Annotated in this window: 97 protein-coding genes and 2 pseudogenes; 64 read left to right on the forward strand and 35 right to left on the reverse strand. The window is 56.7% G+C overall.

Annotated elements, in window-relative coordinates:
* Window positions 1-3: 3 nt before the first annotated feature.
* A complete protein-coding gene (gene gnd / locus KR51_RS04805) occupies window positions 4-1,425 on the reverse strand; it encodes a decarboxylating NADP(+)-dependent phosphogluconate dehydrogenase (RefSeq protein WP_022605430.1) in 1,422 nt (473 codons plus the stop codon).
* A gap of 86 nt (window positions 1,426-1,511) precedes the next feature.
* Between gnd and KR51_RS18040 the strand changes: the two genes are divergently transcribed.
* The gene (locus KR51_RS18040; RefSeq protein WP_232214531.1) at window positions 1,512-2,399 is read left to right on the forward strand and encodes a Ycf66 family protein; all 888 of its coding nucleotides are present in this window, start codon (window positions 1,512-1,514) and stop codon (window positions 2,397-2,399) included.
* Here KR51_RS18040 and KR51_RS17305 read toward each other — a convergent pair.
* Together KR51_RS17305 and KR51_RS04820 are read right to left on the reverse strand one after the other, a co-directional pair.
* The gene (locus KR51_RS17305; RefSeq protein ID WP_022605434.1) at window positions 2,396-3,010 is read right to left on the reverse strand and encodes a dimethylsulfonioproprionate lyase family protein; all 615 of its coding nucleotides are present in this window, start codon (window positions 3,008-3,010) and stop codon (window positions 2,396-2,398) included. The two genes, KR51_RS18040 and KR51_RS17305, sit on opposite strands and share 4 nt — an antisense overlap.
* Window positions 3,007-4,311, reverse strand: coding sequence for a Glu/Leu/Phe/Val family dehydrogenase (locus KR51_RS04820; protein ID WP_022605435.1), 1,305 nt, complete (start codon window positions 4,309-4,311; stop codon window positions 3,007-3,009). Before KR51_RS04820 ends, KR51_RS17305 begins: the two co-directional genes overlap by 4 nt.
* 1,041 nt (window positions 4,312-5,352) lie before the next feature.
* Between KR51_RS04820 and KR51_RS04830 the strand changes: the two genes are divergently transcribed.
* The 4 genes from KR51_RS04830 (at window position 5,353) to KR51_RS04845 (ending at window position 10,897) form a co-directional block, all read left to right on the forward strand.
* The gene (locus KR51_RS04830; RefSeq protein ID WP_022605439.1) at window positions 5,353-7,350 is read left to right on the forward strand and encodes an amylo-alpha-1,6-glucosidase; all 1,998 of its coding nucleotides are present in this window, start codon (window positions 5,353-5,355) and stop codon (window positions 7,348-7,350) included.
* A complete protein-coding gene (locus KR51_RS04835) occupies window positions 7,347-7,595 on the forward strand; it encodes a hypothetical protein (protein WP_022605441.1) in 249 nt (82 codons plus the stop codon). Before KR51_RS04830 ends, KR51_RS04835 begins: the two co-directional genes overlap by 4 nt.
* A 351-nt stretch (window positions 7,596-7,946) precedes the next feature.
* Window positions 7,947-9,242, forward strand: coding sequence for a hemolysin family protein (locus KR51_RS04840; RefSeq protein ID WP_022605442.1), 1,296 nt, complete (start codon window positions 7,947-7,949; stop codon window positions 9,240-9,242).
* A gap of 149 nt (window positions 9,243-9,391) precedes the next feature.
* Entirely contained in the window at window positions 9,392-10,897 is a 1,506-nt protein-coding gene (locus tag KR51_RS04845; protein ID WP_022605443.1) for a phospholipase D-like domain-containing protein, read from the forward strand.
* Between the two features lie 49 nt (window positions 10,898-10,946).
* On the opposite strand, the gene KR51_RS04850 is transcribed toward KR51_RS04845, so the two are convergent.
* The 3 genes from KR51_RS04850 to gcvT all read right to left on the reverse strand — a co-directional run bounded on the left by KR51_RS04850 (window position 10,947) and on the right by gcvT (window position 14,559).
* Window positions 10,947-11,696 (reverse strand): ABC transporter ATP-binding protein, encoded by a 750-nt coding sequence (locus KR51_RS04850; RefSeq protein WP_022605445.1) that lies wholly within the window; start codon window positions 11,694-11,696, stop codon window positions 10,947-10,949.
* A gap of 123 nt (window positions 11,697-11,819) precedes the next feature.
* Window positions 11,820-13,082: an FtsX-like permease family protein gene (locus KR51_RS04855; protein WP_232214532.1), complete on the reverse strand. Its 1,263-nt coding sequence runs from the start codon at window positions 13,080-13,082 to the stop codon at window positions 11,820-11,822.
* A gap of 355 nt (window positions 13,083-13,437) precedes the next feature.
* On the reverse strand, window positions 13,438-14,559 hold the full coding sequence (gene gcvT, locus KR51_RS04860; protein ID WP_022605449.1) for a glycine cleavage system aminomethyltransferase GcvT: 1,122 nt from the start codon (window positions 14,557-14,559) through the stop codon (window positions 13,438-13,440).
* 343 nt (window positions 14,560-14,902) lie between these two features.
* On the opposite strand from gcvT, the gene KR51_RS04865 reads away from it, so the two are divergent.
* Complete coding sequence (locus KR51_RS04865) at window positions 14,903-15,367, forward strand: glutathione peroxidase (RefSeq protein WP_040655208.1); 465 nt, start codon at window positions 14,903-14,905, stop codon at window positions 15,365-15,367.
* 120 nt (window positions 15,368-15,487) lie between these two features.
* On the opposite strand, the gene KR51_RS04870 is transcribed toward KR51_RS04865, so the two are convergent.
* The 3 genes from KR51_RS04870 to KR51_RS04880 all read right to left on the reverse strand — a co-directional run bounded on the left by KR51_RS04870 (window position 15,488) and on the right by KR51_RS04880 (window position 17,527).
* Window positions 15,488-16,276, reverse strand: a complete 789-nt coding sequence (locus KR51_RS04870) for a glutathione binding-like protein (protein ID WP_332254501.1) — start codon at window positions 16,274-16,276, stop codon at window positions 15,488-15,490.
* Window positions 16,277-16,414: 138 nt separating this feature from the next.
* A complete protein-coding gene (locus KR51_RS04875) occupies window positions 16,415-16,954 on the reverse strand; it encodes a tetratricopeptide repeat protein (protein WP_022605455.1) in 540 nt (179 codons plus the stop codon).
* A gap of 102 nt (window positions 16,955-17,056) precedes the next feature.
* Window positions 17,057-17,527 carry an SRPBCC family protein gene (locus KR51_RS04880; RefSeq protein WP_022605457.1) on the reverse strand — a complete coding sequence of 157 codons (471 nt, stop codon included), beginning with the start codon at window positions 17,525-17,527 and terminating at the stop codon, window positions 17,057-17,059.
* A gap of 413 nt (window positions 17,528-17,940) precedes the next feature.
* Here KR51_RS04880 and KR51_RS04885 point away from each other — a divergent pair, with 413 nt between their 5' ends.
* The 6 genes from KR51_RS04885 to KR51_RS04920 all read left to right on the forward strand — a co-directional run bounded on the left by KR51_RS04885 (window position 17,941) and on the right by KR51_RS04920 (window position 26,284).
* The gene (locus tag KR51_RS04885; protein WP_022605459.1) at window positions 17,941-19,590 is read left to right on the forward strand and encodes a mechanosensitive ion channel; all 1,650 of its coding nucleotides are present in this window, start codon (window positions 17,941-17,943) and stop codon (window positions 19,588-19,590) included.
* Between the two features lie 347 nt (window positions 19,591-19,937).
* Window positions 19,938-20,252 (forward strand): hypothetical protein, encoded by a 315-nt coding sequence (locus KR51_RS04895; protein ID WP_022605463.1) that lies wholly within the window; start codon window positions 19,938-19,940, stop codon window positions 20,250-20,252.
* A 320-nt stretch (window positions 20,253-20,572) separates the two neighbouring features.
* Window positions 20,573-21,004, forward strand: coding sequence for a bacteriohemerythrin (locus KR51_RS04900; protein WP_040655210.1), 432 nt, complete (start codon window positions 20,573-20,575; stop codon window positions 21,002-21,004).
* 449 nt (window positions 21,005-21,453) lie between these two features.
* Window positions 21,454-23,016, forward strand: a complete 1,563-nt coding sequence (locus KR51_RS04910) for a SulP family inorganic anion transporter (protein WP_084202400.1) — start codon at window positions 21,454-21,456, stop codon at window positions 23,014-23,016.
* A gap of 808 nt (window positions 23,017-23,824) precedes the next feature.
* Window positions 23,825-24,400, forward strand: a complete 576-nt coding sequence (locus tag KR51_RS04915) for a chromophore lyase CpcT/CpeT (protein WP_040655214.1) — start codon at window positions 23,825-23,827, stop codon at window positions 24,398-24,400.
* Between the two features lie 201 nt (window positions 24,401-24,601).
* Entirely contained in the window at window positions 24,602-26,284 is a 1,683-nt protein-coding gene (locus tag KR51_RS04920; protein ID WP_022605471.1) for a CTP synthase, read from the forward strand.
* Window positions 26,285-26,410: 126 nt separating this feature from the next.
* Here KR51_RS04920 and KR51_RS04925 read toward each other — a convergent pair whose 3' ends face one another.
* The 3 genes from KR51_RS04925 to KR51_RS04935 all read right to left on the reverse strand — a co-directional run bounded on the left by KR51_RS04925 (window position 26,411) and on the right by KR51_RS04935 (window position 27,593).
* On the reverse strand, window positions 26,411-26,719 hold the full coding sequence (locus tag KR51_RS04925; protein ID WP_022605474.1) for a DUF3181 family protein: 309 nt from the start codon (window positions 26,717-26,719) through the stop codon (window positions 26,411-26,413).
* On the reverse strand, window positions 26,712-26,993 hold the full coding sequence (locus KR51_RS04930; protein WP_022605476.1) for a 2TM domain-containing protein: 282 nt from the start codon (window positions 26,991-26,993) through the stop codon (window positions 26,712-26,714). The genes KR51_RS04925 and KR51_RS04930 overlap by 8 nt, the downstream gene beginning before the upstream one ends.
* 198 nt (window positions 26,994-27,191) lie before the next feature.
* Window positions 27,192-27,593, reverse strand: a complete 402-nt coding sequence (locus KR51_RS04935) for a fasciclin domain-containing protein (protein WP_022605478.1) — start codon at window positions 27,591-27,593, stop codon at window positions 27,192-27,194.
* 349 nt (window positions 27,594-27,942) lie between these two features.
* On the opposite strand from KR51_RS04935, the gene KR51_RS04940 reads away from it, so the two are divergent.
* From KR51_RS04940 to KR51_RS04950, 3 genes are read left to right on the forward strand one after another with little or no spacing between them, the layout of a single operon-like run.
* Window positions 27,943-29,187: a glycosyltransferase family 39 protein gene (locus tag KR51_RS04940; RefSeq protein WP_022605479.1), complete on the forward strand. Its 1,245-nt coding sequence runs from the start codon at window positions 27,943-27,945 to the stop codon at window positions 29,185-29,187.
* A 5-nt stretch (window positions 29,188-29,192) separates the two neighbouring features.
* Entirely contained in the window at window positions 29,193-29,870 is a 678-nt protein-coding gene (locus KR51_RS04945) for a class I SAM-dependent methyltransferase (protein ID WP_198016694.1), read from the forward strand.
* Entirely contained in the window at window positions 29,871-30,806 is a 936-nt protein-coding gene (locus KR51_RS04950) for a decaprenyl-phosphate phosphoribosyltransferase (protein ID WP_022605483.1), read from the forward strand.
* Window positions 30,807-31,045: 239 nt separating this feature from the next.
* On the opposite strand, the gene KR51_RS19260 is transcribed toward KR51_RS04950, so the two are convergent.
* Window positions 31,046-31,198: a hypothetical protein gene (locus KR51_RS19260; protein WP_156914979.1), complete on the reverse strand. Its 153-nt coding sequence runs from the start codon at window positions 31,196-31,198 to the stop codon at window positions 31,046-31,048.
* Window positions 31,199-31,345: 147 nt separating this feature from the next.
* Here KR51_RS19260 and KR51_RS04955 point away from each other — a divergent pair, with 147 nt between their 5' ends.
* Complete coding sequence (locus tag KR51_RS04955) at window positions 31,346-31,705, forward strand: SMR family transporter (protein ID WP_040655216.1); 360 nt, start codon at window positions 31,346-31,348, stop codon at window positions 31,703-31,705.
* Window positions 31,706-31,799: 94 nt separating this feature from the next.
* On the opposite strand, the gene KR51_RS04960 is transcribed toward KR51_RS04955, so the two are convergent.
* The 3 genes from KR51_RS04960 to KR51_RS04970 form a co-directional block, all read right to left on the reverse strand.
* Window positions 31,800-33,116 (reverse strand): CO2 hydration protein, encoded by a 1,317-nt coding sequence (locus tag KR51_RS04960; protein ID WP_232214533.1) that lies wholly within the window; start codon window positions 33,114-33,116, stop codon window positions 31,800-31,802.
* 64 nt (window positions 33,117-33,180) lie between these two features.
* A complete protein-coding gene (locus KR51_RS04965; protein ID WP_022605488.1) occupies window positions 33,181-34,740 on the reverse strand; it encodes an NADH-quinone oxidoreductase subunit M in 1,560 nt (519 codons plus the stop codon).
* 36 nt (window positions 34,741-34,776) lie between these two features.
* Complete coding sequence (locus tag KR51_RS04970; RefSeq protein WP_022605490.1) at window positions 34,777-36,636, reverse strand: NAD(P)H-quinone oxidoreductase subunit F; 1,860 nt, start codon at window positions 36,634-36,636, stop codon at window positions 34,777-34,779.
* Window positions 36,637-37,061: 425 nt separating this feature from the next.
* Here KR51_RS04970 and petM point away from each other — a divergent pair, with 425 nt between their 5' ends.
* From petM to thyD, 3 genes are all read left to right on the forward strand, one after another.
* Complete coding sequence (gene petM / locus KR51_RS04975; protein WP_022605494.1) at window positions 37,062-37,172, forward strand: cytochrome b6-f complex subunit PetM; 111 nt, start codon at window positions 37,062-37,064, stop codon at window positions 37,170-37,172.
* A gap of 257 nt (window positions 37,173-37,429) precedes the next feature.
* Window positions 37,430-37,810 carry a photosystem II reaction center protein Psb28 gene (gene psb28, locus KR51_RS04980; RefSeq protein WP_022605496.1) on the forward strand — a complete coding sequence of 127 codons (381 nt, stop codon included), beginning with the start codon at window positions 37,430-37,432 and terminating at the stop codon, window positions 37,808-37,810.
* A gap of 83 nt (window positions 37,811-37,893) precedes the next feature.
* Window positions 37,894-38,820: a thylakoid membrane protein ThyD gene (gene thyD / locus KR51_RS04985; protein ID WP_022605498.1), complete on the forward strand. Its 927-nt coding sequence runs from the start codon at window positions 37,894-37,896 to the stop codon at window positions 38,818-38,820.
* A 245-nt stretch (window positions 38,821-39,065) separates the two neighbouring features.
* On the opposite strand, the gene mltG is transcribed toward thyD, so the two are convergent.
* The 3 genes from mltG to surE all read right to left on the reverse strand — a co-directional run bounded on the left by mltG (window position 39,066) and on the right by surE (window position 41,738).
* A complete protein-coding gene (mltG, locus tag KR51_RS04990) occupies window positions 39,066-40,217 on the reverse strand; it encodes an endolytic transglycosylase MltG (protein WP_022605503.1) in 1,152 nt (383 codons plus the stop codon).
* A complete protein-coding gene (locus KR51_RS04995; RefSeq protein WP_022605504.1) occupies window positions 40,218-40,793 on the reverse strand; it encodes a DUF3727 domain-containing protein in 576 nt (191 codons plus the stop codon).
* Between the two features lie 117 nt (window positions 40,794-40,910).
* Window positions 40,911-41,738, reverse strand: a complete 828-nt coding sequence (gene surE, locus KR51_RS05000) for a 5'/3'-nucleotidase SurE (RefSeq protein WP_022605506.1) — start codon at window positions 41,736-41,738, stop codon at window positions 40,911-40,913.
* 176 nt (window positions 41,739-41,914) lie between these two features.
* Between surE and pheS the strand changes: the two genes are divergently transcribed.
* Window positions 41,915-42,913, forward strand: coding sequence for a phenylalanine--tRNA ligase subunit alpha (pheS, locus tag KR51_RS05005; RefSeq protein ID WP_022605508.1), 999 nt, complete (start codon window positions 41,915-41,917; stop codon window positions 42,911-42,913).
* Window positions 42,914-43,208: 295 nt separating this feature from the next.
* Window positions 43,209-43,817, forward strand: coding sequence for a 30S ribosomal protein S4 (gene rpsD, locus KR51_RS05010; RefSeq protein ID WP_022605509.1), 609 nt, complete (start codon window positions 43,209-43,211; stop codon window positions 43,815-43,817).
* 173 nt (window positions 43,818-43,990) lie between these two features.
* Here the strand turns inward: rpsD and KR51_RS05015 are convergent, their stop codons facing one another.
* Both KR51_RS05015 and KR51_RS05020 read right to left on the reverse strand, forming a co-directional pair.
* Entirely contained in the window at window positions 43,991-45,004 is a 1,014-nt protein-coding gene (locus KR51_RS05015; RefSeq protein ID WP_022605511.1) for a glucokinase, read from the reverse strand.
* A gap of 78 nt (window positions 45,005-45,082) precedes the next feature.
* The gene (locus KR51_RS05020; protein ID WP_022605513.1) at window positions 45,083-45,730 is read right to left on the reverse strand and encodes a histidine phosphatase family protein; all 648 of its coding nucleotides are present in this window, start codon (window positions 45,728-45,730) and stop codon (window positions 45,083-45,085) included.
* A gap of 5 nt (window positions 45,731-45,735) precedes the next feature.
* Between KR51_RS05020 and KR51_RS19265 the strand changes: the two genes are divergently transcribed.
* The 5 genes from KR51_RS19265 (at window position 45,736) to KR51_RS05035 (ending at window position 51,093) form a co-directional block, all read left to right on the forward strand.
* On the forward strand, window positions 45,736-45,939 hold the full coding sequence (locus KR51_RS19265; protein WP_156914980.1) for a hypothetical protein: 204 nt from the start codon (window positions 45,736-45,738) through the stop codon (window positions 45,937-45,939).
* A gap of 265 nt (window positions 45,940-46,204) precedes the next feature.
* A complete protein-coding gene (gene mrdA, locus KR51_RS05025) occupies window positions 46,205-48,010 on the forward strand; it encodes a penicillin-binding protein 2 (protein ID WP_022605514.1) in 1,806 nt (601 codons plus the stop codon).
* Window positions 48,010-48,168 carry a hypothetical protein gene (locus KR51_RS19270; protein WP_022605516.1) on the forward strand — a complete coding sequence of 53 codons (159 nt, stop codon included), beginning with the start codon at window positions 48,010-48,012 and terminating at the stop codon, window positions 48,166-48,168. The genes mrdA and KR51_RS19270 overlap by 1 nt, the downstream gene beginning before the upstream one ends.
* Window positions 48,137-49,237 carry a metallophosphoesterase family protein gene (locus KR51_RS05030; RefSeq protein WP_022605518.1) on the forward strand — a complete coding sequence of 367 codons (1,101 nt, stop codon included), beginning with the start codon at window positions 48,137-48,139 and terminating at the stop codon, window positions 49,235-49,237. The genes KR51_RS19270 and KR51_RS05030 overlap by 32 nt, the downstream gene beginning before the upstream one ends.
* Window positions 49,238-49,518: 281 nt before the next feature.
* Window positions 49,519-51,093, forward strand: coding sequence for a cation:proton antiporter (locus tag KR51_RS05035; protein ID WP_022605520.1), 1,575 nt, complete (start codon window positions 49,519-49,521; stop codon window positions 51,091-51,093).
* A gap of 43 nt (window positions 51,094-51,136) precedes the next feature.
* On the opposite strand, the gene KR51_RS05040 is transcribed toward KR51_RS05035, so the two are convergent.
* The 5 genes from KR51_RS05040 to KR51_RS05060 all read right to left on the reverse strand — a co-directional run bounded on the left by KR51_RS05040 (window position 51,137) and on the right by KR51_RS05060 (window position 54,185).
* Window positions 51,137-52,063, reverse strand: coding sequence for a nucleoside hydrolase (locus KR51_RS05040; protein WP_022605521.1), 927 nt, complete (start codon window positions 52,061-52,063; stop codon window positions 51,137-51,139).
* An 89-nt stretch (window positions 52,064-52,152) separates the two neighbouring features.
* The gene (msrA, locus tag KR51_RS05045) at window positions 52,153-52,815 is read right to left on the reverse strand and encodes a peptide-methionine (S)-S-oxide reductase MsrA (RefSeq protein ID WP_022605523.1); all 663 of its coding nucleotides are present in this window, start codon (window positions 52,813-52,815) and stop codon (window positions 52,153-52,155) included.
* Between the two features lie 188 nt (window positions 52,816-53,003).
* Complete coding sequence (locus KR51_RS05050; RefSeq protein ID WP_022605525.1) at window positions 53,004-53,378, reverse strand: cupin domain-containing protein; 375 nt, start codon at window positions 53,376-53,378, stop codon at window positions 53,004-53,006.
* Between the two features lie 79 nt (window positions 53,379-53,457).
* A complete protein-coding gene (locus tag KR51_RS05055; protein WP_022605527.1) occupies window positions 53,458-53,751 on the reverse strand; it encodes a hypothetical protein in 294 nt (97 codons plus the stop codon).
* A gap of 50 nt (window positions 53,752-53,801) precedes the next feature.
* Window positions 53,802-54,185, reverse strand: a complete 384-nt coding sequence (locus tag KR51_RS05060) for a VOC family protein (RefSeq protein ID WP_022605529.1) — start codon at window positions 54,183-54,185, stop codon at window positions 53,802-53,804.
* A gap of 50 nt (window positions 54,186-54,235) precedes the next feature.
* On the opposite strand from KR51_RS05060, the gene KR51_RS05065 reads away from it, so the two are divergent.
* Window positions 54,236-55,162 (forward strand): urease accessory protein UreD, encoded by a 927-nt coding sequence (locus KR51_RS05065; protein WP_022605531.1) that lies wholly within the window; start codon window positions 54,236-54,238, stop codon window positions 55,160-55,162.
* A 276-nt stretch (window positions 55,163-55,438) separates the two neighbouring features.
* Window positions 55,439-56,152, forward strand: a complete 714-nt coding sequence (locus tag KR51_RS05070; RefSeq protein ID WP_022605533.1) for a 2-phosphosulfolactate phosphatase family protein — start codon at window positions 55,439-55,441, stop codon at window positions 56,150-56,152.
* Between the two features lie 22 nt (window positions 56,153-56,174).
* Here the strand turns inward: KR51_RS05070 and KR51_RS05075 are convergent, their stop codons facing one another.
* The 6 genes from KR51_RS05075 to ndhN all read right to left on the reverse strand — a co-directional run bounded on the left by KR51_RS05075 (window position 56,175) and on the right by ndhN (window position 63,831).
* Window positions 56,175-57,599 (reverse strand): AMP-binding protein, encoded by a 1,425-nt coding sequence (locus KR51_RS05075; protein ID WP_022605535.1) that lies wholly within the window; start codon window positions 57,597-57,599, stop codon window positions 56,175-56,177.
* Window positions 57,596-58,570, reverse strand: coding sequence for an o-succinylbenzoate synthase (locus KR51_RS05080; protein ID WP_022605537.1), 975 nt, complete (start codon window positions 58,568-58,570; stop codon window positions 57,596-57,598). Before KR51_RS05080 ends, KR51_RS05075 begins: the two co-directional genes overlap by 4 nt.
* A 49-nt stretch (window positions 58,571-58,619) precedes the next feature.
* Entirely contained in the window at window positions 58,620-59,801 is a 1,182-nt protein-coding gene (locus KR51_RS05085; protein ID WP_022605539.1) for a GuaB3 family IMP dehydrogenase-related protein, read from the reverse strand.
* A 234-nt stretch (window positions 59,802-60,035) separates the two neighbouring features.
* Window positions 60,036-61,829 carry a R3H domain-containing nucleic acid-binding protein gene (locus KR51_RS05090; protein ID WP_022605541.1) on the reverse strand — a complete coding sequence of 598 codons (1,794 nt, stop codon included), beginning with the start codon at window positions 61,827-61,829 and terminating at the stop codon, window positions 60,036-60,038.
* Between the two features lie 13 nt (window positions 61,830-61,842).
* Complete coding sequence (gene ldpA / locus KR51_RS05095; RefSeq protein WP_040655242.1) at window positions 61,843-62,973, reverse strand: circadian clock protein LdpA; 1,131 nt, start codon at window positions 62,971-62,973, stop codon at window positions 61,843-61,845.
* Between the two features lie 384 nt (window positions 62,974-63,357).
* Window positions 63,358-63,831: an NAD(P)H-quinone oxidoreductase subunit N gene (ndhN, locus tag KR51_RS05100; protein WP_022605547.1), complete on the reverse strand. Its 474-nt coding sequence runs from the start codon at window positions 63,829-63,831 to the stop codon at window positions 63,358-63,360.
* A gap of 639 nt (window positions 63,832-64,470) precedes the next feature.
* Between ndhN and rplC the strand changes: the two genes are divergently transcribed.
* From rplC to KR51_RS05260, 33 genes and pseudogenes are all read left to right on the forward strand, one after another.
* The gene (rplC, locus tag KR51_RS05105) at window positions 64,471-65,109 is read left to right on the forward strand and encodes a 50S ribosomal protein L3 (RefSeq protein ID WP_022605548.1); all 639 of its coding nucleotides are present in this window, start codon (window positions 64,471-64,473) and stop codon (window positions 65,107-65,109) included.
* Window positions 65,110-65,158: 49 nt separating this feature from the next.
* Window positions 65,159-65,791: a 50S ribosomal protein L4 gene (gene rplD / locus KR51_RS05110; protein WP_022605550.1), complete on the forward strand. Its 633-nt coding sequence runs from the start codon at window positions 65,159-65,161 to the stop codon at window positions 65,789-65,791.
* Entirely contained in the window at window positions 65,781-66,086 is a 306-nt protein-coding gene (locus KR51_RS05115) for a 50S ribosomal protein L23 (RefSeq protein ID WP_022605551.1), read from the forward strand. The genes rplD and KR51_RS05115 overlap by 11 nt, the downstream gene beginning before the upstream one ends.
* 54 nt (window positions 66,087-66,140) lie before the next feature.
* Entirely contained in the window at window positions 66,141-66,977 is an 837-nt protein-coding gene (gene rplB, locus KR51_RS05120) for a 50S ribosomal protein L2 (RefSeq protein ID WP_022605553.1), read from the forward strand.
* Window positions 66,978-67,027: 50 nt separating this feature from the next.
* Window positions 67,028-67,306, forward strand: coding sequence for a 30S ribosomal protein S19 (rpsS, locus tag KR51_RS05125; protein WP_022605555.1), 279 nt, complete (start codon window positions 67,028-67,030; stop codon window positions 67,304-67,306).
* Window positions 67,307-67,351: 45 nt separating this feature from the next.
* Complete coding sequence (gene rplV / locus KR51_RS05130; RefSeq protein ID WP_022605557.1) at window positions 67,352-67,723, forward strand: 50S ribosomal protein L22; 372 nt, start codon at window positions 67,352-67,354, stop codon at window positions 67,721-67,723.
* Window positions 67,724-67,745: 22 nt separating this feature from the next.
* Window positions 67,746-68,459, forward strand: coding sequence for a 30S ribosomal protein S3 (gene rpsC / locus KR51_RS05135; RefSeq protein WP_022605559.1), 714 nt, complete (start codon window positions 67,746-67,748; stop codon window positions 68,457-68,459).
* A gap of 97 nt (window positions 68,460-68,556) precedes the next feature.
* Complete coding sequence (rplP, locus tag KR51_RS05140; RefSeq protein ID WP_022605561.1) at window positions 68,557-68,976, forward strand: 50S ribosomal protein L16; 420 nt, start codon at window positions 68,557-68,559, stop codon at window positions 68,974-68,976.
* A pseudogene (rpmC, locus tag KR51_RS05145) lies at window positions 68,977-69,180 on the forward strand (50S ribosomal protein L29); the annotation flags it as partial. It abuts the gene before it with no gap.
* A 98-nt stretch (window positions 69,181-69,278) separates the two neighbouring features.
* Window positions 69,279-69,509: pseudogene (gene rpsQ, locus KR51_RS20540) on the forward strand (30S ribosomal protein S17); the annotation flags it as partial.
* A gap of 442 nt (window positions 69,510-69,951) precedes the next feature.
* Window positions 69,952-70,320, forward strand: coding sequence for a 50S ribosomal protein L14 (gene rplN / locus KR51_RS05155; RefSeq protein ID WP_022605567.1), 369 nt, complete (start codon window positions 69,952-69,954; stop codon window positions 70,318-70,320).
* Window positions 70,320-70,688: a 50S ribosomal protein L24 gene (gene rplX, locus KR51_RS05160; protein ID WP_022605569.1), complete on the forward strand. Its 369-nt coding sequence runs from the start codon at window positions 70,320-70,322 to the stop codon at window positions 70,686-70,688. Before rplN ends, rplX begins: the two co-directional genes overlap by 1 nt.
* Window positions 70,689-70,781: 93 nt before the next feature.
* Window positions 70,782-71,327, forward strand: a complete 546-nt coding sequence (gene rplE, locus KR51_RS05165) for a 50S ribosomal protein L5 (protein ID WP_022605571.1) — start codon at window positions 70,782-70,784, stop codon at window positions 71,325-71,327.
* 25 nt (window positions 71,328-71,352) lie between these two features.
* The gene (gene rpsH / locus KR51_RS05170) at window positions 71,353-71,754 is read left to right on the forward strand and encodes a 30S ribosomal protein S8 (RefSeq protein ID WP_022605572.1); all 402 of its coding nucleotides are present in this window, start codon (window positions 71,353-71,355) and stop codon (window positions 71,752-71,754) included.
* Window positions 71,755-71,808: 54 nt separating this feature from the next.
* Window positions 71,809-72,348, forward strand: a complete 540-nt coding sequence (gene rplF / locus KR51_RS05175; RefSeq protein WP_022605574.1) for a 50S ribosomal protein L6 — start codon at window positions 71,809-71,811, stop codon at window positions 72,346-72,348.
* 52 nt (window positions 72,349-72,400) lie between these two features.
* The gene (rplR, locus tag KR51_RS05180; RefSeq protein ID WP_022605576.1) at window positions 72,401-72,763 is read left to right on the forward strand and encodes a 50S ribosomal protein L18; all 363 of its coding nucleotides are present in this window, start codon (window positions 72,401-72,403) and stop codon (window positions 72,761-72,763) included.
* An 84-nt stretch (window positions 72,764-72,847) separates the two neighbouring features.
* On the forward strand, window positions 72,848-73,369 hold the full coding sequence (gene rpsE / locus KR51_RS05185) for a 30S ribosomal protein S5 (protein ID WP_022605578.1): 522 nt from the start codon (window positions 72,848-72,850) through the stop codon (window positions 73,367-73,369).
* A gap of 52 nt (window positions 73,370-73,421) precedes the next feature.
* Window positions 73,422-73,886: a 50S ribosomal protein L15 gene (gene rplO, locus KR51_RS05190; protein WP_040655223.1), complete on the forward strand. Its 465-nt coding sequence runs from the start codon at window positions 73,422-73,424 to the stop codon at window positions 73,884-73,886.
* A gap of 71 nt (window positions 73,887-73,957) precedes the next feature.
* Entirely contained in the window at window positions 73,958-75,301 is a 1,344-nt protein-coding gene (secY, locus tag KR51_RS05195; RefSeq protein WP_022605582.1) for a preprotein translocase subunit SecY, read from the forward strand.
* Between the two features lie 38 nt (window positions 75,302-75,339).
* The gene (locus tag KR51_RS05200; protein ID WP_022605584.1) at window positions 75,340-75,921 is read left to right on the forward strand and encodes an adenylate kinase; all 582 of its coding nucleotides are present in this window, start codon (window positions 75,340-75,342) and stop codon (window positions 75,919-75,921) included.
* A gap of 154 nt (window positions 75,922-76,075) precedes the next feature.
* The gene (gene infA / locus KR51_RS05205) at window positions 76,076-76,300 is read left to right on the forward strand and encodes a translation initiation factor IF-1 (RefSeq protein ID WP_022605586.1); all 225 of its coding nucleotides are present in this window, start codon (window positions 76,076-76,078) and stop codon (window positions 76,298-76,300) included.
* An 86-nt stretch (window positions 76,301-76,386) separates the two neighbouring features.
* Window positions 76,387-76,500 (forward strand): 50S ribosomal protein L36, encoded by a 114-nt coding sequence (gene rpmJ, locus KR51_RS18045; RefSeq protein WP_022605588.1) that lies wholly within the window; start codon window positions 76,387-76,389, stop codon window positions 76,498-76,500.
* Between the two features lie 58 nt (window positions 76,501-76,558).
* Complete coding sequence (gene rpsM / locus KR51_RS05210; RefSeq protein WP_022605590.1) at window positions 76,559-76,942, forward strand: 30S ribosomal protein S13; 384 nt, start codon at window positions 76,559-76,561, stop codon at window positions 76,940-76,942.
* A gap of 53 nt (window positions 76,943-76,995) precedes the next feature.
* Window positions 76,996-77,388, forward strand: coding sequence for a 30S ribosomal protein S11 (rpsK, locus tag KR51_RS05215; RefSeq protein WP_022605592.1), 393 nt, complete (start codon window positions 76,996-76,998; stop codon window positions 77,386-77,388).
* Between the two features lie 99 nt (window positions 77,389-77,487).
* Window positions 77,488-78,456 carry a DNA-directed RNA polymerase subunit alpha gene (locus tag KR51_RS05220; protein ID WP_022605594.1) on the forward strand — a complete coding sequence of 323 codons (969 nt, stop codon included), beginning with the start codon at window positions 77,488-77,490 and terminating at the stop codon, window positions 78,454-78,456.
* 56 nt (window positions 78,457-78,512) lie between these two features.
* Window positions 78,513-78,863: a 50S ribosomal protein L17 gene (rplQ, locus tag KR51_RS05225; protein WP_022605595.1), complete on the forward strand. Its 351-nt coding sequence runs from the start codon at window positions 78,513-78,515 to the stop codon at window positions 78,861-78,863.
* A gap of 30 nt (window positions 78,864-78,893) precedes the next feature.
* Entirely contained in the window at window positions 78,894-79,760 is an 867-nt protein-coding gene (gene truA / locus KR51_RS05230; RefSeq protein WP_408638081.1) for a tRNA pseudouridine(38-40) synthase TruA, read from the forward strand.
* A complete protein-coding gene (gene rplM, locus KR51_RS05235) occupies window positions 79,757-80,215 on the forward strand; it encodes a 50S ribosomal protein L13 (RefSeq protein ID WP_022605597.1) in 459 nt (152 codons plus the stop codon). Before truA ends, rplM begins: the two co-directional genes overlap by 4 nt.
* Window positions 80,215-80,628, forward strand: a complete 414-nt coding sequence (rpsI, locus tag KR51_RS05240; RefSeq protein ID WP_022605598.1) for a 30S ribosomal protein S9 — start codon at window positions 80,215-80,217, stop codon at window positions 80,626-80,628. Before rplM ends, rpsI begins: the two co-directional genes overlap by 1 nt.
* Window positions 80,629-80,733: 105 nt before the next feature.
* A complete protein-coding gene (gene rpmE / locus KR51_RS05245) occupies window positions 80,734-81,033 on the forward strand; it encodes a 50S ribosomal protein L31 (protein ID WP_022605599.1) in 300 nt (99 codons plus the stop codon).
* A gap of 105 nt (window positions 81,034-81,138) precedes the next feature.
* Window positions 81,139-82,242, forward strand: coding sequence for a peptide chain release factor 1 (gene prfA, locus KR51_RS05250; RefSeq protein WP_022605600.1), 1,104 nt, complete (start codon window positions 81,139-81,141; stop codon window positions 82,240-82,242).
* A 174-nt stretch (window positions 82,243-82,416) separates the two neighbouring features.
* Complete coding sequence (locus KR51_RS05255; RefSeq protein WP_022605601.1) at window positions 82,417-83,709, forward strand: M20 family metallopeptidase; 1,293 nt, start codon at window positions 82,417-82,419, stop codon at window positions 83,707-83,709.
* A 174-nt stretch (window positions 83,710-83,883) separates the two neighbouring features.
* Window positions 83,884-84,516 carry a TIGR04282 family arsenosugar biosynthesis glycosyltransferase gene (locus KR51_RS05260; RefSeq protein ID WP_022605602.1) on the forward strand — a complete coding sequence of 211 codons (633 nt, stop codon included), beginning with the start codon at window positions 83,884-83,886 and terminating at the stop codon, window positions 84,514-84,516.
* A gap of 82 nt (window positions 84,517-84,598) precedes the next feature.
* Here the strand turns inward: KR51_RS05260 and KR51_RS05265 are convergent, their stop codons facing one another.
* Complete coding sequence (locus KR51_RS05265) at window positions 84,599-86,230, reverse strand: serine/threonine-protein kinase (protein WP_022605603.1); 1,632 nt, start codon at window positions 86,228-86,230, stop codon at window positions 84,599-84,601.
* A 462-nt stretch (window positions 86,231-86,692) separates the two neighbouring features.
* Between KR51_RS05265 and KR51_RS05270 the strand changes: the two genes are divergently transcribed.
* Window positions 86,693-92,368, forward strand: a complete 5,676-nt coding sequence (locus tag KR51_RS05270) for a phytase (protein WP_022605604.1) — start codon at window positions 86,693-86,695, stop codon at window positions 92,366-92,368.
* A 457-nt stretch (window positions 92,369-92,825) separates the two neighbouring features.
* Here the strand turns inward: KR51_RS05270 and gap are convergent, their stop codons facing one another.
* Window positions 92,826-93,848 (reverse strand): type I glyceraldehyde-3-phosphate dehydrogenase, encoded by a 1,023-nt coding sequence (gene gap, locus KR51_RS05275; protein ID WP_022605605.1) that lies wholly within the window; start codon window positions 93,846-93,848, stop codon window positions 92,826-92,828.
* Window positions 93,849-93,958: 110 nt separating this feature from the next.
* A complete protein-coding gene (locus KR51_RS05280) occupies window positions 93,959-96,484 on the reverse strand; it encodes a glycogen/starch/alpha-glucan phosphorylase (protein WP_022605606.1) in 2,526 nt (841 codons plus the stop codon).
* A gap of 1,041 nt (window positions 96,485-97,525) precedes the next feature.
* On the opposite strand from KR51_RS05280, the gene KR51_RS20885 reads away from it, so the two are divergent.
* A complete protein-coding gene (locus KR51_RS20885) occupies window positions 97,526-97,660 on the forward strand; it encodes a hypothetical protein (RefSeq protein WP_269634879.1) in 135 nt (44 codons plus the stop codon).
* A gap of 954 nt (window positions 97,661-98,614) precedes the next feature.
* Complete coding sequence (gene clpB, locus KR51_RS05285) at window positions 98,615-101,233, forward strand: ATP-dependent chaperone ClpB (RefSeq protein WP_022605608.1); 2,619 nt, start codon at window positions 98,615-98,617, stop codon at window positions 101,231-101,233.
* The last annotated feature ends 189 nt before the right edge of the window (window positions 101,234-101,422 follow it).

A 101,422-nucleotide genomic window follows, 5' to 3' on the forward strand; every position in this document is an offset into this window, starting at 1 on the left:
GCCCTACATCTTCATCCACTCGCTGTGGAAGAACTCGCCACGCGGTTGGTCGGTACGTTCGTAGGTGTGAGCGCCGAAGTAATCGCGCTGGGCTTGGGTCAAGTTTTGCGGTAGGCGGGCGCGCCGGTAGCTGTCGAAGTAGTCGAGCGATGCGCTGAAAGCCGGGACCGGCACGCCCATCTTGTTGGACGTTGCGAGCACTTCCCGCCAAGCACTCTGGCGATCGAGGATCGATTGCTTGAACTCCGGCGACAGCAATAAGTTTGCTAACTTCGGGTTGTCGATGAATGCCGACTGAATCTTGCCGAGGAAACCAGCCTGGATAATGCAGCCGCCCTTCCAGATGCGGGCGATTTCGTCCAGCTTGAGGTTATAGCCGAACTCGTCCGACGCCTTGCTCAGTAATGCCATTCCCTGGGCGTAGGAGCACATTTTCGAGCAGTATAGGGCATCGCGAACTTTGTCTACAAATGCTTGGACGTTGCCCCCGAAGGGCTCGACCGCGCTGGGCAGTTTCTTGGCTGCAGCTACGCGCTCGTCTTTAAACGAGGAAATGACGCGCGCGTTCACGGCGGCATAAATCGTCGGGATCGGGACGCCCAACTCTAACGAGGTCACGACCGTCCAGCGACCCGTCCCTTTCTGACCTGCCGAATCGAGGATGACATCCACAAGGCCCTTGCCGGTTTCGGGGTCGATTTTGGTGAAGATATCGGCCGTGATTTCGATTAGGAAGGAGTTCAGCTCCTCAGTCGCGTTCCACTCCTTAAAAACATCCGCAATCTGGATGTTGCTCAGACCCAGGACGTTCTTAAGAAGGTCATAGGCTTCGGCGATAAGCTGCATGTCGCCGTACTCGATGCCGTTGTGGACCATCTTGACGTAATGACCCGCGCCGCCGGGGCCGATGTAGGTAACGCAGGGACCGTCATCCACCTGAGCCGCGATCTTCGTAACGATCGACTCGAGATCGCGATAGGACTGTTTGGTTCCGCCAGGCATCAAGCTCGGACCGTGGAGCGCTCCTTCTTCGCCGCCGCTGACGCCCATCCCAACGAACCCAAGCCCGGAGCCTTCGAGTTCCGTTGTGCGGCGCTCGGTATCTTCGTAGAGGGAGTTGCCGCCGTCGACGATCGTGTCGCCGGGTTCGAGTAGGGGTTTGAGTTGCTGGATCACCGCATCAACTGGCTTGCCCGCCTTCACCATCACCAGGATTTTGCGCGGCCGGGCAAGCGCACCGACGAATTCCTCGATCGAATAGGTTGCGGTTACGTTCTTACCCTGGGCGCGCTCTGCCATGAAGGTTTTAGTCTTCTCGCCTGTACGGTTATAGACGGCGATGGGGAAACCCCGGCTCTCCACATTGAGCGCCAGATTCTCGCCCATCACGGCTAAACCGATTACGCCAAAGCTGGGTTGTGTCATGAGACGAATCGCCGATCTCGATAAGAACTGTTTACCTCAAGGGTATCGGCAAGTTCCGAGCACACTTGTGAAAAAGAGATTAAAACTTGCGTTTACTTGCTTTTCAGAATTCCGAGTGCTTGCGATCGCACCAAAGTCCTCAGCTTGGCGGGCCGACGAGTCAGGTTGCCAGGTCTGATTACCAGCAGCAGCAATCCGACGCGGTCCGCTTGCGATGCAGGTCGAGCCAGACTCGCGATCGCGCGTTGCCAACCGGCCGATCGCTGGCAACGGCACGGTTATCGATCGCGGCTATTGGTAAAGTGGCTACGTGGCTCCCAAGAGGCTTCTGCTGTATGTTGGCCCAATTCCTCGCGCTGCTCGTTGCTCTCGGCAGTTTTGCTCTGTACATGGCGGCATTCTTCTTTCCCGAAGTTCACCGCAAGTACGATTTTGTTTTCAGCGGTTGCGGGTTGTTCTACGCGTTGGTGCTTTGGGTGTGCGCGCAACGTATCACGGGCGGCGTGTTGCTGGGACAAGTGGCAAGCGTGGCATTACTGGGCTGGTTCGGCTGGCAGACGCTGAGCTTGCGCCGAGAACTAGTGCCGGAGGCAGAGCAAACTCCCGTCCCCGAACAGGCAACCAGCAAGGCGCGCAGCTGGTTGACACCAAACCAGTGGCGATCGCGCCTGAGCGGTCTTTTCCAACGCCAGTCAGCTACTGGGTTGCAATCGCAGCAGCTTTCCGAGGCAATTGCAGTCGAGATCGAACCGGGTACTCTGACTGAAACCGAGCGTGCCGCTCCCGATTCCGAAGCAGCATCGACCGGGCCGATCGCGTCCGAATCCATTGTTGAAGCGCCTACATCCCCCGCTACCGCTAACGAGTCGGCGGTTACGGCGAGCGAACGTGCTGACCCACCAGCGACAGCCGATGCACCCCCTACCAATCGCGAACCTAATAGCAGCTTCACGCCCGACCAAACCGACATCTAAAGTGACCTGTCCTGCCCCTCGTCGTGCCAGGCCGCATATAGCGCTAGCAGCGGATCGCGATCGGTTTTCATTGCATGAATAACATCAGGGGGGTGAACGATAAACTCACCTCCCACGCGCAGCCGCCATGCCCCGTTGCCGATCTGCCAAAGTGCTTGCCCGGACAGAATGTGATGGAGCTCGGCTTCTGGACGTGCGTAGGGCAGGTAACACGTGGCAGGACCGAGCAGAACGAGCCCGAGCGTGACACGCTCGCTGACGATCCAGCCGCGGGGTCCGCAGACTTCACTAGCGGCATAGTTCGTGTCGGATGGGGCAACAGCAGTATCCTCGGGGGCATAGTCCTGATGCCAATGCAAATAGGGCAACAGCGGCTTAAGGGCGAGTATGAAGCCCGTGTCGAGGCGGTTGGTAGCTGCTGCGATCGCGTCGGGTAAGTACCGGCACACCGGCTGTAGCTGGGGCGTTCGTTCGCTTTGCACGGCCGGCAATCCGTCGATGGCCGCCGCGATCGTGCGGAGTGCGGACGGACGCACCGAGTGTTCGGCACCGCGAACGAACAACCGGCGGGCGGCTTGTAAGAAGGCTGGCACGAGCTGGGGATCCATCATGGGCGATCGCCTCGATAGTAATCGCGGGTGCCTTTAGCGTCGAGGGCGGCTCCGAGGCGCTTCAGCGCGCGCACGTAGGCTGCCGTTCGCAGTGACACGCTGCGGTCGCGTGCAGCCGCCCAGACAGCAGCGGTTTCGGCTTGCATGCGCTCTCGAAGGCGCGTTTCCACTTCGGTCTGCGTCCAGTAGAGACCGCTGCGGTTTTGCACCCATTCAAAGTAGCTGACCGTAACGCCACCCGCATTGACCAGAATATCCGGTACGACCTGGATGCCGCGCGCGTCTAAGATGCGATCGGCTTCCACGGTGGTCGGACCGTTAGCGACTTCGAATACGAGCGGCGCGCGAATGTTGCGGGCGTTGTCGGCAGTAATTTGGTTTTCCAGCGCGGCGGGAATCAGAACGTCTACCTTGAGCTGCAGCAGCTCGGCGTTGCTAATGACCTCGTGCTCGACGATATTGCAAACGCTGCTTTCGCAGTAGACTGCTTTCATACTGCGGTGTGCCGTTTTATATTCCTGAATGCTAGGGATATCCAAACCGCGCGGGGCGTAAATTCCACCTTGGGAGTCGCTGACAGCCACAACGCGATAGCCCGAGCGCGCCAGCAACCCTGCTAGGGTCGCTCCAACTTTGCCAAATCCCTGGATGGCGACCGTCGTATCTTGAGGTTGACGCTCGAACTTTGGCAATAACGTGGCGATGACTTCATAGGCACCCAACGCCGTGGCACCATTGCGACCGCGCGAACCGCCCAAAGCCAGGGGTTTGCCAGTCACAACCGAGGGCGTCATTTTTCGGTGAATGATGCTGTATTGGTCCATCATCCATCCCATCACCGTTGCGTTGGTGTAAAGGTCCGGTGCGAGCACATCTATGTCCGGACCGATAAAATCGGCGATCGCGTCGACATAGCTGCGACTCAGACGTTCGAGTTCTGCCCGTGAAAGCGAGCGCGGATCGAGGGCAATGCCACCTTTGGCACCGCCGAAGGGCAGATCGAGGAGCGCGCACTTGAAGGTCATCCAAAACGCCAGCGATTGCACTTCATCGAGGGTGACGGCAGGATGGTAGCGCACGCCGCCCTTGCCCGGACCGCGCGTGTCGTCATAGCGCACGCGATAACCCTGAAAAATTTTCAGCGAGCCGTCGTCGCGACGCATGGGTATAGCCACAGTCAAACTGGCTTTGGGATACTTCAAGCGGGCGATTGCATCTTCAGAGATTTCTACGTGCTGCAGAGCCCGATCCAAGCGACTGCTGGCATCGGTGAATAACAATTTCGATGGCGGTTCTGCCATAAGCCGGTTTCTCCTTACGGAAGCTTGCTCGACTTAGCTCTCGACGGAGTTCCCGAGGTTCGGGTCCCTGAGAGTTCCTCCAAATATTCCAAATATATAGCGTCTCGGAAAACTTGAATGAAACGAGAATGGCAGAGCTTATGGTATCGATTTATTCCACAACTGCTTAGCGGGGGTTGGTTCGGAGCGCAACAAACAGGCTTTATCGGGATCGCTCACGGGTCTGAGGAAACCAAGAGCGATTTCCAGCGGGGGGGGGGGTTAAGTAAGCCGAGCTACTGTTTTCAGGGCATTGCGAAGTTTAAGGCTTAGTAAAAAACTACTTTGCCCGAGGAAGAACGAGACAGAGCAAATTGTAAAAGATTAGCAGAGTATTGGGATGGGAGGAAAGGCCTAGACCCAAAGAACTTAAATCTTATTCACGAAGAAGGGGTGAATTTGGGATGCTCCGGACTCATGCTCGCTCCGAGATAGGGCAACGGGCAACAAGTGAGTCGCCAAGAAGAGGAAAAATATCCCGATTGTAGGTGCTGTCAGTCCGACAGGAGTTGTTGGCTTACATTCCTGTTTAGGAGCATACGAAGGCTTAAAGTATGAATGATTTGTTTTTATGAAACTCTTGACAAGTGCATGAAAAAGAGCATGTGTGGCGATCGATAATTGCTCCATGCACGAAGAGAAAAAATCAGAGATTTCAACCAATCAGCATGGGCGAGACTGTTTTATTTGCCCCGCCACTCCCCAAGCTTTTCTCTCATAAATAATCTTGGGCCAAAAGTGAAGCCTTAGCTCAAAAAGATTGGAGCACGGAATTATCCAGACTGGATGCAAACTATTAAACGTCCTTCGGCAGCATCGATGACAAATTAAGCAACTGGGTTACTCACTGCTGTAATAGTCTTGCACCTCAATTATTTGAGCTGAACCATATTGACAGTACGCAGGGCTTTTACGTGTTCTGTTGGTCAGTCAAGGAGCAAAGCGGAGTTCAAATAATTGCGTCAACCGTTAACATTGAGGACGGCGATTCGAGGGTGCAAAATGGTCATTCGCTTCGGACGCGCTGTTTGTGGAGACTTAGCAGTTGCCGAGTCGCGCGAATGGTTGGTGACGAATGGGATTGGCGGTTATGCCTGCGGCACCGTTGCCGGATTGACGTCTCGTTTTTATCACGGCTTACTCGTTGCAGCCCTAGACCCACCGCTCGGGCGCGTCTTGATGTTGGCCCATTGCGACCCTACGGTCGCTTACCGCCAGCATCGATACGAACTTGGTACCAATCGCTGGGCAGACGGCTCGATTGCACCCCGCGGCTATCGCTACCTCGAAAGCTTTCACCTTGACGGCTCGGTTCCGACTTGGTGCTACGCGCTCGCCGATGCTCTGCTCGTGCAGCGCATCTGGATGGAGCGGGAGGAGAACTCGACCTACCTTCAATATTGCCTCGAGCGCGGTAGCGCGCCGCTGGAGTTGAGCATCAAGGCGATCGCGAATTACCGCGACCATCATGGCGGAGTTACGTGGGGCAACTGGCAGTTAGACGCGATCGAGAGCCAAGCCAACCCATATAACGGCATCCGCATGCGCGCTTTTCCTGAAGCCACACCGCTGTTTTTGCTGAGCGATCGCGGCGAATTTACGCCTGGCGGCGAGTGGTATCGCGGCTACGACTTGGCAGTCGAACGCTACCGCGAGACAGGCGATCGCGAAGATCGCTTGCATGCCGCTACGCTTCGGGCCCTTATGGAACCGGGCGCGACACTGACCTTGGTTGCCAGTACGCACGACGATGTTGACCTCGACGGCAACGCAGCCCGCCACCGCCGCCACGACTACGATCGCATGTTGGTCCAGCGCTGGCAGACGGCTCACGGATTGAAGCCGCCGGATTGGATCGAGCAATTAACGCTTGCGGCCGACCAGTTTGTGGTCCGTCGTGCCGTACCCGTCGATCCTGACGGTAAAACCATCATCGCCGGGTATCCCTGGTTTGGCGATTGGGGGCGCGATACGGCAATTAGTTTGCCGGGACTGAGCGTTGCAGCCGGTCGTCCTGAAATCGCGCGGCCGATTTTGCGCACGTTCGGGCATTACCTCAGTCAGGGCATGTTGCCCAATCTCTTTCCCGACGGCAGCACTGAACCGGAGTACAACACCGTCGATGCCGTTCTCTGGTATTTCGAGGCGGTACGCGCCTACTTCAACGCAACAGGCGATGAAGACCTGCTGCGCGAGCTCTATTCCCCTCTAGAAGAGGCGATCGCCTGGCACCAGCGCGGCACTCGTTACAACATCCATCTCGACTCCGATGGATTGCTCTACGCCGGGGAACCGGGCACACAACTGACATGGATGGATGCGAAGGTGGAGGATTGGGTTGTGACACCACGCATCGGCAAGCCCGTTGAAATCAACGCCTTGTGGTTCAACGCGCTCCAGATTGTTGTGGAGTTTGCGCAGGTGCTCGATCGCCCTTATGCCGATTTAGCAACTCTACGCGATCGCGCGCGGCAAAGTTTCGCGAGGTTTTGGAGCGAGGACCTCGGCTATTGTATTGACGTGCTAGACGGTCCCGAGGGTGACGATACGGCGTTGCGTCCGAATCAAATCTTTGCCGTTTCGGTGCCGTCCGAGCCGCTGTTGACTCCCGAACGCCAGCGCGCGGTAGTCGATACCGTTTCCCGCCATTTGCTTACCTCCCACGGACTGCGCTCTCTTGCCCCAGCAGACGCCCAATATTGTCCGCATTATGGCGGCGATCGGCTTCAGCGCGACGGATGCTACCACCAGGGAACGGTTTGGGGTTGGTTGCTGGGACCGTTTGTGCAAGCTCATTTGCGCGTTTATCGCGACCCGGCAACGGCGCGCGCGCTCCTGCAACCGATGGCAGACCACTTGGCTGCCGGCGGACTCGGGACGATTAGCGAGATCTTTGATGGTGCGCCGCCCCATACTCCGCGCGGTTGCTTCGCCCAAGCCTGGAGTGTTGCTGAAATCCTCCGCGTGTGGCTGGCACTAGAGGATGTAGCCGGTTCGTGAATGCCGGCGGCGTTCGCCGGAGTGTCGGTAGCGATCGCGCTCGGCCGGGGACTAATCACAACCGGATGCTGTTTGGTGGCGATGAGTCCCTATCGGCGATTTTTGCTTTATGGTTTTGCCAGCTCGACCTCGGCGGTACGGACGATGTCTTCGAGAATTGGCTTGCTTTTGCTCCACTTGCTAGCACTTGCAACCTTACGAACTATCTGGAACTGCTTGGATTTATCTGCAAATTCGACTGGTAATCCAGAAGCTACGATGCTCGTGCAGGGTTGTGACCATGCCTAGTTGCGGGTCATGAACCTGTGCCAACCCCACCGCGTAGGACTATCGGATAGATATTAATCAAAAGTATGGACACTGCATTCGTGCAGCCCATAGGTTCTCATTGCGATCGCCCGGTTGCCTGCAGGACAGCTAACATGCGGGTTAACACGCCTTGTTTGAATCCCAATTGCTCCGTAGGGGAGCCTTAAGTGACGATTGGGTTTCGAAGTGCCGCTTACGCAGGCATTACGAACGGCGCGGGACGGTGACAACAATCGGTCTCCATACTAGACTTCAGGCAAAGATAAGTACTTATCCCCAGTTGGGTCATGCTCTCGCACACGGGTCATTTCCTCCTGCTCCTTCTGCTGATTTTTGCAAATAGCTTGTTTGCCATGTCAGAGATCGCCGTGGTGTCCTCGCGGAAATCGCGCCTGGAGCAGCTCAGCCTGCACGGCGACCGGCGCGCGCGCGCCGCACTGGAGTTGGCCAACGACCCCAATCAGATTCTCTCCACCGTCCAAATCGGTATCACCCTCATCGGCATCTTTGCTGGTGCCTTCAGCGGGACCACGTTGGCACAGCCACTGGCCGCTTCAATCGGACGCGTCCCTTGGCTGCACGATCGCAGCGAGGCAATCGCCTTATTTCTGGTGGTCTTGATGGTGACCTACCTGTCGTTGGTGTTCGGGGAGTTGGTGCCGAAACGGTTGGGGCTAATTTATCCAGAACAGATCGCGCGCAACGTCGCACTGCCGCTACGCGGACTGTCGGTGCTGGTTGCACCGGTTGTTGGATTACTCGGCCGTTCGACCGAAATCGTTTTGCGGGCGATTTCCCAGACGCCCGAGGAAAACGACCCGCATGTAACTCGGACGGAAATCCGGGTGCTGATCGAGCAGGGCACGGAAGCCGGCACCTTCGAAGCAGCCGAACAGGACATGGTGGAGCGAGTGTTGCAGTTGGGCGATCGCCCCGTCAGCGTACTGATGACGCCGCGTCCGGAGATTACCTGGCTCGATATCGACAGTCCGGAAGACAATAACCGCCGCAAGGTAACCGGCAGTTCGCACACTCGCTTTCCAATCTGCCAAAATACGCTCGACAACGTGCTCGGTATCGTGGCGGTCACGAGTTTGCTGGCCGATTGCATGCACGGTGCCCCTTTCGACCTCACCGCCAATCTACAAAAGCCGCTGTTCGTTCCCGAAAGCATCGGCGGGCTGAAGGTGCTGGAGCTATTCAAACAAACCGGCACCCACGTCGCCTTGGTCGTCGACGAGTACGGCGTGATTCAAGGATTAGTGACGCTTAACGACATTATGGAAGCGATTGTCGGCGACATCGCGTCCGAAGACCCGAGCGAAGATGCTCCGGTAATCCAGCGGGCAGACGGGTCCTGGTTGCTCGACGGCACGTTACCGTTTGACGAATTCTGCGAGCTGTTCGCCGATCTCGACCTCGCGCGCGATCGACGAAGCAATTTCCACACCCTGGGTGGATTCGTGATCGCACATCTGGGTCGTATCCCCGCGGCTGCCGATTGCTTCGTATGGCGGGGATTGAACTTCGAGGTGATGGATATGGATGGCAACCGCGTCGACAAGGTGCTGGTGACGCCGTGAGTCCTCGTGACGGGATCCATGCCGAGCGATTGCCGCTCGGCATGGCGCAACATTTTGAACCAAATAACCCTGCTGCGGCAGTCAATGCCGCATAATATCGGATTGGTCCGCCTTAGTTTCCGTCTGGAACGAATGGTTCCTGAAAAACGATGCGTTGGCAATCTTGGTTTTCCTCCGGTCTGGCGCTCGGGATATCCGTTACGGCGCTGTTTGCCCTACAAGCCTGTAACTGGCTAGGAGCAAGAGAGGCGTTGGCTCCATTGGGCGTTAATGGAGCGTCGAATCGTGCCGGACAAATCGGTAGCTCGCAACCTCGACTGGAACCGCTGCCCCAAGCCGCTAACGTACGAGTTTATTTCAACCAAAATCTCCAAATAGACGCCGACTACGTCGAGCCCTACCGCCAGATCGAACGCCCCGGCGATAACCTCGAACAAATTGTCGTTGAGGCGATCGGCGGCGCCCAGTCCAGTCTCGAGGTCGCCGTTCAGGAACTGCGCCTGCCGGCAATTGCCCGGGCAATTGCCGAGCGCCACCGTGCCGGCGTGCGCGTGCGCGTCATCATTGAAAACACCTATAGTACGCCCTGGAGCAGCCTTACGGCTGGCGATCTAAGGGATGCCGACAATCGCGATCGCGATGCCTACGAAGAAGCGCGGGCGCTGATCGACGTCAATGGCGATGGCACGCTGGATGTGGGCGAAATTGCCAGTGGCGACGCTCTAGTTGTTCTAGGCGATGCTGGCGTACCGACGATCGACGACTCCGCCGACGGGTCGGCCGGCTCCGGGCTGATGCACCACAAATTCATCGTCATCGACGGTAGAACCGTCGTCACGGGCTCGGCCAACCTCACCACGAGCGGCATTCACGGGGACTTCGGCGAACCCAGCAGTCGCGGCAACGTCAATCACCTGCTCGCAATCGACAGTCCCGACCTCGCACGCTTATTCGTCGAGGAATTTGAGTTAATGTGGGGCGACGGGCCTGGGGGGAGTACCGACAGTCGATTCGGACTCGGCAAACCCGATCGCCGGGCGGCAACGGTCTGGGCAGGCGACACCAAGATTGTCGTGCACTTCTCGCCAACGTCGAAGACACTTCCCTTTGAAGACAGCAGCAACGGCCTGATTGCCCATACCTTAGCAACGGCAACTCAATCGATCGACCTGATACTGTTTGTCTTCTCGGAGCAAGTTCTCGTTGATGTCATTCGCGATCGCCACGAACGGGGTGTTGCCGTTAATGCGCTCATCGATCGCAGTTTTGCCTACCGCAGCTATAGCGAAGGACTGGACATGCTTGGCGTTGTCATTGCCAACCACAACTGCACTATCGAGGAGAACAACGCGCCCTGGGCAACTCCGATTGAAACCGTCGGCATCCCTAATTTGCCGGCTGGCGACAAGCTCCACCATAAGTTCGCACTCGTCGACGATCGCGTCGTTGTGACCGGCTCTCACAACTGGTCGCCAACCGCCAACCGTCGCAACGACGAAACGGTCTTGGTCATTACCGATCCGATTGTTGCCGCCCACTTCGCTCGCGAACGCGATCGCCTGCTGGCAGGCGCCCAATTCGGGATTCCGGAGCGAGTCAAACGCAAACAGCGAGAACAACGCGAGCGCTGCTCGGCTCTGAAGGTGGATAGATAAAAACAGTCTGCACCCCAAGTGGGGAGAGCGCTACTCGTGCCGCTCGTACTCAATCCATAGAATAACTACTTTCCTGAGCGCAGAATGAACCGTCTTCGATGTAGAAAATGTTGTCGGCAATATCGGTGATGCGCGGGTCGTGAGTGACGATCGCCACCGTGCAACCTTGCTCCTTTGCGAGCTGTCGCAATAAGTGGATGATTCTTTGGCCGCTTTGGGCATCCAACGCGGCCGTTGGCTCGTCCGCGATCGCGATTTGCGGATTACCTGCCAGCGCGCGCGCGATTGCAACCCGCTGCTTTTGACCGCCCGATAAGTCACGCGGTCGCTGGTGCGCTTGAGCCGCCAGTCCGACGCGATCGAGGAGCTCGTAGGCTTCGCTGCGCGCCCGGCGGCGGGCAATGCCTTTAATCTCCAAAACAACTTCGATATTTTCTGCCGCGGTTAGTGCCGGGAACAGGTTGAAGTGCTGGAATACAAAACCGATATGGCGCCGCCGGAATCGCGTTCGCTGCGCTCGCGACATCCGGGTAATGTCCTGGTCGAGCAACCAGACGCGCCCATCATCCGGAACAAGCAGCCCCGCCAAGATCGAAATCAGGGTTGTCTTCCCCGAGCCCGACGGTCCCATCAATAGCTGCACGTCGCCGCGCGGGATATTCCAGTCAATCCCTTTCAATACCGGGACGCGCTGCCGTCCAGATTTGTAGGACTTGTAGATGCCTTCGGCGCGTATGGCCAGTTCGGCACGTGCGGATGCCACCGGTAAAGACATGGATGTCTGGGTATCGATCGTCATACTTATCTCCTCACGAAACCTCGGGTAGGGAAACGTCTTACCACTCTGGAACTCCAGAGAACTCGAGCGTTAACCGCGATACCGATCGAGCTTTGAAGCCGAGTCCCAGAAGCTAGTAATGCCTCATGCCTTAAAGACAAGGGCCGGATCGACGTGGTTTACCTTCTGAATAGCAAAAATTGCCGAGCCGATGCACATGGCGATCGTCAGTCCGAATACACCAACTGCTGTCAGGGGCGCGATCGCGATTTCGATCCCCTGACTGGTACCGACCCACTGGGCGACGCCCAAACAAGCTGCCATGCTCGGCAGATAACCCAAGACTGCCATCCACAGTGCCTGCTCGATGATGATTCCGTAAATCTGGCGCGAGGAAGCACCGATCGCCTTGAGCGTCCCAAACTCCTTCAAGTGATCCGACACCGACGAATACAGGATTTGACTGACTACGACGACGCCAACAACGATACCGACGACCGCACCCATACCGAGCACAAAACCGATACTCGTGCGCTGCTTCCAATAGTCCACGGTTAGGTCGATAATTTCTTGCTGCGTATACGCAACCGTGCCCGGCAGGCTTTCCACTAGTCGTTGCTTGAGCGCGGCAATGTCCTGCCCCGGCTCAGCGCGAACCAAGATATATGAGATCAGGTCCGAAGCCACCAAACGCGACGGTGCAGGAGGGGCGTCGCGTCGTGCGTTGTCAAGAGGGTCGCGGGTGAACGTGTTCGTACACTCCAAATCCACGGCTCCTGAAGTCGGCAACTCGCACGAAATGCTTGACTGCTGTCCGGCGGTTGTATATGCATTCGCACTAGCCAGGGACACAAATGTAAACGCATTGGACACCATTGCCGTGTTGCCACGCGTAAATCCCACCACCGTCGTCGCAAACGAATTTACCTGTGCTTCGCCGCCAATGTCGGGAACGCCCAACGCGTCGCGATCGGCTTCGTCGACAATCGCCGTATAGGGCTCGCTGAGGTCGCGGACGCTACCGCGAACCAGTCCGTCCGGTGCAAACAGCTCGCCGTTTGGGTCGAAGCCAACCAAGCGCACGCGTGACATTTCGCCGTTATTGGGATACCACTGAGCGCCCGAAAAGATCAGTCCTTCTGCCTGCTCGACCCCTTCGACCTCGCGAGTGGCAATCAGCTCCGCAACGGGAATGGGTAGGGATAGCTCTAGCTGAACGAGCGTGTCTGACGCCACCCAAATATCTGCATTCGAGTTCGCCGTAAGTTGGATAGTCGAGTTAACGAATCCGTTGAAGATACCAGTTTGTAGAGTCACGAGCGCCACAGCAAACATGATGCCGGCCTGCGCAACCAGGAAGCGGGGAACATCTTCCAACAGATTCTTGCGGGCGATTGACACCACCACTAGACCTCGCTAAAGCGTATTTGATGAATCTTAACAAGCGCACCTGCTTGCCGTCGCGGACGTTGCAATTTCATGCACTTGGCAACCACGGTGCGCCGCTCTAGTCAGGCCAGCAATGCGCGTAAACACCTCGCTATTAGCAGCTTATCTGGCGCAAGGGTTGGCCGTGTATTGAGTTAAATCGAGCAAATTTTACTGGCATAAAAGTGACTCCGCCCTTCGAGAAATCCAAGGTTAATGCTCTCGGATATGGTGTCCGAACAGATATTATTGTTTAACACCTTTTTTGGCTTCACGCCTGGTGCAGCACGATGCTCGATTCCATATTCGCAATCGATTAGCGACCGGTAAAGCGTCAGCGAGGAGCAGGTGCGGGCGAGCGATAAAACGGTTTCTTCACGATCTCTGCAGGATGTAGTTTGCCGCGAATCTCTACCTCGATTGCCTGCCCGGTTCGAGCGCGATCGCTCGGGACATAAGCGAGGGCAATTGCCTTACTGAGGGTGGGAGACAGGGTGCCGCTCGTAATCGTTCCGACGGACTGACCGTCGATATAAATGGCATAGCCGTGGCGCGCGATGTGGCGACCGTGCATTTGCAATCCAACCAGCCGCTGCGGGACGCCGTCGACCACCTGGCGCTCCAGTACCTCGCGCCCGATGAAATCTTGTTTGCGGTCGAAGTGGACGATCCAGCGCAGCCCAGCTTCCAGCGGTGTTCTAGTTTCGTCGATGTCCTGACCGTAGAGCGCCATAGCAGCTTCGAGGCGCAGAGTATCGCGCGCGCCTAAGCCGCAGGGCTCGACACTGACCGTCTGAAGGCGATGCCACAATTGCCGGCCGGCATCGGGCGGGAGCATTAGCTCGACCCCATCTTCTCCGGTGTATCCCGTGCGGGCAATAAAGGCTGGCTGACCGCAAACCTCCGTCTCTAAATGCTCGAAGGCGCGCAGCGGACTGAGGTCGGCGGCAACAGATGGCTGCAAGCGAGCGATCGCCTCGGGACCCTGGACGGCAAGCAGAACCCGACTGGCGGAGAGATCGCAGAGTTCGATGTCCGTATCGGCAAGGTGTTGGCCGATCCACATGCGGTCCTTGGCACAGGTTCCGGCATTCACGATCGCCACGGCCCGCTGTTCGCCGTTTGCAGCTTTGCCTTGGTAATAGAAAATGATGTCGTCGATGATGCCGCCGTTGGCATTGAGCAAAACGGTGTACTGAGCCTGACCCGGCTGGAGTCGCTCGAGGTCCGAGGGCACCAGAGTTTGGAAGCATTCCACGAGGCGATCGCCGCGCAAGGCAAATTTGCCCATGTGAGAGATGTCGAACATGCCGGCACGAGTGCGAACTGCTGCATGCTCTTGTTGAAGACCGGCAAATTGCACGGGCATATCCCACCCGGAGAAGGCGGTCATGCGCGCACCTTGAGCTTGGATGAGGTCGTGAAGCGGCGTGCGCTGGAGCCTTTCAGAGGTCACGGCAGGTCTCAGGTCAGTACGATCTGAACTTTATCCTACACGGCAGTTCGCCCGGCACCGAGAGCGTAATCGTCCGCCCGCACTGCGGGTTATTCCGAGGTGATTGGTTGGAGAGGAGACCGAGAAAGGGGAGTCAGTGAAAGGAGCTTCCGGATCGACCGGTATCGGGTGCATTGAATGCAGAGCAATTGACGCGGCTCGTTGTAGAATTCGAACGGCTGGCACGCGATAGTTGCATCACGAGCCGATATCTAACGCTGGCAAGGAGACAACCGCCTTTGTGCCGATTGTTGCAATGCCACAATCGCGGATAATGAGAGGCGTCGAGAGTAGCGTTAGGACTATGCCTTTACCCAAGAACCTCACCACTCTTCAGGGCGGGCCGCTTTCGCCCGACGTCATCGAGAATAAAGTCGTTTTGTTCGTCAACGTTGCCAGCCAGTGCGGATTGACGCCGCAGTACAATGGGCTCGTCAAGCTCGACAAGGAATTTGGCGATCGCGGATTCTCGATCGTGGGCGTACCCTGCAACCAGTTCGGCAAGCAAGAACCGGGGACTCCTGCCGAGATCGAGGAGTTTGCCAAGTCTAAGTACGACGTCAACTTTGCGTTACTCGAAAAGCAAAACGTTAACGGTCCGAGCCGCAGCCCGCTTTATCAATTCTTGGTCGGCGACGGTCCGGACATCGAGTGGAACTTCGGTAAGTTCTTGGTCGGGCGCGACGGTCAACTCATCGCTCGCTTCGATCCGAAAACGCCTCCAGACGATGCCGACTTGCGCGCGAAGATCGAACAAGCACTCGGTTAATATCGGGCTCGTCGAGTGAGAGTCCGGTTCCGGGAACGAATTGAGGCTGGCATATTGATGCCGGCCTCATTGCTTTAAGCGCGTGCAGAAGCATCAATCGCGGGAAGTAAGCAACAATTGCTAGCCTTGACGACCCATCGCCTGCACGGAATTAGCCGTTTGTCCGAAGAGGAACCTTCCGCTGTCTGCATTCACCGTTGCTGCTTGCGAGACTGCCTTGCCCTTAGCGTAAGCACGCTCGACTGCCGGGCGCGCCTGGATGCGCTCGAACCAATCTTTGAGGTGAGGGAAGTCATCGAGGTTTTGATGCTGTTTGGCGTGCGGCACGATCCATGGATAACAGGCTATATCGGCGATCGAATACGCGCCGGCGATGAAGTCGCGATCGCTCAGCTGTTTATTGAGGACGCCATACAAGCGGTTGGTTTCGCCCACATAGCGATCGATTGCGTAGGGCAATTTCTCTGGTGCGTACTGAGCGAAGTGGTGGTTTTGTCCCGCCATCGGTCCGAGTCCGCCCACTTGCCAAAACAACCAATTCAAGGCAACCTGGCGATCGCGACGGTCGCCAGGTAAAAACTGCCCGGTTTTCTCCCCGAGGTATAGCAAGATCGCGCCCGACTCGAAGATGGCAATGGGGTCGCCGCCATCGACGGGGGCGTTATCCACGATTGCAGGCATGCGATTGTTTGGCGACAGTTTCAAGAATTCCGGCTTGAATTGGTCGCCGGCACCGATATTGACCGGCACGATCTCGTAGTCGAGACCGGCTTCTTCGAGGAAGATCCCGATCTTATGGCCGTTCGGGGTCGGCCAGTAATGTAATTCGATTGAGGGCATGACAGTGCTTCGGTGAGGTGAATCGAACAACGCGATCCCGGCAACTGCTCCAGACGGCTGCGGGCGCATCGAGCTGTAGTTGCCCTCAGGCTATCAAACGCTATTCCCGCCGTTCGCGATCCGGACTTAGCGGTTTAGATCGATCGCCGCCAATAAGGCGCGCGGGCGCTTTCCTCCTACTCGATCCGCATGCCACAAACCTAAGTGCTATAAACCGGGCTGCTGCAATTCGACCGCAATAGCACGGGCTTGCGCAGCCGTATTGGGATCTCCTTGTTGTTCGGCCAGCGCCGCACCGTGCTCGAAATCGGCGATCGCCCCGGGAACATCACCGCTGTCGCGCCGCACGTATCCGCGATTGAAATAAACGACTGCGAAGTCGGGGTCGAGGGCGATCGCACGATTGAAATCAGCAAGTGCTGCCATCAGGTTGCCCAACCTATAGTGCATCGCACCCCTATAGTTGTAAGCGTCAACGTGATTGGGTTCTATGCGAATGACTTTGTTGAAGTCAGCGAGAGCGTGCTCGTACTGTTCTAGGTGGTTAAAAGCTAAGCCGCGTTGCAAGTAAGCCGCCACGTCGCCTGGTCTCTCTTCAATCGCGCGATTGAGTTCTGCCATCAGTTCCGGATCGAAATGGGCCAACAAGACGCCCGGCGAGCGGTCGGCAGCACGTGCCGACACCCCCCACACTCCCGATGCGGCGATGGTACCGACGACTAATAAAAAAATGTACGATCCTCGCATCGCAAGTTACCCCGTTGCGCTTGTTCCCTCAGTCCTCCAGACGGCACCTACGTGTCAGTGTTTCGAGCGATCCCCGGCATTTGCTTCATACTGCGGTCTGGCCTACTTCTGTAATAAGTAAATCTCCTCGGCTACGCGCTTCAGCCGCCGCAACTGTGCTTCCATGTCCGCGCGCGTCCAGCTCGCAGCGAATGTTTTGAATCCCCAGCGCACGAGCGCATTCGGGATCTCGAACTCAAAACGATTGAGCAAGCGCGTACCGGCCGTATTGGGCTGGCACTCCCAGCGATCGCAACCGCGAAAGAATCCCTCGAACTCCCACACAATCGTACCCGGCGCGCGTTCGACCACAGTCGCGATCAAGCTCGGCTCCCACAGCGGCACTCGCAGCAAAAAACGACAGCGGCTGCCTAGGTCAGTACTCCACGCGCCGATCGGATCGCAGCGCAGCGCCGGATTGAGCCAGCGATGCATTAAGGCGCGATCGCTCAGACATTGCTCGACAGCCGTCGCGCTCGCGCGAATTTGAATCGATTGTTCGTAACGTTGACGAGGTGATGGAAGAACGATCATTTACGCTAAGAAGAAAATAGAATATTCGCGTGAAATCGAGCGAAATTAGGCAAAAAGTGGATGTAAAAGCTCCATAAGGCAACCTTAGTGTATGCCAAAGGCAGAATCAGAATCTCAACTAGCCTTTTGCAATAATCGAGGCGCGATCCGGACTTGTTGAGAGCGGAGAGCTAAGTTCAAGCACTCCAGATTGCTGAAAGACAATTCGGTCGTGGCACAGAACTCTGAATGCGTTTGCCCCAACTGTAGTGGCGAAACGTTACCGGAATCGGAGTTTCGTACTATGATGAACGCGATTTCCAACGAGCAGCTACCGTGAAAACCAACTTCGAGGTAGTAAAACCGCTATGTCCTGTCCGCCTCAGTGCGATCCGGCAAATGCAAACGCAACCCCAATTAGGTTCTGCTAGAAGATGGTACGCGCAACTCACATGATGCTATCCTTCTCGACGCCGCACTTGGCCCAGGGGGCACCGCAAGCCTTGAATTCGATCGCGGATACTTTCGCCGGATTCGTCGGCGACGCGATCGTCGCGGTTATTTACCTGCTAGCGGGCTTTGTCATAGCGTTTGTAGCTGCACGTCTAGTCCGGACTGCCTTGCACCAAACCGACCTCGACAACCGTTTGGCCTCCTGGTTGGCCGGGCGGGAAAGTGGCGAGACGGTCCCCATGGAGAAATGGGCAGGCGACATCGTTTTTTGGGTGATCGTACTTTTTGCACTGGTAGCCTCGCTACAAGCGCTGAAACTCGATGCCGTGACGGAGCCGCTGAATACTCTCCTCGATCGCATCACGAGCTTCGTACCGCAGGTAGGTGGAGCGCTGTTGCTGTTGGCACTGGCATGGTTGCTCGCGACGCTGGCGCGCTTGCTAACGACACGGATGCTGCGCGCGATGGAAATGGACCGTCGCTTTGGCCAGCAAATCGTCGGCCAGGACGAGAATGCAGAGCCGCTCTCGGCTAGCGAAACCATCGGGAATACGCTGTACTGGTTTGTTTTCCTACTGTTCTTGCCGTCAATCCTGAGCACGCTTCAGCTGGAAGGTACGCTGGTGCCGGTACAGGGCATGCTCGACAGCATCCTGGCGGTGCTGCCGAATATCTTTGGGGCCGTTCTGATCGGTTCGATCGGTTGGGCGGTCGCACAAGTGGTGCGGCGAGCCGTTACAAATTTGCTGCTCTCGTCGGGAGCAGAACGTTTGGGCGCGCGCCTGGGGATGAACGGTAGCGAGGAAGGTCAGTCGCTCTCAGGGATCGTCGGTACGCTGGTGTACGTGCTGGTGCTGATTCCAGTTGCGATCGCGGCCCTGCAGACATTGGAGATCGAGGCGATCTCCGAGCCGGCGATCGCGATGCTCGATCGGGTCTTGAGCGCGCTACCGAAGATCTTCACGGCGGGGTTGATTCTGTTCTTAGCGTTTTTGGGCGGACAGTTCGTCCGGGAACTCGTGGCAAGCGTGTTGAAGAGCGTCGGCTTCGACAACTTGTTCGAGTGGTTGGGTATCACGCTCAATGCGGACGATGTGGCGGGCGAACCGCCGACAGATGTTGTCGCACCGCAAGAAACGGCTGGAGAGACAACATCAGAACCGTCATCCCGTCTGCACGTCCAGACGCCCTCAGAATTCGCGGGCACGGTGACGCTCGTCGGTCTCTTACTGTTTGCCACGCTGGCAGCTGTCAACGTTCTGGAGATCGATGCGCTGACGATTTTGATCGCTGGCATCGTCGAGATATCAGGTCGGGTACTTTCGGGTATGGTGGTGCTGGCGATCGGTCTGTTCTTCGCCAATTTGTCGTTCAAGCTGGTGCAAAGCTCTGGCGTGCGGCAATCGCGATTTCTCGCCCAGTCCGCGCGGGTGGCAATTACCATCTTCTCGATCGCTTTATCTCTGGATCAAATCGGTATCGCTTCCGATATCGTCAACCTAGCGTTCGGTCTTCTCTTCGGAGCGATTGCGGTAGCGATCGCACTTGCATTCGGGTTGGGCGGGCGCGACATCGCCGCCGAGCAAGCTCGCGAGTGGCTAGAGTCGTTTAAGTCTGACGACAACGAGTAGCGAACGCGTCCCGATTGCGAGCGAGTTGGTCTGCTTGGTGAATGGCACTAACTAAAGCGCGCCTTTAAAAAATGGCGGGTTATGTCGGTTCGACGGCGGATATGCTCTTGCCGTTCTGCCGAACTTCGGTCTTGAGCGAATTAATCGAGGTGCACTATATCTATGATGAGGACACTCCCGGGGGGGGGCGAACGCCGATGCTTGTAACGATCGGCTGGGGACTACGCGTCGGTCGCGGTTCGCTCGAGCACGATGAAAGCACAAAAATGCAAGCACAATAGAAGTGTCCTCGAATCACATGCGTGCAAATGTTAGACGGGTGTGCTAGTGCTTACCGAGCAAGTCTTATGAACCTTCTTTGCTATTCGTCCGCTCTAACGATCGCTTTGGCAAGCAGCCTGCTTTGGGCTCCCCTTGCGCTCTCGCAATCCCAACCAGCTTCGGAGTTGAGCGCCCCGGGAGACTCGTCGGACTTAAACGATATTGAGGCTGGCTCTAGTGGCGGCGAAAGGGACTTGCTGCGAATGCCGCCAGCGCTCGATCTCGACGAAGAGGATGCTATCGATCCGGCTAATAACGGAGTCGATCCGCAGGCTGATGATGATTTAGTTGGCGATGATGACAGCGCGGCCGGGGGTACGGTGCCGGTGTTGAGTTTCTAGGAATGCGGTGTTGTCGGGCAGCGGCAGCCGATCGTTCGGAGTCAGCGAGTGCGCTTCTCCTAAAGACGATCGCGAAACTGCCCATAGGCGGTGTGACGCGCGCCCGAGTCTCAACTAAAGGGAACCTTTTGCCAGCTTGGCTTGGGGTTGCTCCCAATCCCAAAAGCCCATTTGTCCATCCGACCGCCCACTCTCTGCGCTCCTTCCTCGAAGACGCTCCCTATTTACGAAGTGCCCTACACATTGTGTAGATAAATAGGTTAGCGGTTTGAATCATGTTAGACTCCTATCTCCTTACAAATACAAGAGAACCGAACGGGATGTCTATCGCGCCTTGGAGTGATGAATACTGCACCGATCATCACGTCATTGATACTCAACACCAAACCCTCTTCGAACTCGTCAACCGCATTCATGATGCCATCATTGCGGGCGAGAGCCACTGTTCGGCCGTGCGGGCAATGCTCGCCGATTTTGAGGTTCTAGCCCAAGAACACTTCGAGCTTGAAGAAGAGTTGATGCGCACCTACCAGTACCCGAATTATGAGGTCCACTTCGGCATGCATCGCAGGCTGTGCCGAAAAGTCCGCAGCGCTCTTGAGAAGTACGATCGAGATACCGATGCTTTCTCGCACGATGTGCCTCAAGTTCTTGCAGATTGGATGATTCACCATATCCGCGGTGAAGATCGACAGACGATCGCGTTCCTCCAATCCCGGATTAAGGCTCCAGCCACAACCCTCAAAGCCTGACATCTGGCTGTAACTTTTGTGCCGATCGGTCCCAAACTCCACCCTCAGTAAAGTCAACGCTTTAGCACAACTTAGCGGCTAAGCAGCAGGCGATTTGACGGCAGCAGCAACTGCAGAGGAACCAATCGTTCGGGACGATGCGGCACTGTGCCGAACGATTGGCAATGCCGAGAACCGGTTGCCCACTTGCGGCGATCGCGTCACCTACACTTGCTTAACTTTATCTGCTTTAGAATTGCGATCGATCTCAAACGTCCTAATCGAATTTAATCCAAAATAAGTTTCTAAAATAAGTTTCTGTGGTAGCAATCAATAAATCTCTTCAATAAAGCGTTCCTGAATAGGTGCAGTTGCTACATGATATCTTAAGATTTGCTAACAGGCTTTGACATCAATTTCCGAGTCAGGTCGAGTTGCAAGCTCTCGATTTGGCACATCCGACGAACGCGATGGGTGCTTACAAACCGCGCAGTTTGCCTGAAGCTCGAGTCGGAACTGGGTTGGACGAAGTGCTATTCGGAGACAGCAACTTGACTATTCAGCAACTCAAACAAGAGTGGTTTTCCAACGTACGGGCCGATTTGCTGGCCGGAATGGTGGTCGCATTGGCCTTAATTCCGGAAGCGATCGCTTTTTCCATTGTTGCTGGAGTCGATCCTAAAGTCGGGTTGTATGCCTCCTTCATCATTGCCGTCACGACAGCGATTTTTGGCGGACGTCCTGGTTTGATATCTGCTGCCACGGGCGCGATGGCGCTGTTGATGGTGGATTTAGTGAAAGAGCACGGGTTGCCGTATCTCTTTGCTGCCGGCATTTTGACTGGGATTATCCAGATTTGCTTCGGCTGGCTCAAGTTGGGACGCAAACTCAAGTACGTTCCGCGCGCGGTGATGGTAGGGTTCGTCAACGCCCTGGCGATTTTGATTTTTCAATCGCAGCTGCCCCAACTGACCGATGTATCGATATCGGTTTACGTCATGGTTGCTGCATCTTTAGGAATCATCTATGTCTTGCCGCGTTTCACTAAGGCAGTTCCTTCGCCGCTGGTAGCGATCGTTGTGATGACGGCGATCGCTCTGGGTTTAGGACTAGACGTACCGACCGTTGGCGACATGGGCGAACTCCCCTCAAGCTTGCCGCCGTTTGCAATTCCCCAGGTTCCGCTCAGCCTAGAAACGCTAGAAATTATCTTTCCCTACGCGGCCGCTCTGGCGACCGTTGGGTTGTTGGAATCCCTATTAACAGCATCTTTGATAGATGAGGTGACCGATACCCCAAGCGACAAAAACCAAGAAGCGACTGGTCAGGGAATTGCCAATATCATCGCGAGCTTTTTCGGCGGCATGGCAGGATGCGCGATGATCGGGCAGTCGGTCATCAACATTCGGTCTGGCGGACGGGGGCGACTTTCGACGTTCGGGGCCGGCATTTTGCTGCTGTTCTTTATCTTGGTCCTATCAGATTGGGTGCAGCAGATTCCCATGGCAGCTCTGGTTGCAGTGATGATCGTGGTGTCCGTCGGGACATTTAACTGGTTGTCCATCACTCAGGCACGCCTCATCCCCCGCAGCGAAACAGCGGCGATGCTCACAACGGTGCTGATCACACTCCTAACCCACAACTTGGCAATCGGGGTGGCGGTCGGAATTGCCTTGAGCACGGTTTTCTTCTCCCGCAAGATCGCCAAACTCGTGTTTGTGGATTCGGTCCTCAGTGCGGATGGTAAGGAGCGAACTTACAACATCGGGGGACAGATTTTCTTTATCGCGATCGACGATCTCCTTGAGAAATTCAACTTCCGCGAGGGACTCGAACGAGTAACCCTCAACTTCAGCCACGCTCACATCTGGGACCAAGCTGCTGTCGCTGCACTCGACCACATCGCGATCAAGTTCCGCCGCTACGGAACAGAGGTAAAAACAATCGGCTTAAACGAAGCTAGTGCCGAGTTGGTCGAGAAGTTGGGCATCCACCACAACCCCGATGCCGAACAAGATCTTGCCGTTCACTGAACCTCTTCCAAAATAGTGAAGCGACCCGCCAAGGAGTCTCAATAACTCCAAGGGGCCTGTGCATAAGCTTTATCGACGAGAACGATGGAGGCACCATCTCAAAAGCGGCTCAGCCCAAGACACTGCCACCCAGTCGAAAGGTCAAGATATTGGCATAGTCGAGATATTGGCTTAGCAGATGACAAGAAAAAATCCACGTCAATGCCACTAGGACTCTGCCGACCCGAAATCTTCTACAAAGCAGTCTGAGTGTTCGTCTTGTATGTGCCTCGAATATCGCGTAGGACCCTACTGATGTGGTGGTTTTGAATAAGTCGAAGGTCCTCATACCGAAGCCAGCAACTGAGCCAAGCTAAACTCAACTCTCCACTCCTTCATCATAGTATTGGTATGAAGGTGGTTAGTAGCCACTCTGAATGCAAATCCAACGAGGGATCTTGACATAGTGGATAGGTGTTAAGAGTCCCAAACAAGATCGGCTTAAACTGCTCTCAAACTACTGTAAAGCTTCCCCCTCACGATTTGAACAAACCGCTACTGAGAAAGAGAGAACCAAGCAAAGCAAGATTTTATCAATTTCTATCTGTGAAGCGATCGCTGAAGTGAAACATCCTGCAACTGCCTTGCAGCCGATCGCGAGTGTGTCTGCCTTCGGACAGCCGTGTTTGCAAATCCACCAAAATAGTCGATGCGGGAGGCGAGTGCAACGCGATCGCTATCGGGTAACTGCGATAATGCCTAAGCTGTTTGGCAGGCCGACCGTAATCCATGACCGAAATTGCAAGAAGCTTCGACAACGAACCTGGCAATGCTCGCGAGCTGGTTGGCAGGTGAGTTCGAAAACCAGGTACAGGCGCGAGAGCAACCGGCGTGGTTCGTGCATTTGCGGTGGTGGAATCGACCGCTGCCGATCGCGATCGACGGCTACGTGGCCCTGTTTGCCGAACAGTCACCGGTCGCGAACCCCGAGCGCGTGTATCGACAGCGCGTGCTAGTACTCCAGCCCGGAGCATCGAAGCGGGAAGACTGCGCGGTGCAATACTATGCCTGCAAGCAACCCGATCGCTGGCGCGGCGGCGGACGCGAGCGGGCTCTCCTCGCCGCCCTCAGTCCGGACGATTTGGAGTTTCTGCCCGGCTGTCGGCTCGCCGTGACCTACAGCGCAGGCACCTTTCAAGCGCGACTGCCCGAGGGAACGCGCTGCCAGTTCTATGTCGGTGGGACGTTGTGTGAGATCGCGCTGGGCTTCGACGTAACGGCAAGCGAATACCGCAGCCGCGACAAGGGAATCGACCCCGAAACGGGCAAGACGATTTGGGGCGGGCTCATGGGTCCTTACTTGTTAATAAGGCAACAGAGCTTTGCTAACGAGTTGTTGCTATGACGCTCTGGCAAAGGTTCCCGAGCAGGCGGCATGGCAAGCCGATGGTTGGCAAGCCACTGTGATGAATTGTGATGGCTGCAACCCTACCGTTGGGACGCGATCGCCACTCAAGCGATTCCCGCACCTTAACAGCTCGTAACCGCCGCCGGTCAGATGGCTGTGGCAAAATGATCGGCGTGCATTTGTGGGTGGCGGGCCGGCATGACCAAATTTGTCTTCGTTACGGGCGGCGTTGTATCGAGTATCGGGAAAGGCATCGTAGCGGCGAGCCTCGGCCGGTTGCTGAAGTCGCGCGACTATTCGGTGTCGATTCTCAAACTCGATCCCTACATCAACGTCGACCCCGGCACGATGAGCCCGTTCCAGCACGGCGAAGTCTTTGTCACCGACGACGGTGCGGAAACCGACCTCGACCTCGGACACTACGAACGCTTCACCGACACACCCATGTCGCGGCTCAACAGCGTCACCACCGGTTCGATCTACCAAGCCGTGATCAATAAGGAACGACGCGGCGACTACGAAGGCGGGACGGTGCAGGTGATCCCGCACATTACCAACGAGATCAAAGCGCGCATCTTGCGTGTTGCCCAAAACACCAACCCCGATGTCGTCCTCGTGGAAATCGGCGGTACCGTTGGCGATATCGAATCCCTACCGTTCCTGGAAGCCCTGCGGCAATTCCGCAAAGAAGTCGGGCGCGACAACGCGGTTTACATGCACGTCACCCTCGTGCCCTGGATTCCGGCCGCGGGGGAAATGAAAACCAAGCCCACCCAGCATTCTGTCAAGGAACTGCGCTCGATCGGCATCCAGCCCGACGTGTTGGTCTGCCGCTGCCACCGCCCCCTCGACCTCGGACTTAAGGAAAAAGTGTCCGAGTTCTGCGACGTTCCCATTGCCTCCGTCGTCGAAGCCCGCGACGCGGCTAGTATCTATGCCGTCCCGCTTGTCCTCGAGCGCGAAGGTCTCGCTCAACAAACCCTCGACCTGCTGAGGCTGGACGATCGCGTACCGGACCTGCAGCAATGGCAAAACCTTGTCGATCGCCTCGAACATCCGCAACAACAAGTGGAAGTCGGTATCGTTGGCAAGTACATTCAGCTCGGCGACGCCTACCTCTCTCTCATCGAAGCCCTGCGCCACGCCGCGATCGCCTTCGACTGTAAGGTGAAACTGCGTTGGGTCAGTGCCGAAGATTTAGAGACCAACGACCCCGAGCAATACTTGCAAAATGTCAGCGGCATCGTCGTGCCGGGCGGATTCGGCGTGCGCGGCGTCAACGGCAAAATTCGCGCCGTCCAGTATGCTCGCGAGCAGCGCGTGCCGTTTTTGGGGCTGTGTCTGGGCATGCAGTGCGCGACGATCGAGTGGGCGCGCAACATCGCTCACTTAGAAACCGCCAACAGCTCCGAGTTCGATCCCGAAACGCCTAACCCGGTGATCGCACTCTTGCCGGAGCAACACGACGTGGTCGATATCGGCGGGACGCTCCGGCTGGGGTTATATCCGTGCCGGCTGGAGCCGCATACGCGCGCGGCAGCACTCTACAACCGCGAAGTAGTGTACGAACGCCACCGCCACCGCTACGAATTCAATAACGCTTATCGCACGCTGTTTCTGGAGTCGGGCTACGCGATCGGCGGCACGTCACCGGACGGCCGTCTGGTCGAGGCAATCGAGCTGCCGGGCCACCCGTTCTTCATTGCCACGCAGTTCCACCCTGAGTTTCTCTCGCGCCCGAACCACCCGCATCCATTGTTCTCGGGCTTCATCGAGGCTTGTTTGCAGCAGCGTGCAGAAGCTCTGAGTGCCCCGGAGGTCGGCACCCTAGCCGAGAATGGCACCGGTTCCGAGCCGCTGTTAGCAACCGGTCAGTTGTAAACTCGGTCCGAGGAGTCCGGGTTGGGCACGAGTCGCCAAATACGCAGCACGGAAGCATTGTTTCTCGGCATCAAAAGCGAGGTTTGACGAAATCCTGGCGTAATGCTCAGAATCCATGTGTGATGCTCAGAGCTGCTCCTGATATTCTTCGAGCAGATCGAGCAGCGCAACTTGCCCTTGCATCGGCAACAGATCGGCAAGGGGTAGTTGTTTGCGCCCGCCACCGAGCTTCACGGGGATATCCCGCAAGATATCCAGAACAGCATCTTCGCTCAGCGTGCGGCTTTCTAGGAGCGGGTAAATGCGTGCGGCAACGACTGAGTGCAAGTGAGCATCGCGCAGGTAGAGGTGCCATTTGGCGACGTCGATGTAAACCTTGTCGCCAATTTCAGCAGCGAGTGCTTCGAGTTCGCGCGTGACATTTTGGTCAGACATCTTCTGTACCTGTAGATGGACTCGCGGCTGCATTCGGTGCGGAATAGTCAGCGATCGCGGAAATGTAAAACAGGTGTAGCAGCAGCAGCAGCAGCCAGCTGCCAGTCACCCACTTCGCCCACGACCAGTCTGCTTGGAGCACTTGGTAGAAAAACCACATCCCGGAATTAACTGCCAAGCACAATGCCACGTGCACGGCAAAGGTCATGCGATCGTCCAAGCGTCGGAAAGCCGGGTCTTCGCGGGTGGGTTGGCGCGGCCAGCGTGGAGGCATACCAGCAGACTCCCAAACAGTAGGTTCGTCTTAATTCTGGCATCATCTCGGACGCGATCGCCCGACGCGCCGAAGCAAGACGCATTGCCAGTTACCTGTCGCGAGAAGCCGCCGAGTCCGAGCTGTCGCGATCCGAAGTATAGACCGCCGACCGCTCGCTCCTGCTTCGGGCACTTTCTTGTACCCCGACGCTTGCGGCTAGCCCATCAGAATGACGCCATCGATGACGTGAATGACGCCGTTATCTGCCTCAATGTCGGGTATAACAACCGTGGCATTCTTAACCTCGAAGCCGTCAGACAGATCGAGACCGATCTCAGAACCTTCAACGGAAACGAGCCGATCGCGTCCGACCAGATCGGCTTGCTTGAGCTTGCCGGAAACGACGTGATACTTGAGGATCCGGGCAAGCTGCGGCGGATTCTGCACCAGGGTTTGTACCGTGCCCGGCGGCAGTTTGGAGAAGGCCTCATCGGTGGGAGCAAACACCGTAAATGGTCCACTTCCCTTCAAGACCTCAACGAGTCCGGCGGCCTTGACTGCCGCGACGAGGGTCGAGAATCCTTCCGTGTTGGCAGCAATATCGACAATATCTGGCATGTTGAATTCCTGATTAACCTCTATCTCCGTCCGGATCGGATCGTCCTAGGACTCTGGGCATCCTCTCCCAAGAAGGGGCAGCCGGAGCGCTTGGCGAGCGACCTTAAGCCTACAGAGCCTCGCCTAGCAAGGATTTGCTTGTAAACCCCTGGGAGATAAGAGTTCCAGCCACCCTAAATCCGCGACTCCCGACCCCCTCTGTTTTCCCACTTCCCAAACGCCGCTGCAAGCTGCTCATCGGCGACAGACAGGCACTGGCAGCGGTTCGAGATCGGTACGGACATCTGCTAGCCTAGAGCAACCCGCATATCGGCAGGAACGCGATCCGCAGGGGTTTAGTTTTGAGAGTATGAAGCGCTACGCTCAGAGTTGGGTTCTTGCCCTCGGATTGATGATTCGAATTGCCTGGGCAATAGCTGTTCCCGTCCAGCCCGTTTCCGACAGTATTGCTTACGATACGCTTGCCCGTTCGCTAGTGAGTGGGAGCGGTTATGGCTTTCAACCTGGAGACCCTAGTGCATACTGGCCGCCCGGTACATCGTTTGTATACGCTGTTCTCTACGCTATTTTCGGCACGAATTACCTCCCAGTTGTTCTTCTGAACTTAGGGCTGTTTTTAATCCTATCTGCTGTAACGATGTCCCTAACGGCGCAATGGTTTGGTCGCCGTACAGCTATTATTACCGGAATCCTGCTTGCTTGCTGGCCACTGCACGTGCAGATGACCACGATCTTGGCGAGCGAGCTGTTGTTTACAACTCTGGTAGTTGTTGCTTGGAGGATTTGGCTGAACGAGCAAATCACACTCCGGCTCAGGACAATCGCAGTTGGGATTTTGATGGGGGGCGCAGTCTACGTTCGAACGACAGCCTTACTCCTTCCCGGCTTGTTTGTATGGGTTCGCAGCATTAAAATCCGCAAATTGTTCGAGTCAGCGATCGCCGGACTGCTCGTGTTGATTATTGCACTAGGTCTTGTCGCTCCTTGGTCCTACCGCAACTATCGCGTTCTCGGAGAGTTGGTGTTGGTATCGACCAACGGCGGTCCCGTGTTTTGGATGGGGAATAATTCCGAGAGCACGGGTGATTACATGCCATTGCCTCCCGAAGTCAAGGGGATGAGCGAAGTCGAGCGAGCGAGCTATTTGAAAAAGCTTGCTGTTCAACACGTTCGCGAGCAACCGCTGCAATTTGTCCGGCGTAGCGTCGTGAGACTATTCAAAACCCACAATCGCGAAACTATTGGCATTGCCTGGAATGCGATCGCGCTGCGAGAACGCTATGGAGACAAGTCACTGACTCTACTCAAGGCTTGGAGCCAGTTCTACTGGATTGCCGTGCTCGGGCTAGCCATTATTGGTACGATTCGCCTCAGCCGGCAAGCGGGATGGCTGGCGGTCATTGCACACCCCGCAGTTTCGACATGGAGCTATTTTGCCGGTGTCCATGCCGTCGTAATAGCCAACGATCGATACCATTTCCCCAGCACGCCGTTCATTGCCATGCTGGCTGCTTACTCAATTGTGGGTATGCTGAGTCACAGCAAGACGGGAGCACGCAATAGTGAAGTCAAGGTGCTGGAAGCGCGCAGCTAATGAAAATGAACCGGGACCTTGCAACCGCGCTCGCCAGCTACCCACTCCTCATTCCACGCCTATATAACTATTTGCGCCTGGGAATTTTGCCGCTCCTCGACATCGCGGAAGCAGTGCCTCAGTTTGGAAAAGTTCTCGATGTTGGTTGTGGTTATGGACTCCTCGACATTTATCTCGCTAAGACGTCTAGCCAACGCTATGTAATTGGCAGCGAACTCAACAGCAAGCGCGTGCGCGTAGCAAAGCAAGCTGCTTGCGGCATCGAGAACGTTGAGTTCGTTCAAGAAGATTTGCTACGGGGGCAGCATGTCGGCGACATCAATTGCGCGATCCTCGTCGACCTCCTTCACCACATTAGTTACGAGCGCCAGCAAGCCTTGATTGCAGCCATCTGGGAAGCCCTTGCAGTCGGCGGAACCCTGATCGTCAAGGATATGGACGATCGGCCGGCTTTCAAATATTACATAAACCTTGTTCACGATAAACTCATGACTGGGTTTGACAAACTCTCGTTTATCAGTGCCGGAAAGTTGAGAGCAAACTTGGCAGCAAGAGGGTTTGTCGTGCATTCGTGTCGGACACTTCCGCATCCCTTCTACGCCCACTATCTCCTAACGTGCAAGAAGGCAGACTCGAATCTCTCCTCGCGAGACGTCGTCCACTTGCAGGAAGTCGAAGGGTGAATGGCCAGTAAACAGGTTGGCTGGCAACCCTACATTGCCGTACTCCGCCCCCATCAGTGGACGAAGAACCTCATCGTCTTTGCAGCCCCCCTCTTCTCATTTTCAATTAGTTGGGGAATTTTTTTAAAAGGAACTGTAGCATTCTGCCTTTTCTGCGTGACGGCAAGTAGCTTCTATATATTCAATGACACCCTCGATGTCAAAGCCGACCGCCGTCACCCCGTTAAGTGCAAGCGCCCTATTGCCTCAGGTGCCGTGCATCTCAAGATCGTGGTTGGGATGGCGGCTGTCTTGCTGGCAGGGTCGATTCTGACAGCGTGGTGGCAATCCCCAGTCCTAGGTGCGACGCTCTCAGGGTACGCTGTTCTGCAAGTCGCTTACAATTTAAAGCTCAAGCGGACGGCGATTTTAGATGTTGGGGCGATCGCGGCGGGGTTTGTGCTGCGTGCTTATGCCGGAGCAGCGGCAACTGAGATCGCACTCTCACCTTGGTTTGTACTCTGTACTGCCATGTTGGCGTTATTTCTGGGTATTGAAAAACGCAAAGCCGAGCTGTTATTAGTTGAGAGGACGGGACAGAAGGGGCGAAGTGTTCTATCGCGTTACTCCAAAGAACTCCTCGCCCGCATGGAAAACACAGTGACGACGAGTACATTGCTGACTTACTCACTATGGAGCGCCGGGCCGGTTGTGAATGGAGCACCGACGGCCTGGATGATGCTGACCGTTCCATTCGTGCTATATGGTATCTTTCGTTATCAACTATTGAGCGAGACCCACGCTGAATATCTCCGCGAGCAACCCGAGTCTGCCAGCAGACAGACGGAGCACCCAGAGGAAGTTTTGCTTAAGGACATGCCAGTATTTCTGACTGTCACCGGTTGGGTCGTTGCCTGCGCGACAATCCTCTGGCTCGATCACCGCGGCATAGTTTAATCGGATTCGCAATCAAGTCTAGAGAGTCCCTCAATACAGTATCGATTGAAGCATCAAGTTTTCGATTGCTTGCTGAAATCAACCTCTCGGTTTTACAGGTGACCGGCATTCAGGTATTATCCTCGACCTTTATAACACTATTGCCCTCGCTGAAGATCTGGTATATTCGCCTCGCGCCTGCGAATGGTTAAAGTTGCAAAGGTATAGGGATTGAAGCTCTTTCTGCTCTCGAAAAGCAGTCATTGCGATCGCGTAGCTGCAAGGTCGCAGCGATTTGGAGTAAACGGTTTGAGTCGCGCAGCGCGCAAGCCGCGTCCCTTTGCCTTCCATAGGGCGATTGCCAAACGCGGGCGCTCTCCCAACCAAATCATCGCCTTGAAGATAGTTTCCATACAGACGTGTTGTTAGCATGGTGGATCGGCCGGACCAGCATTCTGGTCGCTGGCTTTCTCCATCGCTTACTGTGGCTGGAGAAGCTCCTCGGAGATGGCTTCACATTCCCTATGCCGAAGTGCGCGTCCCCATTCAACTCAAACCCGATGAAAGACGATCCAACTACAGTCAGCTTGCTCCTTTATTTCTTGCTGCTCTTAGCTGCCGTTGGCTGTAACAGCATCGGACAAACCTTGCTCAAGCTCGGGTCCGGTCAATCAGTGCTCAATCCTTACATCGCAAGCGGCTTACTGGCTTATAGCATTGGGACGATATCTTACATTGCCTTGCTCAGCAAGCTGAATCTTTCAGTTGCCTACCCGGTCGTGATTGGCTTGACCATCATCATGACGACGTTGTCGGGGACAATGTTCTTACATGAGAAGGTCGCTCCCGGGCATTGGTTGGGGATCGGTTTAATGCTAAGCGGTATCTTGGCAATCACTTCTGCGGGTTGGCGACAGTGAGCAGCTCGGGCGAAGCATTAAAAGTCGCATTTCTCAGTGCTGTAAGTGGAGCGTTCGGGACCTCAGGCACCCCCTACGACATCGAACCGCATGGTTAGCGATAGTCTTGACTTTGGATGTCCCGCAAACGAGCTTCCGGCCGCAAGAAGCGGTCCATCTGCGCCTCGAAAAACTGGCGATTGGCCAGCAAGTGCTTGGGATTGGGATCGTCCAGCGGATACAGCAATGCTAGGCGCAGCGCTTGAATGACCGCCGAGGTGACGTTGTACATCGATCGCTGGAAGGTAATTCCGAGCTGGATGAGGATATCGTCCTGTCCGCGGGCGTGCTCTTGGTAATAATCCCGCAAGTACGGCGGCAGAAAATGCATCATGTCCTGCATCAGCAGCGTCGGCGGAATCCCAGCCGAGCCGACGGGAAACACGTCAGCGTACAGAATGCCGAAATGGAAATCTTCTTGTTGCTCTGGAACTTGACCGGCTTGGGCGTTGTAGGATTTGGTGCCTCGGAACGGAGACGTGCGGTAGAACACGGACTCTACGTAGGGCAGTGCTGCTTCGTACAACCAGGTGAACCCCTTCGACTTGGGCACGATCTCGTAGCATTCCCCATCGACGTAGAGGTGGTGATAGATGGGTCGTCCGGCAATGGCAAAGATACCGTTCACCAGAAAGTTCATCGCATCGGGCACCCCTTTAAATCCGCCCTCATCGTAGATATCCGACATCTCGAAGAAGACCGGAGCCATGACTTCCCAAAACAACCCCAAGTTGGAGTAGTAAGACAGTTCCCGTACCTTCTCGACGAACATCTCGGGAAAAACTCGATAAAGCGCCAGCATCGACGGATTTTTCTTGAAAAAGGCGCGAATGGCGCGATCGCAATTGGCCTTGTATTCCGCCGAATCCAGATAGGCATCGAACTGGTTGACTGGAGCGTACATATGTCGGTGCCAGAACATGGCGCGCATGCAGGCTTCGGCAAACTCCATGTTGATGCGATCGTGCCAGAGGTGGTGGAAAAGTTTGGGCAGTTTGCGCTTGACTTCGCCAGTTGCCATGAACTCTAGCAACTCGGGATGAGCAGCAGCGGTTCCGCGCCAAATCCGCAAATCTGCCGTATCTCCGGCGTAGTGATTGGGGCGTTCCAAGTACTCCTTAGAAATAAAGTACTTGAAGAATGGAAGCGGATCGAGGAATACATACTCGGCGATGTAGAGCAAGTCCCGCCAGTAAAAGTCCATCGGCACCGCGTAGGCTTTATAGATGCCGATAATTTGCATCAGATTCTCAGGCGTATCGGGCAGCATCGAGCCGCCTGCCTCCAGGCGATGGATTACCTCCGAGAAGGGATGCTGCGAAGGAGGAATGCGTGCGGGGTCAACTCCTCGTGAAGGCATCGTTGCAGTCATGGCTGGCTCGAAAGGAAACAACTAAACGCAATAATCGGGCAAATCATGTTCCAGGATTGCCGTTCTAGGACTGGCGCTCCGGCGATTCTAGATTCGGTGCGATCGCAGACGCAAGGCTTTCCAGTTGCGGTGATTCGGGCGCGATCGCCGACGCAACCGTCACGGATGAAAGCGAAGCAACGAGTTGGGTTGCCGTGGCTTCGCTCCATCGCACCAGCCAGGTTGGCTGCACGCCTAGCAAAAAGATCGTCCAAGCCAACACAAGGGCTGGCGTGCGTTCGCCCCATTCGACTTGGGGGAAATAAGCGATCGCGTTATCGAGCTTGCCGAAGCAAGTGCGATTGAGCAGGATGACGAAATACACGGCCGTCAAGCCCGTCCCCACCACGCAGATGAGGGTTGGAACGGGGAAGACCGCGTAGCTGCCTTGAAAGATCAAGAACTCTGCAACGAATCCAGCCAATCCGGGAATACCAGCGCTGGCCATCCCGCCGAGGATTAGCAAGGCACTGATAGTCGGCAAGCCCCGGACGGGATTGAGCAGACCGTTGAGCACGTTCAGGTCGCGGGTACCAACTTTTGCTTCCACGACGCCGACGAGGTGGAATAAAATCGCCAAAATTAGTCCGTGGGCGGCAATTTGCGAGACGGCACCAACGAAGCTGAGGGGTGTCATCGCCGCTCCGGCCAGCAGCAGATAGCCCATGTGCCCTACCGAGCTGTAGGCTACCATGCGCTTGATGTCCTTCTGCGCGATCGCCGCCATAGTTCCGTATAGGGCGATCGCCGCCGCCCAGATAGCCAGCCAGGGAGCCAGGATCGCCCACGCATCTGGAAACAGGCCGATGCAGAAGCGGAACATGCCGTAGGCACCCAGTTTCGACAGCACGCCTCCGAGCAAGATCGCCACCGGTGCGGATGCCGCTACGTAGGTATCGGGGAGCCAGGTGTGGAACGGCACGAGGGGAAACTTGATACCAAAGCCAATCAAAAGCGTTCCCAATAGGAGGAACTGCGCTTCAAGTGGGAGCGATCGCCCGATCGCGGCTTCGTAGTTGAACGAAGAGGCTCCGGTCAGCCAAACCGATCCGAGGAATCCCGCCAGAATCAGCGCCCCCGATATCGCTGTATAAATCAGGAACTTCGTGGCAGCATAACCCCGCTTCTCGCCACCCCAAATCGAGATCAGCAAATAGAAAGGCAACAACTCCAACTCGTATAGCAAGAAGAAGAACAGCAGGTTCTGAGCCAAAAATGCCGCGCTCAGTCCGCCGCTAGCGAGCAAAATCAGAGCATAAAACAGGCGGGGGCGGCTGGTATCTTCGCGGCTGCTAAAAACTGCAATCCAGGTCAGGAAAGAATTAAGCAGAAGCAATACCAAAGCCAGTCCATCGACGCCAAGGCGGTAGTCCAACCCCAGCACGTCGATCCAAGGAAGATACTCCTGCATCTGCAATCCGGGCTCGGCAATGTCGAAACGGCTTGCCAACCACAGCGCCCAGAATAGCGTTGCCGCCGACGCCCACAACGCAACCCAGCGCACCTGCTTGGTTGAAAAAGACTGCGGTAAGAGTCCGACGATCGTAGCACCGACAACCGGCAGCCAAATCAGTACGCTCAGCATAGCTTTCGAGGGTGAAATAGACGATAGAGAGGACCATCAACTGCCGGCAAGCGCAGCGAAATCCAACCAAAACGATCGTGTGATGAAAAGCGTAATCACTAACAAGCCCAGCGCGATTGTCAGAACGTAGAACTGGGTTTTACCCGTGTTGCCATATTTCAGCGCTTCCCCGCCAAACAGGGACGTCAGCCCGATCAGGTTAACCAGTCCGTCGACCACGTGGCGATCGCACCAGTCCACCACGCGCGAGATGATATCGACGCCGCCGACGATACTGGCGCGATAAATCCGAGGCGTATAGAAATCGCTTGCCAACAAGTTCTGCACGAACGTCCAAGGCAAGCGGATCGGCTTGGCTGCCGGACCGAGGTAGAGCGCGCTACCGAGACCGCAGCCCCAAACGCTAGAGATGACGAGTAACAGAGCTACGCCTTTGTCGATCGCGGTAAAAGACGGCAGCAGTCCCAAGCTTTGTAAGACGAGGGGGAGATGCAGCGTCAAGGCAGCTGCAAACACCATCGGCAAGGTAACCGGCCAGAGATTTTCAGGCGATCGCTCCGACATTTGCTGCGGGCGGTTGCCGAAAATGAGGCAAAAAACCCGCGTTACCCCAAACGCTGCCAGCGCGTTGACGACCAGCAAAATGCCCGCCAAGACAGGATAAGCCTCCCATACACCATTGATGAGTGCGAGTGCGGCCCAGAACCCTCCTAGCGGCGGCATGGCAATCAATCCGGCTGCACCGGCTACAAAGGACAGTCCCGAGATCGGGCGGCGGCTCCAGAGCCCTCCGAGTTTGGTTAAATCCTGGCTGATACTGTTGAGGACGATCGAACCCGTACTCATGAGTAGGGCAACAACCGCTAGCGCGTGTGTCAGCAGCAGCAGAAAAGCCACGTGACTTTGCTGCGTTCCCACTGCAACGAAGACCAGCCCCATATAGGCGCTCGTGAGATAAGACAGCGATCGCTTGACATCGACTTGGGCGATCGCGATGGCCGTGCCGCCGAGCGCGGTGACAATGCCAATCGCAGTTACGGTTGCCATTACGACCGGGGATAGAGCTAACACCGGCTCGAGCTTGGTCAATACCCAAGCACCGGTTGCCACCACGACCGAGTTCCGCAAGACGGTACTGGGATAAGGTCCTTCCATGGCTTCATCAAGCCAAAGGTGCAGGGGAAACTGAGCGCATTTGCCCATCGGTCCTGCCAGCAAAGCCAGCCCTACTAAGCTCATCAACGTCGGATCGACCTCGGCTGTCTGCGCCCATTCGGCAAGTTCGCTGAAGTTCCAGGTTCCCGCGATCGGATACAGCGCCAACACTCCCATCAACAACAGCAAGTCGCCCACCCGTTTGGTCAGGAAGGCATCGCGCGCCCCCGTCACCACCAACGATTGGTTGAACCAGAATCCAACCAGCAAGTAGGTGCCTAGGGTCAGGATTTCCAGAATGATGTAACTGAAGAAGAGAGAGTCGCACAATGCCAGCAAGCACATACCCGCTTCAAAGAGTGCTAGCAGCGCGAAGAACCGCGCCCAACCCCAATCCATCTCCAGATACCCGATCGCGTAAAGCTGTGCCAGCAGGTTGATGCTCGTAACCAGCACGATCGCGCCGAGGTTAACCGCTGACACCTCCAGCGGCAGTGTCAGTGTCAAATCGGCAACCTGCAGCCACGGAAGCTCAAGGGTTAGTGGCGCTCGAGTTCCGAATTCAATAAAGCCAAGCGCGGCATGAACCAACGCCAAGCCCGTCATCGCGAGATTGATGTATCCGGCCGGACGCGGTCCGGTACGTCGCGCCAGGGACGGAAACCAAAACATCGACAAGACCATGCCCACCAGTGGATAGCACGGAATTAGCCAGGCAATGCGAGCAAATACATCAGTCATCCATCATGCATCCTACGAGTCGGCGATCGGCGGGCAATGGGCGGCGATCGCGAAAAAGACTTAGCTAAAACCTATGGTTTACAAAGGAGGTATCGACAATTAACTATCGACAAGTACAGCATATCCCGAAGCTTAAGAAAAGTGGAAGGGTTGCAATGGGTTTTCCCCATCCCCGAGCTCGGTCCATACCGATCGGCACAGTTTGGGCAGTCGTGCAGGCAGATTTTAACGTTAGCGATTCAGCCAGGGGGGTGGTGGGGATCGTGCGCCTGACGCCGGTCGCCCAGCGGGGTAGCGCGTAAGCTAAAATACCATTTAGTTTGTTTGTGCGGGTTGGGAATCTGTATTTCGACAGAGTTCGACCGCAATCGACCAAACCTTATTAGCGGCCTTTCAATACTTGCAATTGCTTCTGGAGGAACCTTATGGGCGCGACCGAACTGATCGTAAAAGCAACCGTACTGTCGATTGTTATGACCCTGTTTGCCGTTGCATGGGGTTTCTTGATGCTCAAGTTGCAAGGCAGCGAGGAATAAGCCGCTTATCACAACGCAATCGGCCTTGCTTTCCCCTCATCTCCGAGCTGGCGCGATCGTTAGTTATTGCAGGCATCTCTCCCCAAGAGTTCGAACCAGTTCGGCTTGACTGGGGCGAGATGCTTCTGTTTTTCTGAAGAACGTCTTTTTAGTCGCGCGGCCGACCCGAAAGTTGGATGACCGTACTTGGAGCTCGTTCGGACGCGGTCTTGCCTTATCTGAAAAGCATCAAAAACCAGTAGTGAATTGCCGCATAAATGACAGCTTCAACGCCTGAAATCGCTCCAACCATTGAGTTTTTTCGCGGAATTCCAGAAGAACTAAGCAATGTCAGCTTGAGACGCGAGAAGCGAACGGGATTGCGCAACGTATTGATGACCTTCGAACGCCTAAACGCGCTCGAACGCTTTAATAGCTTTACGAAGGAATTCTCGCAGAGCCTGAGTCTAATCGATTCTGAAGGCGAGATCGCTGTCGAACCGGACTCAGTGCGGTTCTTTTTTGCCGGCGATGAAGGTGATGAGTTGCGTCGCGTGGAGTGCAAGTTCGCGATCGAGCGCGACGACCATTGGGACCGGTTCATGCGCTTCATGCAGCGCTACGCAGAAGCCAATGGCATGGCTTACGGCGATCGCTAAGCTTCTCGGCTAGGTAGGTCGACAGGATTCGTATGGGGTTGTTTTGGGTCTGAACATCGTTCTGAGCATCGTCAGGGAGCATTATGAAAGTCGCGATCGCAGGTGCAACGGGTTTTATCGGGTCGCGTTTGGTGCAGATGTTGCACGAGCAGGGGGACGCGATTGTCGTGCTAACGCGCGATGCCAAACACGCTTGGCGCGTTTTCCCCGAACGTGCCTTTCCCAACGTCCAAGTTGTCGAGTACGTTCCGACGGATAGTGGGAACTGGCAGCAGTCGCTGTCCGGCTGCAATGCTGTCGTGAATCTGGCCGGCACCGCAATTGCCGCCGAGCGTTGGACTCCGGAGCGCAAGCAACTGATTTACGACAGTCGGGTGCATACCACCGAGCGCATCGTGGAAGGGATTGCCAACGCCGAACTCAAGCCGAGCGTTCTAATCAATGCCTCGGCGATCGGTTACTACGGCACGAGCGAAACGGCAACATTCGAGGAAGCCAGCGCGCCCGGCAACGACTTCCTCGCATCGGTTTGCCAAGACTGGGAAGCGGCTGCCCGCAAAGTTGAGGCGGCGTGCGTGCGTTTGGCGATCGTGCGCTTCGGCATCGTACTTGGCAATGGCGGCGCGATCGCTAAGCTACTGACCCCATTTCGCCTGTTTGCCGGCGGGCCGCTGGGGTCAGGACATCAGTGGTTTTCGTGGATTCACCGCGATGACTTGGTGCGGTTCTTGATCGAGGCGATCGCGCGTCCGGACCTGAGCGGAGTCTTCAACGGAACGGCTCCCAACCCCGTCCGCATGAGCGAACTCTGCGATACGCTTGGGACCGTGCTTAAGCGTCCGTCGTGGTTGCCGGTACCGGGATTCGCGTTGGAAATGTTGCTGGGCGATGCGGCTAAGGTTGTCTTGGAAGGCCAGGAAGTGTTGCCGAGAAACATCGAAGCCAGCGGTTTCGAATATCGCTATCCCCAGCTCGAGCCGGCTTTGCAAGAGATCGTCGCGCAGAGCTAGTCGACATCGCAGCGAATGCCTCAGCGATCGCGCGTGCTAAAGAACACTGCGGCAAGGACGATCGTACCGAGTAGTGCCAGCGGCACCCACAGGTCGATCGCGCGAATGGTCTCGGGGGCGGTCAACATGAGCAGTGACGGCTAAGCGAGCGCGGAGGGGCACCCGGCCCGCTAGATAGTAACTGCGAGCGGTTGCAACCTAGCAGTGTTTGCAGGGGTTTCGTGATGTCTGGATCGCTCGCAGAGTCATTTCATTCCCCCACGCAACATTCTGCCAATCACGCTTGCGACTTGTGCGCGCGATTGCCTTTGCCCGCGAGATTGCGGTTGTTGGATGCGCCGTTGGGCGGCGAGGTGTTCCTGCAGCGTGCGGCTGAAAACGTGCGTCCCGTCGTACCGCGCGACGAAGAACAAATACTCCGTCTCGGCCGGCGACAGGGTTGCTGCCAAACTTGCCACGCCGGGTGCGGCGATCGGTGTCGGTGGCAGCCCCGGCATTAGATAAGTGTTGTAGGGCGTCGGCGTGCGGACCTGCGCTAGCGTCAGCGGGCGATCGACAGTTTGCCGAATTTGCAATCCGTACTCCACTGTAGGGTCGGCTTCCAGGCGCATGCCTCGTGCCAGACGGTTGGCAAATACCCCAGCAATGAGGGTACGCTCCTCCGCCACGACGGCTTCTTTTTCAACGATGCTCGCCAGCGTCACCCACCCCAGCAAGCTAGCATCCGTATCCGATCGTTCGTACAGCGGCAGCGCAACGTCCTCAAACCGCATCAACATCAGCGCGATCGCTGCCTCTGGCGTCACTAGATCCCGCGCCAGGGTGTAGGTATCGGGAAACAAGAAGCCTTCTAAATGCGGCAATTCCGGCGGCAGCCAAGGGAACTGGTCGTAGGGAATCCGCTCGGTCGCCGCGAGGAACTCTTCGGCATTGAAGAAGCCCAACGCAGCCAACTCCGCGGCCATCTGCCGCCGCGATCTCCCCTCCGGCACGGCAAACCTCACCGCCGCCACGTCCCCGCGCCAGATGCGATCGGCAATTGTATCTAGGGACTGCTCCCGCGTTAGGGCATAGGTTCCTGCCTGAAACCCACCCGACCGCTTGTCCCACCGCGTCGCGCGCAGCGTCCACAACCGCCAGGCCAGCGGCGAACGAATCAGACCCCGCGTTGCTAGCTGCTCCCCAATCGCCTGCGCGGCCGTTCCCGAGGGGATTTCCGCGTACACTACCTCCGGCGCGTCCGTCGCAATCGGTCTTACGGCCGCCAACCACCAGCGCCAACCCAGCACCGCTCCGGTTGCAGCAACTGCCAGCATCAGCATCAGTCCGCGGGCGATCGCCACAACGTAGCCCCATTTGCGATCGCCCGCGATGGCAGCCTGTTGTTGCTCGGTCACTTAGTCGAGATCCTCGAACATCCACTCTTCAAGCACGGGCTGGACCTCGCGGAACTCCTCTGGAGACAGCACTTCTAGTTTTCCGAAACTCGTTTCTTTGGCAAAAAACAGCAACGGAGCCAGCGGCGTATACACGCCATACTCATCTTTGTTGAAATAAAAACTAGCCAGAAACTGATATTCTTCCGGGTCGATTGCCGTACCAGCCTCTTCTTCTAACTCGAGCGTTAGGATTTGGCTCTCTTGTACTTCGGGCAACTCGCCCTCAACGGTGGGGGTGAAGGCCGTGCGCTTAAGCATTAAATTCTGCTCGGCCAGAACTGCACGTGCGTCTGGAAAGACGCGATCTAGGTCGCGATCGTCTTCCAGCAAAATCGCTTCTTCGGGATCGATCGCTTCATCCCAGGCCACAATCGCGATCGGAGCATCTACAGGCCGCAACAACAAATAGCTAGCACCATTGAGCGCAAACCTCTGCTCGACGAAGCATTCCAAAAGACGCCCGTCTTCATCCGTTAGCATGACGCTTTCGGTTTCGGGGTGCTCGTTTTCCTGGGGATATTGCGATGAAGACATAAATTCGGCGAAGTGCGGCTGTCAGGACGCTACGAGCGTCTCGCTAGCGGGCAAATTGATAACCCTCACTGTAACAGCTCGCTGTCCCTTACTGAAGAAACCTGTTGTATTGGCGATTCAAATCGGGGATTCCGCCGCTGCGGTGGGGCCGGATAATCCCCCCAGCGCGCGCAGGTATATGAGGCTGCTAGCAGCGGTTAGGTCGAATTGCAGCGGGACCACGGTGATATAGCGATCCCGAATCGCGCAGACATCGGTGGGCACCTCATCCGGCAGGTGGAGGTGGTCGGGCTGTTCGATGTCCTCGATGGCCTCGCCCGCCAGCCAGTAATAATGCTTGCCACGCGGATCGACGCGCTGCTCGAATTGCTCGATGTAGCGTCGCAGTCCCTGCCGCGCGATCGTCACGCCAGCAATTTGTGCGGCTGGCAAGGCCGGAATATTGATGTTGAGCAGTGTCGGCTCGGGAAACTCGGGCAGCCCGCCCGGCGCGACCAGCGACTGCGCGAAGGCTGCTGCCGCGCTAAAGTCGAAGCTGCCAAAGCTCGCGAGGCTAAACGCGATGCCGGTAATCCCTTCAATCGCGCCTTCCATCGCTGCCGATACTGTTCCCGAGTACAGTACGTCCGTCCCGAGGTTGGGACCGTGGTTAATGCCCGACAAGACGTAGTCCGGTCGATCGTCCAGTAACGCATGCAGTGCTAACTTGATACAGTCCGACGGCGTTCCCGAACAAGACCAAGCGCGGACTGCCGGGCTAAATAATCCTTCGATTGCCTGGGCGCGAATGGGCTGGTGTAGCGTCAACCCGTGACCGGTGGCGGAGCGCTCGCGATCGGGGCAAACCACGGTCACGGTGTGCCCGGCCGCCGCCAAGCTGTCGGCTAGGGCGCGGACGCCAAGCGCGAAAATACCGTCGTCGTTCCCGATCAAGAGGTGTGCCATGGTGGAAGTCGCGGAGAGAGTTACGGTCTAGACGCAGTCGGCACACATGCCAGCTGTCGGCAAGAAGAGCAGCGTGCGGTTCGATCGCGTCGCGGACGATCTCGCAGGGCAATTGTCCAGGGTAGATGCGTCGGTACACTAGGAAGCGTCAATAGTTTATGCTACGCCCCGCGCCCATGTCCGCCTCCGACCTCGAACGCGAACTCGCAGATCTCAAGCAAACCGCGATCGCCGCGATCGCCACCGCTGCCGACCTCGACCGACTCGAGCAACTGCGCGTGCAGTTCCTCGGCAAAAAAGGACAGCTTTCGCAAGTGTTGCGCGGCATGGGTAAGCTTTCCACCGACGAGCGTCCGCGCGTCGGCGCCCGCGCCAACGACGTCAAGCAAGCCCTGCAAACCAGCCTCGAAGGCGCTCGCAATAACCTCGAGGCTGCCGCGATCGCCGCGCAGCTAGCTTCTGAGACCCTCGACGTTACGCTGCCCGGTGTCGGCCGGCCCCTCGGACGCAAACACCCGCTCAACAGCACGATCGACCGGATGATCGAAATCTTCATCGGTCTCGGTTACACCGTGGCAGAAGGCTCGGAAATCGAAACCGACTACTACAACTTCGAAGCGCTCAACACGCCCCCAGATCACCCGGCACGGGACATGCAAGATACGTTTTATCTGCCAGGCGGTAAGTTGCTGCGCACGCACACATCTTCCGTACAGATCCGCTACATGGAACGGCACGCCCCCCCGATCCGCATTGCCGCGCCGGGCCGCGTTTACCGTCGCGACACCGTCGATGCCACACATTCTGCCGTATTCCACCAACTCGAAATTCTGTCGGTCGAAGAGGGACTGAGCTTCACCGACCTGCGCGGCACGATCGTAGAGTTTTTGCGCCAGATGTTCGGAACGGAGCTGGAGGTGCGATTCCGTGCCAGCTACTTCCCGTTCACCGAACCCTCGGCTGAGGTGGACGTCCGCTGGCAGGGCAAGTGGCTAGAAGTACTCGGCTGCGGTATGGTCGATCCGAATGTCCTAAAAGCCGTCGGTTACGACCCCGAGCGCTATACCGGCTTTGCTGCTGGTTTTGGCGTCGAGCGTTTTGCTATGGTGTTGCACCGCATGGACGATATCCGCCGCCTCTACGCCAGTGACCTGCGTTTCCTGCGACAGTTTTAGGGCGCTGCCCCGGCTATCCGGTTTGGTGACTGCGCTCGGGGCACACACATACTCGGAATCTCGGCTCAATTTTCGCAACATGCGCGGCTTAATCTAAATTTGTTAAGTACGGAGAGCGGAGTTCCGGTGCTTCCAGATCGCTGAAACCCCTATCCTGTCGTGAAGTCGAAATGAGTAAGCGTTTGCCCTGATAACCGCGTTACGGTTTCTTCTCTTGCCGCAGGCTCAGGCGTTATACTGGATCGTCTGGGTGCCCGACCTAAAGTATTCGAGGGAAAGCAAAGAGAGAAGCCGTATGTCGAGATATCGAGGTCCGCGCCTGCGCATCGTGCGTCGTTTGGGTGACTTGCCGGGGTTGTCGCGCAAGACGCCTCGCCGTCAGTATCCCCCCGGCCAACACGGACAGGCTCGCCGGAAGCGTTCGGAATACGCTATCCGCTTAGAAGAAAAACAGAAGTTGCGCTTCAACTACGGCGTTTCCGAGAAGCAGCTCATCGGTTATGTGAAGCGGGCACGTCGTTCTACGGGTTCGACGGGGCAGTCGCTTCTGGAACTATTAGAGATGCGCTTGGACAATACGGTATTCCGGATGGGCATGGCCGGAACGATTCCCGGCGCCCGCCAGTTGGTCAACCACGGTCACGTGACGGTCAACGGTCGTAAGATGAACATCCCCAGCTACCAATGCGTGCCAGGCGACGTGATTGCAATTCGAGATACAGACCGCTCGAAGGATTTGGTCCGCCGCAACATGGAATATCCGGGTTTGGCAAACTTGCCCAGCCACCTGACCTTCGATAAAGACAAGCTGGTCGGACAAGTAAATGGCGTGGTCGAGCGCGAGTGGGTTGCGTTACCGATCAACGAACTACTCGTGGTCGAGTATTACTCGCGGAAGGTCTAGACCCAGATATCGAGTGACGGGCCTTCCACCCGCCTCGAGACTGGTTGGAATCTCGATACGGTATTGGGAGCAGGTGTCTTTAGCACCTGCTCCCTTCATCATAGGTCGTTCTCGGGCGAGTAGAGTCGGTTGCGAACTTGCTAGCAGATGCAGTCGGAGCCAGCGCCAAGACCCTACTTCAGGGCATACTGTACCGAGCCGAGCAATCCAACTTGCGGATTGAGGATGACATGCACTGGGACGGCATTGAGGATCGGGCTGACGCGACCCTTGCTTTTGAATACGCGTTCGAAGCGATCGCTTTGCAGCAGCGGCAAAATCTTAGCGGCAATGCCCCCGGCAATATAAAGTCCGCCGTAAGGCAAAAACTTCAGCGCGAGGTTGCCGGCTTCTGCTGCATAAGCCTCCACAAACATCTCCATGGTTTTAGCGCAAAGGCGATCGGCTTCGCCCGCAGCCGCCTGAGAGATTGTGGCTGCCGGATCCTCTGTCGGTTCTTGACGTTCCCAAGCTTTAATGATTTCGCAAACATGCGGCGATTCGGGGGCGAACTGCACGTCGCGGAGAAAGCGGTAGATCGACACGATGCCCTGCCCGGAGACAACCCGCTCGACAGAAACGCGTTCGATGTGGTTGGTTTTGCGGATGTGCTCGCTCAAGGCGAACTCTAGTTCATTGCGCGGCGCGAAGTCAGCGTGACCGCCTTCTGTTGCAAATACTTCAAAACCGCCGTTTGCTTCCGGAACCAAGAATCCTTCGCCCAACCCGGTACCCGCTCCCAACACCCCGATCGGGGCGCGCTGCACCGGGGCATCTAGTAACGTTACTCGATCTTCGTCGGCCAGGTTCAGGATACCGTAGCTAACTGCTGCGAAATCGTTCAACAACCGCACCCGCGCGATACCTAACTCCCGTGCGAGGCGATCGCTTTGTAGGCGCCAGTCGATGTTGGTGAGTTGCGAGGTTTGATTGACGACCGGACCGGCAATCGCAAAGCAGGCCGTCTCCGGTAGCGGTTGCTCGGCGTCCGCTTGGAATTCGCGCACCATCGGCACCAAGTCCGGATATTGCTGCGAGGGAAACGTCGCTTCGGCGATCGTCGTATAGGTGCTACTCCCCGCTGTTGCCTTGATCGTCCGCAAAATCGTCTTAGTTCCGCCGATATCGCCCGCAATCAATCGTGTCATGTGACCGCTCCTCGTGGGTTCGCCGCAAACGCGTTCCGCCTGCGCCTCGTATCCAGCGCATACTGCCTAGCGCCATCTCTAATTGAACCGGACAACCGACTCCGTTTCACTCAGGTGCGATGTATCGCCCGCTAACTCGAGCTCCCATCCCTGGGATTGGCGTACGACCTTAACCAGGCAACATAGAGCAGCGTTAATGTCCGGCGTGCCGCCCACCAAACCGCGAGCCGTCCCGATGACCGACGCACCGTGGCCCACGAGGAGTAAGTCTTCGCAGAACTCCTCAGCGAGCAGCCGGGCGGTCTCACCGGTGCGCACTGCGACCTCGGTATCGCTTTCGGGGTAACTAGCGATCGCCCGCGAGGTATAGCCGGTATCCACGCGCGGGAAGCGCTCCTTGAGAGCTGCCAGCGACAAACGCTCGGGCTCCTCGTGCATCCAGCAGGGATTCAACCACTCGCTCAATCCTGCTTCCAAGGCGATCGGCAGGTCCAACGCTTCGGCAACGAGATGGGCTGTTTGTACCGTACGTAAAAATGGCGACGCAAAAATCCGACCGATGCCCTCGTTGCGGAGGCGATCGCCGAGCTGTCGTGCCTGGACGATCCCGTCTTCAGAAAGATGAGGGTCGTAGGGTCGCGGGGCGGTTTTAAACCAGGCTGGGTTGACGAAATCGTAGCGGTTGCCATGGCGGGCAATCCAAACGGTCTGCGATGGAGAAACCATGACGCGTGAGTCCGGCAGAGAACATCGCGACTACTATAGTCGAGAGTCGGGCGCGCGTCACACCGCCTAGCGGCAGGTACGCGATCGCCTCCAGGGGAAGCGAACCCCTGACTCTGGCCGATCGGTCGCCACCGAACGTCAGAATCGCACTGCTAGAAACACCGCACCGATATCGTACCGACGGTTGCGCTGTCATCATTACTACCTAACCGGGCACGTCGATTAATTCGCTCAGGACCGAGGTGCGGCACGGCAGCATGGGTATTTCAGACACCAACACGCCACAATCCGGCAATTTTTCGAGGTGCCCTGTAGCCACATAATAAATCAATAAAATTTTTTTCCTCGGCGTGCCTCATTTCACCGAGCAGGACTAATTTATTTCATCGAGCAGGACTATATTGCCCAACCGCACTATTTACTGCACTAATCTTAATCTGGAACCCCTGCGGACCGTTCCGCCACCGATCGCCTATGACTGCTCTTCAACAACCATCTCCTGTCAAACCAGCCAACACGCGCCGGAAACAAAAACAGTCGCAGCGCACGGTCGGGCGTCAGTTGCGACCTGTGCTACTGCTCTTCGCCGTAACCGGATTGTTATTGGGCGGGCTCGGCTCGCGTTTGGCTTATCTGCAGCTGGCAAAAGGCGATCGCAACCGACAACTTGCCGAAAACAACCGTATTCGCATCCTGCCTAAACTGCCGGTGCGCGGACTCTTGCTGGATCGCAAGGGCCGCATTATTGCCGACAGCCGCCTGTCTCACTCGCTATTTATCTGGCCGCTGGCGCAGACGAGCGAGCGCTGGCCGGAGACGGTGCAACTCCTTGCCGAAATTCTGGAAATTCCCACTGAAGAAATCCAAACGAAGGTAGAGCAAGCCGAGCCTAACTCGCCGACCCTCGTGCGAATTGCGCGTAACCTTACACCTGCCCAGATCACTGCGATCGAAGAGTACAGCATCGATCTCGACGGGGTCGAGATCGATGCTGAACCGATTCGGTCATATCCCCATGGGACCCTAGCCGCGCATGTGGTCGGCTACACGGGTGAAATCACCTCCGAGGAATTAGATGCGTTGCGAGAACGTGGCTATCGTCTGGGCGACGTGATTGGGCGTATGGGCGTGGAGCGCGGTTTCGAGTCGCAGTTGCGCGGCGAGTGGGGCGGCCAGCAGGTGGAAGTAGATGGCTCGGGGCGTATTGTCCGGATCCTTGGCGAAAAACAAGCTCGTGCCGGTTTGAACATTTCCTTGACCCTCGACCTCGACGTACAGCGGGCGGCAGAAGCAGCTCTCGACGATCGCCGAGGCGCGATCGTCGCCATTGACCCGCATTCGGGCGGCATCTTAGCGATGGTCAGCCATCCGACGTTCGATCCGAACATCTTCTCTACGCGCATCACCCACGAAACCTGGGAGGCCCTGCAATCACAAGGCAATCCTTTCATCAATCGTGCCGTGCGCGGTTATCCGCCAGGGTCTACTTTCAAGGTCGTCACGGCGATCGCGGGTATGGAGTCGGGGAAGTACCCTCCGGGAACGATCCTCAACACCTATGGCGTTATCAATCTCGGCGGCATGCTGATGCCGGCGTGGAATGGTGCTGGTTTCGGACCGCTGGGTTATGAGGGTGCGCTGCAGTGGAGCAGCAACACGTTCTTCGGGCAAGTCGCTGTCGGTGTTGGGGGTGTTACTCTGATCGACTGGTCGCGGCGTCTGGGTTTCGGGGTGTCAACAGGGGTCGAGCTTGCTGAGGAGTCATCTGGCTTGATCGCTGATGACGAATGGAAGCGCGAGCGTTTTAACGATTGGGGATGGACAATTGGCGACACGGCCAACATGTCCATCGGTCAGGGCTTCACGCTTACCACGCCATTACAGGTTGCAGTACTGTTTGCAATTCCGGCAAACGGCGGCTATCTCGTCCGGGCGCATTTCCTCAAAGACGAGCGACCAGCCGATGCCTGGCGCAAGTCCCTCGACCTCAACTCGGCTAACGTCGCCACGGTACAGCGAGGATTGCGGCAGGTCGTGACAGCGGGGACGGGTCAGGCGCTCGCCGTTCCGCACCTGCCACCTACGGCAGGTAAAAGCGGAACTGCTGAAGCACCCCCAGGAGAAACTCACGCTTGGTTCGGTGCCTACGCGCCCTACGACAAACCGGAAATCGTTGTCGTTGCTTTTGCCGAACACTCCGGGGGCGGGGGCGGTTCGGTAGCCGCGCCGATGGTGCGCGAGGTACTAGAAACCTATTTCGACGTCAAGCCACCGCAGTGATGGTGGATGCAGTCGTAGAGTCCATTCCCTCCGGTTATGGTTGCGATCGCGCGCTTGGCGAGGCATCTGCTGCTTGCGAGCGCGGCGAGTCGTTATACTCGATGCGGCGCGCTCCGCTCGGATTCCATGAGCCTGCACTTCCGTTTCGCGATCGCTAGCGACCTGCACGTTGCCCTACCTGAAACTATTCCCGAGAGCACCCAACGCTTTCATCTTGTTGAAGTTAGTATTCCCGTCCTAGACAAGGTGCTAGAGCACCTTTCCACAGTCGATCTCGATTTCCTGCTAGTCCCCGGCGATTTGACCCAAGACGGCGAGCCGGAGAATCACACTTGGTTGCAGCAACGCCTCGAACAACTGCCTTACACGGTTTACGTCATCCCCGGCAACCACGACATCCCCAGTGCCTCGGGGTCCGACCGAGCGATCGCGCCACGGGATTTCCCTAACTATTACCGTCGTTGCGGCTACGACAGGGCAGGTACGCCCGACGCTCTCTATTACACCTGCGAGCTTTTGCCCGGCGTCCAGCTCGTCGCGCTGAATTCCAACCTCTTCGATGCCGACGGTAAGCAATACGGTCGCCTCGATCGCGAGCAACTCAACTGGCTGCGCCAGCTGTTGCCCGCGTTGAGGGATCGCTTGGCGATCGTAGCGATCCACCACAACGTCATCGAGCACGTTCCAGGACAAGGACAGCACCCGCTGTCGCGGCGCTACATGCTTGAAAATGCCGACGAACTCAAGCAGATCCTGAGAGAAAACGGTGTCAAGCTGGTCTGTACCGGCCACCTGCACGTTCAAGACATCGCCCTCGAAGGCGAGCTGTGCGATATCGTCACCGGCTCCCTCGTCAGCTACCCGCACCCGTATCGCATCATCGATGTCTGCCACGACGATCGCGGTATGGTTCTCGAAGTGGATTCCCATCGCGTTGCGGCCGTACCGGGGTGGGAAGATCTCCAGGAGCGATCGCGCGAATGCCTGGGCGATCGCTCCTTCCCATTCATGCAGCGCCTGCTGGCCGGCGTGTCGCTCGACCTCGATGCGGATGCAACCGACGCGATCGCCCGCCACCTGCGCTATTTCTGGGCGGACATTGCGGCAGGGGACGCGCGCTTCGAATTCCCGGACTTTCCGCCCGCCGCCCGCCGCTATTTCGAGCGTTTCAGTGCCGACGCCTGCCCGGCTTACGTCGGCGACAACCGGGCGACGCTGGTGCTGTAAGCCAGTTTCTGATGTTGCGAGCATCTTGCTACGCCCCCTCACATCGACACATCAACATGGCAGGCTGGGTTAATTCTGTCTCGATCCGAAATCACGTATACTCAAACGCGCTTTCAACCGCAACCGCAACTGTTCTGTCTCGAGCCAAGGATAGCGGGTTGGCGATCGCACAGCGACTGGGGTGACGCCATTCCCACCGCGAGCTCGTGCTGTCCGCCGGCCGCTATGATTTGGAGTGAAAATCGCTCCCACGGGAGTTCGGTGAGGAGAATGCAAGCACGATGAGCGCAGAAATGTTGGGTGAGGGCCCGGGAATTCAGCAGAGCCTCGAACAGTTTTTGGTCGTACTGTCGATTTCGTTGGGCGTTGCGACCCTCTCGCAAATCGTGAGTTGGTTCCGGCGCGTCCCTTACACGCTCCTGTTGGTTGTCGTCGGTTTGGGATTGGCGTTTGTTGACGTCCGTCTGGTCAACCTGTCGCCAGAGCTGATTTTAGAGATCTTTCTGCCGCCATTGTTATTCGAGGCTGCATGGAACATCCAATGGCGCAACCTCAAGGAAAATCTCTTGCCCGTGGGCTTGTTTGCCACCTTGGGCGTTGCGATATCGATCGCGACGGTGGCGCTGGGTCTCAGCACGCTGGCAGGAGTGCCACTTGAAATCGCGCTGTTGGTCGGCGCGGCCTTATCGGCAACCGATCCGGTTTCGGTGGTGGCGCTATTCCGCGAATTGGGGGCGGGCGAGCGACTGACGGTTTTGATGGAGGGCGAGAGTCTGTTCAATGATGGCGTAGCGGTCGTCGCCTTCGTCTTGCTCGTGGGGATCCCGCTGGGAACGGAAACCTTCGAGCTGACCTCATCGCTCGCGCGCTTTGTCACCTTTGTCGGCGTCGGCGTCGGCGTTGGTGCGGCGCTAGGATTTGGTATTTCCTATTTGACCCAGCGTTTCGACCTGCCGTTGGTCGAGCAGTCCCTGACGCTGGTGTCAGCTTACGGCACTTACCTAATCGCCGAGAAACTGGGCGGCTCGGGTGTCATCGGGGTGGTGACGGTGGGCTTGATCTTGGGTAACTTCGGCTCGCGCATCGGCATGAACCCGCGCACGCGCTTGATCGTGTCGAAGTTCTGGGAATTCATTGCCTTCTTTGTGAACTCGATTGTCTTCCTGCTCATCGGCGACCAAATCGATATTGTCGAGTTGGGCGACGCAGTTCCCGGGATCGCCACAGTGGTGGGGTTGATTTTGGCGGCACGCGCGGTCGGCGTGTTCGGTCTCAGTACCTTCCACAATCTGCTGAGCGAGGAGGCAATTGGGTGGCGAGAGCAGATCGTTCTGTGGTGGGGCGGCTTGCGTGGCGGCGTCTCGATCGCCTTGGCTTTGAGCGTGCCGGTTGCCCTCGCCGAACGCCAAGACATCATCGAAGCCGTCTTTGGAGCTGTATTATTCACGTTGCTAGTGGAAGGTCTAACGACGCGGACCGTGCTGGAAAAATTGGGACTCGTTGGCGGCGATCGCGCCTTGAGCGAGGAGTATTCAGAGCTGTTGGCGCAGGGTGAAGCGCTACGGCGCGTGCAAACCTACCTCAAAGAACTCGATAACAATCCCGAAATCGACGCGGAATATTACAGCTACCAGAAAGATCTGGTGGACGGTGAGGTTGCCAGCATCAACGATCGCATCGTTAAGTTCAAGAACGAATATCCGCAACTGCGCATGCTGGAACAGGAGCAACTTCGCAAACGATTGCTCGACATCGAAGCCGATACCTACGCCGAGTACATTCGCACCGGTCAACTGAGCAAGGAACTCTCGCCTTGGGTGCTCAAAATCATCGTTGAAGCGGATGCTGCTGAATAAAAAATGAAGGGTCATCTGCAGCCGGTGCGCGGTTACCGCGACGCTACAGGGCCCACTGCTGGAGCAGGTATTGGTAGAACCCGGGCTTGTTCACTTTTGCCATCACCTGCACCGGGCGGCCGCCGCTAGGGGTGACGCGCGTGCGTCCCTGGCTCGAGCCCGTCGCGACGATCTCGGTCGTAACGGTTGTGGTTTCGTACAAGTCCGGGCGATCGAGATATGCCGTAGCGAGAATGTCCCAGCAGTAGTAGTCTTGCGGCAATGCTAGGGCGTAGCATGTTCCCACGAAATCCGAGAGTGGGTAGCTGCGCTGCTTGGCAACCTGCCGGATCGTCTCCGCGGTCAGCGGCACTTCATTGGTGAGATCGAGGGAGCAAAGGATAATTGGGATTTCCGTCGCCCACACCCGCGCGACGCTTGGCGGATCCCAAAACGCATTCCACTCGGCCGACCCGTCGTGCTCGGGGGCGTAAAGCCGCTCTACGTTGCCTGGAACGTTGAGAGCGCCGCCCATCCACACCACGCGATCGATGTGCGCGAAGAGGCTCGGGTCGCGTTCTAATACCTCTGCCAGGGTCGAGAGCGGTCCGGTCACCATCAACGTCACCGGACGCGGCGCGGCGCTCAGGGCGTTGGCCATAAAGTCCACTCCCGATTCCGGGACAAGCGGCGTGCGGATCTCGTCGCGCTCGTTCAGAACCGGGAGATTGTCGATGACGACGCTGTCGCGCCGATATGCAGGTGGAAACGGATTGATCCCGCGCACCGTACTTTCGGCAACCGGCACGTCCGAACGCCCCAACCAATCTAGAAGCTTGCGTGTCACGCTCAGAGCGGCACCGATGTAACAGTCGGCCGGCGTCACGACGACGCCAAGCAACTCGACCGATGGCATCCGCAACAACAGCGTCAGGGCGAGGAAGTCATCCACCGCACCATCGTGGTCCATCAGCACGAGCTGCTTTGTCATGATTCCGCCGTTACCGTTTTGCTGCTACCGAGTTGCCGCTGCCTCGTTGCCAGACGGGCGCGATCGCCCTATGCACTGCACTACCGAGCTTACTTGCTCTCGGAGACCAACCCGACCGGGCAGGCGACGTTCGTGCCGCCGAGCCCGCAGTAGCCGTTGGGATTCTTCGCCAGGTACTGCTGGTGGTAGTCCTCGGCGTAGTAGAACTCCGCGGCGTCGGCAATTTCGGTGGTGATGTCGCCGTAGCCTGCTTCTTTCAGCGCAGCTTGGAAGCGATCGCGCGACTGCTCCACCAAGCGGCGTTGCTCGTCGGTGTAGGTGTAGATTGCCGACCGATATTGCGTGCCTACGTCATTGCCCTGACGCATGCCTTGCGTGGGATCGTGCCCTTCCCAGAAGATTTTGAGCAACTGCTCGAAGCTGACTTTCGACGGATCGTAGGCAACCAGGACGGCTTCCGTATGCCCGGTCATCCCCGAGCAAACTTCCTGATAGGTCGGGTTGGGGGTGTGACCGCCGGAGTAACCGACTGCCGTACTGAAGACGCCCGGCTGCTGCCAGAACTTGCGCTCGGCACCCCAGAAGCATCCCATCCCGAACTGGACGAGTTCGATGCCGTCGGGGAAAGGCAACTGCAGCGGATTGCCGTTGACGGAGTGGCGCACGGGTACCGGCATTTGAGCCGCGCGACCGCGCAGCGCGTTTTCGGGCGAGGGGAGCGTTTGCTTTTTGCCAAATCCGAAGAAAACCATTGCGCGTTCCTAGACCTTCTAATGACTAAACACCGATCAGAATCGCAACCAATCGCAAATCGTCGCTACTTAATATTATGTAACGAGACATGGAATGCTCGGTGCGGACAAGCGTACCGCAGGCGTTCGGGTGGAGCGTTGCGAGACGGTGGTGGCGCGATGGCTCCGGTTCCAGTTCTGGTTGCGTTTCACTCGCTCACCGGATCGAAGACGAGTTCGTCTTCCACGCGCCACGCCGGGTCGACCATGCACACGAATAGGAGCGGTTCGGAACCGGTGTTGCGGACGTACTGCTTGGCATTGGGTGGAATGTAGACAGCATCGCCGGGACCGATGAGCTGCGCTTCGTCGTCGATGTGCATCTCGCCCGTGCCGCTAATGATGTAGTAGACCTCGGAGGTTTTGAGTGCGTGCGGGACCGAGACCTGTCCAGGCGGCACGATCGCGTGGGCGAGGCTGTAGCGTAGGGCGATCGGTTGCTTGTCGGGGTGCAGCAGTTCGCGCAGGATGGTGCCGTCGCCGGCGATGAATTCTTCGCAGTCTTGCAGTTTGCGGACGAGCATCTAGGTAGCCATTGAATGGCGGCTGATGAATGGTGGCTGGATGGGGGCGATTGATTGCGTCGGCCGGCACGTCGAGGTTCTAGCGAGTGCCTCCGTAGGTTCCCGATTGCGGAGAATAGTCGGAACAAGCGATCGCGGCTTCGGTGGTGGCGATCGCGGGTTTAACGGTGCACTTGAGGACGCTCGAATGGGTGAAGTAGAGGCAATTCGTGCAGGGAATCCGGTGCATCGTGCGGCTGCGGGCGATCGCGTCGCGGATGGCACTCAACAAAGACCAGCCCAACAACAGTGCGAAGCCCCAAGCAAACGCCATGCCGAGCAGGCTCCAGAGCGGCTTGAGGGCTTCGAAGATTGCGTAAAGATAGGTAAACAAGATTTGTCTCCAACCCGTACCCCGATTTTAAGCACGGCCCGTTGCTGGTGTTACGCCACCAGCGTCAGGATGTTGCCGGCGCGATCGCGGAGGTGGGCGAGGGTGCCGCCCCAAGCTTGGGCGCGCGGCGGTTCGCAGAATTCCACGCCGCGATCGCTCAGGTGGCGGTAGGTGGCATCGAGGTCTGGGACGCTTAGTATGCCATGGCGTTCTTGAGGTCGGCGACGGGCAATTCGGGCATCAGCCCGGAGAATGTCGGGCTCATCGTTCGCTCCACCTCGGCAGTGCCGGTTACCAATGACTGAGTAGTACAAAAGAACTGTTATTGCGTCAAGCGATCGCCGCTCGGCTGACGGCAGTTGCGGTTCGATACGAGGGGTCGCAGCAGTTTGTCGGAACGGGATGCTCGCGAGCGATCGCGCGGTTTGCAGCATTACTCCGGAGCGGACTCGCGGTTCGCTATCCTGACTCGTACAATGCCGATATGGCAATTTCCGATATATCCGATATATCAATTAACCCGCAGGCGATCGCCGTGACTGCTACTTCCGATGCCAATCTGCACGATGACGCTTGGTTCGGCAGCTTGGACCTCAACTACGTTTGGCGCGACGGTGCGACGCAGGTGGCGCGATCGCGTCACCAGTCCCCGCTAAAGGTACAGCGCCCGTTTTACCCGGAGGGGCGGCAGATTTGCCACAGCTTAATCCTGCATACGGCTGGCGGGATTGTCGGCGGCGATCGCCTCACTCAAGCCCTGCACTTGCAGCCGGACGCGCGCGCGCTCGTAACGACGCCAGCGGCGACCAAGATTTATCGCAGCAACGGCCGACAGGCAACTCAGGCGATCGCGATCCACCTCGGTGCCGAAGCATGGCTGGATTGGTTGCCCCAAGAGGCGATCGCGTTCGATGGCGCTCGTTACCGCCAGGAGCTGCGCGTCGATCTCGCCCCCAGTGCGACCTGGCTCGGGTGGGACGTGACGCGCTTCGGGCGTAGCGCTCGGGGGGAACGGTTCCTCAGCGGCGAATGGCGATCGCGCGTGGAGGTGTGGCGGCAGGGCAAACCGCTGTGGATCGACCGCCAATATCTGCGCGGAGGGCGGGACATCGATCGCCTCAACGCGCTAGCCGGTCGCTCGGTCGTCGGGACGCTGGCGTGGTTTGGCGGGGCAACCGTCCAGGATTCGGTGGTGCGGGAGCTTGTTGCCGAGGCGCGATCGCTATGGCAGCCGCAGGGCGAGCTTGCCGAGGCGGGCGTGACGCGGGCGCGCGGTGACGGATTGTTGTGTCGCTATCGAGGTACGTCAACGACGGAGGCGAAGCGCTGGTTCGTCGGCGTGTGGGAGTTGTTGCGCCGGGAATTTGCAGGGCGATCGCCGGTTATGCCACGGGCGTGGCAGTGGTTTTAGTTTTAAGGGTTGGGCCTGCTGCCAGTTGCTCTTTCTGAACCAGCACTCGTCCTTACAGAACCACCCCCGCTCCACTGGAACAACGTGCTCGAGTTTTGCACTGCCACCTCGTCCGATGCGCTCCTCAATCCCTCGGTCGCCATGTTCGAGCTGCTTTGACAGTCAGCGCGCGAGCAGCAACTTATCCCAACCGTATAAACTTGCCAGAGCGCGGGACAATAGTCTCGTGTCAGAACCTAGAATATTTAGCTGCAGTCGCTCGGGCAGACGCCAACCGTGAAAGTTTTTGTATTCCATACTCCCGAACTTACTCCCGCCGACACCTTGCCCGATTGCGCAGTTGTCATTGACGTCCTGCGAGCAACCACGACGATCGCGGCTGCTCTGCATGCCGGGGCCGTCGACGTACGCGCCTTCAGTGACATCGACCGCTTGATGGCTGCCGGCGCCGAACTCGCCCCATCGCAACGCCTGCGACTAGGCGAGCGCGGTGGCAAACCCGTTGAAGGCTGCGACATGGGCAACTCGCCCCTCGACTGCACGCCGGACGCCGTCAGCGGCAAACACCTGTTTCTCAGTACCACCAATGGCACTCGCGCCCTAAAGCGTGTCGAACGCTCGCGTGCCGTCCTCACCGCCGCTCAGATTAACTACCAGGCAGCAGTCAATTACCTCCGCGATCGCCAGCCGGAGACCGTGTGGCTGGTAGGGTCCGGCTGGCAAGGTACCTATTCCCTAGAAGACACGGTATGCGCGGGGGCAATCGCCCGCGCGCTTGAGGCTAGTGCCGTCGGCAACGATGAGGTGCTCGGCGCGATCGCCCTGTACGACAGCTGGCGCGATCGCCTATCGGAGTTATTCCGCCACTCCAGTCACGGTCAGCGCCTGCTGCGCTTGGGTAACGCAGCTGATATCGATTACTGCGCCCAAAGTAACTGCTGCGACGTCTTGCCCATTCAGAAAGAACCGGGCGTGCTCGTTGCCCTGTAATTGCAAAACGATCGACTTCAAGCTAACGGCACTGACGTCGGTACTGCGCGATCGCGAATTCTCGAACGCGCGCGCAGTCGGTCTTGCCGCGATCGTTGCGCGGAAATGAGTTACACGCAATCCAGACCTTCGGTTGCTTAAACGAGCTGAGGCGATCGCGCAGCTCGGCTTTTACCAGCGCGACCCAATCGGTCGGCAGTGTATCGGCTGCGGGCGCCGATAGCACCACCACTGCTGCAACGACCTCCCCCCACTCGCGATCGGGAATCCCAACCACGCAAACATCGCGAATCTGCGGCACCGAGCGAATAACGGCTTCGATTTCTTCGGGGGTAACGTTCTCGCCACCCGTAACGATCTTGCGACTGCGGCGACCGACAATCACAAGTTGGCCATCATCGTCGACATACCCCACGTCGTCGGTCAAAAACTCGCGAGCAATCGCGTTGCCGGGCAGATATCCCCAACACAGCGACTCTGCCGCGATCGCGATCGTGCCTACTTGCAGAGGCGGCAGCAACTCCCCATCTGCTCCGCGAATCGTCACCCGCGCGTGGGGCAGCACGCATCCGCTGCTCGTACGACCGGCCAGGAAGTCCTCGGGTTTGAGCGTTGCAACTTGAGAAGCCGTTTCGGTCATTCCATAGGTTGGCGCGAGGCGAATTGATTCCGATCGCGCTGCTGCAAGTAACTCATTCCAGGCTGGAGCACCTCCGAGTAAGACCGTTCCGAACCCGGCCAACCACCGCGAGCCACCTGCCGCCATCAGCCGCTGTAGTTGCGTTGGCACCAGGGAGATGAAAAAGAGATCGCGCGCGATGTTGACTAGCTCCGGTTCGGCAATCAATGCACCTGTGTGCATATCAAAATGCAGCGATTTGTAAGATGCGATCGCTAGTTGCCCGCCAGCGTTCAGCACGCGCACAAACTGCATCAAACCACTGACGTGATAGAGGGGTAGCGTACAGAATGCACGGACCGGCCCGCCACCGAAGTACGTTTGAAAACCCTGCGCCGCTGCTGTTAGGGTCTGCCAATCGTGCAGTGCAAACCGCAGTTGTCCCGAAGAACCGCCCGTAGGAATGCCGATTGCGGGGAACGTTGCCAAAGGCGTTGGGACATTTGTCGCCAAAGACGGGCTGGGGACGCGATCGCCCTTGCGATAAATCCAGTTGGGGACAACCAACGCGATCGCTTGTTGCCACTCGGACTCGCGCCACTGGGGCGACCCCAGAAACACATTGCACCCGCGCTCGACCGACGCGATAAAAATGGCCAGCAACTGTACCGGATCGCTCTCGACGAGCAAAATGCGCTCCGACGCTCGCAGGCGATCGCGTTCCCGCTGTGCCACATCTAGCAGCCGCTCGGCACTGCCGCCAATCAACCAAGCGCGATCGCCCGCGCGCCATCGCGCTTGCAAGCTCGCCAAAGGCAACACCGTCACCTGCCGCTTCCCAACCCACTAGCCGCTCGATCGAACCACTCGGCAACCGGGGGATCGTCTGCGAACCAATGCCGCACTCCAAACCCGACTGCTCTCTGCGTTCCGGACACCGCACTCGCCAACCGCAACGCTGCCCGTCGCCCGACCTCGGTTTCGAATACAGACGAAAACACGGGCGCGATCGCGTTCTCTTGACAGAATCGCTCCACCTGAGTCGGCGACCCGGCGATCGCGGCCTTGACGACAAATTCCCCGCGCCACCCTGCATCCCAGCACGCTCGAAGCCGACCCAGCGTTGCAACCGACTCGTCCAACGCGATTGCCGTTAAGAACTGCTCGTCTAGTTGTTGCATTTCCTCCAGGCAATTGGGCGGTAGTGGCTGCTCGAAAAACTCTACATTCCCAGCGCGATCCGCGGCCGCCAACCACGCTCGGGCTGCTGCCACATCTAACCCGCCGTTGGCATCGAGTCGCAGGCATACTCCAGCTGGCAGTTCTTTACTGAGTTGCTCGAACAACACCAATTCATCTGAAATATCGCCTGCTCCCACCTTCCACTTAAACGTTCGCATGCCCATTCCCCAGCCGGTCTGCCAGGCTCTTAGAGCTGCTGCGCCCGCCGGCAGCAGGTAACTGTAGGTCGAGTTTGGCATGGCTACATCCAGAGTGCCCGACGCTGCTGTAAGTTCCGCGAGCGCAGAGTCGCATGCAAACTGACAGGACGGCAGCGCTGGGGGAATCAACGCGATTGCCGCCACATCCAACCTGTCGCCAACGCTGCGGCAAAACGCGATCGCCTCCGCCAGCGTTTCCGAACCGAACCGAGGCAGCGGTGCAATGTCGCCCCACCCGACGCGATCGCCATCGCTCAAGCGCACGATAATGCCCTCGCGGTGGAGCCAACGACCCTGGCTCGTCGCTAGCGGTTGTCGAAAGCGACGGCGGTACGGTCGGAATGCAAAGCGGAACATAGTCATCTAGTGCGGGCGACATTGGGCAACGTCCGCTTTTAACCCAAGTCTACTTACCCATTCCGAGCTGCTGTGCCTTCTGATAAACCTTACCCTCTGTCAATAACGACGGCGCGATCGCCACGTCGACTTGCTGCATATCCTTGAGGTTTTTAGCGCCCAGCGTACCCATGCTGGTTTTGAGCGAGCCGAGTAAATTGTGCGTGCCGTCGTCCAAACGCGCCGGACCTCGCAGAATCTCTTCCAGCGTGCCCGTGCTGCCTACCTGGATCCGCGTCCCGCGCGGCAAGATCGGGCTCGGCGTAGCCATACCCCAATGAAATCCGCGCCCCGGTGCTTCAGCCGCCCGTGCAAAGGGCGATCCGATCATCACCGCATCAGCACCGCAAGCAATGCATTTGCATATATCACCACCCGTTACCAAACCCCCATCGGCAATGACGGGGATGTAAACGCCCGTTGTATGAAAATGGTCGTCCCGCGCAGCCGCGCAATCGGCCACTGCCGTCGCCTGCGGTACGCCAACGCCAAGTACGCCGCGGGACGTACAAGCTGCTCCCGGTCCAATGCCGACCATCACGGCAGCGGCCCCTGCCTTCATCAAATCCATCGTCACTTCATAGGTCACGCAGTTACCTAATGCCACGGGCATGGGCATCTCTTGGCAGAACTCCGCTAGATCGAGAGGTGTCAGGCTGTCCGGAGCCAAGTGTGCCGTCGAAACTACCGTTGCCTGCACGAAGACCAAATCTGCCCCTGCAGCGGCGATCGCCTCGCCAAACCGCAATGCACCAGCCGGCGTAACGCTCACTGCTGCAATCCCGCACCGTTCTTTAATCTGCACGATGCGCTGCCGGATCAGCTCCGGGCGGACGGGCGCGGCATACAGTTCCTGCATCAGCGCAACGAACTTGGTCTTGCCGACAGACGCTATGCGCTCCAACACCCCACTTGGGTCTTCGTAACGAGTTTGAATACCTTCAAGATTGAGTACGCCCAACGCGCCCAAATCAGTCAGCCGCGCTGCCACGTCTGCATCAACAACGCTATCCATCGCGCTGGCAATAATCGGGATCTCGCGCTCGATCGCGCCAACCCGCCAGCGCGTATCGGCCAGACTCGGGTCGAGCGTCCGCCGTCCCGGAACGAGCGCGATCTCGTCAATTCCATAGGCCCGACGCGCTGCTTTTCCGCGCCCGATCTGAATGTTCGCTTGCTCGTTTGCGCTCATCCGTCCCGTCCCCAAAGCTATTTCTGCTAGACTATCAGATTATTCTAGTCGGCGGTCGGCGGCGACTGGCTAACGAGCGCGATCCTCGGAAACAACCCGCTCTCGTCGGGTCTAGGGCACCCAAATTGCCAGCCTGTTGAGTTGCAAACGCGCACTGACTTTAGCCGCAAGGGCAGGGAGCCACAGGGGGGCACAGTAAGAGAACCGGCCCCCGTATCTGCGGACCTAGCTGTTCTAGGCTGGATAAATTCGCAGGCGACGATTGGGTTCTTCGCCAAAGCTATCGGACTTCAGGCGATAGTGTTCGGCAAGTTCGTGCTGAAGCTTGCGTACCTTCGGCGATCGCGGCAGCAACTCCACCGGCTGTCCCTCGGGAATCACGATTTGCTCGACGGCCAGCCGTGCTTCCTCCAATGCTTCGAGCTCGTCATCGTCACCAGAGGATGCAAACAGCTGCATGTCCGGGACCACATCCACCGCATCATCGAGGTTCAACAACCGCTGCAACGCCCGTGTAATCTGCGGAATCGTGTTGGACTTTACTACGTGAATTGGTAATTGATGCGTTTTTGCCACCTGGCGCAATTTGGAATGGTTCTTGACCTGCGAACGCAGTGCCAATACTGCGTCAGCACCTTCCAAATCTTTCGTTAAGGCGATCGGCAGCTTCATGACCTCAAGAACTTGTTCGAGCTGACTGCGACCGATGCCGTAGGGATAAACGTACACCGGCCAGTCCTCGCCATTTGGACCTGGCGTCCGCACCTTCTCGCCGCTGGTGTTTGGCTCAACCTGCTGCCAAGACTGGTCTAAGAGGCGGTCGAAGTCTCCGCGCTCGCCCCGTGTCGAGGACATCGGAATCGGGCTCATGCGTCCCGACGCCCGCCACCCTTTCTGACGCGTTAATGACTCTACCTTGGTGCTCGCTCCTGCCGCTGCCATCATTGAAGGCTCTGGCTTTTCGTAAGTCACGCTGAAGCGCCCGTCAGCATCGGTCGAGCGAATCTGCTGTTCGGGGTTGGTGCCGCGTAACAGCCGGTCGATCGTATCGGCAACATCCTCGTGAACTACCCAGCGTTGGCGCTCGAACATCTCCACTGCGATCGCGAAGGTGGGTGGAGCCTTGCGCTCCAGCACGGTCTTTTGGGAGCCGCGCCGCCGCGCCTCGTCGTCTCCAAGCGTTACGGCTTGAATGCCGCCTACGAGATCCGACAGCGTCGGATTCTTGATCAGGTTTTCCAGGCGGTTGCCGTGCGCCGTGCCCACGAGTTGTACGCCGCGCTCCGCGATCGTACGGGCAGCAAGAGCCTCCAGCTCCGTGCCGATCTCGTCGATCACCACAACCTCTGGCATGTGGTTCTCCACGGCTTCGATCATGACTTTATGCTGCAGTTCCGGGCGCGCCACCTGCATTCGTCGCGCCCGACCGATCGCGGGGTGCGGAATGTCGCCGTCGCCGGCGATTTCATTGGACGTATCGACGACGACCACGCGCTTGCCACAATCGTCGGCCAACACGCGGGCAATTTCTCGCAGGGCTGTGGTCTTTCCCACGCCCGGACGGCCGAGGAGCAGAATCGACTGCCCGCGCTGCACGAGGTCGTCGATCATGTTAATCGTGCCAAAAACTGCCCGTCCGATACGACAGGTCAACCCAATCGCATCGCCGTCGCGGTTGCGAATGGCACTGATGCGGTGCAACGTCCGCTCGATGCCCGCGCGATTATCGCTACTAAACGTCCCGACGCGATCGCAGCAATATTGAAGCTCCTCACGCGTGACGCAGTCCTCGCTAATATATTCCGAGCGATCGCGATAGCGTGCCTCCGGTCGGCGGCCCAAGTCGAGTACTACCTCGACCAAATTGTCGCGCCGCTCGGGACAGTCGAGCGCTGCTCGCAGTGCTGGTGGAAAAACTGCGAGCAGGGTATCGAGATCGTCAGTCGTCTGTCGGCGCTGGGAGGCAGACGCCGTTGATGGGGGCACCGAACGCGCTGGAGCGAACTGAACGGGATCGGATGTGACCATTTGCTGAGTAAACCTAGCGGCAGATCGACGAAACAGCATCGGAACCTACTGTAATGGGAACAGCTACAGACAGTTGTGCAGTAAGCGCGCGCGCGCGCGCGACTGCTTGCCACAACAGCAACGGCTTGTCTTCAAGCTGCGCTGGCGGCATCCCTGGGTATATTGCTAAAAGGCGGTGGTTGCTAGCTTCTAACGCGTCGAGTACCGGCACCATCACCGAGCGCGCGTAGCTTCCATACGCTACTCCTGCTATAAAATTCCCCGACTGCGTCGGGCCCAGCAACCCAGCTGCATCCAGTTTCGGTACCGTATGCTGATTAGTGCCGCCAGCTGGCTGGACATAACCTGGCAACTGTGCTGCCAACACCTCCTGAGCCAGCCGCACGGCTGCCCGCGTCGCACCCGCTCCCAAATCGCCACTCATCGGTCGCCCATCTGTCTGCCAAAGTAGCGGGCAGGGAAGTGGCTCGATCGCCTCGGCAAGTCCCCGCAAGTAATCAGTCAAACTGGGTCCGTCCTGGCAGCTAATTGCCAGCAGCTTGAGGCGCGCCACCAGCGGTGCAAGTGAGTCCCACAACCTGAGGAACTCGAGTTTGCGACCAACCTGGGTATGAATTTCGATGGCGTCTATGTCAAGACGCTCGAGCTGTTGTGCGGCTTCAGCGGGAGAAAGTTGCTTTGACTGAGTTGCAATCGATTGCTGCGGGCATACCGGCAGACAGCGTCCGCAACCATAACAGCGATCGGCAATCACCCCCGCCATCTCATCCCAGCGTATGGCCCCTGCCGGACATACGGTTTCGCACGGACGCGAACAATCTTGCGGACATTGCGCCGAATCGAATTCAGCCTTACGAAAATGCGGATCGTCACCGTCATTGATGCTCACCATCAACCAGGGCACCCCTGGATTGAAGCCGCGCTGCTCGGCTTGTCGCCTCAAACACCGTGCAGCCGACAAACCACCGCGGGCAGCTGCCACCACAGCTGGATCGGCAGCAACATCAATGCAGTCAGCCCCTGCTAGCGCGTAAGCCAAACTCATGCTGCGAACAGCAGGTAAATACTGATAGCTTGCTCCGCAAATCAGTTTGAACCAGCGACCAGTCTGCAGTGACTGTAACGGATAGCGCAGATGACTCACTCCGGCATCTCGAAACATAGCAACGGATGGTGGTGCCATTGCTCCAGATCGACCTGCTCAATTCTCGTGCGAGCAGATGCCGCGGAGCAAGCACTCATGAAACACTAAATATAGTGCTTGCTATCCTGATAGTACCTAGATATGCACCGCCTGAGAGCTACGATCGTGAAACTTTACGCCTTAACAGGTTTCCTTTTGGAGAGTACTCCCTCTCATCTACCCTATCAGCTCGCACCGAGGCAAGCTGTGCCTGTTGTTTTTTCGCCATAGAGATCGAACTCTGCGGAATTGCTCGCTGCTTCGGTCTAGTCCTAGAGATTTATGCGGATGACACTCTGCACAGCGGTAATTTCCGCAACTGCCCCTGCTAGTGTAAGAGGAATGTTATGAGGCGGCAGTATCTGCCAGCGGCTGCCAGCGAAAGTAGCGCGAACCGCCCATTTCCAAGACGACCTTGATAAGCGGCTCGGACTCAGTCAGTCTAACTATATATTCGCGCTCTTGCTGCGAGAGAACATAGCCTTCAATTACCCACAAAACCAAACCCTTTGCCCAGGAAGGCAGCGCTTCAATCTGGTAGCCAGCAATCGGCGGGACGAAGTAAATATCGCCAACTGCTGCTTCCCGGGCAATGTTTTTCTTCCCCAAATGTGGCGGGCGAACTCCGTGAGTTCCGGTCAGGTACGAAGCGAGATCCCCCAACCCTCGAGCGCTCAGCGACAGGCTGACATAACCCTGGGCGCGCAAACGACGTTGATAGCGTCCTTCGAACCCCCCTTCCAAGGGAGCATAAATCGCAAGAGCATTGGCGCGCTCCAAGTCGCGGATGAAGCCTTTTCCACTTGTCAACAATGGCATGCTAATCCTCGACCACTAGGCTTTTTGAACGATTCGGTTATTATATGTTGGTCCTGAGCACACAAGCAATGTGCCTGCAGTCGGTCGCAGGGCAAACGCATACTCAGAATTTCGGCTCAATATTTGCAATAAGCACGGTTAAAACTGGGTTTGTTGAGAAGGGGAGTGCTGAGTTACAGCACTCCAAATCGCTGAAACCCCAACCTGCCGTAAAGCCAATGCTTGGTATGCGCTTGCCCTGCCTCAATACACCTCTAGCTTGACATTGCTCAACATGTTTTGCTATGCTCGATAACTGTGGCTGTACAGGGGACAGATACCTACTCCATTGCTTGCGTTTCAACGTTCGCTTGCGATAGGTACTGGTAGGGTAATAGTTAATTTGGCTTGCCCCCTTTGCTCTCAAGCGGTTATCGCAAATGCGGATACTGGGAGGCTACACCCCTCTCAAGTCCCTGCGAACCAACAGGAATCGCTGCGCGGAAGGACAACGGTCAGAAGTTGCATGCGGAATGAGTCGATGGTTGTTTACTAAGGCAACGTACGACTTTTTTCTGTTGTCGTAAAATAGGCTGCTTCCACGTAAAAGGATCTGGGGGCGACGGTCGCCCGAACAGACGAACCATAGGAGGATGCATCGTGTCCGTTGGAATTCTCGGGCAAAAGCTAGGCATGACCCAGTACTTCGATATGGAGGAAGGGATCGCCATCCCCGTTACGGTTGTTCAAGCAGGACCGTGCACGGTGACACAAGTCAAAACTCAACAGACGGATGGCTATGCCGCGGTCCAGGTTGGGTTTGGAGGAATTGCGGAGAAAAACCTAACCAAGCCTCAACTCGGTCACCTTTCCAAGTCCGATGCTCCACCCTTACGTCATCTTCGCGAGTATCGCCTTGAAAGTCCTGACGATTTCGATCTCGGCAACCAGTTAACAGTCGAGATTTTTGAATCCGGTCAACTCGTTGATGTAACGGGCAAGAGCATCGGTCGTGGATTCGCAGGTTATCAGCGCCGCCACAACTTCCGCCGAGGTCAGATGACGCATGGTTGTAAAAACCACCGTCGACCCGGTTCGATTGGTGCAGGTACGACTCCTGGACGTGTTTATCCTGGCACCCGTATGGCGGGTCGCTTGGGCGGTAAAACCGCGACCGTACGGAAGTTACAGGTAGTGAGCGTGGATGCAGAACGTAATGTGCTTCTGATTAAAGGTTCGGTGCCAGGTAAGCCTGGTGCACTGTTGAGCATTGCCCCAAGCCGGATCGTTGGTAAGTAGAGGTATCGGGATCTGGCACTTTTAGCAAAGTACCGGCAGGAAGTAGAGGATGACTAGTTGCACGGTTAAGAACTGGGAAGGTGAAGCAGTTGGCGAGGCCACCATCGAGCTAAGAGTCGCGCGTGAGGAGAACGTCAAGCATCTTCTACACCGTGCGGTTGTTCGTCAGCAGACGAATGCTCGACAAGGTAACGCTTCAACTAAGACGCGGGCCGAGGTGCGCGGCGGCGGGCGCAAGCCTTGGCGACAGAAGGGGACCGGACGTGCTCGAGCCGGATCGATTCGTTCGCCACTCTGGCGTGGTGGTGGCGTTATCTTCGGACCGCGCCCGCGCGACTTCGAGGTGCGGATGAATCGTAAGGAACGCCGTTTGGCGCTGCGGACAGCTGTCATGAACCGCATGGAAACCGCAATTGTGGTCGAAAATTTTGCAGAGCAGTTCCCACGCCCGAAAACTGCTGACATGGTTGCAGCTTTGGGGCGTTGGGGTGTGACAGATAAAGACAAGGTACTGCTCGTTTTGACTGACATGTCAGACAATGTTTTCTTGTCGGCACGCAACATTTCAAATCTCAAGATGCTCCGTGCTGACAGCTTGAATGTTCTCGACCTGATGACCTACAACCGGTTAGTAACAACTCCAGCAGCTCTTAAGGAGATTCAGGAGGTGTATGGTGCCTGATTACAACCCGCGCGACCTCATCGACCTTGTCCACCGTCCAATCGTGACCGAGAAGGCAACACTTCTTCTTGAGGAGAACAAGTACGTTTTCGACGTTACAAAGCGAGCAACGAAACCACAAGTCAAAGCTGCGATCGAGTTACTTTTTGACGTAAAGGTGACCAAGGTAAATCTCCTTCGCCAGCCCCCCAAGCGCCGCCGGGTCGGTCGATTCATCGGTTATAAGTCGCAGTACAAGCGGGCAATCGTGACCCTAGCGGAAGGGGACACGATCGTTCTCTTCCCTGACGTATAGAGCATTCGAGCTTCCCAATCTCCCGGCAGGCAAGGCACCTATTCAGGCAAAACCATGGCTATTCGTTCGTTCCGACCTTTGACTCCCGGTACTCGCCAAGCAATGGTCTCGGAGTTCTCCGAGCTTACACGTCGCGAGCCAGAGAAGTCCTTAACAAAGGGGTTCCACCGCAAGAAAGGGCGTAACAACCGCGGTGTGATCACCAGTCGCCGCCGCGGCGGGGGTCATAAGCGTCTGTATCGGATCGTTGACTTCCGACGCGACAAGGTTGGCATTCCTGCTGAGGTTATGGCAATTGAGTACGACCCTAATCGTAATGCGCGCATCGCTTTGCTGCAGTACCAAGACGGCGAAAAGCGTTATATCCTCTGTCCGGAGGGCTTGAGTGTCGGCACGACAGTAACTGCCGGTGATGATGCACCGTTCGAGATAGGAAATGCAATGCCTCTCAGTCGGGTACCCCTCGGTACCGACGTCCACAACATCGAGCTGATCGCAGGGCGTGGCGGTCAGATCGTCCGGTCCGCTGGAACGGCATCACAGGTCGTTGCTCGTGAGAAGGGCTACGTTACCTTACGCTTGCCATCCAGTGAGATGCGGATGGTTCGCCAAGAATGCACTGCAACGATCGGTCGTGTTGGCAACGCTGAGTTTCGCAACCTCAAACTTGGTAAAGCCGGTCGTTCTCGCCATCGCGGACGTCGGCCTGCTGTTCGCGGTAGTGCGATGAATCCCTGCGACCACCCACATGGTGGTGGAGAAGGGCGCGCGCCCATCGGTCGGAGCGGTCCGGTGTCCCCTTGGGGGAAACCCGCAATTGGTGGCAAAACCCGCAAACCACGAAAGCCCAGCAGTAAGCTAATCGTGCGTCGTCGCAAGAAGAAGCGTTAGAAGCTTTTAATAATCTGCTGACCAATTTCTTGGAGAGGGACATATAGGAAATGAGTCGATCGTTAAAAAAAGGACCATTCGTTGACGACAAGTTGTTGCGCAAGATTGAAAAGCTGAATGCTCGCAACGAGAAGCAAGTGATCAAGACTTGGTCGCGAGCATCGACGATTATCCCGCCGATGGTCGGTCATACTCTCGCGGTACACAACGGGCGGCAACACGTGCCAGTTTTTGTCAGCGATCAAATGGTCGGACACAAGCTTGGAGAGTTTGCTCCTACCCGCACTTTTCGCAGCCATGCCAAAAGTGACAAGAAGTCCCGCCGTTAAAGGCTCTTGTCTGCAGCGGTTCTACCACGAGGTTCCATAACAGTTATGGTTACGGCAATTATCGATACAGCAGAAGAAGTGAAGGCCATCGCGCGCTACATCCGCATGTCGCCTCATAAGGTCCGGCGAGTGCTCGACCAAATTCGCGGTCGCTCCTACCGTGAAGCTCTTGTCGTTTTGGAATTTATGCCCTACCGTGCCTGTGAACCCGTCCTCAAGGTACTGAGATCGGCCGTGGCAAACGCCGAGCATAACAACGGTCTCGACCCAGCCAACCTCATAGTTAGCAACGCATTTGCAGATGCGGGGCCCGCTCTGAAACGTTACCGTCCCCGAGCTCAGGGACGTGCTTACCAGATTCGCAAACCAACGTGCCACATTACTGTTGCCGTTGCACCGCTCGTCGAAGACGCATAAGTCCTTCATCCGATACCAAGACATGGGACAGAAGATCCATCCAACCGGTTTCCGCCTCGGCATTACTAAGGAACATCAGTCCTGCTGGTATGCCGACTCAAAACGCTATCCCGACCTCCTGCAGGAAGATCGCAAAATCCGCAGTTATGTTGTCGACAACCTTAACAACGCTGGTATCTCGTCGATCCGTATCGAGCGGAAAGCCGACCAGATCGACCTTGAGATTCATACAGCGCGACCGGGAGTCGTTGTTGGGCGCGGTGGTAGTGGTATTGAAACACTCCGTATTGGGTTGCAGCAGCTGCTTGGTGGAAGCCGACAAATCCGCATCAATGTTGTGGAGGTTGCCCGCGTTGACGCTGATGCTGCCTTGATTGGCGAGTACATTGCCCAGCAGCTCGAACGACGGGTTTCGTTCCGGCGCGTCGTTCGTCAGGCTTTGCAACGTGCACAGCGGGCTGAGGTCAAGGGTATCAAGATTCAGATTGGCGGTCGTCTAAACGGTGCGGAAATTGCGCGAACGGAATGGACGCGCGAAGGACGCGTACCATTGCATACGCTACGAGCTGATATCGACTACGCCTACCGGACGGCGCGAACGATCTACGGCATTCTCGGTATCAAGATCTGGGTGTTTAAGGGCGAGATCATTCCTGGTGCCGATGGACCGCCTCCCCCTCCCCCCGCACCACGTCGTCAGCGTCGCCGCCAGTTTGAAGATCGCTCCGGCGAGTAGCGAGTTTTACGCGTATAGGTAGCCCGTCAATACTCTCGCTGTTTGTTGCTTCCTCAATACCTACCAGTAACGCCGATCGCCTATCCGGTAACGGACAATGCTTAGCCCAAAACGTACTAAATTTCGCAAACAACACCGCGGTCGCATGAGGGGTCTTGCCCAACGCGGAAATTCAATTGAATTCGGTGATTTTGCCTTACAGGCAATCGAGCCGTCGTGGATTACATCACGTCAAATTGAAGCCGCGCGTCGGGCAATGAACCGATACATCAAGCGCGGTGGGAAGATATGGATACGAATTTTTCCGGACAAGCCCATTACCATGCGCCCTGCTGAGACGCGCATGGGCTCGGGTAAGGGGAACCCTGAGTTTTGGGTAGCTGTTGTCAAACCCGGACGCGTCATGTTCGAGATTGCTGGTGTCGGCGAGGATGTCGCTCGCGAAGCCATGCGGCTAGCCGCTCAAAAGCTTCCGATCAAAACAAAGTTCCTCGTTCGCGAGCACCAGGAGGTCTAGATGGCGTTTCCCAATATTGCTGAGGTCCGCGAGTGGGACGATGCGGCGATTGCCCAGGCTATCGTCGATATCAAACGCCAGCTTTTCCAGCTGCGCTTGGAGCAAGCGAAGGGCGAGTTGGAACAGCCCCACCAGTTCAAGCACGCACGTCACCGTCTCGCGCAGCTCTTGACAGTCGAGCACGAGCGCCAGCTCGCCCAAGCTGCAACTGGCTCTGAAGCGGAGGTTGGTACCGACGGAGCACCCGAGTCAGTCACGACCGTTGGCGAGACTACATCACCTACCGAGGAGGAGTAAATCGAATGCCTGCCAAGGAACGCGTGGGAGTCGTCGTAAGCAACAAAATGCATAAGACCATTGTTGTTGCTGTTGAAAGCCGGTCTCCCAGCCCGAAATATAAGAAAACGATGGTGCGGACCAAGCGCTACAAGGTTCACGACGAGGAAAACCGCTGCAAGGAAGGCGATCGCGTGCGCATTCGCGAAACTCGTCCGCTCAGCCGCACCAAGCGCTGGACCCTTGCCGAGGTTCTAGAGGGAACGTCACGCGCCGTAACAGCGCCCCAAGTCATTACGGAGCTCGAGCCAGAGGTACTTGTGGCAGCTGGCGAAGCTTCGGTCAGTGAGGCTGCGAGTTCTGACGCTGCTGAACCCGCTGAGTCCGTAACACCTGAAGCTCCCGCAGCTGCAGATGTATCTCCTGCCGAAGACGTGCAAGTTCTCGAAACTGGAGAGGAAGAGGCATCTGAAGGGTTGGAAACCACTCCAGACTCTGAGTGCCAGTCAGCTGCAGAAGTGACCGAGACCAACACGTCGGTTGATGCTTCCGGCGGAGAGACTGTCTCATCCGGGGTAACTGCTGGAGATACCCACCAAGAGGCTTCAGACAGTGAAGAAGAGGGGTCACCGGTCGAACCTTAACCGGCATATTTCCTAAATTGCAGTCCTGACTCGATTACGAGCGAGGAGCTCAGACGTGATTCAGCAAGAAACGATTCTTAATGTGGCAGATAATAGCGGCGCACGCAAAATCATGTGCTTGCGAGTAATGCGTGCTGGGAATTGTGCCTACGCTCGCATTGGTGACGAGATCGTGGCTGTGGTCAAAGAGGCGTTGCCGAATATGGTCGTCAAGAAGTCTGACATCGTCCGTGCTGTGGTCGTGCGCACTCGCTATCCACAGAAACGAGCGAGCGGCATGACTATTCGCTTCGACGACAATGCTGCCGTAATCGTCAATACCGAAGGCAACCCCCGCGGAACGCGCGTCTTCGGTCCAGTTGCACGCGAGCTTCGCGACAAGAATTACACCAAGATTGTTTCGCTGGCTCCGGAGGTGCTTTGATGGCTAGAAACTTTCAGCAAGCAACTCGAGCAGTAAATTCCCAGGTGCGCCACAAAATGCATGTCAAGAAAGGCGACACTGTACAGGTTATCTCGGGCCGCGACAAGGGCAAAGTTGGCGAGGTACAACGCGTACTGCCTAAGGAAAACCGCATTGTCGTTGAAGGTGTGAACGTGCGGACCAAGCACGTCAAACCTCGCCAGGAAGGGGAAAAAGGCAGAATTGAAACTTTCGAGGCCCCGATCCACAGTTCCAACGTCATGCTTTATTCCAAGAAAGAGTCCGTTGCCAGCCGCGTCGGCCATACCTTTACCGAGGACGGTCGTAAGGTACGCGTGCTCAAGAAAACCGGTGAAATCATCGACTGAATCAGTGCGATGCGATCGCTTACAGCTTCTGCCGTTGGCGCTCGCTATGTTCGTGCTTTCTGACCCAGCCCAGAGAGCTTTCTGCAACAGACCATGACACAGCGACTTAAGACACTTTACAGCGAAACAATCGCGCCCAAACTCAAAGAGCAGTTTGGGTACACTAACCTCCACCAGATCCCCAAGGTCCAAAAGATTGTTATCAATCGGGGGTTGGGAGAAGCCCATCAGAACGCGCGGGCGCTCGAAGCAACTCTTCAGGAGCTAGCTAAAATTACCGGTCAACGTCCGGTAGTAACCCGCGCGAAAAAGGCAATTGCAGGATTCAAAATCCGCGAGGGCATGCCGGTCGGAGCAATGGTAACTTTACGATCCGAGCGCATGTATGCCTTTCTCGACCGGCTGATTAGCATTTCGTTGCCGCGCATTCGTGACTTTCGCGGGATCAGTCCAAAGAGCTTTGACGGACGCGGCAATTACAACCTTGGCGTGCGCGAGCAGTTGATGTTTCCCGAGATCGATTACGACAGCATCGACCGAATTCGGGGAATGGACATCACGATCGTAACGACCGCTAAGACCGATGAGGAGGCACGCGCGCTCCTGCGTGGGATGGGCATGCCCTTCCGCGACAGTTAGACACGGGTAAGGAACAGAGGCAAGGATGGCATCTACAGACACGATCGCCGATATGCTGACGCGGATCCGCAATGCGTGCTTGGTCCAGCACGAGACAACCATCGTGCCTTCGACCAAGATGAATCGCAATATCGTCCGCGTTCTCGCAAGTGAAGGCTTTATTGCCGGATACCGCGAAACCGGCGAAGGGATTCGGAAGCATATCGAAATCGCGCTCAAGTACAAGGGGCGCGAACGCCGACCGCTGATTCGCAACCTCAGTCGCGTCAGTCGTCCTGGATTAAGAATTTATCGCAACCGCAAGGAACTGCCGCGCGTACTCGGCGGAATTGGCATCGCGATCGTTTCTACTTCCAGTGGCATCATGACCGACCGCGAAGCTCGCAAGCGAGGGATTGGCGGCGAGATTCTTTGTTACGTTTGGTAAGCCGCGTTCGGAAAATCTTGGAGAGTTTCAGCATCACTAAGGAGTCGCAGAGCCATGTCACGGATTGGTAAGCGTCCAATTCCCATACCGGCAAAAGTCAGCGTTGCACTTGACGGGCAGCAGGTGAAGGTCAAAGGACCCAAGGGCGAGCTGGCGCGCATTTTGCCCGCACCAATCGCGATTGCGCAAACTGATGGTCAGCTACATGTGACTCGCGTCGATGAGTCGCGTACTGCCCGCCAACTGCACGGATTGTGCCGAACCCTAGTTGCCAACATGGTTGAAGGCGTCTCTCAAGGCTTCACACGCAAGCTGGAACTTCAGGGTGTCGGTTACCGCGCAGCCGTGCAAGGTCGAAATCTCGTATTGAACGTCGGCTATAGCCACCCGGTTGAAATCGTACCGCCCGAAGGCATCAGCGTCGCGGTCGAGAAGAACGTCAGCATCACTCTAACCGGCATCGATAAGGAAATTCTCGGCAACCTTGCTGCCCGCGTCCGTGCCGTCCGTCCTCCAGAACCCTACAAAGGCAAGGGCATTCGCTACGAAGGCGAACGCGTTCGTCGGAAGGCTGGTAAGTCGGGTAAGAAGTAATCGCTACAGTAGTTTTTGTCGCGCTACCAGACATCGCGAGTCGTAACCTGTCATGAAGCTCACCCGCAAGCAATCGATCCAACGCCGTCACCGCCGCATCCGGCGGCGGCTTGTCGGCACCACCGAGCGACCGCGTCTTGCGGTATTTCGCTCCAATCAGCATATTTATGCGCAAGTGATCGATGACGATCGCCAGCATACTCTTGCTGCTGCCTCGACTCTCGACCCAGATCTGCGAGATCGACTCGGCTCCGGTGCTAGCTGCACGGCAGCCGCGGCAGTTGGCAAGCTGGTTGCCGAGCGCGCGTTGCAGAAGGGCGTACAGCAGGTTGTTTTCGACCGCGGTGGTTTCATCTATCACGGTCGGGTTCGTACTTTGGCGGAAGCAGCCCGCGAAGCCGGCTTGAAGTTTTAAGTAGTAGACGTCACGCAAGCGACAACGCAATGTATTTGAAGCCATAGCGGGCGTGTCGCACGAGCAATTTGTAGAGGCAGAAAGATGGCTAAGCGGAACAAAGGTAACCGGGAACGGCGAGAAGAATCTAACTTACAGGAGCGCGTCATCCAGATCCGGCGCGTCAGCAAAGTTGTTAAAGGCGGGAAGAAGCTAAGCTTCCGCGCGATTGTTGTCGTAGGGGACGAGCGGGGTCAAGTCGGCGTAGGTGTCGGGAAAGCTAGCGACGTCATTGGTGCCGTACGCAAAGGCGTTGCCGATGGCAAGAAGCACATGATCGGTGTTCCGCTGACCAAGTCCAACTCGATTGCTCATCGAACGACCGGTGCAGCTGGCGGAGCTACGGTGTTAATGCGCCCTGCTGCGCCCGGTACGGGCGTAATTGCGGGTGGAGCCGTCCGCACCGTACTGGAGTTGGCGGGTGTCAAAAATGTACTAGCCAAGCAACTTGGTTCGAGCAGTCCGCTCAACAATGCCCGAGCGGCGATCGATGCGCTGTCTATGTTACGGACGTTCTCATCCGTAGCTCGAGAGCGCGAGATCCCGCTCGAGCAGGTTTACGCTTAGCCCCTACCATGCTAATCCGGCGTCGATCGTTACACGGCTGCGCCACATAAGAATGCACTCAAAGGAATCATCTGTGGAACTGCACGAACTTTCTCCTAAGCCAGGTTCAAAGCGTCGCCAACGGCGGGTCGGACGCGGTATCGCAGCCGGTCAGGGCGCGAGCTGCGGTAAAGGTATGCGCGGTCAAAAGTCTCGATCGGGTCCGGGACCGCGACGCGGTTTTGAAGGCGGTCAGATTCCCCTCTATCGTCGGATTCCGAAGCTCAAACATTTTACGCTTGTCAATCCGCGTGGCTACACTACCATTAATGTTTCGCAGCTAGCTGTCTTCCAACCGCACAGCGAAGTTACGCTACACGCCATATTGGACATTGGATTGAGTAACAGCAATCGCGGTCCGCTCAAGATTTTGGGTGACGGCGATTTATCCGTGCCACTTTTTGTGAAGGCGGCTGCCTTCACAAAAAGTGCTCGCGTGAAGATTGAGGCTGCAGGTGGAACCTGCGAAGAAGTTTAACTAACGACGTCCGCCGCCGTTCGGATTTCGATCGCGCTGTTGTTAGCTCGAATAAGAAAGAGGTAATACTGATGGTTGTCAACCGCGAACGCACGCCAAATGCTCGAGAGACATTTATCCAGATGGCTCAGGCAGCAGGGTTGCGGAGCAGGATTTTGGTGACTGTCGGGTTGATTTTACTCGTGCGTCTGGGCGTCCGCATTCCCGTTCCCGGCATCGATCGCGTTAGCTTTGCTGCAGATATTCAGAACAGCCCAGTCTCGGGCTTGTTTAATTTTTTGTCAGGTGGCGGTTTATCGGCTTTGGGCATCTTTGCATTGGGGATCTTGCCTTTTATCAATGCCTCGATCATTATGCAGCTCTTGGCAGCTGCATTACCGTCTCTGGAAAACTTGCAAAAAAACGAAGGTGAGGCAGGACGGCGCAAAATCTCTCAAATCACGCGTTACGTAGCCCTCGCATCAGCAATTGTCAACAGTATTGGTCTTGCATTCTGGGCTCAAAACTATGCCTATGACCCGGGATTTTGGTTTATTTTCAAGACCGTTTTGGCACTAACTGCTGGCTCTATGTTTGTGGTCTGGATTTCAGAGCTGATTAGCGAGCGCGGGATTGGAAATGGAGCTTCTCTTCTGATCTTTGTCAACATTGTAGCGGTGTTGCCGCGCACCCTTGGTAATACTATCGAGTTTGCCCAAACTGGCGGAAGAGAGGCAGTTGCGCAAGTTATTGTATTACTTCTAGTTTTCCTGGTGATGATCGTCGGTATTGTTTTTGTCCAAGAAGGTACGCGTCGGATTCCGATTATTTCTGCCCGGCGCCAGGTTGGCAAGCGTCTTTATCGCGAGCGCACTAGTTACCTCCCTTTGCGGGTCAATCAAGGTGGCGTGCTTCCGATTATCTTCGCGTCAACAGTGTTGATTCTGCCCGCGTCTTTGGCTCAGTTCACCGAACAACCCGAAGGTGCAACAGGGCTTGTTGCTAGCATCAATCGCGTATTAGTAATCGTTAGCAATTACCTCAATCCGGGAGGGTTTGCTCCATGGCTCTACGTGCTGGTTTACTTACTTCTCATACTCTTCTTCAGCTATTTCTATGCCTCGCTGATCGTTAACCCAGTGGACATGTCACAAAACCTCAAGAAGATGGGGGCAAGTATTCCCGGTATTCGCCCTGGAAAGGCAACGAGCGACTATTTAGAGCGCGTCATCAATCGCCTAACTCTGCTGGGAGCAATTTTCTTAGGACTAGTTGCAACCGTTCCTACTGCTGTTGAAAGTGCGACGGGCGTCACTACCTTTCAAGGTTTGGGAGCAACTTCTCTGCTGATCCTGGTTGGTGTTGCGATCGAAACTGCGAAGCAGATTCAGAGTAGTGTTATTTCCCAACGCTATGAAGGGATGGTCAAGCGCTAAGATTGCAACCTAGGAAGATTTGAGAACGGAGCTTGAATATGAGCAATGAAACGGTGCCTGCCGATATCCGAATAATCTTTCTAGGGCCGCCGGGCGCCGGTAAGGGAACTCAAGCGCAATTGCTAGCTGTATGGCTACAAATTATTCATATTTCAACAGGGGAAATTCTACGGGACGCGATCGCTGCGGCGACTCACTTGGGTCAAAAGGCGCAGCATTACGTTGAGGCCGGCGAGCTTGTCCCCGATGAATTACTTGCCGGATTGGTTCGCGAGCGTGTTGCCATGCCCGATGCTCGAGGAGGTTGGATTCTTGACGGATACCCACGCACTGAGGACCAGGCCAAATTCCTAGATCGACTGCTAGACGAGCTCGATCAAACGTGTAATTTTATCATCAATTTGGACGTTCCCGATACCAAACTGTGCGAGCGTTTGCTGGCTCGGGGGCGCCGGGATGATACTCCGGAAACTGTTGCCCGCCGCTTACAGGTGTATCGGGATCGAACAGCGGGGTTAATCGATTTCTACTGTTCTCGAGCGTCCTTCCATACCCTAGACGGCAACCGCTCTCCAAAGGATGTCAACGAAGCTCTTAAGGAGTTAGTGATGCGCAACTAGAGTGGAGCGTTACCTGACATAGCGGTCGGCAATGCCGACATCGAAAGGGTTTTGCTAGACTCAAAACAACGAACTAGTTTGCAATGGCGAGTGCGGCGAGGCGAGTGGATCTTGAGCGCGCTCGTTTCTGGTGATTTTTAGGAGGCGATTTCTTTTGTCCAAACAGGATCTCATTGAAATGGAAGGTACGGTTACAGAATCTTTGCCAAATGCCATGTTTCGGGTCGATTTGGAAAACGGGTTCAATGTCCTTGCCCACATCTCCGGCAAGATCCGGCGCAACTACATAAAGATACTGCCCGGCGATCGCGTCAAGGTCGAGCTAACTCCATATGACTTGACCAAAGGCCGGATCACCTATCGCCTGCGCAAGAAGTAAGCACAGGTTGCCATTCCTCAATCCTTGACATTGACTCGGTCATATTGGTAATATGAGAGGCTTGTAGAGTCGCTTGAGTACAAATTATGAAAGTGCGCCCTTCAGTGCGCCGCATGTGTGACAAGTGTCGGGTAATCCGACGTCGCGGTCGGGTGATGGTAATTTGCCAAAATCCAAAGCACAAGCAGCGCCAGGGATAGAGTTCTTTTTGGCAACTGCACAAAGTAAAGAGAAAATCGGTCGGGAGAAAATTCAGACGTGGCACGAATCTCTGGCGTCGATCTACCGCGAGACAAGCGGGTCGAGATCGGACTTACTTACATCTATGGCATTGGATTGGCACGTTCTCAGGAGATCTTGGACGCAACGGATATCAATCCGGACACGCGGGTCAAAGATTTGGCTGACGAGGAGGTGATCGCGCTCCGTGCCTTTGTCGAGAAAAACTACCAGGTTGAGGGCGACTTGCGGCGATGGGAAGGCATGAGTATCAAGCGCCTTGCCGACATCGGGACTTACCGCGGTCGTCGTCATCGAGCTGGGCTACCAGTGCGCGGCCAGCGCACGCGAACGAACGCTCGCACGCGGCGCGGTCGCCGCACAACGGTTGCTGGCAAGAAGAAGCCGCCGGGTAAGAAATAAAGCTTTCCCGCTTTAACAATTAAACGCAGTAGAGTTTTTGGCAGTCGAAAAACATGGCTCGCACGACGAAGAAGGGTGGAGCGAAGAAGGCGAAGCGAAACGTTCCAAATGGTGTTGCACACATTCAATCGACGTTCAATAACACGATTGTGACCATATCCGATACGAGCGGCGATGCGATTTCATGGGCATCTGCCGGATCGAGCGGTTTCAAGGGCGCCAAAAAGGGAACCCCTTTTGCAGCTCAGACGGCTGCAGATCAAGCAGCCCGTCGCGCAATGGAACAGGGCATGCGCCAAGTTGAAGTTATGGTTAGCGGGCCCGGTGCCGGTCGCGAGACGGCTATTCGGGCATTGCAAGGAGCGGGGCTGGAAATCACTCTCATTCGGGATGTAACCCCGATTCCGCACAACGGCTGCCGTCCGCCTAAGCGACGACGCGTTTGAGTGCGAAGCGAGCAAGCAACATGGGGCTTTTTATCAGGTCGTGCCGGCTCGCAGCTCTGGTTGTGCCGGTGCAAGGCGAATTTGGTATTCAAAGACTAGATGGGGGATTCCGCCGTGGCGCAGCAGTTTCAGATCGAGTGTATAGAGACAAAGACGCAGAAGAACCAGTCTCAGTTCGGGAAGTTCGTCCTTGAGCCGCTCGAGCGCGGCCAGGCTATTACTGTTGGCAATTCTTTGCGGCGCGTCCTGCTCTCGAACCTAGAGGGGACTGCGGTTACTGCCGTTCGCATTGCGGGTGTCAGCCACGAGTTTGCCACCGTGCCGGGCGTGCGTGAGGACGTACTGGAGATCTTACTTAACATGAAGGAGATCGTTCTCAACAGTTACGCAACGAGCGCTCAGATCGGTCGCTTAACTGCAATTGGTCCCGGCAACGTGACAGCCAGGCAGTTTGAGTTGCCCTCGGAGATAGAAGTTGTCGATCCCGATCAGTTTGTCGCCACTCTTGGCGAAGGAGCCAAGCTGGAGATGGAGTTTCGGGTCGAGCGCGGCAAGGGGTATCGGACAGTCGATCGCTCTCGCGATGAAGCTGGTTCCTTGGACTTCTTGCAAATAGACGCATTGTTTATGCCCGTAACCAAGGTCAATTACACCGTGGAAGACGCCCGCGTGGACGGTGCGGCCGCACAGGAACGCTTGGTTCTAGAAATTTCAACTAACGGAAGCTGCAAGCCTGAAGAGGCATTGTCGCAGGCGGCCGGACTGTTAGTGGATATGTTCAACCCACTTCGCGATCTGACGCTGGAGACGATCCAAGAGGAATTCCAAGAAGAAGAGGATCCGACCGGTCAGATCCCGATCGAGGAGCTGCAGCTTTCCGTCCGTGCTTACAACTGTCTCAAGCGCGCGCAGATCAATTCTGTCGCCGACTTACTCGACTACAGCCACGAGGATCTTTTGGAGATCAAGAACTTTGGGCAGAAGTCTGCCGAAGAAGTCGTCGAAGCACTGCAGCAGCGGTTAGGGATTACGCTCCCGCAAGAGAAGTCTGCGGCTAAGAAAGCTTAGAACTCCCATCGAGGGTTTGTTGTTTATTCAATTTGGACAGAGCGGAGGTAAAAGTTGTGCGTCACCAGCGTCGCGTGCCCAAACTCGGGCGACCGACCGACCAACGCAAAGCACTGCTGCGATCGCTGGCAACCCAGCTAATTCAGCACGGTCAGGTCAAGACAACCAAACATCGCGCCCGCGCCGTTCGTGCGGAAGTCGAGCGCATGATCACCCTAGCCAAGGACGGCTCGCTGGCTGCACGACGACGGGCTTTTGGTTATCTGTACGACAAACAGCTTGTTCATAATTTATTCGAGAGCGCGCCCGGACGTTATGCCACTCGCAGCGGCGGCTACACGCGCATCGTTCGCACCATGCGTCGGCGCGGCGATAATGCCGAGATGGCAATCATCGAGTTGGTCTGAGCGATGGTGGGGTCGGATTCGGCAAGCGCAATGCAACGAGTGGTCCTCGTCGTCCAGTACTTGGGCGGCGACTTTTGCGGTTGGCAGCGCCAGGCAACCGGTCGAACCGTCCAAGCCACGATTGAGGATGCGATCGCGACGGCTCTTGACTTAGCCAGATTGCCCGTCCCCGAGCGAGTTGTGTTGCACGGAGCCGGGCGAACCGATGCAGGCGTTCATGCGGCAGCTCAAATCGCGCATTTCGACACCGACAGTCCGATCCCAGCGCAGAAGTGGGCGCCGGTACTCAATCGCGTGCTTCCAGACGACATATCGATCCGCGCATCGGCCGCCGTTCCGGCTACCTGGCACGCCCAGTTTTCGGCATTGTGGCGGCGCTATCGTTACACTTTGTATACGGATGGGTGTCCCAACCTTTTCGTGCAACCCTTCTGCTGGCATTATTACCACGCACCGCTGCAGATCGAACCGATGCAGGCCGCGCTTGTCCCGCTGCTCGGGCGCCATCATCTGGCAGCTTTTCACCGCGCGGGTTCCGGCCGCCCTCATTCGTGGGTTCAGGTTCAATCTGCTGAGTGCCGTCGCCGGGGTTCCTTTGTCCTGTTTGAGATCCAAGCGAGCGGTTTCCTCTACGGGATGGTGCGCTTGCTTGTAGGTCTGTTGGTCGAAGTTGGGCGTGGATCGCGATCGCCGGAAGAGTTCACGCGCATCTGGACCGAGCAACGCCGCGACCTCGTCAAGTACTCCGCACCGGCACGCGGGTTGTGCTTGCTACGCGTTGGGTATCCCGAGTTTCCAATTCCTCCAAGCGTTTGGTACGACGCCCAGCCGCAATTTTGTTTTGCTTCACTCTCAGCCGATTCAGTCACGACCGAACCCGTAGCGAACCACCGATGATTACTAGTAAAACGCCTTTACCCAACTCCGATACGATCGAGCGCAATTGGTACGTTGTCGATGCAGCCGATCGGCGCCTGGGGCGGTTGGCAGCTCAGATTGCCAACATCCTTCGCGGCAAAAATAAGCCTTACTTTACGCCACACATGGATACGGGTGACTTCGTGATTGTCGTCAATGCCGAGAAGGCGATCGTGACGGGCAATAAAGCCTCTCAAAAACTTTACCGCCGTCACTCCGGTCGTCCCGGCGGGATGAAAACAGAGACCTTCATGCAGCTGCAGGCTCGCATTCCAGAACGCATCATCGAGAAAGCGGTTAAGGGCATGCTGCCGAAGAACTCGCTAGGACGTCAGCTCTTCACCAAGCTGAAGGTTTATGCCGGACCCGAGCATCCGCACCAAGCACAACAACCGCAGGTCCTCGATCTCAATACTATTCCTGGAGGGAACTAATGCAGGCAACCAGCAACGACGATCGCGCTGTTTACTGGGGTACCGGACGTCGCAAGGCGTCGGTGGCGCGCGTGCGGCTCGTGCCCGGCACTGGTCAGATCGTGGTCAACGATCGCCCCGGCGACAACTATTTCAACTACAATCCCAGCTACTTAGCAGCGGCAAAGGCTCCGCTTGAAGTTCTCGGATTGGAAACCGAGTACGACATCCTCGTCCGCGCGCACGGTGGCGGACTGACGGGGCAGGCCGATGCCGTCAAGCTCGGTGTCGCGCGGGCATTATGCCAGCTCGACCCGGAAAATCGCGGTCCGCTCAAGGTGGAAGGCTATTTGCGCCGCGATCCGCGCGCCAAGGAACGGAAAAAGTACGGATTGCACAAAGCCCGCAAGGCCCCGCAGTTCTCCAAGCGCTAATTATCCACGCGATAATGAAGTTCTTTGCCGCAGCCGTGTGCTGATAACCAGGCGGAGTTCTCTGGCGTTCTAACCCAAGTTATCAGTCGAGTTACGCAGCGAATCATGCCAAAACCAGGTATCCATCCCGAGTGGTACCCCGAAGCAAAAGTTATCTGCAATGGGGAAGTGGTGATGACGGTGGGGGCGACCCAGCCGGAAATTCACGTTGACGTGTGGTCGGGTAACCATCCGTTCTACACGGGTACTCAGAAAATTATCGACACGGAAGGTCGCGTCGATCGCTTCATGCGGAAGTACGGCATGTTCGGCGGCGAGGCCCAAGCAGATGCTCCGGAAGCAAGTGCGGCCGACAAACCGAATCGGCCGAGGCTAGGCAGCAAGAAAAAGAAGAAGAAAAAGTAGCGGACGGCGAGATCGACCCGCCCCGGAGGTTCGCCTGCTGGGGGGGTAATTCCCGTCGTCGCAGTTGCAAACGCGTTTGTAGGCAATTCTTCTTCGGAGGTCGTCATGGCCGAATCTTATTTGCTGGACAAGTTGCGCTCGGTCGAGCAAGCCTTCGACGAGCTCACCCATCGCCTGGCAGACCCAGATGTGGCAACCAACCCCGACGAGCTGCAGCGCATCGCGCGGGCGCGCTCGTCGCTTGAGGAGACGGTTCAAACCTATACCGCCTGGAAGAAGGCCCGCGTCGATCGCGAGGGCGCGCAGCAAATTCTTAAGGATGCGAATGGCGACGCGGAATTGCGCGAGATGGCGGAGTTGGAGGTTGCCGAACTCGACGAGCAGCTCGAACAGCTCGAACAGCAACTGAAAATCTTGCTACTGCCGCGCGACCCCAACGACGACAAGAACATCATGTTAGAAATTCGCGCGGGGACTGGCGGTGACGAAGCCAGTCTCTGGGCAGGTGATTTGGTGCGACTTTATTCCCGTTTTGCCGAGACGCAGGGCTGGAAAGTCAGCCTCGTCAGCGAGTCGCTGGGGGAGATGGGCGGGTTTAAAGAAGCTATTCTTGAGATTCAAGGCGATCGGGTTTACAGTCAGCTTAAGTTCGAGGCGGGGGTCCATCGCGTCCAGCGCGTGCCGGTGACGGAGGCGGGCGGTCGGGTTCACACCTCAACGGCAACGGTGGCGGTGATGCCGGAAGTCGATGACGTGGAAGTGGATATCGATCCCAAGGACATCGAACTCTCAACCGCACGATCGGGCGGGGCTGGCGGTCAGAACGTCAACAAGGTGGAAACAGCGGTAGACCTGTTCCACAAACCAACGGGAATTCGAATTTTTTGCACCCAAGAGCGCTCGCAGCTCCAGAACCGCGAGCGAGCTATGCAGATTCTGCGCGCGAAGCTTTACGAGCTCAAGCTTAGCGAGCAATTGGCATCGGTGACATCTATGCGGCGATCGCAGGTCGGCACGGGTGCGCGATCGGAGAAGATCCGCACGTATAACTACAAGGACACGCGCGTTACCGACCATCGCCTCGGGCAGAATTTCAACCTCGGCAACGTGCTCGCCGGCGATATCGAGAACTTGGTGCAGGCGTGCATTTCTCAAGACCAGCAGGAACGTTTAGCCGAACTGGCGGCGGCGAACCCGGATGCCAATTGAGTCGCGCCAAGTCGCACAACCAACAGAGTACTTGTCACCATTCGTTTTCTGGCGCTAAGGGTGGGGTTCGGGATCCGTTCCCTTGCGGCAGGCGATCGCAGCGGGCAGTTATTCTATAGTGATGGACCGCGGGCGAACTCGCCAGCGGTCCCTTTACCAGTTAACCCAGCAATTATGGTCTCGACCGTAAAACCCGATTCGCCAGCACAGTTAGCGCGCGTCGTCGAATTGGCACAGACGTTGGCACCGCGCCTGATCGAGATTCGCCGACACCTTCATTCCCATCCAGAACTCAGCGGTCAGGAGCACCAGACAGCTGCTTATGTAGCGGGCGTGCTGTCATCGTGCGGCTTGCGAGTGCGAGAGGCCGTGGGTAAAACCGGCGTCGTGGGCGAGCTGAACGGCAGTCGCGGCGATCGCACCCTGGCCATCCGGACGGATATGGACGCGCTGCCCATCCAGGAGCTAACCGGCCTGGAGTTTGCGTCGCGCGTGCCAGGTGTGATGCACGCCTGCGGTCACGACGTCCACGCAACCTTAGGGATGGGGGTGGCAATGGTGCTGTCGCAACTTGGGGAGCCGCTGCCGGGTACCGTACGGTTTGTGTTTCAGCCTGCGGAGGAAATAGCACAGGGGGCGCGCTGGGCGATCGCGGATGGAGCGATGCAAGGCGTCGATGCCATCTTGGGCGTTCACGTTTATCCGTCGCTGCCCGTGCAGTCGGTAGGAATTCGCTACGGCGCGCTGACGGCCGCGGCTGACGACTTGGAAATTGTCATTCAGGGCGAGTCCGGGCACGGCGCGCGGCCCCACGAAGCCGTCGATGCGATTTGGATTGCCGCCCAAGTGATAACAACTTTGCAGCAGGCGATCGCGCGCACGCACAACTCTTTGCGACCGGTGGTGCTGACGATCGGGCAGATTGAAGGCGGCCGCGCGCCGAACGTGATTGCCGATCGCGTCCGGATGACAGGCACGGTGCGATCGCTACATCCCGACACCCATGCGAAGCTGCCGGGCTGGATCGAGAACATCGTCAAGAGCGTTTGCCAGACATACGGTGCAACGCAGACAGTCGACTATCAGCGGGGCGTGCCGTCGGTGCATAACGACTCGGAGCTAACGCGGCTGGTCGAGTCGGCGGCGCGCGAAGGGTTGGGACCCGAGTGCATCCGGACGATCGCCGAGCCGTCGCTAGGAGCAGAGGATTTTTCGCTATACCTGCAGCACGCACCGGGGATGATGTTCCGTTTGGGAGTCGGGCGTCCGGACGGTCCGAATTATCCGCTTCACCATCCGAAGTTCGAGGTCGATGAAGCCGCGATTGTAACCGGCGTCGTGACCCTGGCTTACTCCGCTTGCAAGTATTTTCAGCAAATTCAGTCGCCCGTATCGGAGTCGACAGGCGATCGCGCTGCCGAGACTCGATATGGCCCTGCTCGGGGAACTGAGAACCTTGCTGAGTGAACTGAAGTCTCCCAGGAAAAACAGTGTCCATTGATTGTGTGGCTTGCATTGACCTGTCCCCACCTATTCGAGCCCCCTTTTAGCAAGACAAAATTGCAGGCAGTAGGTGACCGTGGTGGCGGCGATCGCGCCACCGAGTTGCTACTGGTCGAAAGTAAGGAAACGAGATCGACAATGACTGCTAAGCAAGCGGGCGAGGAGCAACTAATCGTTTTCACTCGCTACCCGGTGCCGGGAACGACCAAGACACGGTTGATTCCATCGCTCGGTGCAGACGGTGCCGCAGCGCTGCAGCGCCAAATGAGCGAAACGACGCTTGACGAGGCACGGCGACTGCGGAGAACACGGAGCACGGAAATAGAAGTTCTCTTTTCGGGCGGGACGCGATCTCAGCTCGTGGCGTGGTTGGGTCCGGACGTGGAGTATCGAGCGCAAAGCGACGGCGACCTCGGTCAGCGCCTGACGGCAGCCTTCGCTGGCGCGTTCGGGAGCGGGAAACGGCGGGTAGCGGCGATCGGTATCGACTGTCCGGATCTGTCGGCAACAATTTTGCGAGAAGCCTTCGCGCATTTAGAACGATCGGATCTCGTTCTCGGTCCGGCAACTGACGGCGGATACTACCTCATCGGTATGGGGTGTTTCTATTCGGAATTGTTTGCCGACATTGCCTGGAGTACCGATGTCGTGCGCGCACAGACGCTGGCGATCGCCGGACGCCTCGGGCTCAAATCTGCCCTCTTGCCGGAGCTGAGTGACGTGGACCGTCCCGAAGATTTAGTGCGGTGGCAGCAGGCAAGCGATCGCTGAACCGCTTCCCAGGATTTGCTCGCTTTTTGTTCGCTTGTCATCGAACTGGTCCCAAGACCAAACGTTCTAGTTCAAGAGCGTTCTAGTTCATCAGTGCGTAGACGAGATTGTAAACCAGGCGAAACAGAGTCACCAGAAGCGTTACAGCTGCACCGGCAAGCACTGATACGATCGTGACTTGCAGCAACACTGCGGGCGAGGCTGACTTGATGAATAGTATGCCAGCGCTCGAGATCGAGAAGGTCAGTACCGCCAAAATCGGTAAATCGATTTTCTCGATAACACGCCGATAGAGCGTGTAGAGCAACCCGCCCATCGTGGCACCCCACAACCCAATCGCGAAAGGCGGGGGTAGCGGCAGGACGCGCACCAGCAGCAAAAATAACTGTGCACCTTCAAAGCCGATAAACGCGGCGCTCACCAGCACTTCCAGCAACGAGAAACGCGGGGCGGACGGCGGACGGCGGGCAGGTTTTCTCGCGGGCGAGCGCGCGACCGTGTCGGGTCGAGCTACCTGTGGAGATGCTAGGGCTGGTGGCGCTGGTGGCGGAGCGGCGATCGGGGGCGCCGGCGATTGTTGACATGTCGGTTGCTGAAGCGTAGGTATGGATGGAGCTGGCGATGGCGTTCCCGCGAGCGGTGCAGCACTGGGCAACTCGGGCATCAAATCGGGCGGTATGTTGGTTGGGACCTTAGGCAACTCTTGCATTGGCAGGTCAGATAGCAGGTCGGGCCGAGCGGCTGTCTTGTTTCCAGGTGGGACCGCCGCGACCGGCTCGTGCAGGGCTCGCAGCACCGCAGCCGCCGACCGGAAGCGTTCTCGAGGCGCGGGACTTAACATGCGATCCAGCACGTCGGCAAGTTGGATGCTAACCTGCGCCCGCGATCGCCAAACCCACTGATTGTTGTAGGAATCATACAAGTCCTCCACCGGCCGGCCGGTGGCAAACGTCAGGCAGGTGGCTGCGAGCGCATAAAGGTCCGTAGACGGATAAATTGTCGCGCCTTGCATTTGCTCCGGCGGTGCAAAGCCTTGAGAGTAGATCCCGGTCGAGCTCCCAGGACCGCCTGCTGTCACTTGTTTTACCGCTCCGAAATCCAGCAAGTAGAGCACGCCCTCGCGCGATCGCATGATGTTCGACGGTTTGATATCGCGGTGGATCGTGTCATTTTGGTGGACGAATTGCAGCACGAGCAGGATTTCTTCGAGCACCTCGCGCACTTCAGCTTCGTCAAAGGCTCCCCGGCGATCGCGCTCGAGCTCGAGAGTTTCGCCGTCGATAAATTCTTGAGCGAGATAGAAGAATTCGCATTTGCCCGCACCGGCCGCGTCGGGCGCTTCTACGGGAAAAGAGGCGTAGAGATCTGGGATTTGCGGGTGTTTGTTGCCGAGTTCCTCAAGGGCAATGGCCTCGCGTTCGAAACGATCGCGGGCGAGTTGAAGGGACTTGGAACTGAGACCGGGCGGCGGCTGGAACTGCTTAAGAGCGCAGAGACGCAAGGTGGGCGTGTAGCGATCGCGGGCCAGAAAAGCCGCTCCGAACCCACCCTGACCGAGCTTACGCAAGGGAATATATCGACCACCGAGAATCTGCGGCATCCCGCAGGTACGGCAATATCTCTGCTCTGCCTTTTTGAGAACTGCCGGTTTGTCAAGGTCGGGAAAACTATTCTGGGGATGCGAGCAGCCCGGTCGGGTGCAGTAAGTTTCCATGAATTCGGTCGCAGGGAGACGATGCCAGCAGTAGCAGAGTTGTCATTAGGCGGCAGTTGCCCCCATTTTACGTGGTTTCCCACGACCTCCCAAAACCAGGACCGCGCGATCGGGATCCGAACGCCCAAGGTCAGTCCGATCGCCTCCGACTGCATCGTACCCTCACCGCCGGAACAAAGTCGACCTAAAGTGTCAAGCACCTCATGGCATTGCTGACGGTACGATGCGACCGAACCGATACTATTACCTGGCAAAAACACGCGCCTTTTGTGAATTGAAATACCATGCACAATCGCCGCATCAACTAACACCAATGTCTTCGATCGCAACCCTAAGCTTTACGCATTCATAATCACAGCTTAACCCGAGCGAACCGATGCCTTAATGTAGCCGTGATAATTTGCCTGATGGTCGCAACGCGATCGCGATCGGACAGCAAATGAGGGAACGGCTATCGTGACTATGCGCTTTGCTAGCTTTAATGCTTCTCTTAACCGTGGCAACGAGGGCGATTTAATCGCAGAACTATCGACACCGGATAGCGCTCAGCCCCAAGTCATTGCCGAGATCGTTCAGCGCACCAATCCCGACGTGGTGCTAATAAATGAATTCGATTTCGATGCTGATGGAACAGCGGCCGAACTCTTCCGGGAAAATTACCTCGAAGTCGCCCAAAGCGCAGATGTCAGTGCATCCGAGTACCCTTTCATCTACGTTGCGCCTTCGAATACCGGCGTCCCTTCAGGGTTCGATTTAGATAACAGCGGCGACGTTGGCGGTCCCGGAGATGCCTTTGGTTTTGGCTTCTTTCCCGGTCAATTTGGGATGGTGCTTTACTCCAAACATCCGATTATCGAGGACGAAATCCGGACTTTTCAAAACTTTCGCTGGCAGGATATGCCGGGTGCTTTACTGCCGGACGATCCCAACACGTCCGCGCCGGCTGATTGGTATTCTCCTGAAGAATTGGAGATCTTCCGACTGTCGTCGAAAAGCCACTGGGATATCCCCATCGAAATCGGCAACGGCGACGTCATTCACGTTCTCGCCAGCCACCCGACCCCACCAGTTTTTGACGGTCCTGAAGACCGCAATGGAACGCGCAATCACGACGAAATTCGCTTTTGGTCCGACTACATTACTCCCGGTGCCGGCCAGTACATATACGACGACGAGGGCGGCACGGGTGGTCTCGGTGCAGGCAAGCAGTTCGTCATTATGGGCGACCTAAATGCCGACCCATTTGACGGCGACAGCACTGCGAACGCGGCGCGCCAGCTCACCGAAAACCCGCTGTTGAACAACACCGCGATCCCTTCGAGCACAGGCGGACCGGAGGCAGCAGACCGCCAGGGTCTCAATAACCTCAACCACGCAGGCAATCCCGCATTTGACACTGCCGACTTTGCCGAAGAAAACTTCGGCGGACCGGGCAATTTGCGCGTCGACTACACCCTGCCCTCCCGCAATTTGGAAATTAAAGCAGCCGGGGTCTTTTGGCCGACCGATGAGGAGCCGCAGTTCTCTCTAGTGGGCGACTTTCCCTTCCCCAGCTCCGATCATCGCTTGGTTTACGTGGATGTTGATCCGCTGGACGTACCAACCGGGCAGGAGCGCGTGTTCGCTACTGCACTGGAATTCCTCGGCGAAGACCAAATTGCAACCGGTACTGAGTTCGCAGGCACGGTCATCGGTGGACTGTCAGGCATCACCTACGACGCCGAGAACGACGTTTACTACGCTATCTCCGACGATCGCAGTCAGTTCAACCCCGCTCGCTACTACGACCTAAGCATCGATCTGGGCGACGGCTCGCTCGACCCCGGCGACTCCACGGTAACCGAGGTAACGACGCTGCTCGGTCCCGACCTGCAGCCGTTCCCAGAATCCAGCCTCGACCCGGAAGGGATTGCACTGACTGAAATCGGCTCGCTGTTCATTTCCTCGGAAGGCGACGCCAATGCGCTCATCGATCCGTTCGTCAACGAGTTTGCCCTCGACGGCCGGCAACTGAACGAACTGCCTGTTTCCGATAAGTTCCTACCTACAGCGGACCAAAGCTCGGGCATCCGCAACAATGCAGCCTTTGAAAGCCTGACAATCTCTCCGGACCAGCGCTTCCTCTACACTGCAACCGAGGATGCCCTCTTCCAAGACGGTCCGCGGGCATCCCTAGATCGCGAGGGCTTCTCGCGCATCGTCCAGTACGACCTGGAGACGGGCGAGGTCCTTAAGGAAATCATCTACGAACTCGAGCCGATCGCCGCACCCCCCATTCCGGAAGACGCTTTCGCCGTCAACGGTTTGGTCGAGTTGTTGGCGGTAGACAATGCTGGCACGCTGCTAGCGCTGGAGCGATCGTTCTCTGCTGGCGTAGGCAATAGTATCCGTCTCTACGAAATCCAGCTCCAGAACACCACCGATGTCAGGGGTATTGATGGCATTGCAGACGAAACCGGCGCCCCGTTCGACGTGGACGCGATCGCCGAAAAGCGTCTCCTCGCCGACTTTGGCGGTCTTGAGATCGTCCAAGACAACATCGAGGGCATGACGCTCGGTCCGGTGCTGCCGGACGGTCGCCAAAGTCTGATTATCGTCAGCGACAATAACTTCAACGACACGCAGGTCACGCAGGTACTGGCATTCGCGATCGAAACCAAGACCGTGCCGGTTGTGGAGCCGACCCTGGAAACACCACCGTTGCTCCGTTTTGAAAACCCTGCCGACCCGCAGGAAGAGCTGTTTGACGCCGACGACCCGGCAATTTATATCCACCCGACCGACCCGGACGCGAGCTTCGTCATCACCGCGCTCAAGAACGGCGGCTTTGCCGTGTATGACCTCACCGGTCAAGAACTCCAGCTCGTGGCGCCGGACAACATCCGCTACAACAACGTCGATCTGGTCTACAACTTCGAGTTGGGCAGCGAGACGGTCGATCTAGCAGTGTTCTCCGATCGCCGCAATGACAGCCTCGAGGTGTACCGAATCGACCCAGCAACCGGTCAGCTGAACGACGTGACGGCAGCTCCGCTGCTCAACCCGGCGTTTTCGATCTTCGGCGTCGACGATGGCGAAGCCACTGCTTACGGCTTGGTAACTTACACCAGTCCGGTTTCCGGCACCGACTACGCCTTCACAACCCAAGCGGACGGCAATCTCGTTGCCCAACTCGAACTCGTTGCCACTTCCGGCGGTTTGGTCGATGCCCGCGTCGTGTGCACCCTGGAACTGCCCGTTCCCACAGGCGACCCAGAAGATTCGCAATCGGAAGGATTGGTCATCGATCGCGAGACGGGCACGGGCTATGTTGCGCTTGAAGAGGAAGTCGGTATCCTCAAGTTTGCAGCCGAGCCCAATGGCGGCGATGACTTTACACTGGTACAGCCGATTAGCAGCAGCCGCGACCTTACCCAAGTCGACTCCAGCTTCGTCCAGACTGACACCTCGCCAGTGGTCCCTGACATTGAAGGACTGACCATTTACTACGGCGAGGATGGCGAAGGCTACTTGATTGCTTCCAGCCAAGGCGACAACACCTACTCGGTGTTCGCTCGCGAGGAGCCGAATGAGTTCTTAGGCAGTTTCGCGATCGGCGAAAACAATGGCGTTGACGGCGTTCAGGAAAGCGACGGTCTCGACATTATTAACGTGCCGATTGGCGGCTTTGAGTCGGGGCTGCTGGTGGTGCAAGATGGCTCTGCGGAACGGCAAGTTGTCTTCCAAGACCCCGAAGACGGCGAGATCCAAAACTTTGCGGCGAATTTCAAGTATGTCAGTCTTGACGAAATTGCCGAAACCCTTAATCTCGATCTCGACCCCGATGGTTTTGACCCGCGCAATCCCCAGGCACAGTCCCTGGTCAACGACATCGCCAGCGGCGATACGACGCAAGACTCGACAGTGCTCTGGGCGCGAAGCACGTTTCTAGGCGAGGTCACCTTTGAGGTGTCGACCGACCCCAGCTTCGGCACGATCCTGGAAACCGTAACGGCGACGGTGACGGACGCGAGCCTCCCGGTCAAAGTCGAGATCGACGACCTCAACCCCGGCACCCAATACGTTTACCGCGTCACCGATGCAGCAGGTGCTGCGGCAACCGGGCGCTTCCGCACCTCCGATGAGTTGGGCACCTTCGACGGTTTGCGCTTCGGCGTCACCGGCGACTGGCGCGGTGAAATCGCCCCCTACCCAGCCATTGCCAACGCACCGGGTCGCAATCTTGAGTTTTTCGTCGAGCACGGCGACACGATTTACGCCGACTTCGGCTCGCCGGCACTGCTGAATCCCGACGGCACGCGCAAGCAGCAAGCTGAAACCCTCGAGGATTACCGCGCCAAGTACGTTGAGGTTTATGGCTCGCGCTTCGGGCTCAATGCTTGGGGCGACCTGCGGTCATCAACCTCGATTTTAGCCACCATCGACGACCACGAAGTCATCAACGATTTCGCCGGCGGCGCGACGGCCGACACCGACGATCGCTTCCCGGAAACCGCAGGACTCATCAACGACACGCAACTCTACGAGAACGGACTGCAAGCGTTCCAAGAGTACAAACCGCTCCGCGACGAGTTCTATGGCGAGACCGGTGAGGAGCTGACGGCTAACGAGCGTCAGTTATACCGGTTCAATACCTACGGCAGCGATGCAGCAACCTTCGTGCTCGACAACCGCTCCTTCCGCGACCCGGTTTTGGCAGGCCCGAACTTGACCGACCCCGCAGACGTCGGGCGCTTCCTGACCGAGTCGCTGACGTTAGATCGCACGATGCTGGATGAGGTGCAGCTCGAGGACTTGCTGGATGATTTGCTGCAAGCCGAGCAGAACGGCATCACTTGGAAGTTCGTAATGGTGCCCGAGCCGATCCAGGAGCTAGGCCTGTTCAATGCCGATGCCTTTGAGGGTTACGCTCAAGAGCGCACGGAGATCCTCAGCTTCATTGAGGACAACAACATCAATAACGTGGTGTTTGTGGCAGCAGATATTCACGGCACCTTCATCAACAACCTGACCTACCAGGAGGTTCCGGGTGGCGAGCGAATTCCCACCGGGGCGTTCGAGATCACTACGGGGTCGGTAGGCTTCAACGAGCCATTCGGACAATCAGCTATCCAAGTTGCCGCCGAGCTGGGGCTGATTTCGGAGGAGGAATTGGCATTCTACAACTCCCTCCCGATCGCGCCTGACCCCGACAATATCCCCGACGATCGCGACGATTTCCTCGTCCAAGCACTGACGGACCTAGCGATTGAGCCGTTCGGCTTTGACCCCATCGGGCTGGAGGAAAACCTTCCAGGTGCCGAGGGCCGCATTGATGCCACCCTCCTGCAAGGGGGCTACACGGCTGCGCACACTTTCGGCTGGAGCGAGTTCGATATCGATCCAGTAACGCAGGTGCTAACCGTGACCACCTATGGCATCGAGTCGTACTCAGAAGCCGAGCTGCTCGCGGATCCGGAGGCAATCCTTGCGCGGACGCCGCAGGTTGTCAGTCAGTTCGAAGTCGTTCCCCAAAACTTCGACCTGCCCTTAGTCGGACCGATGCCTGCCTTCGGCACGATAGGTCCGGATCGGCTGGATTCCGCCATCGGCGATTTCAACCAAAGTAATGCAGCGGTCTTTGGTGGTTCGGGCAACGACCTCATCGATAACACCACCGGCGGCAACAGTCGGATCTACGGAGGTTCTGGAGTCAACGAAATCTTAGGAGGTACGGGCGATCGCATCGTCAGCGGCAGCGGTCCAGACACAATCGACACGACAGCCGGCGGGGGCGGGAACCGCATCTATAGCTTGGCGGGCAACGATATCATCTTCCTCGGCAGCGGCGATCGCGCGATCGCGGGTGCGGACGACGACCAAATCTTCACGATCGGCGGCGGCAACACCTTAACCGGCAGCCAGGGTTCCGACTTATTCGGGGTAGTCAATGCCCAGTTGCCGGAAGAGGAGAACACCATTACCGACTTCGAGGTCGGCATCGACACGATCGGCATCGCGGGCGTTGGGGCTTCCTTCGCAGATTTGACGATTGGCGGCGAGACTGACGGGACAATCGCGCTGAACGGTACGCCTCTGGCAACCTTGCTGGGCGTCCCGGGCAGTAGCTTGTCGGCAGGAGACTTTACGTTCGAATAAGGAAGAACGATTCGGTATCTAGGCGCTGCGATCGCGCTGCTGGGGACACTGCGTTCGAACGCAGTCATTGGGTGGGATCTCCAGCCCGAAAGCGTGCGGTGGAGAAAAGGAGCAGCGGCGATCGCGCCGAAACACAACGGGGTAACCAACCCTTAACTTTCATCGGGTATCCCAACTAGGCAGGAGAGATTATCCACTGCTGACCGCTGCTGCTCTTCCAGCTCCGCAATCGAAATTGGGCTTCGCCGAGCGATCGTTCGCAATCGATGAGCAGCTAATATCACGCTGCCTGGCATTCATCTTCCCTTAGGCGATCGGTGCCAGTATCGGCGCTAGCTCTCGTTCTTCGGAATTCCAGCGACGGCGACTCAATGAGGCAGTTACACGATCCTCAGACAGCATATTGCGAGGAACCGTTCAACATTATGGAACGACATTCGGGAGCGCTCTTGTGACTTTATAGAAGTCCTTCCTTTTTAGCCATGTACAGCACTAGATCGATGACTCGGTTAGAGTAGCCCCACTCGTTGTCGTACCAAGACACGACCTTGAAAAAGTTGGAGTTCAGACCGATACCAGCCTTGGCATCAAAGATGCTAGAGCGGGGGTCGGTACGAAAATCCATAGACACTAGCGGCTTGTCGGTGTAGCCGAGAATGTCCTTCAGCTCTCCCTCAGAGGCAGCTTTCATGACCGCACAGATGTCGTCGTACGTGGTCGGCTTGCTCGTCGCGATCGTGAGATCGACCACCGAGACATCAGGAGTCCCAACCCGGAACGCCATGCCCGTCAGCTTTCCTTTCAACTCGGGTAACACCAAGGCAACTGCCTTAGCAGCTCCAGTCGAGGAAGGAATGATGTTCTGGCTGGCGCCCCGTCCGCCGCGCCAGTCTTTTTTACTAGGACCATCAACCGTAGGTTGGGTGACGGTCATGGAGTGAACGGTCGTCATCAAGCCTTCCGCAATCCCGAAGTTGTCATTCAAGACCTTGGCGACGGGAGCCAAGCAATTGGTCGTACAACTTGCATTCGAAACGATCGCGTCAGTTGCCGGATCGAACTGCTGATGGTTTACGCCAACCACCAGGGTTCGCACCCGATCGGGGTCTTTGGTCGGAGCCGAAATCACAACGCGCTTGGCACCCGCATGCAAGTGATTTCCAGCTCCCTCTGCAGTGGTAAACAACCCCGTGGCTTCAACCACGTAATCGGCTCCAAGCTTACCCCACGGCAACTCTGCCGGGTTTTTGATCGACATGCAAGGAACAAAGCAATCGTCGATGATGAAGCCACCGTCTTTTGATTCGACCGTACCCGCATAGCGGCCGTGGGTGGAGTCATACTCGAACAGGTATGCCAGATGATCGGCGGCGACTAAATCGTTTACGCCTACGAGCTCCACTTCGGGATGCTGCATCGCTACGCGAGCCACTAATCGCCCGATTCGACCGAATCCGTTGATGCCAACTTTAAGTCCCATTGGTTGCCCCTTAACTAGAGAGATAGGTAGAACGAAGCTCGGCGTGTCATCAGCCAGCACTTGTGGCTGACCGGGGAGAGGATTCTAGCATCCTAGCTGATGACAAAAGCCTAGAGACTGAGCTTGACGTCGCCGTTCGATTGACTGTACTCGGGGACGTCAATCTTGACGGCTGGAGCCTTCCAAATTTGACTCAGATAGTCGCGGATGGAGCGATCGCTGGAGAAATGACCCATGCGAGCCGCGTTCAGAATCGACATGCGCGTCCAGTTATCGCGATCGCGGAACGCACCATCGACGCGTTCTTGACACTCAACGTAGGATTGATAATCTGCCAGCACCATAAAGATGTCTTGGTATAGCAACGAATCCAGCAAGGGCTTAAACAACTCGGTATCGCCGTGGGAGAAGAACCCGGATGCAATGCGATCGAGCACTCCCTTTAGTTCGTCGTTGCCGTGGTAGTAATCCCAGGGGTTGTAGCCTTCCGCTTTCTTAGCTAGAACTTCCTCGGCGGTCATGCCAAACAGGAAGAAGTTCTCAGCTCCCACTGCCTCGCGAATTTCAACGTTTGCTCCGTCTAGCGTCCCGATCGTCAGGGCGCCGTTCATTGAGAACTTCATGTTGCCCGTTCCCGAAGCCTCCTTACCAGCCGTGGAGATCTGTTCGGAGAGGTTGGCAGCAGGATAAACCCGTTGAGCGAACTTGACGTTGTAATCCGTCAAGAAAACGACCTTGATGCGATCGCCCACGTCAGGATCGCTGTTGGTGACATCCGCGATCGAGTTGATGAGCTTGACAATCAATTTAGCCATGTAGTAGCCCGGAGCTGCTTTGCCACCAAACAAGAAGGTGCGCGGGGCAATATCGAGGCTGGGATTGGCTTTGAGGCGGTTGTACAGCGTGATGATATAGAGGGCGTTCAGATGCTGCCGCTTGTATTCGTGGATGCGCTTGGCTTGAATGTCGTAGATGGACTCCGGGTTGATTTCAACTCCGTGGTTTGCCCGTACGTAATCTGCCAAGTCTTGCTTCACCGCTTGTTTGACTTGGTAAAAATCGTTACGGAAACCAGCATCATCTACCAAGCTTTCCAACTTCCGCAGTTCGCCCAAGTTTTTCAGCCAACCATCTCCAATTTTGCTGGTAATTAGGCTGGTCAGTCGGGGGTTGCTCAACGCTATAAACCGGCGGGGAGTGACGCCGTTGGTCACGTTGACGAACTTCTCCGGGTACATCTCGTAGAAGTCGTGGAGGACCGTTTGCTTGAGCAGTCTGGAGTGCAGTTCGGCAACGCCATTGATTGCATAGCTGCCGACGCATGCCAGGTGCGCCATGCGTACGTAACGCTCGCCGCTTTCATCGATGATGGACATCCGAGCAATGCGATCGGGATCTTCGAAGAACTTGATGCGTACTTCATCCAGAAATCGGCTATTGATTTCATAGATGAGTTCCAAATGACGGGGAAGTAACCCCCCCAACATGGCTACGCTCCAGCGCTCCAACGCTTCCGGTAACAGCGTGTGATTGGTGTAAGCGAATGTCTTAGTCGTGATGTCCCAAGCCCGATCCCAGTCGAAGCCATGCTCGTCGAGTAGCAGCCGCATTAATTCTGCAATTGCGATCGTTGGGTGGGTATCGTTAAGCTGAATTGCAAAATGCTCGTGGAACCGCTCCAGAGCAACCCCCTGCATTTTCGCCAAGCGAATCATGTCCTGCAGCGAGCAGGAAACAAAAAAGTACTGCTGCTCCAGCCTTAGCTGCTTGCCTTGGTAGGTTTCGTCGTTCGGGTAGAGGACTTTCGTGATGTTTTCAGACTCGCTCTTTTGGTGAACCGCACCAAAATAATCCCCTTGATTGAAAACAGCAAAATCAAACGACTCTGGAGCCTCTGCTTTCCACAAGCGCAGGGTGTTCGCCGTGTTGGTTTTAAACCCGAGGATAGGTGTGTCGTAAGGAACCCCTTTAACCACCTTGTAGGGCACCCATTGCACTCGATAAACACCGTACTCGTCGATGAAGGTCTCGGTGTGCCCGCCAAACTTAACCATCAACTCCGACTCGGGACGGACAACTTCCCAAGGATTTCCGTAGCGCAACCATCGGTCTGTAACTTCGACCTGCCAGCCGTCTTTGATTTCTTGATCGAAAATTCCATACTCGTACCGAATGCCATAGGCAACCGATGGAATTTCCAAGGTTGCCAGCGAGTCAATGTAACAAGCCGCCAAGCGGCCCAGACCGCCATTGCCCAAGCCGGGCTCTTCCTCTTGTTCTAGGAGTTCGTTGAGATCCAGACCTAGCTCTGCGATCGCTTGCTTGACGGGCTCGTATAGCCCCAAATCGATCAAATTGTTGCCGAGGTGAGGGCCCATCAGAAACTCAGCAGAAAGATAAGCAACTATCCGCGGGGCCCTCTCTAAATAGGTTTGATTCGTATGAAGCCAGCGATTGAGCAGGCGATCGCGGACCGTGTACGCCAATGCCATGTAATAGTCATTTTTAGTCGAAACTTTCGGAAACTTCGCCTGAATATAGAAGAGATTATCCAGAAATGCGCGCTTCAGAGTGTCGATATCGATGCCAGTGCGATCGTCTTCAATCCGAGGCTTATTGGGAAGAATGCCAGTCATAGATCCAGGTACTCCTAAACTTCATTGCTATTCGAGTTAATACAAACAAAGGCAACAAACAACAGAGGCGACGAACAATTTCGAAAACCGCGAAGAGACCTACAAGAAATAAATTGGCAAACGTACGAACTCCTGTACTGCAACCAAGCTGCCCATAACTGCAACGCGACGAACAGCTCGAGCAAGCTCGACTTCAATTTACACATTTCGAAGTCCGTAAATGCTTATCATTAAAAAATTGAGGGGTGGAAAACGCCGAACAGGATAGGTTACTTTCGGCGCTGAATTCACTCTCGGGCATCCGATACGCTTAAGCCACTCGCATGCTCGCTGCGCGTCCCAAGTGCCATCCCTTGCAACCTATCAGCGGAACTACGGAGACTTCAATTTCTCTAAGGATCTTTTAAGCTTTCAATGAGATTTCTATGTGCAGTCTCGCATTCGTATCGATTGAGAGTAACTTCTCCCTAAACCTCATCTCGTTCGTGAGTATCTGTCGATGCCCCGATCTTTTTAGGATTGATTGTAGAGAGCATTTTCTCAAAAGAGCGATCGGTGGAATTGTTGGTGAGTCTGTCCGACCGTGGGACAACCACAACTCGGGTGTCCCGAGAACTCGCTTCAGGAGGAATTGGAAAAATGCATCAACGATCTAGATTGCGTTCGGCAAACATGCAGCATGAACTTATTTCTGTGCGAGTCGCTCTATCAGTATTAATGGAATCGCCAACCATTGCATTGCCGATAGAAATCTTCTATATTGACGCATTTCAAATCGCAATTCTTTACCAGATCCCTCGCACCTCATGCATGGTTGCTTAGTTCTGTACTGTTGTGGTTAGCGCTTTACGAAGCTGGCTAGCCGAACAGCCTTGCTAGCAAGCGACGTTGACCTCGTCAGCTTGAATGGCCAAACAAACGTTGTTTCGCAAGCAAATTAAGTCTGTATAGCCGACTCCGAAAGTCGCGAGTGACCGAACGATCTATTCACTCATGTAGCTCTAGGTTCGTCGCCGCCGAGCGCGCGCGGTTCTGGTAGCAATGGTCTATACATCGAGAGGTCGTGCTGATGCCCTTGTCGAGCTAGAGCAGTCTGCCGCGATCGTAGCTGGATGTTGCTTGCAAATCGAGCTGCCATCCCTGTCGCGCATGCTCGATCGCCTGGAAAGCGCCTAGCTCATGTGACGAGAACGAAACGCTCGCGATGCCAGCAATTTTTGGCTATACCCGACCTAAGCCAATCGCGATGCGGCATCTATCCGAAAAAATGCGCTTTTCCGAACTATACAATTAAGCTGCCGACGCGAGTCACCGCCATCTTCCGAAAATTAACGGGATTGAAGTAGGACAAGAGCATACTTTCGTTCGCCCCGACCGAATGAAGGGGTTTAGCGTTCGGGAGTGTTTGAAATCAGCTCTTGGTTCTCAACAAACCACGAGCGAATTTTGCTTATTGCGAAAATAAGCCGAGATTCCGAGCATGCCTTTGCACTAGCCTGATGTGGCAAGCATATGAAAGATCGTTCGTAATACTTGTGTATTCTTAGAGTCACTTGGAGCGCGCGATCGCTTGTATTCGTATAGCTCTAAGTAGTTAGACACCCTAGAATCGTCTGCACCGCAAGGGTCTACAAGGATATCCTAACGGACCCTTGACTAGGTATGTCGTTACGGTACCGTTACAGAACGCCACTGCGGACTGACATGATCGCAATCACGGCGATACAGGATAAGACTAGCAAGAGCATCAAACTAACCGATTCGCCGAGATGCTTGGGTTGGGAGGTTTTCACGGCAGCTTCCTCTGAGTTTTGTCTATGAGGAAACGGTATCAAGCTTACTGCTCGGGACGTTAATAATGGACACACTTCTTCATTTAGCGTTAATTTCCCTAATCATGGCTCCTGTAATTGCTCATGCTGGGCGCTGGCCAACAGCTCTGGCTTGCGGGTGGGCGATCCCGTTACTGCTTGGCGCTAATCAGGGAAAACCCTACTCGGCGGGTATGGTTTCCTGGCCGGGCAGGCGAGCGACAACTTCTTAGAATATTGAATACGAGGAGCAATAAGACGAGCGAGAAGGAACTCCGGCATCACTCAAGCTCGTGAAGGAGTGGAGGTAGCTAACGCAATGCAACCGAATAATCCGAATCAATTTACAGAAAAAGCTTGGGAGGCGATCGCTCGCCTGCCGGATATTGTCAAAGCCAGTCAGCAGCAACGCGTCGAAAGCGAGCATCTCATGCTTGCGTTGCTCGACCAAGAAGGATTGGCAACCAGTATTTTCAACAAAGCCAATATCAGCATTCAGCGCTTGCGCGAGCGGACGAGCGACTTCATCGCACGCCAGCCCAAAATCTCTAGCGGCAACAGTTCGGTCTACATCGGGCAGAGCTTAGACAAATTGCTCGACCGCGCCGACAGCGATCGCAAGCGTATGGGCGACGAGTATATCTCGGTCGAACACTTATTGTTTGGGCTCGCCCAAGACGAGCGATTTGGCAAGAACTTATTTGCCGAATTCGGAGTTGAAGAAGCGGAGTTAAAGGAGATTGTCGAGCGCGTGCGCGGTAGACAGAAGGTAACCGATCAGAACCCCGAAGGGAAGTACGACGCGCTGACGAAATACGGTCGCGATTTAACCCAATCGGCGCGCGATGGCAAGCTCGATCCCGTGATCGGTCGCGATGAAGAAATTCGCCGCACGGTTCAGATTTTGTCGCGACGAACGAAGAACAATCCGGTCTTGATCGGCGAGCCCGGGGTAGGGAAGACCGCCATTGTTGAGGGGTTGGCACAGCGGATCGTGAGCGGCGACGTTCCCGAGTCGCTGCGCGATCGCACCGTGTTTGCTTTAGATATCGGCGCACTGGTGGCCGGGGCGAAATATCGCGGCGAGTTTGAAGAGCGCCTGAAAGCCGTGCTTAAGGAAGTGACGGAAGCAAGCGGCCGCATCGTCATCTTTATCGACGAGATCCACACGGTTGTTGGTGCCGGCGCGACGCAAGGGGCAATGGATGCGGGCAACCTGCTCAAGCCAATGCTGGCACGCGGAGAACTACGCTGCATTGGCGCGACCACGCTGGATGAATACCGCAAGTACATCGAAAAAGATGCCGCTCTCGAACGGCGCTTCCAGGAAGTCTACGTAGACGAACCCTATGTCGAGGATACGATTTCCATTCTGCGGGGCTTGAAAGAGCGCTATGAGGTCCATCACGGTGTCAGAATTGCCGATCGCGCGCTCGTGTCGGCGGCGATGCTCTCTAACCGCTACATTTCCGATCGGTTCTTGCCGGACAAGGCGATCGACTTGATCGACGAGTCGGCGGCGAAGCTCAAGATGGAGATCACCTCTAAGCCGGAAGAACTAGACGAGGTCGATCGCAAAATCCTGCAGCTCGAGATGGAGCGCCTATCGCTGCAAAAAGAAAGCGACCCCGCTTCCGTCGAGCGACTGGAACATATCGAACGCGAGCTCGCTGACTTTAAAGAAGAGCAGTCGCGCCTAAACGCGCAATGGCAGTCGGAGAAGACCATCATCGATCGCATTCAGTCAATCAAAGAGCAGATCGACCGCATCAATTTGGAGATCCAGCAAGCCGAGCGCGACTACGACCTCAACCGGGCGGCAGAACTGCGCTTTGGCAAGCTGATCGAACTCCAAAACCAGAGCCAAGATGCGGAAAGCAAGCTGTCGGAAATGCAGGTGACCGGACACTCGCTGCTCCGCGAGGAAGTCACTGAAGGCGATATCGCCGAAATCGTCGCGAAGTGGACCGGGATTCCCATCAGCAAGCTGATGGCATCGGAGAAAGAAAAACTCTTGAAACTCGAGGACGAGCTGCACGATCGGGTTGTCGGTCAAGACGAAGCGGTGCGCGTGGTTGCCGAGGCCGTGCAGCGATCGCGTGCTGGCTTGGCGGACCCCAACCGCCCGACCGCCAGCTTCATTTTCCTCGGTCCGACCGGTGTCGGTAAGACGGAGCTCGCGAAGGCCTTAGCGGCCAACTTGTTCGATACTGAAAGCGCGCTCGTGCGGATCGACATGTCCGAGTACATGGAGAAGCATACCGTGTCGCGATTGATGGGTGCCCCTCCGGGATACGTCGGCTACGAAGAGGGCGGTCAACTGACCGAAGCGATTCGCCGCCGGCCCTACTCGGTCATCCTCTTTGACGAGATCGAGAAAGCGCATCCGGACGTGTTTAACGTGATGTTGCAGTTGCTCGATGACGGTCGTTTGACCGATTCACAAGGCCGTCTTGTGGACTTCCGCAACACGATTGTTATTATGACCAGCAACATCGGTTCGCAAACCATTCTCGACGTTTCTGGCGATGACTCTAAGTACGAAGAGATGCGATCGCGCGTGATGGTGGCGATGCGCGAGAGCTTCCGTCCGGAGTTCCTCAACCGCATCGACGAGATCGTCATCTTCCACGGTCTGAAGCGCGACGAATTGCAGCGCATTGTCAAGCTGCAAGTCCGGTTGCTCGAAGACCGCCTGAACGAACAGAAGTTGTCGCTGAAGATCTCCGAGACCGCCTATATCTTCCTGACAGAAGTCGGCTACGACCCGGTTTACGGCGCGCGACCGCTCAAGCGGGCGGTGCAGCGCTATCTTGAAACCCCGATCGCGAAAGCGCTGTTGCGCGGCGAGTTTGGGGAAGGCGACACGATTTTTGTCGACGTGGCAGACGAACGCCTGACGTTCAAGCGGCTGCCTGTGGAAATGCTGGCATCATAGAGCGGAGAGAGTCCGGATTTGAGCTGCGGTATCTGCCGCCGTAGTTGCCGGACTCGAACAAATGAATGTTGCTTGGTCGCGAGTAAAAGTCGGATACGGAATGCTGGCAGGAGTTTGAGACGAAGTGGGAGGCACGTTACGGGAGGGACTGTGCTGGAGGCTAGGGAGCCCGTTCTGAGCAAGTTGTCC

This window comes from Rubidibacter lacunae KORDI 51-2 (assembly GCF_000473895.1).
GTDB classification, from domain to species: Bacteria; Cyanobacteriota; Cyanobacteriia; order Cyanobacteriales; family Rubidibacteraceae; genus Rubidibacter; species Rubidibacter lacunae.

Bases quoted from the DNA above. Each gene is read 5' to 3' on its own strand.
- truA (WP_408638081.1), top strand. From the start codon at position 78,894: ATGCAACGAGTGGTCCTCGTCGTCCAGTACTTGGGCGGCGACTTTTGC.
- KR51_RS04845 (WP_022605443.1), top strand. From the start codon at position 9,392: ATGCGTTGGCAATCTTGGTTTTCCTCCGGTCTGGCGCTCGGGATATCC.
- rplF (WP_022605574.1), top strand. From the start codon at position 71,809: ATGTCACGGATTGGTAAGCGTCCAATTCCCATACCGGCAAAAGTCAGC.
- rpmE (WP_022605599.1), top strand. From the start codon at position 80,734: ATGCCAAAACCAGGTATCCATCCCGAGTGGTACCCCGAAGCAAAAGTT.
- rpsD (WP_022605509.1), top strand. From the start codon at position 43,209: ATGTCGAGATATCGAGGTCCGCGCCTGCGCATCGTGCGTCGTTTGGGT.
- rplM (WP_022605597.1), top strand. From the start codon at position 79,757: ATGATTACTAGTAAAACGCCTTTACCCAACTCCGATACGATCGAGCGC.
- KR51_RS04960 (WP_232214533.1), bottom strand. From the start codon at position 33,116: ATGACTGCAACGATGCCTTCACGAGGAGTTGACCCCGCACGCATTCCT.
- KR51_RS05255 (WP_022605601.1), top strand. From the start codon at position 82,417: ATGGTCTCGACCGTAAAACCCGATTCGCCAGCACAGTTAGCGCGCGTC.
- rpmJ (WP_022605588.1), top strand. From the start codon at position 76,387: ATGAAAGTGCGCCCTTCAGTGCGCCGCATGTGTGACAAGTGTCGGGTA.
- KR51_RS05060 (WP_022605529.1), bottom strand. From the start codon at position 54,185: ATGCTGCAAACCGCGCGATCGCTCGCGAGCATCCCGTTCCGACAAACT.
- KR51_RS04940 (WP_022605479.1), top strand. From the start codon at position 27,943: ATGAAGCGCTACGCTCAGAGTTGGGTTCTTGCCCTCGGATTGATGATT.
- rplE (WP_022605571.1), top strand. From the start codon at position 70,782: ATGACACAGCGACTTAAGACACTTTACAGCGAAACAATCGCGCCCAAA.
- gnd (WP_022605430.1), bottom strand. From the start codon at position 1,425: ATGACACAACCCAGCTTTGGCGTAATCGGTTTAGCCGTGATGGGCGAG.
- KR51_RS04865 (WP_040655208.1), top strand. From the start codon at position 14,903: ATGCCTTTACCCAAGAACCTCACCACTCTTCAGGGCGGGCCGCTTTCG.
- KR51_RS04970 (WP_022605490.1), bottom strand. From the start codon at position 36,636: ATGACTGATGTATTTGCTCGCATTGCCTGGCTAATTCCGTGCTATCCA.
- rpsC (WP_022605559.1), top strand. From the start codon at position 67,746: ATGGGACAGAAGATCCATCCAACCGGTTTCCGCCTCGGCATTACTAAG.
- KR51_RS04840 (WP_022605442.1), top strand. From the start codon at position 7,947: ATGCTCTCGCACACGGGTCATTTCCTCCTGCTCCTTCTGCTGATTTTT.
- KR51_RS04875 (WP_022605455.1), bottom strand. From the start codon at position 16,954: ATGCGAGGATCGTACATTTTTTTATTAGTCGTCGGTACCATCGCCGCA.
- rpsH (WP_022605572.1), top strand. From the start codon at position 71,353: ATGGCATCTACAGACACGATCGCCGATATGCTGACGCGGATCCGCAAT.
- KR51_RS04945 (WP_198016694.1), top strand. From the start codon at position 29,193: ATGAACCGGGACCTTGCAACCGCGCTCGCCAGCTACCCACTCCTCATT.
- rplP (WP_022605561.1), top strand. From the start codon at position 68,557: ATGCTTAGCCCAAAACGTACTAAATTTCGCAAACAACACCGCGGTCGC.
- KR51_RS04995 (WP_022605504.1), bottom strand. From the start codon at position 40,793: ATGTCTTCATCGCAATATCCCCAGGAAAACGAGCACCCCGAAACCGAA.
- KR51_RS05260 (WP_022605602.1), top strand. From the start codon at position 83,884: ATGACTGCTAAGCAAGCGGGCGAGGAGCAACTAATCGTTTTCACTCGC.
- rpsS (WP_022605555.1), top strand. From the start codon at position 67,028: ATGAGTCGATCGTTAAAAAAAGGACCATTCGTTGACGACAAGTTGTTG.
- rplO (WP_040655223.1), top strand. From the start codon at position 73,422: ATGCACTCAAAGGAATCATCTGTGGAACTGCACGAACTTTCTCCTAAG.
- rpsK (WP_022605592.1), top strand. From the start codon at position 76,996: ATGGCTCGCACGACGAAGAAGGGTGGAGCGAAGAAGGCGAAGCGAAAC.
- KR51_RS05270 (WP_022605604.1), top strand. From the start codon at position 86,693: ATGCGCTTTGCTAGCTTTAATGCTTCTCTTAACCGTGGCAACGAGGGC.
- KR51_RS05065 (WP_022605531.1), top strand. From the start codon at position 54,236: ATGGCAATTTCCGATATATCCGATATATCAATTAACCCGCAGGCGATC.
- KR51_RS04925 (WP_022605474.1), bottom strand. From the start codon at position 26,719: ATGTCTGACCAAAATGTCACGCGCGAACTCGAAGCACTCGCTGCTGAA.
- rplD (WP_022605550.1), top strand. From the start codon at position 65,159: ATGACTAGTTGCACGGTTAAGAACTGGGAAGGTGAAGCAGTTGGCGAG.
- KR51_RS05090 (WP_022605541.1), bottom strand. From the start codon at position 61,829: ATGGTCACATCCGATCCCGTTCAGTTCGCTCCAGCGCGTTCGGTGCCC.
- KR51_RS04850 (WP_022605445.1), bottom strand. From the start codon at position 11,696: ATGACGATCGATACCCAGACATCCATGTCTTTACCGGTGGCATCCGCA.
- rplR (WP_022605576.1), top strand. From the start codon at position 72,401: ATGAAGCTCACCCGCAAGCAATCGATCCAACGCCGTCACCGCCGCATC.
- KR51_RS05200 (WP_022605584.1), top strand. From the start codon at position 75,340: ATGAGCAATGAAACGGTGCCTGCCGATATCCGAATAATCTTTCTAGGG.
- ndhN (WP_022605547.1), bottom strand. From the start codon at position 63,831: ATGCCATTGTTGACAAGTGGAAAAGGCTTCATCCGCGACTTGGAGCGC.
- KR51_RS17305 (WP_022605434.1), bottom strand. From the start codon at position 3,010: ATGATGGATCCCCAGCTCGTGCCAGCCTTCTTACAAGCCGCCCGCCGG.
- secY (WP_022605582.1), top strand. From the start codon at position 73,958: ATGGTTGTCAACCGCGAACGCACGCCAAATGCTCGAGAGACATTTATC.
- KR51_RS05220 (WP_022605594.1), top strand. From the start codon at position 77,488: ATGGGGGATTCCGCCGTGGCGCAGCAGTTTCAGATCGAGTGTATAGAG.
- KR51_RS04885 (WP_022605459.1), top strand. From the start codon at position 17,941: ATGGTACGCGCAACTCACATGATGCTATCCTTCTCGACGCCGCACTTG.
- KR51_RS04935 (WP_022605478.1), bottom strand. From the start codon at position 27,593: ATGCCAGATATTGTCGATATTGCTGCCAACACGGAAGGATTCTCGACC.
- KR51_RS05265 (WP_022605603.1), bottom strand. From the start codon at position 86,230: ATGGAAACTTACTGCACCCGACCGGGCTGCTCGCATCCCCAGAATAGT.
- psb28 (WP_022605496.1), top strand. From the start codon at position 37,430: ATGACAGCTTCAACGCCTGAAATCGCTCCAACCATTGAGTTTTTTCGC.
- KR51_RS04880 (WP_022605457.1), bottom strand. From the start codon at position 17,527: ATGATCGTTCTTCCATCACCTCGTCAACGTTACGAACAATCGATTCAA.
- KR51_RS20885 (WP_269634879.1), top strand. From the start codon at position 97,526: ATGGTCTATACATCGAGAGGTCGTGCTGATGCCCTTGTCGAGCTAGAG.
- rpsE (WP_022605578.1), top strand. From the start codon at position 72,848: ATGGCTAAGCGGAACAAAGGTAACCGGGAACGGCGAGAAGAATCTAAC.
- surE (WP_022605506.1), bottom strand. From the start codon at position 41,738: ATGGCACACCTCTTGATCGGGAACGACGACGGTATTTTCGCGCTTGGC.
- petM (WP_022605494.1), top strand. From the start codon at position 37,062: ATGGGCGCGACCGAACTGATCGTAAAAGCAACCGTACTGTCGATTGTT.
- KR51_RS04915 (WP_040655214.1), top strand. From the start codon at position 23,825: ATGCTCGCGAGCTGGTTGGCAGGTGAGTTCGAAAACCAGGTACAGGCG.
- KR51_RS04820 (WP_022605435.1), bottom strand. From the start codon at position 4,311: ATGGCAGAACCGCCATCGAAATTGTTATTCACCGATGCCAGCAGTCGC.
- KR51_RS04910 (WP_084202400.1), top strand. From the start codon at position 21,454: ATGGGTGCTTACAAACCGCGCAGTTTGCCTGAAGCTCGAGTCGGAACT.
- KR51_RS04955 (WP_040655216.1), top strand. From the start codon at position 31,346: ATGAAAGACGATCCAACTACAGTCAGCTTGCTCCTTTATTTCTTGCTG.
- KR51_RS04950 (WP_022605483.1), top strand. From the start codon at position 29,871: ATGGCCAGTAAACAGGTTGGCTGGCAACCCTACATTGCCGTACTCCGC.
- rplV (WP_022605557.1), top strand. From the start codon at position 67,352: ATGGTTACGGCAATTATCGATACAGCAGAAGAAGTGAAGGCCATCGCG.
- KR51_RS05040 (WP_022605521.1), bottom strand. From the start codon at position 52,063: ATGACAAAGCAGCTCGTGCTGATGGACCACGATGGTGCGGTGGATGAC.
- mrdA (WP_022605514.1), top strand. From the start codon at position 46,205: ATGACTGCTCTTCAACAACCATCTCCTGTCAAACCAGCCAACACGCGC.
- KR51_RS04900 (WP_040655210.1), top strand. From the start codon at position 20,573: ATGTCTATCGCGCCTTGGAGTGATGAATACTGCACCGATCATCACGTC.
- KR51_RS04870 (WP_332254501.1), bottom strand. From the start codon at position 16,276: ATGCGCCCGCAGCCGTCTGGAGCAGTTGCCGGGATCGCGTTGTTCGAT.
- KR51_RS05020 (WP_022605513.1), bottom strand. From the start codon at position 45,730: ATGGTTTCTCCATCGCAGACCGTTTGGATTGCCCGCCATGGCAACCGC.
- KR51_RS05030 (WP_022605518.1), top strand. From the start codon at position 48,137: ATGAGCCTGCACTTCCGTTTCGCGATCGCTAGCGACCTGCACGTTGCC.
- KR51_RS04965 (WP_022605488.1), bottom strand. From the start codon at position 34,740: ATGCTGAGCGTACTGATTTGGCTGCCGGTTGTCGGTGCTACGATCGTC.
- KR51_RS04920 (WP_022605471.1), top strand. From the start codon at position 24,602: ATGACCAAATTTGTCTTCGTTACGGGCGGCGTTGTATCGAGTATCGGG.
- KR51_RS04830 (WP_022605439.1), top strand. From the start codon at position 5,353: ATGGTCATTCGCTTCGGACGCGCTGTTTGTGGAGACTTAGCAGTTGCC.
- KR51_RS05050 (WP_022605525.1), bottom strand. From the start codon at position 53,378: ATGCTCGTCCGCAAACTGCAAGACTGCGAAGAATTCATCGCCGGCGAC.
- rplX (WP_022605569.1), top strand. From the start codon at position 70,320: ATGGCTAGAAACTTTCAGCAAGCAACTCGAGCAGTAAATTCCCAGGTG.
- KR51_RS04930 (WP_022605476.1), bottom strand. From the start codon at position 26,993: ATGCCTCCACGCTGGCCGCGCCAACCCACCCGCGAAGACCCGGCTTTC.
- KR51_RS19260 (WP_156914979.1), bottom strand. From the start codon at position 31,198: ATGGAAACTATCTTCAAGGCGATGATTTGGTTGGGAGAGCGCCCGCGT.
- prfA (WP_022605600.1), top strand. From the start codon at position 81,139: ATGGCCGAATCTTATTTGCTGGACAAGTTGCGCTCGGTCGAGCAAGCC.
- rplB (WP_022605553.1), top strand. From the start codon at position 66,141: ATGGCTATTCGTTCGTTCCGACCTTTGACTCCCGGTACTCGCCAAGCA.
- pheS (WP_022605508.1), top strand. From the start codon at position 41,915: ATGTCCGCCTCCGACCTCGAACGCGAACTCGCAGATCTCAAGCAAACC.
- KR51_RS05015 (WP_022605511.1), bottom strand. From the start codon at position 45,004: ATGACACGATTGATTGCGGGCGATATCGGCGGAACTAAGACGATTTTG.
- thyD (WP_022605498.1), top strand. From the start codon at position 37,894: ATGAAAGTCGCGATCGCAGGTGCAACGGGTTTTATCGGGTCGCGTTTG.
- KR51_RS05280 (WP_022605606.1), bottom strand. From the start codon at position 96,484: ATGACTGGCATTCTTCCCAATAAGCCTCGGATTGAAGACGATCGCACT.
- rpsI (WP_022605598.1), top strand. From the start codon at position 80,215: ATGCAGGCAACCAGCAACGACGATCGCGCTGTTTACTGGGGTACCGGA.
- KR51_RS19270 (WP_022605516.1), top strand. From the start codon at position 48,010: ATGGTGGATGCAGTCGTAGAGTCCATTCCCTCCGGTTATGGTTGCGAT.
- KR51_RS05115 (WP_022605551.1), top strand. From the start codon at position 65,781: ATGGTGCCTGATTACAACCCGCGCGACCTCATCGACCTTGTCCACCGT.
- gap (WP_022605605.1), bottom strand. From the start codon at position 93,848: ATGGGACTTAAAGTTGGCATCAACGGATTCGGTCGAATCGGGCGATTA.
- msrA (WP_022605523.1), bottom strand. From the start codon at position 52,815: ATGGTTTTCTTCGGATTTGGCAAAAAGCAAACGCTCCCCTCGCCCGAA.
- KR51_RS05035 (WP_022605520.1), top strand. From the start codon at position 49,519: ATGAGCGCAGAAATGTTGGGTGAGGGCCCGGGAATTCAGCAGAGCCTC.
- KR51_RS05085 (WP_022605539.1), bottom strand. From the start codon at position 59,801: ATGAGCGCAAACGAGCAAGCGAACATTCAGATCGGGCGCGGAAAAGCA.
- KR51_RS05080 (WP_022605537.1), bottom strand. From the start codon at position 58,570: ATGTTCCGCTTTGCATTCCGACCGTACCGCCGTCGCTTTCGACAACCG.
- KR51_RS04895 (WP_022605463.1), top strand. From the start codon at position 19,938: ATGAACCTTCTTTGCTATTCGTCCGCTCTAACGATCGCTTTGGCAAGC.
- clpB (WP_022605608.1), top strand. From the start codon at position 98,615: ATGCAACCGAATAATCCGAATCAATTTACAGAAAAAGCTTGGGAGGCG.